At 35.7% G+C, this 115,343-nt stretch carries 109 protein-coding genes, 2 tRNA genes and 1 pseudogene (2 of these 112 running past the window's edge); 61 read left to right on the top strand and 51 right to left on the bottom strand.

The window, feature by feature from the left end; translation table 11 throughout:
* The 3 genes in view from H6W53_RS13240 to H6W53_RS13230 are tightly spaced (at most 13 nt apart) and all read left to right on the top strand, a layout consistent with a single transcriptional unit that may run on beyond the window.
* A protein-coding gene (locus H6W53_RS13240) for a beta-carotene 15,15'-monooxygenase (RefSeq protein ID WP_185207447.1) crosses the window boundary here: on the top strand, positions 1 to 221 show its 3' end. It extends 517 nt beyond the left edge of the window; the window shows 221 of its 738 coding nt (coding positions 518-738); the start codon falls outside the window, past its left edge; it ends in the stop codon at positions 219 to 221.
* Positions 221 to 1,306, top strand: coding sequence for an AI-2E family transporter (locus tag H6W53_RS13235; protein ID WP_087706906.1), 1,086 nt, complete (start codon positions 221 to 223; stop codon positions 1,304 to 1,306). The genes H6W53_RS13240 and H6W53_RS13235 overlap by 1 nt, the downstream gene beginning before the upstream one ends.
* Positions 1,307 to 1,319: 13 nt before the next feature.
* Complete coding sequence (locus H6W53_RS13230) at positions 1,320 to 1,574, top strand: DUF3820 family protein (RefSeq protein WP_185207699.1); 255 nt, start codon at positions 1,320 to 1,322, stop codon at positions 1,572 to 1,574.
* 53 nt (positions 1,575 to 1,627) lie between these two features.
* Here the strand turns inward: H6W53_RS13230 and uvrB are convergent, their stop codons facing one another.
* The 8 genes from uvrB to H6W53_RS13190 form a co-directional block, all read right to left on the bottom strand.
* The gene (uvrB, locus tag H6W53_RS13225; protein ID WP_185207444.1) at positions 1,628 to 3,619 is read right to left on the bottom strand and encodes an excinuclease ABC subunit UvrB; all 1,992 of its coding nucleotides are present in this window, start codon (positions 3,617 to 3,619) and stop codon (positions 1,628 to 1,630) included.
* A gap of 154 nt (positions 3,620 to 3,773) precedes the next feature.
* A complete protein-coding gene (locus H6W53_RS13220) occupies positions 3,774 to 5,147 on the bottom strand; it encodes a M56 family metallopeptidase (protein WP_185207442.1) in 1,374 nt (457 codons plus the stop codon).
* Positions 5,144 to 5,518, bottom strand: coding sequence for a BlaI/MecI/CopY family transcriptional regulator (locus H6W53_RS13215; protein WP_185207440.1), 375 nt, complete (start codon positions 5,516 to 5,518; stop codon positions 5,144 to 5,146). Before H6W53_RS13215 ends, H6W53_RS13220 begins: the two co-directional genes overlap by 4 nt.
* 486 nt (positions 5,519 to 6,004) lie before the next feature.
* Entirely contained in the window at positions 6,005 to 8,440 is a 2,436-nt protein-coding gene (locus tag H6W53_RS13210; protein WP_185207438.1) for a TonB-dependent receptor plug domain-containing protein, read from the bottom strand.
* A 278-nt stretch (positions 8,441 to 8,718) separates the two neighbouring features.
* The gene (locus tag H6W53_RS13205) at positions 8,719 to 9,876 is read right to left on the bottom strand and encodes a pyridoxal phosphate-dependent aminotransferase (protein ID WP_185207436.1); all 1,158 of its coding nucleotides are present in this window, start codon (positions 9,874 to 9,876) and stop codon (positions 8,719 to 8,721) included.
* A gap of 1 nt (position 9,877) precedes the next feature.
* The gene (locus tag H6W53_RS13200; protein ID WP_185207434.1) at positions 9,878 to 10,963 is read right to left on the bottom strand and encodes an FAD-dependent oxidoreductase; all 1,086 of its coding nucleotides are present in this window, start codon (positions 10,961 to 10,963) and stop codon (positions 9,878 to 9,880) included.
* Between the two features lie 202 nt (positions 10,964 to 11,165).
* Positions 11,166 to 11,783 (bottom strand): DUF502 domain-containing protein, encoded by a 618-nt coding sequence (locus H6W53_RS13195; RefSeq protein WP_185207432.1) that lies wholly within the window; start codon positions 11,781 to 11,783, stop codon positions 11,166 to 11,168.
* A gap of 11 nt (positions 11,784 to 11,794) precedes the next feature.
* Positions 11,795 to 12,376, bottom strand: coding sequence for a tRNA-(ms[2]io[6]A)-hydroxylase (locus tag H6W53_RS13190; protein ID WP_087706880.1), 582 nt, complete (start codon positions 12,374 to 12,376; stop codon positions 11,795 to 11,797).
* 152 nt (positions 12,377 to 12,528) lie between these two features.
* Between H6W53_RS13190 and H6W53_RS13185 the strand changes: the two genes are divergently transcribed.
* Positions 12,529 to 12,771 (top strand): hypothetical protein, encoded by a 243-nt coding sequence (locus tag H6W53_RS13185; protein ID WP_116098355.1) that lies wholly within the window; start codon positions 12,529 to 12,531, stop codon positions 12,769 to 12,771.
* On the opposite strand, the gene H6W53_RS13180 is transcribed toward H6W53_RS13185, so the two are convergent.
* Positions 12,768 to 13,859, bottom strand: coding sequence for an acyltransferase family protein (locus tag H6W53_RS13180; protein ID WP_185207430.1), 1,092 nt, complete (start codon positions 13,857 to 13,859; stop codon positions 12,768 to 12,770). The two genes, H6W53_RS13185 and H6W53_RS13180, sit on opposite strands and share 4 nt — an antisense overlap.
* Positions 13,860 to 13,969: 110 nt before the next feature.
* Entirely contained in the window at positions 13,970 to 14,857 is an 888-nt protein-coding gene (locus H6W53_RS13175) for a metalloprotease (protein WP_185207428.1), read from the bottom strand.
* Positions 14,858 to 15,039: 182 nt separating this feature from the next.
* Between H6W53_RS13175 and rplU the strand changes: the two genes are divergently transcribed.
* From rplU to H6W53_RS13160, 3 genes are all read left to right on the top strand, one after another.
* Positions 15,040 to 15,429 carry a 50S ribosomal protein L21 gene (gene rplU, locus H6W53_RS13170; RefSeq protein WP_185207426.1) on the top strand — a complete coding sequence of 130 codons (390 nt, stop codon included), beginning with the start codon at positions 15,040 to 15,042 and terminating at the stop codon, positions 15,427 to 15,429.
* A gap of 29 nt (positions 15,430 to 15,458) precedes the next feature.
* Positions 15,459 to 15,716 carry a 50S ribosomal protein L27 gene (gene rpmA / locus H6W53_RS13165; RefSeq protein WP_047399085.1) on the top strand — a complete coding sequence of 86 codons (258 nt, stop codon included), beginning with the start codon at positions 15,459 to 15,461 and terminating at the stop codon, positions 15,714 to 15,716.
* 423 nt (positions 15,717 to 16,139) lie between these two features.
* Positions 16,140 to 16,325, top strand: coding sequence for a bacteriocin-like protein (locus tag H6W53_RS13160; RefSeq protein ID WP_185207424.1), 186 nt, complete (start codon positions 16,140 to 16,142; stop codon positions 16,323 to 16,325).
* Between the two features lie 41 nt (positions 16,326 to 16,366).
* On the opposite strand, the gene H6W53_RS13155 is transcribed toward H6W53_RS13160, so the two are convergent.
* The 3 genes from H6W53_RS13155 to H6W53_RS13145 all read right to left on the bottom strand — a co-directional run bounded on the left by H6W53_RS13155 (position 16,367) and on the right by H6W53_RS13145 (position 22,251).
* Complete coding sequence (locus tag H6W53_RS13155; RefSeq protein ID WP_185207421.1) at positions 16,367 to 18,892, bottom strand: DUF5686 family protein; 2,526 nt, start codon at positions 18,890 to 18,892, stop codon at positions 16,367 to 16,369.
* A gap of 929 nt (positions 18,893 to 19,821) precedes the next feature.
* A complete protein-coding gene (locus tag H6W53_RS13150) occupies positions 19,822 to 20,400 on the bottom strand; it encodes a hypothetical protein (protein WP_194304472.1) in 579 nt (192 codons plus the stop codon).
* A gap of 9 nt (positions 20,401 to 20,409) precedes the next feature.
* Entirely contained in the window at positions 20,410 to 22,251 is a 1,842-nt protein-coding gene (locus tag H6W53_RS13145; protein WP_102978967.1) for an Ig-like domain-containing protein, read from the bottom strand.
* Positions 22,252 to 22,489: 238 nt separating this feature from the next.
* On the opposite strand from H6W53_RS13145, the pseudogene H6W53_RS13140 reads away from it, so the two are divergent.
* Positions 22,490 to 23,242, top strand: a pseudogene (locus H6W53_RS13140) (DNA polymerase III subunit alpha); the annotation flags it as partial.
* Between the two features lie 102 nt (positions 23,243 to 23,344).
* Here the strand turns inward: H6W53_RS13140 and H6W53_RS13135 are convergent.
* The 5 genes from H6W53_RS13135 to H6W53_RS13115 all read right to left on the bottom strand — a co-directional run bounded on the left by H6W53_RS13135 (position 23,345) and on the right by H6W53_RS13115 (position 29,230).
* Positions 23,345 to 23,599 carry a hypothetical protein gene (locus H6W53_RS13135; protein WP_040999630.1) on the bottom strand — a complete coding sequence of 85 codons (255 nt, stop codon included), beginning with the start codon at positions 23,597 to 23,599 and terminating at the stop codon, positions 23,345 to 23,347.
* Positions 23,600 to 23,615: 16 nt separating this feature from the next.
* The gene (locus H6W53_RS13130) at positions 23,616 to 24,440 is read right to left on the bottom strand and encodes a hypothetical protein (protein ID WP_146028539.1); all 825 of its coding nucleotides are present in this window, start codon (positions 24,438 to 24,440) and stop codon (positions 23,616 to 23,618) included.
* A 23-nt stretch (positions 24,441 to 24,463) separates the two neighbouring features.
* Positions 24,464 to 24,925 carry a hypothetical protein gene (locus H6W53_RS13125; protein WP_040999626.1) on the bottom strand — a complete coding sequence of 154 codons (462 nt, stop codon included), beginning with the start codon at positions 24,923 to 24,925 and terminating at the stop codon, positions 24,464 to 24,466.
* 627 nt (positions 24,926 to 25,552) lie between these two features.
* The gene (locus H6W53_RS13120; RefSeq protein WP_040999624.1) at positions 25,553 to 26,164 is read right to left on the bottom strand and encodes a recombinase family protein; all 612 of its coding nucleotides are present in this window, start codon (positions 26,162 to 26,164) and stop codon (positions 25,553 to 25,555) included.
* Positions 26,165 to 26,821: 657 nt separating this feature from the next.
* On the bottom strand, positions 26,822 to 29,230 hold the full coding sequence (locus H6W53_RS13115; protein WP_040999622.1) for a hypothetical protein: 2,409 nt from the start codon (positions 29,228 to 29,230) through the stop codon (positions 26,822 to 26,824).
* 161 nt (positions 29,231 to 29,391) lie between these two features.
* Between H6W53_RS13115 and H6W53_RS13110 the strand changes: the two genes are divergently transcribed.
* From H6W53_RS13110 to H6W53_RS13095, 4 genes are all read left to right on the top strand, one after another.
* Positions 29,392 to 30,531, top strand: coding sequence for a hypothetical protein (locus tag H6W53_RS13110; protein ID WP_040999620.1), 1,140 nt, complete (start codon positions 29,392 to 29,394; stop codon positions 30,529 to 30,531).
* Positions 30,532 to 30,636: 105 nt separating this feature from the next.
* On the top strand, positions 30,637 to 32,376 hold the full coding sequence (locus H6W53_RS13105) for a DNA methyltransferase (RefSeq protein ID WP_040999618.1): 1,740 nt from the start codon (positions 30,637 to 30,639) through the stop codon (positions 32,374 to 32,376).
* 225 nt (positions 32,377 to 32,601) lie between these two features.
* Positions 32,602 to 32,811, top strand: a complete 210-nt coding sequence (locus H6W53_RS13100) for a helix-turn-helix transcriptional regulator (RefSeq protein ID WP_040999616.1) — start codon at positions 32,602 to 32,604, stop codon at positions 32,809 to 32,811.
* An 18-nt stretch (positions 32,812 to 32,829) separates the two neighbouring features.
* A complete protein-coding gene (locus H6W53_RS13095) occupies positions 32,830 to 34,053 on the top strand; it encodes a tyrosine-type recombinase/integrase (protein ID WP_040999614.1) in 1,224 nt (407 codons plus the stop codon).
* A gap of 111 nt (positions 34,054 to 34,164) precedes the next feature.
* Here H6W53_RS13095 and H6W53_RS13090 read toward each other — a convergent pair.
* The 4 genes from H6W53_RS13090 to H6W53_RS13075 form a co-directional block, all read right to left on the bottom strand.
* Positions 34,165 to 34,241 (bottom strand) — tRNA-Asn (locus H6W53_RS13090).
* Positions 34,242 to 34,448: 207 nt separating this feature from the next.
* Positions 34,449 to 34,522, bottom strand: a tRNA-Asn gene (locus tag H6W53_RS13085).
* A gap of 81 nt (positions 34,523 to 34,603) precedes the next feature.
* Positions 34,604 to 35,953 (bottom strand): RIP metalloprotease RseP, encoded by a 1,350-nt coding sequence (gene rseP, locus H6W53_RS13080; protein WP_108411720.1) that lies wholly within the window; start codon positions 35,951 to 35,953, stop codon positions 34,604 to 34,606.
* A 104-nt stretch (positions 35,954 to 36,057) separates the two neighbouring features.
* Positions 36,058 to 36,498, bottom strand: coding sequence for a DUF6646 family protein (locus H6W53_RS13075; RefSeq protein WP_185207418.1), 441 nt, complete (start codon positions 36,496 to 36,498; stop codon positions 36,058 to 36,060).
* A 293-nt stretch (positions 36,499 to 36,791) separates the two neighbouring features.
* On the opposite strand from H6W53_RS13075, the gene H6W53_RS13070 reads away from it, so the two are divergent.
* A complete protein-coding gene (locus H6W53_RS13070; RefSeq protein WP_185207416.1) occupies positions 36,792 to 37,544 on the top strand; it encodes a nitrilase-related carbon-nitrogen hydrolase in 753 nt (250 codons plus the stop codon).
* A 58-nt stretch (positions 37,545 to 37,602) separates the two neighbouring features.
* Here the strand turns inward: H6W53_RS13070 and H6W53_RS13065 are convergent, their stop codons facing one another.
* From H6W53_RS13065 to H6W53_RS13055, 3 genes are all read right to left on the bottom strand, one after another.
* On the bottom strand, positions 37,603 to 37,902 hold the full coding sequence (locus tag H6W53_RS13065; RefSeq protein ID WP_185207414.1) for a thioredoxin family protein: 300 nt from the start codon (positions 37,900 to 37,902) through the stop codon (positions 37,603 to 37,605).
* Positions 37,903 to 38,083: 181 nt separating this feature from the next.
* The gene (locus H6W53_RS13060) at positions 38,084 to 39,493 is read right to left on the bottom strand and encodes an MBL fold metallo-hydrolase (RefSeq protein ID WP_185207412.1); all 1,410 of its coding nucleotides are present in this window, start codon (positions 39,491 to 39,493) and stop codon (positions 38,084 to 38,086) included.
* A 119-nt stretch (positions 39,494 to 39,612) separates the two neighbouring features.
* Entirely contained in the window at positions 39,613 to 40,665 is a 1,053-nt protein-coding gene (locus H6W53_RS13055; protein WP_185207410.1) for a hypothetical protein, read from the bottom strand.
* 132 nt (positions 40,666 to 40,797) lie between these two features.
* On the opposite strand from H6W53_RS13055, the gene H6W53_RS13050 reads away from it, so the two are divergent.
* From H6W53_RS13050 to H6W53_RS12980, 15 genes are all read left to right on the top strand, one after another.
* On the top strand, positions 40,798 to 42,330 hold the full coding sequence (locus tag H6W53_RS13050; RefSeq protein WP_185207408.1) for a helicase HerA-like domain-containing protein: 1,533 nt from the start codon (positions 40,798 to 40,800) through the stop codon (positions 42,328 to 42,330).
* 116 nt (positions 42,331 to 42,446) lie between these two features.
* Positions 42,447 to 43,670 carry a PolC-type DNA polymerase III gene (locus tag H6W53_RS13045; RefSeq protein WP_185207406.1) on the top strand — a complete coding sequence of 408 codons (1,224 nt, stop codon included), beginning with the start codon at positions 42,447 to 42,449 and terminating at the stop codon, positions 43,668 to 43,670.
* 247 nt (positions 43,671 to 43,917) lie between these two features.
* Positions 43,918 to 45,117, top strand: a complete 1,200-nt coding sequence (gene lysA, locus H6W53_RS13040) for a diaminopimelate decarboxylase (protein WP_185207404.1) — start codon at positions 43,918 to 43,920, stop codon at positions 45,115 to 45,117.
* 46 nt (positions 45,118 to 45,163) lie between these two features.
* Complete coding sequence (locus tag H6W53_RS13035) at positions 45,164 to 45,595, top strand: hypothetical protein (protein WP_185207402.1); 432 nt, start codon at positions 45,164 to 45,166, stop codon at positions 45,593 to 45,595.
* A gap of 153 nt (positions 45,596 to 45,748) precedes the next feature.
* On the top strand, positions 45,749 to 47,482 hold the full coding sequence (locus H6W53_RS13030; RefSeq protein ID WP_185207400.1) for a thiamine pyrophosphate-dependent enzyme: 1,734 nt from the start codon (positions 45,749 to 45,751) through the stop codon (positions 47,480 to 47,482).
* Positions 47,483 to 47,565: 83 nt separating this feature from the next.
* Positions 47,566 to 48,054 (top strand): hypothetical protein, encoded by a 489-nt coding sequence (locus tag H6W53_RS13025; RefSeq protein ID WP_087708785.1) that lies wholly within the window; start codon positions 47,566 to 47,568, stop codon positions 48,052 to 48,054.
* 17 nt (positions 48,055 to 48,071) lie between these two features.
* Entirely contained in the window at positions 48,072 to 48,488 is a 417-nt protein-coding gene (locus H6W53_RS13020) for an energy transducer TonB (protein ID WP_185207398.1), read from the top strand.
* Positions 48,481 to 49,260 carry a hypothetical protein gene (locus H6W53_RS13015; protein WP_185207396.1) on the top strand — a complete coding sequence of 260 codons (780 nt, stop codon included), beginning with the start codon at positions 48,481 to 48,483 and terminating at the stop codon, positions 49,258 to 49,260. The genes H6W53_RS13020 and H6W53_RS13015 overlap by 8 nt, the downstream gene beginning before the upstream one ends.
* Positions 49,261 to 49,389: 129 nt before the next feature.
* Positions 49,390 to 50,829, top strand: a complete 1,440-nt coding sequence (miaB, locus tag H6W53_RS13010; RefSeq protein WP_087708500.1) for a tRNA (N6-isopentenyl adenosine(37)-C2)-methylthiotransferase MiaB — start codon at positions 49,390 to 49,392, stop codon at positions 50,827 to 50,829.
* Positions 50,830 to 50,832: 3 nt separating this feature from the next.
* Positions 50,833 to 51,942, top strand: coding sequence for a YhcG family protein (locus H6W53_RS13005; protein WP_185207393.1), 1,110 nt, complete (start codon positions 50,833 to 50,835; stop codon positions 51,940 to 51,942).
* The gene (locus H6W53_RS13000) at positions 51,926 to 52,357 is read left to right on the top strand and encodes a hypothetical protein (RefSeq protein ID WP_116098308.1); all 432 of its coding nucleotides are present in this window, start codon (positions 51,926 to 51,928) and stop codon (positions 52,355 to 52,357) included. The genes H6W53_RS13005 and H6W53_RS13000 overlap by 17 nt, the downstream gene beginning before the upstream one ends.
* An 88-nt stretch (positions 52,358 to 52,445) precedes the next feature.
* Entirely contained in the window at positions 52,446 to 53,738 is a 1,293-nt protein-coding gene (locus H6W53_RS12995) for a sigma-54 interaction domain-containing protein (RefSeq protein WP_185207391.1), read from the top strand.
* 18 nt (positions 53,739 to 53,756) lie between these two features.
* On the top strand, positions 53,757 to 54,446 hold the full coding sequence (locus tag H6W53_RS12990; protein ID WP_185207389.1) for a hypothetical protein: 690 nt from the start codon (positions 53,757 to 53,759) through the stop codon (positions 54,444 to 54,446).
* Complete coding sequence (locus H6W53_RS12985) at positions 54,436 to 54,984, top strand: LptE family protein (protein WP_185207387.1); 549 nt, start codon at positions 54,436 to 54,438, stop codon at positions 54,982 to 54,984. Before H6W53_RS12990 ends, H6W53_RS12985 begins: the two co-directional genes overlap by 11 nt.
* Position 54,985: 1 nt before the next feature.
* Positions 54,986 to 57,328: a hypothetical protein gene (locus H6W53_RS12980; RefSeq protein ID WP_185207385.1), complete on the top strand. Its 2,343-nt coding sequence runs from the start codon at positions 54,986 to 54,988 to the stop codon at positions 57,326 to 57,328.
* Positions 57,329 to 57,560: 232 nt separating this feature from the next.
* Here the strand turns inward: H6W53_RS12980 and H6W53_RS12975 are convergent, their stop codons facing one another.
* From H6W53_RS12975 to H6W53_RS12960, 4 genes are all read right to left on the bottom strand, one after another.
* A complete protein-coding gene (locus H6W53_RS12975; protein ID WP_185207383.1) occupies positions 57,561 to 58,169 on the bottom strand; it encodes a DUF4126 domain-containing protein in 609 nt (202 codons plus the stop codon).
* Between the two features lie 128 nt (positions 58,170 to 58,297).
* A complete protein-coding gene (gene rnpA / locus H6W53_RS12970) occupies positions 58,298 to 58,672 on the bottom strand; it encodes a ribonuclease P protein component (RefSeq protein ID WP_076391353.1) in 375 nt (124 codons plus the stop codon).
* 101 nt (positions 58,673 to 58,773) lie between these two features.
* Entirely contained in the window at positions 58,774 to 59,499 is a 726-nt protein-coding gene (locus H6W53_RS12965; protein WP_185207380.1) for a ThiF family adenylyltransferase, read from the bottom strand.
* Entirely contained in the window at positions 59,492 to 60,118 is a 627-nt protein-coding gene (locus H6W53_RS12960; RefSeq protein WP_185207378.1) for a TatD family hydrolase, read from the bottom strand. The genes H6W53_RS12965 and H6W53_RS12960 overlap by 8 nt, the downstream gene beginning before the upstream one ends.
* Positions 60,119 to 60,216: 98 nt before the next feature.
* On the opposite strand from H6W53_RS12960, the gene H6W53_RS12955 reads away from it, so the two are divergent.
* From H6W53_RS12955 to H6W53_RS12930, 6 genes are all read left to right on the top strand, one after another.
* Entirely contained in the window at positions 60,217 to 60,846 is a 630-nt protein-coding gene (locus tag H6W53_RS12955) for a TetR/AcrR family transcriptional regulator (protein WP_087708520.1), read from the top strand.
* Positions 60,847 to 60,949: 103 nt separating this feature from the next.
* A complete protein-coding gene (locus H6W53_RS12950; RefSeq protein WP_087708522.1) occupies positions 60,950 to 61,945 on the top strand; it encodes an outer membrane protein assembly factor BamD in 996 nt (331 codons plus the stop codon).
* 41 nt (positions 61,946 to 61,986) lie between these two features.
* Positions 61,987 to 62,310, top strand: coding sequence for a DNA-directed RNA polymerase subunit omega (locus tag H6W53_RS12945; RefSeq protein WP_034681463.1), 324 nt, complete (start codon positions 61,987 to 61,989; stop codon positions 62,308 to 62,310).
* Between the two features lie 122 nt (positions 62,311 to 62,432).
* The gene (gene coaBC / locus H6W53_RS12940) at positions 62,433 to 63,635 is read left to right on the top strand and encodes a bifunctional phosphopantothenoylcysteine decarboxylase/phosphopantothenate--cysteine ligase CoaBC (protein WP_185207376.1); all 1,203 of its coding nucleotides are present in this window, start codon (positions 62,433 to 62,435) and stop codon (positions 63,633 to 63,635) included.
* 36 nt (positions 63,636 to 63,671) lie between these two features.
* The gene (locus H6W53_RS12935; RefSeq protein WP_108409108.1) at positions 63,672 to 64,580 is read left to right on the top strand and encodes a DUF4835 family protein; all 909 of its coding nucleotides are present in this window, start codon (positions 63,672 to 63,674) and stop codon (positions 64,578 to 64,580) included.
* Positions 64,581 to 64,642: 62 nt separating this feature from the next.
* Positions 64,643 to 66,292: a DNA repair protein RecN gene (locus H6W53_RS12930; RefSeq protein WP_185207374.1), complete on the top strand. Its 1,650-nt coding sequence runs from the start codon at positions 64,643 to 64,645 to the stop codon at positions 66,290 to 66,292.
* A 521-nt stretch (positions 66,293 to 66,813) separates the two neighbouring features.
* Here the strand turns inward: H6W53_RS12930 and H6W53_RS12925 are convergent.
* Positions 66,814 to 67,617, bottom strand: coding sequence for an IS4 family transposase (locus H6W53_RS12925; protein ID WP_317169750.1), 804 nt, complete (start codon positions 67,615 to 67,617; stop codon positions 66,814 to 66,816).
* Between the two features lie 441 nt (positions 67,618 to 68,058).
* Here H6W53_RS12925 and H6W53_RS12920 point away from each other — a divergent pair, with 441 nt between their 5' ends.
* Positions 68,059 to 68,457 (top strand): transposase, encoded by a 399-nt coding sequence (locus tag H6W53_RS12920; protein WP_185207372.1) that lies wholly within the window; start codon positions 68,059 to 68,061, stop codon positions 68,455 to 68,457.
* A 29-nt stretch (positions 68,458 to 68,486) separates the two neighbouring features.
* Here the strand turns inward: H6W53_RS12920 and H6W53_RS12915 are convergent, their stop codons facing one another.
* Entirely contained in the window at positions 68,487 to 69,788 is a 1,302-nt protein-coding gene (locus H6W53_RS12915) for a M48 family metalloprotease (protein ID WP_185207370.1), read from the bottom strand.
* A gap of 82 nt (positions 69,789 to 69,870) precedes the next feature.
* On the opposite strand from H6W53_RS12915, the gene H6W53_RS12910 reads away from it, so the two are divergent.
* Positions 69,871 to 71,004: a serine hydrolase domain-containing protein gene (locus tag H6W53_RS12910; protein ID WP_185207368.1), complete on the top strand. Its 1,134-nt coding sequence runs from the start codon at positions 69,871 to 69,873 to the stop codon at positions 71,002 to 71,004.
* A 4-nt stretch (positions 71,005 to 71,008) separates the two neighbouring features.
* Positions 71,009 to 71,620: a YdeI/OmpD-associated family protein gene (locus H6W53_RS12905; RefSeq protein ID WP_185207366.1), complete on the top strand. Its 612-nt coding sequence runs from the start codon at positions 71,009 to 71,011 to the stop codon at positions 71,618 to 71,620.
* Positions 71,621 to 71,628: 8 nt separating this feature from the next.
* Here the strand turns inward: H6W53_RS12905 and H6W53_RS12900 are convergent, their stop codons facing one another.
* Positions 71,629 to 72,906, bottom strand: a complete 1,278-nt coding sequence (locus H6W53_RS12900; RefSeq protein ID WP_185207364.1) for a Y-family DNA polymerase — start codon at positions 72,904 to 72,906, stop codon at positions 71,629 to 71,631.
* Between the two features lie 76 nt (positions 72,907 to 72,982).
* Between H6W53_RS12900 and H6W53_RS12895 the strand changes: the two genes are divergently transcribed.
* Positions 72,983 to 73,750 carry an XRE family transcriptional regulator gene (locus H6W53_RS12895; protein WP_185207362.1) on the top strand — a complete coding sequence of 256 codons (768 nt, stop codon included), beginning with the start codon at positions 72,983 to 72,985 and terminating at the stop codon, positions 73,748 to 73,750.
* A gap of 80 nt (positions 73,751 to 73,830) precedes the next feature.
* On the opposite strand, the gene H6W53_RS12890 is transcribed toward H6W53_RS12895, so the two are convergent.
* Both H6W53_RS12890 and H6W53_RS12885 read right to left on the bottom strand, forming a co-directional pair.
* Positions 73,831 to 75,429 (bottom strand): hypothetical protein, encoded by a 1,599-nt coding sequence (locus tag H6W53_RS12890; protein ID WP_185207360.1) that lies wholly within the window; start codon positions 75,427 to 75,429, stop codon positions 73,831 to 73,833.
* Between the two features lie 28 nt (positions 75,430 to 75,457).
* Positions 75,458 to 75,760, bottom strand: coding sequence for a hypothetical protein (locus tag H6W53_RS12885; protein WP_185207358.1), 303 nt, complete (start codon positions 75,758 to 75,760; stop codon positions 75,458 to 75,460).
* A gap of 341 nt (positions 75,761 to 76,101) precedes the next feature.
* On the opposite strand from H6W53_RS12885, the gene H6W53_RS12880 reads away from it, so the two are divergent.
* From H6W53_RS12880 to H6W53_RS12835, 10 genes are all read left to right on the top strand, one after another.
* Positions 76,102 to 76,602 carry a M15 family metallopeptidase gene (locus tag H6W53_RS12880; protein WP_087708568.1) on the top strand — a complete coding sequence of 167 codons (501 nt, stop codon included), beginning with the start codon at positions 76,102 to 76,104 and terminating at the stop codon, positions 76,600 to 76,602.
* 188 nt (positions 76,603 to 76,790) lie between these two features.
* On the top strand, positions 76,791 to 77,828 hold the full coding sequence (locus H6W53_RS12875; RefSeq protein WP_185207356.1) for a patatin-like phospholipase family protein: 1,038 nt from the start codon (positions 76,791 to 76,793) through the stop codon (positions 77,826 to 77,828).
* Between the two features lie 70 nt (positions 77,829 to 77,898).
* Entirely contained in the window at positions 77,899 to 78,117 is a 219-nt protein-coding gene (locus H6W53_RS12870; RefSeq protein WP_116098236.1) for a hypothetical protein, read from the top strand.
* A 162-nt stretch (positions 78,118 to 78,279) separates the two neighbouring features.
* A complete protein-coding gene (locus H6W53_RS12865) occupies positions 78,280 to 78,453 on the top strand; it encodes a hypothetical protein (protein WP_185207353.1) in 174 nt (57 codons plus the stop codon).
* Positions 78,454 to 78,616: 163 nt separating this feature from the next.
* A complete protein-coding gene (locus H6W53_RS12860) occupies positions 78,617 to 79,267 on the top strand; it encodes a leucine-rich repeat domain-containing protein (protein ID WP_185207351.1) in 651 nt (216 codons plus the stop codon).
* Positions 79,268 to 79,282: 15 nt separating this feature from the next.
* Positions 79,283 to 79,510: a hypothetical protein gene (locus H6W53_RS12855; RefSeq protein ID WP_116098240.1), complete on the top strand. Its 228-nt coding sequence runs from the start codon at positions 79,283 to 79,285 to the stop codon at positions 79,508 to 79,510.
* A 6-nt stretch (positions 79,511 to 79,516) separates the two neighbouring features.
* Entirely contained in the window at positions 79,517 to 80,989 is a 1,473-nt protein-coding gene (locus tag H6W53_RS12850) for a hypothetical protein (RefSeq protein WP_185207349.1), read from the top strand.
* A 69-nt stretch (positions 80,990 to 81,058) separates the two neighbouring features.
* Complete coding sequence (locus H6W53_RS12845; protein WP_116098244.1) at positions 81,059 to 81,979, top strand: helix-turn-helix transcriptional regulator; 921 nt, start codon at positions 81,059 to 81,061, stop codon at positions 81,977 to 81,979.
* 54 nt (positions 81,980 to 82,033) lie between these two features.
* Positions 82,034 to 82,663, top strand: coding sequence for a hypothetical protein (locus H6W53_RS12840; protein ID WP_317169749.1), 630 nt, complete (start codon positions 82,034 to 82,036; stop codon positions 82,661 to 82,663).
* Complete coding sequence (locus H6W53_RS12835) at positions 82,664 to 83,095, top strand: nucleoside deaminase (RefSeq protein WP_185207347.1); 432 nt, start codon at positions 82,664 to 82,666, stop codon at positions 83,093 to 83,095.
* Between the two features lie 71 nt (positions 83,096 to 83,166).
* Here the strand turns inward: H6W53_RS12835 and H6W53_RS12830 are convergent, their stop codons facing one another.
* Positions 83,167 to 83,925, bottom strand: coding sequence for a type III pantothenate kinase (locus H6W53_RS12830; protein ID WP_185207345.1), 759 nt, complete (start codon positions 83,923 to 83,925; stop codon positions 83,167 to 83,169).
* 146 nt (positions 83,926 to 84,071) lie between these two features.
* On the opposite strand from H6W53_RS12830, the gene H6W53_RS12825 reads away from it, so the two are divergent.
* Positions 84,072 to 84,674, top strand: a complete 603-nt coding sequence (locus H6W53_RS12825; RefSeq protein ID WP_185207342.1) for a hypothetical protein — start codon at positions 84,072 to 84,074, stop codon at positions 84,672 to 84,674.
* Positions 84,675 to 84,765: 91 nt separating this feature from the next.
* Here the strand turns inward: H6W53_RS12825 and H6W53_RS12820 are convergent, their stop codons facing one another.
* From H6W53_RS12820 to H6W53_RS12805, 4 genes are all read right to left on the bottom strand, one after another.
* Positions 84,766 to 86,607 (bottom strand): M1 family metallopeptidase, encoded by a 1,842-nt coding sequence (locus H6W53_RS12820; RefSeq protein ID WP_185207340.1) that lies wholly within the window; start codon positions 86,605 to 86,607, stop codon positions 84,766 to 84,768.
* A gap of 111 nt (positions 86,608 to 86,718) precedes the next feature.
* Entirely contained in the window at positions 86,719 to 87,357 is a 639-nt protein-coding gene (locus H6W53_RS12815) for a hypothetical protein (RefSeq protein WP_185207338.1), read from the bottom strand.
* A gap of 14 nt (positions 87,358 to 87,371) precedes the next feature.
* Positions 87,372 to 87,839: a DUF1572 domain-containing protein gene (locus H6W53_RS12810; RefSeq protein WP_185207335.1), complete on the bottom strand. Its 468-nt coding sequence runs from the start codon at positions 87,837 to 87,839 to the stop codon at positions 87,372 to 87,374.
* Between the two features lie 200 nt (positions 87,840 to 88,039).
* Positions 88,040 to 89,731: a DUF6909 family protein gene (locus H6W53_RS12805; RefSeq protein ID WP_185207333.1), complete on the bottom strand. Its 1,692-nt coding sequence runs from the start codon at positions 89,729 to 89,731 to the stop codon at positions 88,040 to 88,042.
* Between the two features lie 383 nt (positions 89,732 to 90,114).
* Here H6W53_RS12805 and H6W53_RS12800 point away from each other — a divergent pair, with 383 nt between their 5' ends.
* On the top strand, positions 90,115 to 92,310 hold the full coding sequence (locus H6W53_RS12800) for a glutamine synthetase III (protein ID WP_076391403.1): 2,196 nt from the start codon (positions 90,115 to 90,117) through the stop codon (positions 92,308 to 92,310).
* 442 nt (positions 92,311 to 92,752) lie between these two features.
* Positions 92,753 to 93,466, top strand: a complete 714-nt coding sequence (locus tag H6W53_RS12795; protein WP_185207331.1) for a C40 family peptidase — start codon at positions 92,753 to 92,755, stop codon at positions 93,464 to 93,466.
* 352 nt (positions 93,467 to 93,818) lie between these two features.
* On the opposite strand, the gene H6W53_RS12790 is transcribed toward H6W53_RS12795, so the two are convergent.
* From H6W53_RS12790 to H6W53_RS12765, 6 genes are all read right to left on the bottom strand, one after another.
* Positions 93,819 to 94,397, bottom strand: a complete 579-nt coding sequence (locus tag H6W53_RS12790; protein WP_185207329.1) for a pentapeptide repeat-containing protein — start codon at positions 94,395 to 94,397, stop codon at positions 93,819 to 93,821.
* 109 nt (positions 94,398 to 94,506) lie between these two features.
* Positions 94,507 to 95,736, bottom strand: a complete 1,230-nt coding sequence (gene rodA, locus H6W53_RS12785; RefSeq protein ID WP_185207327.1) for a rod shape-determining protein RodA — start codon at positions 95,734 to 95,736, stop codon at positions 94,507 to 94,509.
* Positions 95,733 to 97,766 carry a peptidoglycan D,D-transpeptidase FtsI family protein gene (locus H6W53_RS12780; RefSeq protein ID WP_185207325.1) on the bottom strand — a complete coding sequence of 678 codons (2,034 nt, stop codon included), beginning with the start codon at positions 97,764 to 97,766 and terminating at the stop codon, positions 95,733 to 95,735. The genes rodA and H6W53_RS12780 overlap by 4 nt, the downstream gene beginning before the upstream one ends.
* A complete protein-coding gene (locus H6W53_RS12775; protein ID WP_076391393.1) occupies positions 97,763 to 98,269 on the bottom strand; it encodes a rod shape-determining protein MreD in 507 nt (168 codons plus the stop codon). Before H6W53_RS12775 ends, H6W53_RS12780 begins: the two co-directional genes overlap by 4 nt.
* Positions 98,262 to 99,116, bottom strand: coding sequence for a rod shape-determining protein MreC (gene mreC, locus H6W53_RS12770; protein ID WP_076391391.1), 855 nt, complete (start codon positions 99,114 to 99,116; stop codon positions 98,262 to 98,264). The genes H6W53_RS12775 and mreC overlap by 8 nt, the downstream gene beginning before the upstream one ends.
* 27 nt (positions 99,117 to 99,143) lie before the next feature.
* Entirely contained in the window at positions 99,144 to 100,169 is a 1,026-nt protein-coding gene (locus H6W53_RS12765; protein WP_027381028.1) for a rod shape-determining protein, read from the bottom strand.
* Positions 100,170 to 100,563: 394 nt separating this feature from the next.
* Here H6W53_RS12765 and hemA point away from each other — a divergent pair, with 394 nt between their 5' ends.
* The 8 genes from hemA (at position 100,564) to H6W53_RS12725 (ending at position 106,439) form a co-directional block, all read left to right on the top strand.
* Entirely contained in the window at positions 100,564 to 101,838 is a 1,275-nt protein-coding gene (gene hemA, locus H6W53_RS12760; protein ID WP_087708547.1) for a glutamyl-tRNA reductase, read from the top strand.
* Positions 101,825 to 102,736: a hydroxymethylbilane synthase gene (hemC, locus tag H6W53_RS12755; protein WP_185207323.1), complete on the top strand. Its 912-nt coding sequence runs from the start codon at positions 101,825 to 101,827 to the stop codon at positions 102,734 to 102,736. The genes hemA and hemC overlap by 14 nt, the downstream gene beginning before the upstream one ends.
* Positions 102,737 to 102,778: 42 nt before the next feature.
* Complete coding sequence (locus H6W53_RS12750; RefSeq protein ID WP_185207320.1) at positions 102,779 to 103,360, top strand: DUF1287 domain-containing protein; 582 nt, start codon at positions 102,779 to 102,781, stop codon at positions 103,358 to 103,360.
* Positions 103,360 to 104,019: a peptidoglycan recognition family protein gene (locus H6W53_RS12745; protein WP_185207318.1), complete on the top strand. Its 660-nt coding sequence runs from the start codon at positions 103,360 to 103,362 to the stop codon at positions 104,017 to 104,019. The genes H6W53_RS12750 and H6W53_RS12745 overlap by 1 nt, the downstream gene beginning before the upstream one ends.
* Complete coding sequence (locus H6W53_RS12740) at positions 104,019 to 104,702, top strand: uroporphyrinogen-III synthase (protein ID WP_185207316.1); 684 nt, start codon at positions 104,019 to 104,021, stop codon at positions 104,700 to 104,702. The genes H6W53_RS12745 and H6W53_RS12740 overlap by 1 nt, the downstream gene beginning before the upstream one ends.
* 40 nt (positions 104,703 to 104,742) lie before the next feature.
* Positions 104,743 to 105,780, top strand: coding sequence for a uroporphyrinogen decarboxylase (hemE, locus tag H6W53_RS12735; protein WP_108408911.1), 1,038 nt, complete (start codon positions 104,743 to 104,745; stop codon positions 105,778 to 105,780).
* Positions 105,781 to 105,885: 105 nt separating this feature from the next.
* Positions 105,886 to 106,122 carry a hypothetical protein gene (locus H6W53_RS12730; protein WP_185207314.1) on the top strand — a complete coding sequence of 79 codons (237 nt, stop codon included), beginning with the start codon at positions 105,886 to 105,888 and terminating at the stop codon, positions 106,120 to 106,122.
* A gap of 110 nt (positions 106,123 to 106,232) precedes the next feature.
* On the top strand, positions 106,233 to 106,439 hold the full coding sequence (locus H6W53_RS12725; protein ID WP_317169753.1) for a type II toxin-antitoxin system RelE/ParE family toxin: 207 nt from the start codon (positions 106,233 to 106,235) through the stop codon (positions 106,437 to 106,439).
* A gap of 56 nt (positions 106,440 to 106,495) precedes the next feature.
* Here H6W53_RS12725 and H6W53_RS12720 read toward each other — a convergent pair whose 3' ends face one another.
* The 6 genes from H6W53_RS12720 to H6W53_RS12695 form a co-directional block, all read right to left on the bottom strand.
* Positions 106,496 to 107,128 carry a nitroreductase family protein gene (locus tag H6W53_RS12720; RefSeq protein ID WP_185207312.1) on the bottom strand — a complete coding sequence of 211 codons (633 nt, stop codon included), beginning with the start codon at positions 107,126 to 107,128 and terminating at the stop codon, positions 106,496 to 106,498.
* An 84-nt stretch (positions 107,129 to 107,212) separates the two neighbouring features.
* Positions 107,213 to 107,944: an ABC transporter ATP-binding protein gene (locus tag H6W53_RS12715; RefSeq protein ID WP_185207310.1), complete on the bottom strand. Its 732-nt coding sequence runs from the start codon at positions 107,942 to 107,944 to the stop codon at positions 107,213 to 107,215.
* Between the two features lies 1 nt (position 107,945).
* Positions 107,946 to 109,412, bottom strand: a complete 1,467-nt coding sequence (locus H6W53_RS12710; RefSeq protein ID WP_185207308.1) for a DUF5687 family protein — start codon at positions 109,410 to 109,412, stop codon at positions 107,946 to 107,948.
* Between the two features lie 203 nt (positions 109,413 to 109,615).
* Positions 109,616 to 111,133, bottom strand: coding sequence for a hypothetical protein (locus H6W53_RS12705; protein ID WP_185207306.1), 1,518 nt, complete (start codon positions 111,131 to 111,133; stop codon positions 109,616 to 109,618).
* A gap of 84 nt (positions 111,134 to 111,217) precedes the next feature.
* Positions 111,218 to 112,759, bottom strand: coding sequence for a glycine--tRNA ligase (locus H6W53_RS12700; protein WP_185207304.1), 1,542 nt, complete (start codon positions 112,757 to 112,759; stop codon positions 111,218 to 111,220).
* Between the two features lie 265 nt (positions 112,760 to 113,024).
* The gene (locus tag H6W53_RS12695; RefSeq protein WP_076391512.1) at positions 113,025 to 113,537 is read right to left on the bottom strand and encodes a hypothetical protein; all 513 of its coding nucleotides are present in this window, start codon (positions 113,535 to 113,537) and stop codon (positions 113,025 to 113,027) included.
* 103 nt (positions 113,538 to 113,640) lie between these two features.
* Here H6W53_RS12695 and H6W53_RS12690 point away from each other — a divergent pair, with 103 nt between their 5' ends.
* Both H6W53_RS12690 and H6W53_RS12685 read left to right on the top strand, forming a co-directional pair.
* Positions 113,641 to 114,657 (top strand): alpha/beta hydrolase, encoded by a 1,017-nt coding sequence (locus tag H6W53_RS12690; RefSeq protein ID WP_317169752.1) that lies wholly within the window; start codon positions 113,641 to 113,643, stop codon positions 114,655 to 114,657.
* A gap of 24 nt (positions 114,658 to 114,681) precedes the next feature.
* Positions 114,682 to 115,343: the 5' portion of a pseudouridine synthase gene (locus tag H6W53_RS12685; protein ID WP_185207300.1), read on the top strand. Its footprint extends 34 nt past the window's final position; the window shows 662 of its 696 coding nt (coding positions 1-662); it begins with the start codon at positions 114,682 to 114,684; its stop codon lies off the right edge, out of view.

The raw sequence follows: 115,343 nt of genomic DNA, 5'->3' as shown, positions 1-115,343 counted from the left end.
AGAATGCAAATGCAATAGATGCAATCAGCAAGACTTTTAACATCGCAAAAGAAAATTACGGTACGTTTTTAGGTGCAGGTCTTTTGGGCGGATTAATTAGTATAAGCGGAATTGTTCTTTGCTGTATAGGCATCATAGCTACTTTTCCTTTTATCATGATCGTCATGTATTCTACTTACTGTGCCCATTTAGGAAAACCAAGACAAATAATAAACAACTAATGAATAAAAATGAACAAATAAGCAGTGTAAAAATAAAGCAGGTATTTCTGTTGGCAATTATTTTGATATTGGCGGCATTAATCTGTTATAATCTTGCGCTTTTTATCCCTTCCGTATTGGGAGCAATCACCATTTATGTCGTTTGCAGAAAGTATAACTTTTACCTTCAGGAAGAAAAAAAATGGAAACCCTGGCTTGCTTCATTAACCTTGATGTTTGCCAGTCTTATAATTCTCATTCTCCCGATTTATTTTATAGGAGATCTTTTAATTGAAAAACTGGGAAATGCGCAGGCTTACATGGATAAGTTTAATGTATTTCTGGAAAAAATTCATACTTATATTTTCGATAAAGTAGGGTTTGATATTTTAAGTAAAGAAAATATGGATAAGCTGAAAAGCAGTGTAGGACAGTTTTCTACCAAAGCACTCAGCGGAACCGTAAATACACTCACCGTAGTAATGTCGGTGTATTTTATTCTTTATTTTATGTTGGCAAAACCTCGTTTATTCGAGAGAATTCTATCCTCTTCAGCGCCTTTGAAAAGATCGAATGTATCTATGATCGGAGAAAAAATGAGAAAGCTGATTATGGCAAATGCGATCGGAATTCCCGTTGTTGCTCTCGGACAGGGGGTTGTTGCTTTAGTAGGATACTTTATTTTTGGTGCGCCAAGTGCAGTTTTGCTTTTTGCATTAACGGCGGCAGCTTCTATGATTCCCGTTGTGGGAGCAGCAATTGTTTATGTTCCTGTCTGCGTTTATATGATTGCGGAAGGAAATACGGGAGCGGGACTCGGGCTGGCTGCCTATTGCCTTATTGTTGTCGGATTAACAGATAATGTACTGCGTTTTACCCTTCTCAAAAAGTTGGAAGATATTCATCCTTTAAATACGGTTTTCGGGATTATTATGGGAATGAATTTATTCGGATTTATGGGATTGGTTTTCGGTCCTATTTTAATTTCATTAACTTTGCTTTTAATTCAGGTATACAGAAACGAATTTTCGGATGATGATACTCCTGAACTTAAGCTTCCGGGAAATGACAATGCTCTGGAGGATAAAATCGATTTAATGGTATAAAATGGAAGACGGAATAAACCCTGAAATTTTAAAAGAGATCTGTGTCGTAAAAATGCCTTTCGGGAAATACCAAGGAACGGTTCTCGCGGATCTGCCGATAAGCTATCTGGAATGGTTTGCCAGAACAGGAATGCCCAAAGGAAAGTTGGGAATGCAGTTAGCAACGATTTACGAAATAAAATTAAACGGTCTAATGGATTTGCTGACTCCAATTCGGGGAGGAAGTATGAATTTTGAAAAGCCTAAAACGAAAACATATAAATTTTAGCATAAAGTTTCGGCGGCATCGAAGATGCCGCCGAAACTTTTTATTATCCTTTATTACTCCTTCAAAGCAGCAATTTCATCCCTTAATTTCGCGGCTTTAATGAAATCAAGATTTTTCGCAGCAGCTTCCATTTCCTTCTGCTTTTGCGCGATTACTTTTTCCATGTCTTCAGAAGTGTAGCTTGCTTTGGCTTCAGCAACTTTCTGTAAAATTTCTTTTTGAGTATATTTTTCATCCGGAAAATCTTTGCTTCTTCCGACAAGGCTTTCAGAAATCTTCTTATTTAAAGCCACCGGAACTTTGCCGTGTTCTTCGTTGTACTGCATTTGTTTTGCACGGCGGTATTCAGTCTCATCAAGCGTTGCCTGCATCGATTTGGTGATCTTATCAGCGTACATAATCGCTCTTCCGTTAAGATTTCTCGCGGCACGACCAACGGTTTGGATCATCGATCTTCGGCTTCTCAACATCCCTTCTTTATCCGCATCCAGAATCGCTACTAAAGACACTTCCGGCAAATCCAGACCTTCTCGCAATAAATTTACCCCGATTAAAACATCAAAAAGTCCCACACGCAGATCCTGCATGATCTGGATACGTTCCAAAGTTTCTACATCGGAATGGATGTACCGTGTTCTGATCCCGAATTTGGTAAAATATTTTGTTAATTCCTCCGCCATTTTCTTGGTTAACGTCGTTACCAGAACCCTTTCGTCAAGATCCGCTCTCTTCTGGATTTCCTCCATTAAATCATCAATCTGATTCTGGGTAGGACGGATTTCTATAATCGGATCTAAAAGTCCGGTCGGACGAATAATCTGCTCAATATAGGCACCGCCTGTTTTTTCCAGTTCATAATCTGCCGGAGTTGCGGAAACATAAATAACCTGATTCTGAATCGCTTCAAATTCTTCAAATTTCAAAGGACGGTTATCCATTGCGGCAGGAAGCCTGAATCCGTATTCCACCAAAGCTTCTTTGCGGCTACGGTCGCCTCCGTACATCGCATGAACCTGCGGAACCGTAACGTGGCTCTCGTCAATCACCATCAAATAATCTTTAGGGAAATAATCCAATAAACAGAAAGGTCTTGTTCCCGGCAATCTTCCGTCGAGATACCTCGAATAATTTTCAATTCCGGAACAGTAACCCAGCTCTTTAATCATCTCCAAATCGAGTTCGGTTCTTTCCTGTAATCTTTTGGCTTCCAGTGGTTTTTCAATAGAATTGAAAAAATCAACCTGCTTTACCAGATCATCCTGAATATCGCGAATTGCGCCGTTCAAAGTTTCTTTTGATGTTACAAAAAGATTGGCAGGATAAATCTGAATCTGTTCAAAAGCTCCTGTCACATTTCCCGAAACCGGATCAAAACTCTGGATTTTTTCAATTTCATCCCCGAAAAACTGAATTCTCATTGCGTTATCCGCATAAGCAGGGAAAACATCAATCACATCTCCTTTCACACGGAATGTTCCTCTTTGGAACTCGTTTAAGGTTCTGGAGTATAGTGCATTAACTAAAGAGTGAAGAAGTGCAGTTCTTGTCACTTTTTCTCCAATTGCAATGGAAATTAAAGATTTGTGAAATTCTGTCGGGTTTCCGATACCATAAATGCATGATACGGAAGCAACAATCAGAACGTCCCGTCTTCCGGAAAGTAAACTCGCGGTTGCGGAAAGTCTTAGTTTTTCAACTTCTTCGTTGATACTCAGGTCTTTTTCGATGTAAGTTCCGGTTGTGGCGATGTAAGCTTCGGGTTGATAATAATCGTAGTAACTTACAAAATATTCAACGGCATTTTCAGGGAAGAATTCTTTAAACTCCATGAAAAGCTGTGCCGCCAAAGTTTTGTTATGAGCTAAAACCAAAGTCGGCTTTTGGACATTCTGCACCACATTGGCAACGGTAAATGTTTTTCCGGATCCGGTAACTCCTAAAAGCGTTTGGTATTTTTCCCCGATTTCGATTCCTTCGGTGAGCTTTTCTATCGCTTGTGGCTGATCTCCGGTAGGTTTATATTCTGATTGAAGTTTAAAATTCATAAAAATTGTGATGTTATCCTAACAAAAATACGAAAGATATATTTGACATCGGGAACTATTTCATACCATAGATTCATTAAAATAGACGAATGACTATATGTAAAACAAAAACAGCACCCAATCTGAATGCTGTTTTTATTTTAAAAAATCAATCCTAATTTTGAAAAGACATCATTAGCGGAATTCTCATGCTGTAACGAACAGGTTTTCCATCTTTTTCTGCGGGCTTCCAGACGATGTTTTCATTGGCTTTTTTGAAAGAAATTACTGCTTCTGCATTAAATGCTTCATTGTTTCCTGATGCTTTCACATCCGCAATATTTCCGTCTTCCAGAACAGTATAGTTAATCTCAGTTCTATACGTTTCTTTGCCTAGATTCATTTTAGACGCGTCAAATGCTTTCGCCATTTTATTCCTCATTTCATTAATTCCTCCCGGATATTGAGGAAGCAGTGTTGCCTCATCTTTTGTTGCCATGTTTTTACCCTCTTTCGGTCGGATGGTATCCTGAAAAACTCCTCCATTAATCATGTTTTCACTTAACTGCTCAGTAATTCCACTTTCAGGGTTTAAAGATTTGTTTTTAACAACATCAGTAATTGGTTCATTACTTTCAGCAATCTGTTTTTTCACAGGTTCTGATATTGTTTCCTGCGTTTTTTCGATCATCTTCTCCATCGGAGTGGCGTAGGTTTTCTGCACGAATAGTCCGAAAGCAATCAGCAAAACCGGAATGCTGATTACTTTTTTTAAGTCTGTCAGCTTAGATTTTTTGGTGTTCATCATAATAAATCGTTTTTTGGTGTTTTTGAAATTGAATGTATGCGTAAGGTTATAGTTTTGGCTTGAAATAATTTTTTCCAGAATTAAATTCTGATAGTCTTTTATGGCAAAATTGTTTTTTAAAACAGATTCATCTGCCAGAAATTCATGATTGGTAATTATTGCTTTTTTGTAGAAATGCACAGACGGATTGAACCACGTAAAAGCCTTTATGATTTCAACAATAATAATATCAATGCTGTGTTTCTGTTCCAGATGACTCTTTTCGTGAAGAAATATTCTGGAATCTATTTCATGGTTTTTCAGATAGTTTTTTCCTAAATAAATCGTATTCCAGAAACTGAAAGGAGAAATGTTTACATTGGTGATGATGATATTTTGATTCTGATAGATCATTTTTTCACCCTTCAGATTTTTAATTTTTACATATGAAATAATAGTTCTTGTCAGGAAAATAAATGTTACTATTCCGTACAAGATCCAAATCAGATTCATCCAGTTAAAACTTTCCTGTTTCGGCGTAATGTCCATAACCTGCTGTGTTGCTTCAATCGTTTTCTGCAAACGATTAACAGGTTTTTGAGCTTCCGATTGAATGGAAATGAATGGAACGGTGTAAGAAAATAGAAGGGAAAACAAAAGGTAAAACCTGTTGAAACCATACATTTTCTCCTTCTGCAAAAACACGTAATATACGGTCAAAAGCAAGGAAGAACACAGAATTATTTTTAAAACGATCATCATTTTTCGTCGATTTGCTGGTCGATAATTTCACGGAGTTCTTTCAGCTGTTTTTTGGAAAGCTTTGCATTGGACGTAAAAAACGATGCAAACTGCGTTACGGAACTGTTGAAAAAACGGTCAATCATGGAAGACATTTCTTCTTTGAAATAGTCTCCTTTCGCGATCTTTGGATAATATTCGCGGGAATTTCCATACAATTTGTAGCCAACAAAATCCTTATTTTGCATTCTTTTCAGAAGGGTGGCAATAGTTGTAGTGGCAGGTTTTGGTTCAGGGTAGGATTCTAAAATGTCCTTCATGAAAACTTTTTCTTTTTCCCAAAGAATTTCCATGAGATCTTTCTCAGAATCGGTCAGTTTTATTTCTTTCATATTCTACGATTTGTTATTTGTTTCTACAAATGTAGAATAAAAATTTAAACAAACAAATTTTGTAATATAATTTTTTGATTTAAAGTTCTTTAATTATTTTAAATTATTGAATATAAGATTATTAAGGCTTTTGTTTAACCGCAAAAGTCACAAAAGATGAACTAAACTTCTATTCAAAGTCAACAGTTATAAATCAAAAAGATCACAATAGTTTTTAAAAATCTTTAATTTTTATTCCTTTTGAGCGCATTGGTTATTATAGAAATTCACCTTAACATTCTTTGGTGGTTAATTCTGAAATAGTTTAAATAAGTTTTATCAATTGTTTTAATACTAGAGTGCATTGGTATAGCGAAAATTACCAAATTAATAGTTAAAATTTTAAGAGTCAAAAGATTGGTTTTCTGTAAAAAATAAAGGCTCCTGAATTCAGAAGCCTTTTGTCAACAGTGGTTAAATAAAAGTTTAATGCGTTTATTGTGCAGATTAAAATTTGAAATTGAATCTTGCAAAAGCCTGTCTTCCTGCAAATCCCATCTGTACAGGATCAAAAATACCTCCTGATTCTGTATTTCCGGCTGAAGCTGCCTCTCTTTGCAACGTAGGATATCGGTTGAAGAGATTTTTACTTCCGATCGTCAGACTAATATTTTTTGAAAATTCGTAGCCGAAAGAAAGATCCGTGGTTACTTTTGGATTGTATATTTGGTAATCGTCCGGTCCGTTATAGCCTACCAAAGTCACTTTATCAAATCTTACCAACTGTAAATTAGCATTGAATTTACTGATCTTATAATTCAGGTTTAGATTGATCTTCGTTTTCGGTGCAGAAGCTAAGATAAAAGCTCTTTCTCTCGGGCTGAGATAAATGTCTTCTTTTCCTTTCAGCCTGTCGGAAGTATTCACTTTTGTGATCTCCATTTCATTGTAGTTTCCGGCTAGTGTTGCTGTCAGTTTTCCTTTTCCGATATTTTCGTTAAAACTTAAAATAACATCAACCCCTTTAGTTCTTGTATCTATTGCGTTGGTGAAAAACTGAGCCTGATCGATACGGTTTTCAATTAAAATATTTCCGATCGCATCATCATCCTGCGAGAAATTTCCTGTTAAAACAATTCTGTCTTTTACCTTGATGTAGTAGCCGTCAACTGTTGCTGTAAATTTTCCGGTGTTAAAAGTGAATCCTGCGCTTCCATTCACAGAAGTCTCCTGTTTGAGCTGCGGAATTCCGACTGCTTTTGCCAGATTACTGTCATTAGAAGCCAATTGAATGGTAACCAGACTTCCTCCCTGAAAATTGGTAAACTGTAAACTGTAATATTTCTGAGCCAGAGACGGTGCTCTGAAGCCTGTAGAAAAAGATCCTCGGAATGCAAACTGTGGTGTTATTTTGTATCGTGTTGCCAGTTTTCCGTTCAAAGTGCTTCCAAAATCATTATAATTTTCGAATCTTCCGGCAATGCTTACCATCCAGTTTTTGGTAATATCGAGTTCGGTATCTACATACGCTGCAAAATTATTTCTGGACTTGTTAATTTCCTGAGAATATCCGGGAAAACCCTGAGAACCGCCCGGTCTTACATCTCCGCTTAAAGGATTGATTACCAATAATGTTGAAGGAGTACTTGCCGTCACGACATTTCCATTCACATCATACATAGCGTAAGAAGCTTCTTCACCTTTGATAATATTGAATTTTTCATATCTGAATTCTGAACCGAATGCCACATTCAGCCCTTCCAGAATCGAAAACTGTCGGGTTGCATTGAAACCTGTTGTATTCTGCAGCAGAGAATGTCCTCCCGCATCAAAACTCGTAGGTGATCTTACGCCTAATGTTGCATTGATAGTATGATCGATCTGATAGGTAAATCTGTTGCTTCCAAACGCATTGTACGCATCCACTTCCCAGTTAGCCACTTTGAATTTTAAACCATTATCAAACGTGAAATCTGAAATGCTTGTATCCTGAACGGGATTAAAACCATTAGGATAAACCTGTGGAATATTTCCGTCTGCGTCCGCGCTTCTTGTCCATGCATAAGCGTCTGTATTTCTGTGCGAAAAGCCCTGTCTGGAATAAAATTTTAAATTATCGGATATTGGAATTTCAATATTTCCGAAAAAATAAAAATTCTGTGATTTTGCATCCCCGAATCTTTGTCTCGGAGCATCATATTTTTCAGGATTGGCATTACGGATCGCATATTCTTTATTGACAAATTCTGCCGTAAAATTTCCGAACCCGCCTTTAGAACCTATTTTTGTTCCGTAGTTTCCGTAGAAATCAAAAGTATTTCCGTCTATTTTTCGGTCAGAAACCACATCTTTATCTCCCGGACTTTTAAAAAGATTCACTCCATAAAAAGCATTGCCTTCAAAACCATGATTACGGTCATTTAAAATAACGTTGATTACTCCTGCAATCGCATCCGAACCATATTGCGCCGATGCTCCGTCACGAAGAACTTCAATTCTCTTTATCGCACCTACAGGAATCGTATTCATATCCGATCCTGTATTTCCACGGCCTTTTGTACCAAAAAGATTGATTAATGAAGACTGATGGTATCTTTTTCCGTTGAGCAAAAGCAAAGTCTGATCGGGACCAAGTCCTCTTAATGTTGCAGGATCTACTGCATCCGCTCCGTCTGATCCGGATTGTTTATTGGAATTGAATGAAGGCGCTGAAAACTGTAAAAGCTGGTTGACTTCAATCTGCCCTGTTGACTGGCTTACCTGTTTAATGTCGATGATGTCAATCGGAACCGGAGTGTCTACAACTGTTCTTTTTTTATTCCGGCTTCCCGTAATGGCAACCTCATCAATTTTTCCCTCTTTTGATATGGTGTCATTAATCTGCTGAGAATACAGAACGGAAGATGCTCCAAGAAAAAAGGCACTTATGTATTTAATTTTCATATTGTATTAGATTTAAATTAGCAATTATATCAAAAATATTAATTTTTGTTTTTAAATCATTAATGAAATATGGTTTTATTTGATAAATGTATTTAAATTAAATAAAAATTATGATATCATGGAAAAAATGAATGGTATTTTAAATAAAGAAAAAAAGTTTTCGGGAAAAAGTTTTAGCCTTTTTAATTAAATCGCAAAAGCAGTTAAGTTTGAAATTAGGGTAAGACATATTTGAAAAAAAACGGATTCAAGTTTTATTGAATCCGCTTCTGTATTTTTTAAAAACTATTGATTATTCTGTTCAGTCCTTCGGTGAGGATTTCCTGTGAGGTTGAAAAACAGATTCTTACGTGTCCTTCAGCGCCTTTTCCGAACCATCGTTCCGAGCCGGGAACAATCGCTACTTTTCCTTCTTTTAAAACTTGCTGTGCAAATTCGTCACTCGACATACCGTTGTTGATTTTAGGAAAAATAACAAAAGTGGCTTCGGGAAGATTAGGAATTAGAACGCCCGAATTGCTCAGCATACTATGGGCTAAATCTCTGTTGTGCTGTAAATGCGTAAGAAAATCATTAAACCACGGTTTTGCTTTATCAATGGCAACGCTTGCTGCAATCTGCGATAATGTAGAAACGCCTTCGATGGTAGAATTGAACATGGATTTTTCTGTGAAATCATCCATTAATTCCTGATCGTTGCATAAAACCGCACCAATTCTCAATCCTGCAATTCCGAATGATTTTGAAAATCCGAAAACGGTAAAACTTTTCTTTTTAGCATTCTCGGAAACAGAAGAGTAGGTGTTGAATTCTTTTTTATCATACACAATATCGCTCCAGATTTCATCGCTCATCACCCAAAGATCATGAGCTGCCGCAATGTCTGCAATCTTCTGTAAAATCTCTCTGGAATATATTCTTCCGACTGGATTGTGAGGATTACAGATGCTGATCAGTTTTGTTTTCGGAGAAATTAAGGAGACCAACATTTCAAAGTCGATATCTCCTGTTTTGGAATCTACCGCGCACAATTTAATGTTTCCGCCAACCGAATCCACTGTTTTTTTGAAAAGGAAATCCACCGGATCGAAAATAATAGCTTCATCTCCGGGATTCAGTACATATTTGGCAACCATATACATTCCCATCGCGGCACTGTTAACAGCCAACACATTTTCTGGCGTAAAGCTGCCTTTTTTACCCGTATTAAAATGCTCTGCAACACTTTTTTTGAACTCAGGAAGTCCGGAGAATGGGCCATAACTCAAATAGCCGTCCTTAATATATTCTATAATTCCGTTTTCTATTTCTTTAGACATTCTGAAGTCCGGATCTGCCGCTGTTAAAGGGATAATTCCTTCTTCCAGAGTTGCCCATCTTCCGTTGTAGGCTTTTCTTTTCAGTGCTTCAAAATTGATATCGTTGTTTGTAAACATTTTATTTGTATGAAATTGGTAAAGTGTTTTTAGGCTGTTCGTTCAGAGGTAAAAGAAATTGTTCCAGCAGGGCTCTTCCGTTTTTAATATGGATTTCGATTTCAGATTTCCGGTCTTCTTCGTATTTGCTGAAGGTTTCCTGAAGATCATTTCCTTCGGCTAAAAGTTGGGTTAAAGTGAAAGAGTCTTTCAACGCTGAGGTAACGCCCTGACTTGTAAAAGGAATTAATGGATGTGCTGCATCGCCCATGAAAACGACATTCTGATGATAAAAAGGATTTAATTTTTCAAGCTCATAAACTCTCCAGATGTGTGCATTTTCATAGCCTGAACCTTCGATGATGGATGAAATCAGAGGATTCCAGTTGCCAAAATTATCCAACATAAACTGCTTGATGCAATCCGGAGTGTAATCTTCGTTGATGAAATGTTTGGTGATATCAAACTGGCAGTACCAAAGGATTTTTGAGAATGAAAGTTTTAAAACGCCAAAAGTAAGTCCGCCGTTTTCATGATGGAATTTCAGAAAATTGCTTTCGATTTTGCCCGCCAGTTCTTCGTTTTCAATGATGTTTACCACTTCATTTTCCAGAACGGCTTTCATGATTTCATCCTGAAAAATAGTTCTTCTGATGCGGCTTCTTGATCCGTCTGAAGCAACAACCACATCTGCTTCCAGAATAGTATTTTCGTCCAGTGTAATTTCTGCTTTTCCCTCCGAAAATCCGTTCAGCGCAACCGTTGAATTGTAAGAAATTTTATCTGAAGGAATTCCTTTGGCAAGAATCTCGATCAGGGCGCTTCTGGAAACCACAAAAACATCATCCAGATCTTTTTCGGAAAGAATTTCTCCGCTTTGGTTATAATGGATGTATTTTTTCAGAAAACTTCCTTTTGCGTAAAGGTCATTAATATCAATAATGGCTGAAAGATGTTCAATTCCTTCTTTGGGAAGGATAAATCCGTGTCCTTTCAGATCATTTGGGGTTCTTCTTTCGTAGAGATGATAGTCGATATTATTTTTTTCCAAATAATTTGCCATACTCAGACCGGATACACCGGCTCCTATGATTGCAACTTTGCCCATCTTTTTTATTGTTGTTAGTTTTGTTTTAATTTGTAAAATTTTCATTAAAAATGAATAATCTGCGAAAAAATTTTATTCTAAAAATCAGATGTATTCTTTTAATGAACAGGATAAAAGTTTTCTTTAGTGCTGTATTCAGCTAAATAAAGAAAATGATAGCAGAGAAGATCTTCTGCAATAGTATTTAAGTAAAAAAGAAAGACTATTCCGGTGCCTTGAAAATATTATCATCGGAATGGAACCCTGCAACACCGCCGCTTACCGCAAATTTCATTGCCGAAGCCGCTGTCATCCCTACAACGGGTTTAATGTTTTTTTCTTCGGTAATGATTACCCAGCCCGAAATAGCATAAGAATGAGGGAGGTATACCGCTACATAATTGTGTTTTTCAACGTCTGCCATTTCTTTTTGCGTTAAAAAGCCAATTCTCCATATTTCAGGATTTTCGTTGGTTTTTACCCAGACAGGATCATTGAATTTTTTTTTGTCTCCTACAAACGAGGACATTACATCTTTTGTTGGAGTATAAATGTGCTTTACACCGGGTGTTTTTTCAAGAAGACGATCCATTGCATCGAAAAAGAATCTTCCGACCACGAATTTATTTCCCAAAAAGCCTAAAATTGCGGTAAATAGAATGGTTGAGATGAAAACGAGCCCTGGAATTTCCTTTGCAACAGAAGGAATAATATTATCAATAGACGTTACAACATACCAGATCACAAAGATTGTCAGTCCGATCGGACCAATAATCACGAGTCCCTGAAAGAAATTTTTCAGGAAAAAATTGGCAATATTTTCAAACGTCAGCTTTTTCAATCTTATAGTATTTATCCGTGGATGCTTTCGCCTTTTCCGTACGACTGAATGACTTTGGCTTCATATTCCAGCCATTCTTCCCAGCGTTTGTTTACTTTTTCTTCGTCTCCGAGCTGTCTTGCAAACCCGATGAAGGTGGTGTAATGGTTGGCTTCCGAAATCATCAGTTCTCTGTAGAAGGTTTTAAGCTCTTCATCTTTAATATTTTCTGTCAGAACTTTAAATCTTTCACAGCTTCTTGCTTCAATCATGGCGGCGAACAGCATTTTATCTACAATAAGGTCGTCTCTGTTACCACCTTTCTGGATGAAATTTACCAGTTCATTCACATAATCGTCTTTTCGGGTGCGTCCGAAAGTATATCCTCTTTTTTTTATAATTTCATGAACCTGACGAAAATGCTCCAGCTCTTCCTGTGCGATGGCAAGAAGTTCCGTTACAATTTCCGGATATTCGGGAAGCATGGTAATTAATCCTATCGCGTTGGTAGCGGCTTTTTGCTCGCACCATGCATGATCCGTTAAAATTTCTTCAATGTTTCCTTCAGCAATATTTGCCCACCTTGGATCGGTAGGAAGTTTCAACTTAAACATGTTTTAAAATTTTCTGTAAAATTAAAATAATTTGCGATACGATTAAAGTTTATTTAAATATTCAGAATGTTTAAAAAATATTTTTCTTAATAATTTAAAAATCTTGGTATTTAATTTGTTTTAACTAAGAAACCAAATTAAAAATATAAACAATGGAAACTATTACCACTTTAAAATCTAAAGCAGGAGCTTTACTTTCGGCAATGCTTATTCTATTCATGTCGGCTTTCAGCTTTGCTCAGGAAACAGCAACGGGCGGCGGAACGGTAACCACTGAACAAACAACCACCACGACAACAGAATGGTACACCAATCCAACGTACATCATTATCGGAGCTGTTGTTTTAATCGTTATTGTTGCCCTTATTGCAAGAGGCGGAAGAAACAGAGATTAATGAGAAGCCGTTTTGCTTCTTAAAAACTCTAATATTTTCCAACCCCATTCATCAACTTTTTTCAAGCCGGCTGAAATGATGAATGCCAGAATAATATTGATCCCGTAAATTAAAATCATTAAAATCCACCAAGGCATATTCCCCTTCATTGGAACAACTAAAAAGTAAACCAGTGAAGAACTTATCCCTTGTGCGAAATAGAAAAATATCGCGTTTTTACCAATGTAGGTCACCACATTTTCTTTTGTGATCTTTAATCGGTTATAAAAAACAAAAAGCGTTACCAAAGAGAAGAAAGTCCAGATAATGTACGGGATTTGTGGCGGAAATTTATTTTTATTGATTTTGTAAAATATTTCCTGTCCGTAAAACCCGAACAGTCCGGTTATTGCCACCGCAACAATTCCATACAGTAAAGGAATCATCCTGTCCGGAATTTTCTTGCCTTTCATTCTGTTACCAATTAGGAATACAGTCATGTAAAAAGCAACATATCCTACCTGTCCTGAAGGATAAATTTCCGGAAAAATATTAAATAATAAGGTTAATCCGGCACAAAGTCCGATGAACCAGTTAACATGTTTCGGAAAGAATTTTAATATTAAAACTCCGAAAACCGTTAAAATATAATAGACTTTTAAATACCAGAAGCTTCCCATAACTACCGGAAAAGTGTCTGCATTGATGTATTGGTGAAGATACCAGTTGCCCAAATTTTCCCATTGCGGAGCGGTAGAAATACTTGTGGTAGCATACTTCGATCCGAAGGTTGAATAAAAATTCTGCAGCCATTCCAGAGAAAAAAATGTTAATCCGAAAACTTTAAAGAAATAATCCAGAAAGAAGAGGAATGTTACAAAAATCATATACGTGATCTGCAGTTTCAGCAGTCTGTATAATGTTTTTTCGATATTGGAACCGGATGTAATTCCGCTTAAGGCATAAAACAGGGCAACATCGAAAACTAAAGAGAAAACCCTTACTTCCGGCTGAATATAAAACTGTCCCGACCAGAAAGCGGTATGGATAAAGATAATGGAAATGGTAGCCAGTCCTTTTGCGAAATCAATATAGAGGTCTCTGTTCATTTGTTACGTATGATGCTTCAAAAGTAAGAAACTTTACGAATATCCGGATAAAGAAAAAGAGACAGGAATAATGTCCTGCCTCCAGAGAAAGATATTTCAAAAATGATGATTTACTTTAAGTTTTTAAATTCTTCAGCAGAAATTTCGCCGGTCTGAATTTGTTTCAGCTCATCAAGATACTGCTTCATGTAAGCATCAAGTTCCGGATACTTGCTGTTTTTTGCCATTTTGTAGGTTCCGTTTAAAACTCCCTGATAATAATAGAAGAAGTTGTAATCGAAATCTGCTGCACTAAGGCTGTACTGTCCTAATAAAAATCCTAAACGGACTGCGGATCTTCTCTGCGGAGGTGTTCCGTGGTGTCCCGGACTTGTGGTCTGATAATCTCCGATGCTCTGTGCAAATTCATAAGCGGCTGCAATCTGTGCAAAACTCGTCTGGTTGTAGCCGTTAGGTCTTCTAAGGTAATATCCTGCAAAGCCGTCTGCTTCCAGTTCGTTGGGTCTTGCTGTGGATTCTGTTACCGTAGGAAGTCCGAAAATATATTGCAATTGATGACCGTACTCATGAGCAAGAATCATCGCATTTACAATATCTCCGCCCTTTGCTTTCGCATCATAATAAATGGCATAGCCGTAATAGATTTTTCCTGTAGAATACGAAATAGCATTGTAGGTAGAGTTAAAATTTGAAGGATCATTCACAAACCTTAAAGTCGGGTTGCTTCTTCCCCACATACTGGCAATTTTTGTCATTTGGGAATTCATAAAGTTGGTGTCTGCAGAATTCTGTAGTGAAGTAAGCAATACAGATGAAGAACTCCAGTACTGATCTACGTAATAACAAACTTTTTCAAGAGCATTCGGCTGTTCCGGTTTCAGGTTTTCTGCCTGTTGTTCTGGTTGTACAGGCGTTTCCATGGTGTCGTCGTTACATGCTGACAAAGAAAGTACAGCAATGGCTCCCAAAAGAATCGGGAATTGGATTTTTCTTTTCATATATATAAATATTTTGGTGAAAACGAAGATATAAATTTAAACGGAAATTCATATCACTTTATTGTGAAAAATTATTCAAAACATAGTTAAAATTTTATTTTAAAAAAGATTGAATTGAATTTGAACAGATTAGAAAATATTTCTTATATTTGCACCTCGAAATAACTAAAAATCTATAAACAATGTTTGCAATTGTAGAAATAGCAGGGCTTCAATACAAAGTTGAGCAAGACCAGAAGTTGTTTGTAAACCGTTTAAAAGGAGATAAAGGAGGAAAAGTATCTTTTGATAAAGTACTTCTTACTGTAAACGGAGCAATCACGGTAGGCGCCCCAGCTGTAAGCGGAATCACTGTAGAAGCAGAGATCCTGGATCATGTAAAAGCTGATAAAGTAATCGTTTTCAAAAAGAAAAGAAGAAAAGGTTACAAAGTGAAAAATGGTCACAGACAATCTTTAACTCAAATTCAGATTACTGGTATTACAGGATTTGAAGGAGCTAAAAAAGCAGAAAAACCTGCTAAAAAGACAACTAAAAAAGCTGACGCTGAAGCAACTGAAGGCGCAGAATAATTTTTTAAACCAAAAAACCTTAAAATAAAATGGCACACAAGAAAGGAGTTGGTAGTTCCAAAAACGGTAGAGAATCTCACTCTAAAAGATTAGGTGTAAAGATTTTCGGTGGTCAAGATGCTATTGCGGGTAACATCATCGTTAGACAAAGAGGTACTCAACACCACCCAGGTGCAAACGTGGGTATCGGTAAAGATCACACTTTGTTCGCATTAGTTGACGGAAAAGTAGTTTTCAGAAAGAAAGCAAATAACAGATCTTTTGTATCTGTAGAAGCAAACGCATAATTTCAGCGTTTTATAAAAATTAAAAGCCTTGGCAATTTTGCTGAGGCTTTTTTTTGTGCAATGAAGTAAGGAAAAGTTAAAGTTTTTATATTTATTCAATTTAACGGGAAATATTTATATATTTGGTAACTATCAAATAACTAATATATTGCGTAAGCCAAAAAGCAAACAGAGTAGGCGACAAATTAAACCAAGCTAATATGAAAAATCTAAAAAAAACTAACGAAAAGACAGCTTAAAGCCATTGCTGGAGGAGAAAGATGTCCGATTCCCGCAGATTGGTGTTACGAATGGTGTACGTGGACAGCATGGCAGAAACAACACTGTATTAATTCGGTTATTGATGTAATGCCTTGTGACTATTAAATCTGAAACTCAAGCCTCATATCGGGACTTTTTGTCAACTTTATAAAATCTATTACTATGAAAAATTTAAAAAAAATCAAAAGACAGGATCTTAAAAATGTAATGGGAGGAGCATCTCCGGATCAGGGATGTTTACCATGCGATGTCTATTGCAGCATTCCGGAAGGGCAGAGACCGCCGTGTAAAATTGTGTACATTGTAGCGCATTGCAATAGCTGCAAAGGTTATGGTGAAGAATCTTAAGAAATAAAAAAAACTCCTTCGCGCTGAAGGAGTTTTGTATTTTAAAAGCCGACCTGAAAACCTGCTTTAATTCCGAAAGTTGAAATATCCGGTCTGTTGAGGTAATTTCCGCGCCAGTTGAAATCCACTCTGAAAATTCTAAGGTTTCCGAAGCCGATATTTTCGATTCCGAAACCGTATTCATAATAAACGTGTTCGCTTGGAGCAGAATATTTGAATCCTTCCACATTAATTGCTTTTGAAGCATCGCTTAATGTTCCGTAAGCTCCTCTGATGAAGGCAATTTCTCTTAGTTTTAATTTCTTGATCAAAGGAATATAAGAAAGGATTTTTCCGTTAAAATGATGCTCTAAATGCAGCGTTGTATAAGTGTCTGCAACAAATTCATAATAATTAAGCTGTGCAAAAGTATTTTGCGCCAGACTGTACGATTGGTTTCCCGGAATTACATTCTGCAAAGCCAACGGAACTGTATCGAAGTTCTTTCCGGCTTCAAAGTTAATTAATGTTTTTCCCCAGCTTCCAATTAAGACGGGTTTATAGAACATGAACTGCAGTTTGTTATAATTAAAATCTGACCCGAATAATCCCTCAATTCCTCTTGTGTATTTTAACACAATAGTCGGAGCCAAAGTTCCATGTTCATAGCGATCGATTCCGGTTTGGGAGAATTTTGCCCCCGGTCTTGCAATTAAACTTAAAGTAAAATGCGAATCGTTGGTTGTTTTTCTCAGATCTCCGTTTTTGTAATACATCAGATTAAATCCGTCCGGATTTGCCGATTTAATGCTTTGCATGGTTCCGTCTAACCTGATCTGAAAGTTTTTCCATGGCTCAATAGACGTAAACAGGTTGGTTTGATTAACGGAGCTTAAAGAAGCATTTTCTCCCCTTGCGAAAAGCGTTGAAGAAGCAAACGTTCTTGCCATAATTCCATCGTCATTTGTAAGCTGAACTCCCAATTGCAGAATGTCTCTTCTTGTTCCTGCACCTACTGTAAAACGGTTTACTCTGTTAAACATAAATCTTGCTTCAGCACCATATTTTACCTGTTGGTCTTTGAAACCGTAAGCCGTGTAAAACTGAACTCTCCAAGGATCATTTCTTGTGAAATAAGTTCTTGCTCCGATTCTGATTCGGTCTCCTTCCACATCATTTTTTCCGTAAACGGAGAAAATCGAACCTAAATCTATTCCTTTGGTAATGTTGTAATACCCTGAACCCAACGTTTCATAAAGCTTTACAATACGGTTGAACTTCGGAGTCTGCTGAAGCTTATCAAGCATATCATAAATTCCCTGTTCGCTTTTTGAGAGAGAATCCGGTCTGGCTTTTACCCAATATGCATCGTCTTTTTCTACGAATTTATCATCATATTCTTCCTCGGTTCTTTTGAAAATCTTGTCTTCAAGAGGTTTGTTGAACTGATATTCCGAATAATCGACTGATCTTTTAGCAATGATGCTTTTAGATGTTTTTTTCTTGGAAAAAGGCGTCATTTCAATTTCCGTCACAAATTTTCTTGGCAGAAAAGTATTTTCGTCTGGATTATCATATTCCAGTTCTGTAGAAATTCCGTTGATGAAGTTTACGTTGATTTTTTGAGTCGATTTCAAAGTTGCCCCTAAAACTGCATAACTATCGGTGTCAATATATAAGTATCCCTGAAATGCCAAAACTTCCGTTCTTTTCGGCTGATAACGGATTTTGAAAGCGTTTTCTCCGCGCATGGAAATGGTATCAACCAAATTATAATCATACGTACTGAACCCAGTTTCTCCAACGGGACTTGGGAATCCGATGTCGAAATAATTTAACGTGTTATCGTAAATGTTGATGTCACGGTAAAGGTTTTTTGCCGTTAAAGTAATGATCTGATTGTCCTGAAAGCCTGATGTTTTCTGAGCAGTCAAAAGCCTTTTTGATCTTTTTGAAGGTCTGTTTTCACCGTAATTTTCGTAGATCGCTTCATTCAGGAAAACGGGAAGTCCAATTTTTCCGCTTGCGGTGGAATCTTTATAATCGAAAATAAATTCAAGTTTATTAAAGATTTTTCTCTTCATAAATGCACTGTCCAGATTGTTGGCATCAAACTGAATTTTCTCGTATTCTTTATAAGTATAGGTATCGAATTTATCTAAACCGTTATTTCTTTTTCGTTCCCAGACTTTCTGCATAATGGCATAAGCGGGATTTTCTTTTTTGTTTTTATATTTCGGCTTTTCGTTGTGGATAACTACTTCCTGTATGCTGCCTACTTTTTCCTGAGCCAGTTTTACAAAAATATTGGTGGCATTTTGAGGAGTTACGTCTATACTTTCTAAGGAATAGTTTTTTCTTAAAAACCGAAGTTTATAAATTATGCTGTCCGACTGTACGGAAAAGTTTCCCGAAGTTGTGGTAAGAGCAGCTTTTTCATTTTCATTGATGAAAATATCCACTCCGGAAACTTCTTTATTGGTTTTTGCATCTACAATTCTGCCGTTTGCCGAATTTTGTGAGTATACGAGATCCGCAAAAAATAGAAATAGAAAGAGGGAGTAATATTTGGAATTATTAATTAACATTTGTTGTTTCTTCAAGCTATTTGCATAAACAAAAATTATGCACTTTTATTATAAAAAAATAAATATTATTTAAACTTTTAATGGTTTAAATACAAAACTGCAAATGTAATGAAATAACACCATCGTTTTGATGGTGTTATAGTTATTGTTTTGTTAAAATATAATTATATTTAAAATAATTATTTTTCAGTTGATAGGACTAAAAAAGGATAAATAAAAAAGACTTACATTTCTGTAAGTCTTTTTGCTCCTCCTGCTGGGCTCGAACCAGCGACCCTCTGATTAACAGTCATAGTGTTTTTGATTTTAAGGTTCTGAATATGAGATGATTGAAAAAATATAGTACTTTCATTTCTTTGATGATTTAATATGTTCTATGACCATTTACTAAAAAAGTCTTGCAATAAATCTTGCAACTTTTTTAAAATTTATATCCCGCCAAAACCGGCAAGACTCCATTCTTAGAAGGTTTGTAAGTACACATCATCATCAATAATTTCCGTACATTTTTTTATGTAAAGAAAATTCAAGAAGGATGTAATGATCTCGTCGAGCGCGGTAAGAAAATATGTTTTAAAAAATAATTAAATTTTGTGACCACCATTTCAATCACCACAAAGGCAATCAATGAAACGGAATGAATTTGAGCAATTTATAAAATATTTTTAGATTTTAAATGGTGTTATACCCTTTTATTTTGGTGGAGTTGAAGGATATTGAATCACTTCTTATATTCAGAATATTATGTTTAAATTTAAGCTTTGCTGCCACTGTTGCTATTTTCCTAAAAGTGAATAGGTTCGGGGTATTTCGAATAGTCTTCGACGTTCCGCAGGAAACCTCCATCTTTGTGAATCCTTTCTGTGCTCCGTTAAAATCTTCTATCAGTTATTAAAGCAAAAACAGAGGCGTAGAGTTGGTAAAGATTTTTATTTCCAATAGTTCCAGTTACTGCCATCATATACCGCAATCGAATTGCTTACTGTATCATAGCACATCATACCAGCATAGGGACTTTTTACTGTTGTATGAGGATTTTTAATGTGAGGTAATATAATTGCCTTATTGGGAGACTCTAAAACAAGTACTCCCGTAGCCGAACTTATATTGGAACCTATTATCACACCATTCCCACTCTCTGCACTTGTATTGGATGTAAGATTGGTTAAACTTCCCGTATCTGACATATCTACCCAACTACCATTAGTAAACATTCTCACTTTTACTGAAGTTTTATCAAATATGAATGTTCCGTTTTGTGGATTATTAGTAGTTGGAGTGGTAGCAGAAAATGTAGGAGTTGCTGTTAATGCAGGGAGAATGATGCCTTTGAAATTAGTGGTTTCAACATCTGTCGGAGAATTAGTAGCTGTTGCTCCCCCGAAATCCAGCAGTGTACTGTTTCCATTTACTGATGTTTTACCAATGGCTACCTGGGCGGATAAGGTTAAAGAATAAAATATAAGACTGCCTATATAGAATGTTTTTGTATTTTTTATATTTTTCATATTTTATATTTAATCGTTACACGCTCTTTTTATACATTTCCAAGTAGTTCCGTTATAAAGTTTTATACATTGATCTGTAATATCATATGCTATCATACCTTTTTGGGGATTAATAATATTTGCTGTACTTGTAGTTTTGGTAATAACCAGTCCTTTTGTATTAGATTCTAACGCAATAAAACCATTGGGAACACCTCCTTCATTGATTGTTGGGCCTTCGGGCCAGTTTTTGTTACGGGTTTTTAATGTAGTAATTCCTACTTTTGAATATCCATCAGGAATTCCTGACGCTCCTGGTTTTATGCAGTAATCTACAGCGATGAAAATTGAGGCATTATTGCTTGTAAGCCCGGCTAAATCTTTAATATTATAATTAACGGTAGTAGCGTTTCCGAAGAATCCGATAGCGGGGGTAAATGTTAGATTTCCAAGATTATCTACCAGCCAAGTTCCTTGTCCGGCAATTATAAATCCTTTCGTATATCCTCCGGAAGTTATAATATTGGTTGCACCAGAGGGAGCGATGAGATTAATTGTAGAGTATATTAAAGACCCTGAATTCAAGTCATAATCATTCGTTACGATACTGAATGTTTTAGACATATTTTTACCAACAGAAGCATTATCATCTACCGCTACAGGAGGTTGATTGATTCCAAAATTATTCTCTGAAGAAATGCTGTTAGAGATTGTTGCTGTGAAACTGTTGGCAGTAGTTCCCACTTTATTACCTACAACATTAAAACCTGTTGGCTCTGTTAACTGAATTGTGTAAGGACCGGGATAAGTATTGATGTTTATATTGTCAAAATAATAATATCCGTTTACATCAGTTGTTTTTGATCCTATTTCTACTCCATTATTAAAGAGCTTAACAGTTGCTCCCTGATATCCGTTACCATCAGGAGTTCCTGCATTGTTATCATTAAAGACAGTTCCGCTAAAAGTAGACGCAAAAGTAATTGATGCAGCGTTATAAGCACCAATAAAAGCAGGGTCTGATGTTCCTGAATATGTTTGAATTAATGTTGTTGCACTCTGATAATTTGCGGTCGTTATTCCCATTTCAGACCAATCTAAAGCGATAACTCTAATGTTTCTCGTACATCCACTTGAAGTTCCTGCATCATAAAGAGGAGGCGATACATTTGCTCTGTAAAATTTCCAGCAGGCGTTACCAATAGACGGAACTACCGGTATACCATTTACTTCTGCACCAAAAGCTACCGAATAAGGAGTTCCTACCATCGGATCTGATGGGGTGGGACCATTTTGAAAGTGAAATACATCTGATGTACTGCTGGGTTGTCCCATCTGAGTAAAAATAAGATCCGGTACACCATCTCCGATTGATGTGGGAACAATTCCCATCGTATTGAAGGCAATGTTAGAGCCTTGTGGTATATTAAAAATAGCAGTTCCTAAACCTAAACCGTTAATACCATCAGTAAGATATTGTACTAAATTATTATTAACCGGCACCGGCGTTACATTACCATTTCCTCCAAATGCTTGTCCTACCCCAATAAAAGTTCCGCTACCTGGAGAGGGGATTGTGTAAATGGGTAATGAAATAAATGTGGCAGATGTGAAAGGAATATTATTGCTGGATAAAGCCGAATTATTAACTCCGGTAGAATAAGTTATGGGTGTGTTAATATTATTAATTCCATTTGCATTCCAAGTAAAGGCAAGTAAATTATGATTGTTATTGGGTATTACTGCATTGTTGGAGCTTCTCCAATAACCATTGAAATCTGAAAATATTTCGGAAGCGGGGCGTACTGTGTTCTGTGATTTTACAGTAACTATTGTGAATAATCCTAAAACTAAGGCAATCTTATTTTTCATCTTGATTTTAATAGAAGTGCAAATTTAAACTTATTTTTTAATATATTGATTATGAGTTTGTTTTATTTTTGGCATAGATGAGTGCGTCGTAAATTTATCCCAAGGATTAAAAAAGAAATTGAAATGTATGCTTTCATTTCCATGATATATCGAGGTGATAAAGATTTGGAAATTTTGAATCAAGTATCTCATGATATTGCTATGGAAATTGAAAATTTGTGGAGATTATAAAGCATAAGAAGATTTTATCAGACGGATTAATATTATGATGGAACCGATGAAGGTTCTAATTTTTATTGGAGCATTCTGGTTTACTTGTAAACCAAAGAATGAATTGCTTGTTGAAATAAGATTACTATTAATAAATTTTAAACCTAAGAATAGGGGTTTGATGTTAATTGAAGAACCTGTTCAGGAATTTAAACTTCCACAACTGAAAAGAGAAAGTTTCGAGGATGCATTTGATGAAATTGAGTTAATTGGACTTCCAGTTTCATGTAGTCCTTTTGATTTATTAAAAACCAAATACAGAGGATCAGTATTTGTAAAAGACTTGTTGAAATTTCATAAAAGACAGGTAAAAATGTTAGCATATCTTATTTCCAGAAAACACGTTCCCACTAAAAAAGGGACGATGTATTTTGGAACTTGGATCGATGTCAACGGTGATTATTTTGACACCGCACATTTTCCCAATAGTTTAAAGGAATATGATTTTCAGGAAGGCGGTTGTTATTTATTACTCGGAAGGGTTGAAGTTGATTTTCACTTTCCTACCATTACTATTCATAAAATGGCAAAGATGCCAATGATCACCGATCCCCGGTATTCTTACGATAAAGAAAAACAATATGATATTCACCGTCAAATTAAAGAAGATGTAAGTATGACTTTTAGAAAGCCTTATCCTCAGGAACATGAAATTGGACTGCCAAGAAACAATTCGGAAAAAAATAAAGAGGCTGTCCCAAAAGGTAAACTAATGCTCTGAGAATCTCCTAAATGATAAAAGTTGTCAAACAGGAGTCCGAGAGAGAGGGTACTTTTGAGACAGCCTCTTTTGACTTGTATTAATATTTTTGGAATACATATCTTAAGTTCTGGAACGGTAAACTTTAGTACATACAAAAAGATTGAATGCAAAAAGACCCATTAAAACAAAACAAATAGTTCTACCGGTATCTAAAACGGAAGTTATCGAGAAAATTTCGTGTTTAATTTCTTTGTGGTTTAAATTTAAATAGTCAATAAGTTTGTTCCCGTATGCGACAAAATTATCAATAATTCCTAAACACAATACAATTCCTAAAATACTGATCAAAATTCCAATAAGTGATAATGTTTTCATAAGTTTATTTTAAATTTTAGTATCCTCTGTTATTTTTGAATTCTTTCTCACATTTTAAGGAACAAAATTCTTTTTCATCGGTTACAATAAATTGATATTTATGTTGATTTGTATCTTGGAGTTCATAACTTTCAATGCAGGCTTGGGGACTAACTGTTAAAACCGTCATTACAGAAGCAATCATTTCAAAAGGGTCTTCAGACTTAGGTTTTACAATTACCCCTAACAAATCCTTTGAAGTATAAATAATCGCTTTGATATCAATCTTTTTTTCACACCATTTACATTCAGTGCTTCCAACCTCGATCTTGTTTTCAGCCTTAGATAGTGGATCGGGATTCGGGTCACTCATTATCTTTTTTAGTTTGATAATATCCTCAGATGATAATCCCACATATTTCTCGGTTAGGTTTGCATTATCTATTAGTCTTTCAGCTTCGGGTGTAATTACTATATCATCCCAAGAAAATGTTTTACTTTCAAAAGAATTTAGATCTTCAATATTAATGTTTTGATCATTTTCTAATTTAGTATCTTCTTTCACTACGAATTCTTTAGAATTTTCCTCAAATACATTTTGAGAATACCGGAAATCTAATATCCCTTTCCTATCATTATAATCATATACTGTTACAATAAAGAAAGAGAAAATGAAGTACAAAAGTATATTCGAAAATACGGTAACTTGATAAGGATCATCGTCATAATCATCCGGGACGAAAGAAAAAATTATTGCGGAAAGAATTTTAACAACCACCATTATAGCGAAGAAAGGCAATAGAAATGAAGTTGTAATCATTGATTCGAAATCAAGATTCTCAAGGTAGTTTAAATAATTCATGATGAATTTCGGTTTTCGGTGGTTTATTTTTTATAGTAATCTAATCTTTTCTCCTTTGTTCCGTCACCATTTTGATCATAATATTCATAATCCTGAAGAATTAATTCCTTGGAATCACTATGTTTAATGTAATAACGTTCTCCATCAATATCTAAAATATTTGTTGTAGCATTATAAGAATAAGGATATGTTTCTATACTCCCTATTTGTTGACATTGTTGAGTGGAAGAATTTAAAACATAATTTGTCAATAAGTATTTACTGTTTGTTGTAAACTCATGTATTGCTTCTATTTCGCATTTAGCATGATCGTAAGAACTTAGGGGAGTGTCGGTTTTACCGTTGAGAATTACCGTTTTGTAACGGTGCCATTTACCGATAAATTGTTGTGATTGATTTTTATTTTCTTCTGTAGTTTCAGAATCATTGTTTGAACATGAACCTAAAAAGATTACTGTTAATAGAGATAAATAAACTTTTTTCATAGTTAAAGTTTTATTTCCTTTCAGTCCCGAAAAAGAGTTGTTAATTAATAAAGAAAGCGTGAGGACTACTAAACTTATTCTATCAGGTAGGTTCTGGTAAACCGTTAGGGTCAAATAAGTAGCAGACCCCCACGCCATATAGATATGACATGAGAGTTGCTAACATATTCCCCCTAATTAAATGTACCAGATTTACCTGAGGAATGTCGTTAGACAAGCGTTCTATGTGTTCGAAATGTATTTGATAGGATTATTTAATCTTATCAATAGCAAATATAATTAGTCTATCATTAAAGTGAAAATTTATTTTCGTACATGTTGTAGCAAAATATACAAAACTCAAAATTAATCAGTTGAAAGTGTACTTTATGTTAAGTTATTAAGACTTTATATGTACTTTTCGGTACCTTTAAGGTACATTTTTGCCGTAAATCATAAAAGATTGAAATTTAAACCGGAAAATAAAAATCTTTATCTGGGAACATATAACAGTGTTCATTCAATTATAATATAAAAAACAATATTATTTTGCACCGAAAAAAACCGTACCTATTAACAAGCAAGTGCTAGTTTTTTTTGAAAAATTCAAAATTTAAGGTTAAATGGATGGATTAACCTTACTTACATTTACATCATATCAAGTTTTACAGCAACTTTTTTTACTTTCTGTACTGTTTTAGTTGACATTTCAAGTAGTTTTCCAATCTCTCTTAATGTTCTTCCTTTTTTCAGATATTCCAACGCCTTTTTATTTTTTGGTTTATTAATGAAGGTTGCATCACTTTCATTAGACCCGGTGGGACGGCCAAATCGCACATTTCGCTGAAGGGCGATTAATTTTCCGGCGGCGATCCTTTCCCTTAGGTTACTAAGTTCCTGCTCATACAAACTTGAGATTATCGTAATTATGACTTTCCATATAGGGTTTTTCTCTCCATTAGGTCGGGATTGTAGTCCCATGTTTCTTACCACCACATTAATCCCATGCTCCTCAAAGATCTCGAGTGTTTCGAGTACGTTTCTTGTATTACGACCCAAACGGGAAATTTCTTCGACCACTATTTCAGTTATCTGACTCTTTCCCGCAAGATCAATTAAGATCCGTCCGTTCTCTCGGTCTCTAAAATTTACTGTGCCTGAAACTTTGTCTAATAATACCAAATCATATTTATCCGTATCTGCTTCAAAACGATTTCCTGTCTGACCTAAAGTAGAAACTCTATTATATTTAACCCTCATTTTTGTTGTAATTTTAATTTCAGATTAAATTTACGGCGAAATGGACGTTCTGCCTATGCTTTTAGCACTATTTAGCGTTTAAAAACAGATGTAGTTTTTGTTTTAAATTTTAAGACCGCAGAATTGTAAAGAATAATAATTAAATATTGTTGATCAGGAATTGAGTCTGGTTTTTTTCAATTGGAGAGCAGAATAAAATTAAGCACTCAAGGTCCCCGGTAACTGCAGTAAACTGAAGAGCAAAATATTTTTTAGTGCAGGTCCTGTAGAAATCTATAGTTACAATTGTACATGAATTGAATGATCTCCGGATAGAAAATTTATTTTGCTTGTGTGGAGCAAAACAATTCTATCTTCCGGATGTATCAAAATTACTATATATAAAAGAAAGGTGTGAATTAACACCTTTCAAATTGTAGATTATATAACCCCCTGCCCCCCTTGCCTTAAATCCTTCCTCCGTTCCCTCCTCCTAATTACTATGGTTCGATAGGGGGGATAATATCTCAAAATTATTTTTTTCCAGTTTTTCACTAAAATTTCAGAAAAGTGTTATTTAATATTAAACTGGAGAAAAACCTTTAGAATATTTTGATACCCAAAATAAAAATAAAAATTTTTCAATTTTTTTGCCTAAAAATTGAGTTTTTTTGATGACTATGCAGATTTCTTTTTGATGATAAACTCGTCTGCTATTGATAAAGGTAATCCTGAATAAACCAGTGCTGTACATTTATTTCTTAGTGTTCTTGCTCTTCCAACTGCCTGTATTAAATCTGATTCTATTAACTGGAGTTGAATATTTCGGAGATCTTCATTATCAAATGTATTGAACATAAATTTAAATCCATTGTATTCAATTTTTTGATAACGGAACGGTGAGTTGAAGTAATCGAATTCTACTCCCATAAGTTTGGCGAGGAGGAAATATTCGATATTATTACGGTGCGGAGTTCCTACAACCACCAAATCTTTACCACTGAGATAATCATATCCTGAACAGTTCCCGAAATGGATATCTTGGGTTGGATTTTTAAATAATCCTTTAAGTCTTTGAAAAGTAATTACTGTTTGTTCCCCAACTTCTTTACTTACAGTTTCCCCATATCTTTCCAGACCACTTCTTGAACATGAACGTCCGGTATATTGGATGACCTTTCCAACCTGTTCCACATTTCTTATATCAACAGATTCAAATTCAATATTTGGATACAGTTTTTTATAAAAGTCAATTGGAATAGTTGCTGATAGGATAATATTCTTTTTATTTTCCGGTAATTCCTTTTTCATAATGTAATGAATAGAACCCTCATGTTTGATGAAGAATTTACTGTTAAGAAAATCAAACACATTGGTTTCCAATATTCTTTTATCGTCAATAAATTTAAATAAATCATCCTGATCGATATTAAAGAATGGTGTTTCATAGATTCCTTCCTTAATATCTGAAAGATGATTTGCTACTGACTTTAAAGGGGTGTAGAAATACTGCACTCCAGCTATATCTTTGATTGAAGTTGTTTTTATCTCAACCAAAGTATTTAAAGGATCTTCATCGAAAATTACGGTTTTGTGCAAAAGACAATCAGAATTAATTATTCTTTTATGGGTGGATAAAACGGTTATGTCTGGATTATCACACAGATCAAGTTGAGAACAATAATCTATTGCCAACTGTACATCTTCCTTGTTGGAAAGATATTTTCCTTCGGCAATATTCCGTATGATTTTCATTGATTTTTTTGGTAATCCGATCTTATAAAAATATTCAATTTTTTTATTGAGAAAAGAGTCTTTAAACTCAATCGAATCCGGTGAGTAAGTATAATTAACCTTCATTCTTTCCTTTATTTCATTTTTCAAATGGTTGGTAGGTAAGGCAATGATACACTTTTCTACATTTTCAAGTAACCGGGTTTTACCAATGGCGGTTGGTAACGAAAAAATATAAGTTTTACCGGTTTCTTCACTTGAAATAACCTCATTGAATTTTGAAATCATTTTATTTTCTGCTTCTTTGAGACTTATATTCTCTACCGGTGTTATGACCTCGATATGTCCCCGGATATTGCGAACTTCTGTTATAATATCATGAATCTCCTGATCTTCCAGATGGGATGAAAACCTATGAACTGGAATCGGATTATATCCTTTAAGTTTCACATAAGGTAATATGGCAAAATTATTTTTGGTATAATCTGTTTTACCAGTCTTATTAAATTTATTCATGATTGATTTCATCTTCTTTAATCCTCCTCTCACGTACATTAAATTGGTTGCCAACCCAAATAATTCTTGATGATATAACCATTTTCCACTATTGAAATCATTTAATATTTTTATTTTTTCGCACGCCTTATCCCAATTAATTACTTTTTCCCCTGCTATAGAAGTACAATTTAATTTATTATGTGATGCTAAAAAATGTACATTCTTATTATTAGAATATAAGGGTTTACAAAAATTAGCATCAATTGAACTGGTATCTGTAATTCCTCTAGTAAGATTATTATCTCTGGCAATTGTATTTATATCAATAAATTGTATGAAATATTCTAAAGAAAGGGGAATTTTATTAGTTATATGAACATTCGTACCACCATAGAAAATCCTAGAAGGGTTTTTACAGTTAGGATCCGTGTAGAATAACTTTTCCAAAGTAATCAAAATCTTTGTATAAATTCTCTTACATGTAATGGGGGTGTCAAAAAAGAGAACCACCCTGAATTTATGCAGATGTTCCGAACTACTGAACGTATCGTAATGAAGATTTGGGATAATATCAAATTCTTTGAATTTATAATACACTTCATCTAGTGTTATTTCTCCTTTATCGAAGTCCATTCCAATTATCGAAGAGTCAATCCAGTTATTATCATTTATTAATCCTGAAAATGTACCACCACACCAACTGTGTGCCTCTGGCTTTAAAATTAGTTTCGAAAATTCTTCTATTGTTGATTTTATCGGAATCATTGAATTATAAATAGTTTTAAACAAACCATCCTCTATTTTTTCGTTGAATATTCTGTTACTTACAGAATATTTAAATGTTTTTTCTTCCATTTTTTATTTATTTGGAAAGTTTATGAAGTGGAAAACCACTCTTAATAAAAATATAACCGCAAAAAATTGAAAAACCAAAAAAGACAATAAACTTTAGCAGTTTTTAGCGTTTCTTGTTTATTTTCCAAACAGTCGCTACATTTAGGGTTTAAATTTTCAGCATGAATATTATTGTCACTGCCCTTCCTCAATGTCCAAAGGAAGAACTGAATGAAGTTGTAAAATTACTTAACACTGTTCCCGGAACGGTAAAATTTATAAAGGGAGAAACAATACCCACCGAAATACTTCAACTACAGATTAAGGATTATTCTTTGCAAAAACGTTTATCCTTCGGACAGTATTGGGAAATCCTCAATATGTACAGGATTATTAATAAAATCCCAACCGATAATTATGCTGTATTAATATCACCAAATAAACATGATGAGAATTGGTTCAGTGGTTTTAACGGTCATAATATATTTGTGGATTCTAACGATTGGGAATATTTTTCTGATAAAGATTCAAAGTATGGGATAGCCTTTCAAATTGTCGAGAATATTATTCAGTCTTTAATGAAATTAAATATCGATAATATTTATACTGAACCTAATATCCATAAGGAATCCATAGGTTGTATTAATGATTTTTGTGGTAACAAGAAAGACATCATGTTTAAACTTCGTCAGGGGTATATCTGTGACTCGTGTGTACAGAGAATTTTGAGTGAAAATATTGATATTGTTGTTATAAGCCATTTGAAATCAATTATAGATTCTATACGGAATTCGATGGTGGATAATTTTAGTTTAATTCTAAACCAGATTCCAAAAGAACCGATATGTGTGGATGAAAAAGGAATACTTACGATAGGAAAACATAAGATCAGTCTGGGTCCCCAACCTAAATCTTTATATTACCTTTTTCTGAATCATTTAAATGGTATTCTAACAAATAAATTAGACGAATATAAAGAAGATCTGACTGAAATTTATGTTCAGATAAAATATCCACCAACAAAGTCTTTAAAGAATAGAGATAAGGAGGAGATTAAAGATCATATTTTAGTTTTAAAACAGAAAGAGGTTGATGAAATCGTAAAGAAATTATTTGAAAACGATTATGGGTATAAAAGATTTTTAAAAGAAAAAAATTCTATCAATAAGGAAATTAATCAGACTGTCGGTGAGAAATTAGCGGAGTTCTACATGATCAATACTTTCGATGATTCTGTTGATAAATACTATAAAATCAATATTCAAAAGGAGATTATATCAATGGATCAGAAATACATTTTAAAGAAAGGCAAAACAAAATAATCGTCATTTTTGTAACGTTACAAAACGAGGTTTGTAATGTAATTTGTCTTCACATTTTTTGGTGACCCCTGTTACTTTGCATCATAATATTTAAACAATAATATCATGCACAAAGAAACATTTACAGCAGGGGTAGTTTTGCCGTTATTTAACAGAGTAACCAAATTATCATTAAATCAAATTGAAATTCCGGAAGAATGGGATGAGTTATTTGACAGGAAAGAAAAGAAACAGTTCATTAAAAAATTACAGGAACAGTTTGAGAAGACAGGATGTTATATTCCTCTGGTTGTCTTCAGGTATAACGATAAATATGTCATTGTAGATGGTGTTTTAAGATTTTTAGCGTTACAGGATTTAAATTTAAACCAAATCGACTGTATAATTATTGAAAAGACACCCAACTCGAAAGACCAAGTCAAAGATTGGATTATTGAATTTAATCTGAAATCGGTTCCAACTGTTGAGGAACGCAGAAGATTACTCTCTCACTATTTGAGAGTGGTAGATGGTAATGAAGAGGATGAAATTTCATGTAATGAAAAGTATGGATTCGTTTCTGAACAATATGGCAGAGGATGGGGACGAAATAATGTTATTACGGCAAAAAGATCATTGGTCTTCGATAACGAAAATCCGGAGAATGCCCTTAATCTTTCTACAAGACTTTTAGAAAATGAAATATCATTCGACAGAGCAAAAAAATGTCTTGATATTTTAGCAGATCCAAAAAATAATTATGACCTCCAAAAGGAAAATGAGGCTAAAATTCTTGAAGGATATATCAGTAAAAACTATGACTTAAAAAAAGCAGAGTCAATGATGCGTCAATACAATACTAAAGTTGATAGGGGAACATCTGAAATCACTGTTTTAAATGATATTTCTTCAGACAGATATTTAATACTTCCCGGTAACAGTCTGGATACTCAGTTTCCGGAAGGAACATTGATCAACGGTATTTTTACCTCAATTCCTTATTTCAACCTAATAGAATATGGAAAAGATAATATTTCGAAGGGAAGTAGAGATATAGGATCTGAGTTGGAAATTGGAAGAGAGAAAAAACGTGAAGATTTCGTAGAAAATATTGTTGATGTTATGAAAATAGGGGCAGATCATATGACTGAGGATGGTGTTATCATTATCAATCTCCATGATACCTATAAAGGTTCAATTTGTGTTGGTGTCGTTGCGTTATTGATTTTAGAGATGCAGAAGGCTGGTTTCTTTTTTATTGATCAGATTATCTGGCAAAAATCAAATCCTAAGCCCCAAAGTAACGAAACTTCACGTTTTACAAATTCATACGAATCTATTCTTATATTTTCCAAATCACCGGATTATTACTACGATCAACTGAGAATATTTGATCCAGAAAAATCAGCAACCGTTAAAAGTGGTTGTTCAGAACAGGGAAACAAAGGTTTGGGCAAAAAGAAATCATATCATATTTCTAATCCCTATAAAACGATGAGAAATTTCCTATGTGATAACGACATTGAACAAATTTTAAAGTTAAATATCTCAAAGGAGAGATCACAGAAGGATGGTCTTCAGAATGGGTTTTTCGGGTCGTTTCCAACCTTGCTACCCATTCCATTTATCTTATCATTTTTTCCTGAAAACGGGACTGTATGGGATCCCTTCGGCGGAACTGGAACAACAGGAAGAGCGGCATTGATGCTGAACCGTAAAGTGATTATCAGTGAACTGTATGAAAAAAACGTTGCCAAAATCTCAGAAATTCTTGAAAAGGGTGTTTCTGAATATGATGAAAATGAATATTCTTCTTTGAGAAAAGATTTTCTTTCCTCAGATGATCAAATTGATCTTGCTGCCTAAAGGTTTTCAATAACCATCAGGAAATTTTTATTTACCGTTTCCTATAATTTAATCTAAACTTTTATCAAATTTTTTAATTCACAGATTTTGTGAACAGAATAAGTCATGTCTTGAATTTGGGTATGGTTACATTGAAAAAACGTAAATTTTTAACTGCCGCTTTGGCAAAATCAAAACAAAGGCTTAGCATTGCGATGCCTTTGTTTTCAAAATAATATCAAAACTATGCAAGAAAACAGATATATGGATCTTAATTCATTAATAAAATATATCCCTTTCACAAAGGCAACGATTTACTCAAAAGTAAACAGAAATCAAATACCATTTAAAAAAATTGGAAAAAAACTAATATTCAGTAAAGAGGAGATTGACCGTTGGATTGATGAAGGCGGAAAAATGAAAAAAGAAGTGAAAATTCCGGTTTTAGTGGTTTAAATTTAAATATTTTCAAAAATGGCAACATGTAGTCTCGTACTCGACAAAAGAGTTAAACTGAAAAATAATAATTATAATCTAAGCATCCGTATTATTGAAGGTAAAAATCAATTGTATCTCAATATCGCAAAACTAACAGAGGTACAGTATTCTCATATTTTTGATAAAAAGAATATGGAGGAAAAATCAGTAGAATTCCGCCATGAATGCATTAAACGGGTTTCTCAAGCTGAAAAAATAATATCTGAACTTGATTTTTTTGACCGGAATAAGATTAAAACTAAGTTTTTCAATAAAGATACTGATTTAAAAAATGAACAGATTTTTACCTCTTTAAAACTATCAGACTTATTTACACGGTACATTTCAGAAAATGAGCATCTGAGTTTTAGAACTATTAAACATATGGAGCATTCCCGGAATGTTTTTTTGAGAGGAAATTCCGGGATTAGTATTACCGAGATTGACAAAGAGTTTTTAGTAACTAATGAAAAAAAGAGACTTAGGAAAGGAACGTCTATATCATCCATTAATTCCAATTTACGGGATCTCAGAACGGTTATCAATTACTTTTGCAATAAAAAGAAAATAATACCAAAAGATTATGTTTATCCTTTTTCAGCAGAAGGATATAAGATTACAGAATATATTCCCAAAAAATATGTGTTGTCAAATAAAGAAATTGAAAAGATCGTAAATTTTAAAAATTTTGCAAATCCTGAAGAAGAATTTGCAAGAAATATTTGGGAACTTCTTTACCGTTGTAATGGGATCAACTTTGCCGATTTATTGAGATTGAGGTGGGAACAGCAAAATGGAAAATGTTTTGTGTTTTTCAGGAAAAAAACTGAAAAAACAAGAAAAAATTTAAAAAAGGATGTTGTTGTTCCTATTGACAGGAAGCTGGAACTATTGCTACAAAAAGTAGGTGATAGAAACAGTAAATTTGTATTGGGTTTTCTAAAAGAAGGATATTCAGAGCAGAACTTTGATTATTATAATCGTAAACTTAGAAAACAGATTAATTATTCACTATCGGAATTATCAGAAAAATTAGAACTTTCCGTTCCTTTGAAACTCAAGACCGCAAGAGATTCCTATGCGTCAGTTTTAAAAAGAAGTGGGGTTTCTATTGATAAAATATCAGAAATGTTATCCCATTCCAACACTAAAACTACTCAGCATTATTTAGACTCAATGGATTTGGATACGGTTTTTGAAATCAACAGTCATTTGATTTAATTAAAAATAATATTACGAGTTTAAAATGACTTATGATTTTGAAAAGTTCTTGCAATATTCTTGCAACAGGAATAAAAAAACACTTACGATCCTCGTAAGTGTTTCATTTTGTGGCTCCTCCTGCTGGGCTCGAACCAGCGACCCTCTGATTAACAGTCAGATGCTCTAACCAACTGAGCTAAGGAGGAATTTCCTATTGTTTTAGTGGTGCAAATATAACAGGAATATTAATATCAAACAAATTTTTATTTTAAAAATATTTAAATTTTTCCTTTGATAATGGGTGTTTTAAAGCTATTTGACTATTTATCAGATAATTAAATTTAATGATAATTGCAAAAAAATATTTGATGAGACCACATAAAAAAAGACTTACATTTCTGTAAGTCTTTCTGCTCCTCCTGCTGGGCTCGAACCAGCGACCCTCTGATTAACAGTCAGATGCTCTAACCAACTGAGCTAAGGAGGAATGTCCTTTGTTTTAAGTGGTGCAAATATAGGACGAATATTTATACCCTGCAAATATTTTTTTTGAAATTTTGTAAAAATATTATAGTTTTCCGGCGAAGATCTTGAAGATGTCGCTTCCGAAGATCAGTAACATCAAGCCTAACAGGAAGATAACACCGATCATCTGTGCGTTTTCCAAAACTTTCTGAGGAACAGGTTTACCAACGATCATCTCATAAAGCGTGAAAAGAACGTGTCCTCCATCCAATCCCGGAATAGGGATCAGGTTTAGAAATGCCAGCCAAACCGAGAACATCGCGGTAAAGCCCCAAAATGCAGCCCAGTTGATCGAAATTTCGCCATTGGCATTTCTGTCTACCGGCATGTTTTTTACAATAGCAATTGGTCCTCCTACGTTTTTGTATCCCTGAATCTTAGAATTAAACATAATTTTAAACTGCTTCACCTGCATGGTTAAAGACTCAATGGATCTTTCAAAACCTCTGGGAATAGATTCTCCGAAAGAATATTTTTTATCCGTAATAACGTTCGCTAATGCTTTCTGATCTACACCAACACCTAATTTCCCGTTTTTATCAACAGACGCAGTAATTGTTTCAGGTTTTCCGTTTCTTACAACTTCTATGTTCACTGTTTTTCCTTTATTTTCAGATAAAGAAGAACTTACTTCATCAAAATAAGGCGTCTGTTTTCCATTGATGGCAACAATTTGATCCCCTTTTTTCAGCCCTGAAGCCTGAGAAGCAGGAGTTGCCAGAGAATCGATAATCATTGGAAATCTCGGCGTAATATAAAGTTTGGCTTCTTTTTGTTTTAAAACTTCTGCAACCCCATCCTTATTAACAGGGAAGGTTACTTCTTTCCCGTTTCTCAGTACCGTTACATTATCTCCTAAAAGAATATTAATAGAAGCATTTTCTAATCTTTCAGCAGGTTTTCCGTCGATATTAATGATCTTATCACCATTCTGGAAACCCATCTTTTTTCCGGCTTCCGTAACCCCGATTCCGTTGTTGAATTTGGTAAGATCTGTGTATGTTTCACCATTAAAAAGCGAAAGGCACGAGTAAATTAACCAGGCTAAGAAAAAGTTAACTGTAACACCGCCTAACATGATAATCAGTCTTTGCCAAGCCGGTTTTGCACGGAATTCCCATGGTTGTGCAGGCTGTTTCAACTGTTCGGTATCCATGCTTTCATCCACCATTCCGGCAATTTTTACATATCCTCCGAAAGGAAGCCATCCGATTCCGTATTCCGTTTCGCCAATTTTTTTCTTGGCTAAAGAAAACCACGGATCGAAGAACAAATAGAATTTTTCAACTTTGGTTTTAAAGTATTTGGCGGGTAAGAAATGCCCAAGTTCGTGTAGGATAACCAGGATAGAAATGCTCAATATAAATTGAAACAGTTTGATTGCTATTTCCATTAATGCTTTTTATGTTTAATTTGCAAAGGTAACAATTATCAAAACTATGCCAAATAAAAAAGCTCCCCGAAACGAGAAGCTTTGTCATATAATGTAATGATTTATTATAAATTAATCGAAACTCCGAGACTGCCATTGTTGCCGACTTCTGCAAAAACGCCGATTCTTTCAGTAAAAAAGTACCTCGCTCCGATGTGAGCTCCCAACCCGAAATTGCTGCCCACAACTCCCACATCTGCACCCGGATAAATATCAAGTTTTTCAGGAAGCTGTAAAGCGTCTTTCAGATGAAAATTGATTCTTCCGAACACAAAAGCACGGTTTTTATCATCATTGTCTTTGTAATTATCAAAATAAATATTCAATCCGGCTCCTACAGAAATTAATTTATTCAATCCATAATCATAGGTTCCTGTAATTCCTGTTCCGTAACCCCATGCGCTCAGTCCGGCATTGATTTTCTGATCTCCTTTTCCTGTCCACGCCTGAGCATTGGCAAATGTTCCCGCAAGCATGAGAACAAACATAAAAAACAACTTCTTCATAATTTTACTTTTTACTAATTATTAAAATGATTTTGCCTTTTCTTTAATTGTTGGTTAATCGCAGAGACGCAAAGTTTTTGACTATCATGACGTTTTAAGACGCAAGAAAATCATAGATTTTCACCAAGTTTACAGTGTCAAATTTTATCGAAGATAAAATCCTTGCGCCTTAAACCATGAATTGAATAAAAATTTGCGTCTCTGCGATTAACCAACAGAAAAATATCCGCAACAAAAATAAAACCGAAATCATTGAAAAATCGTATTTTTAGGGAAGTTTTTTAACAAAGTTTATGAAGATTATAGGACTTAATTTAGATATCATCTGGAAAAACAAAGCAGAAAACTTTAACCTCATTGAAAAGGAATTGCAGAATCAGGAAGCGGATCTCTTTCTTTTGCCTGAAATGTTTTCCACGGGGTTTTGTATGGATGCTTCCGAAGTTTCCGACAGAAATCTGGAATCGCTGGAGTTTTTAAAAAAAATGGCGAAGGAAAAAAATGCAGCGTTTTGCGGAAGTACTCCGGTTGAAGAAAACGGAAAGTTCTACAACAGAATGTATTTTGTACAGCCCGATTCTCAGGTAGAATTTTATGATAAAAGACATTTGTTTTCTTTTTCGGGGGAAGATAAAGTGTACACTCCCGGAAAAGAAAGGGTGATTGTAAATTATTTAGGTTTCAGAATCCTTTTGCAGGTTTGTTATGATCTTCGTTTTCCGGTTTTTGCAAGAAATAATGATGATTACGATGCAATTTTGTATGTGGCAAACTGGCCCGAAAAAAGAGTAGGAGCATGGGAACATCTGTTAAAAGCGAGAGCTATTGAAAATCTGTCTTTCGTTTTTGGATTAAACAGAATCGGAACCGATGGAAATGACCTGTTTTATCAGGAAAGTTCTCATTGTTTTTTTGCAGACGGAAAAGAAATTTCACAAAAGAGCGGAAATCTTGTAACAGCAGAATTAAATTTAGAAGAACTGAAAGATTTCAGAAGTCATTTTCAGTTTTTAAATGACCGCGATTCATTTTCAATTGAATTTTAAAGGAAATATATCAAAATTAAGGCTAAAATTTTCTCAATCTTAGCCTTAATCTTTATTTTTATGCATACTGCTTTAGAAGCTGAGTCAATGTATTTACATCATGCACACCACTCTCTTTCCACAGCATTTCTCCCTGTTTAAATATGGCTAGTGTAGGAACTCCGCGAACGCCGTACTGATTGGCAAGAGCAGGATACTGATCCACATCTACCTTAATAATTCTTGCTGCACTTCCTATATTTTCTTTTACGGTATTTAAAACAGACGACTGTACTTTGCAGGGTTGACACCACGTTGCAAAAAAGTCGATAAGAACAGGTCTTTCGGAATCGATAATTTCCTGAAATGCTTGAGACATAGTTGTTGGTTTTATTTTAAAAGAAACACTTTAGTTTAAAGATCCCGAAAAGCTTACCATTTAAAATCACTTAAAAAAAACGGCGGTTACCGAAAACTTTGTGCTGTTAAATGCTTTTCAGTCAATAAACTAAAGTGCTGTGACATTTATATTTAATGCAATAATTCTAAAAATCTTAATATTACATTGTTTTCGACTGACATACGAAATCCGAAGTCGGGAATTTTTCCGTTTTCTTAATTGCGCCGAAACCTCCTTCTATTTCAGTAAAGTTTCTGATTCCGTTAGAGTTAAGGATGCTTGCCGCAATCATGCTTCTGTAGCCTCCTGCACAATGAAGGAAAAAATGCTCAGAATCATCAATCGTGTGAACCCAGTCGCTGATTACGTCCAAAGGTTTATTGTAAGCATTATCAATATGTTCCGCAGAATATTCCGAAATCTTACGAACGTCAATTACTTTTGAGTTTTCATTGTAAAGCTCTGCAAACTCAGCCGGAGAAATTCTTTTAACTTCATCCGTTTCTTTTCCGCCGTTTTTCCATGCTTCAAAACCTCCTTTAAGATAGCCAAGAACATTGTCGAATCCAACACGGCTCAGTCTCGTGATGGCTTCTTCTTCCATGCCTTCATCTACAATAAGCAGTAAAGGATGCTTTACATCCACAATCAGAGTTCCTACCCAAGGTGCGAAGTCTCCTTTTAATCCGATATTTATGGAATTCGGAACAAATCCTTTATAAAACTCTCCCGGACTTCTGGTATCTAAAATTAACGCGCCTGTTTCTTCTGCAAAAGCTTCAAAGTCTTCAACGGAAACTGCCGTTAAACCTTTATCCATTACCGCATCAAGACTTTCATAACCGCCTTTGTTCATGGCAACATTCATCCCGAAATATTTCGGTGGAGCCGTTAAACCGTCTAAAACTTCGCGGATAAAAGACTCTTTATCTGGCTGATTTAAAGCATAATTTGTTCTTTTTTGATTTCCCAGAATATCAACTGTTTCCTTCTGCATATTTTTTCCACACGCAGAACCCGCTCCATGAGCCGGATAAACCGTAATGCTGTCATCCAAAGGCATAATTTTCGTGTGAAGGCTGTCATATAAAATTCCTGCAAGATCTTCCTGAGTAATACTTCCTGCTTTCTGGGCAAGATCGGGTCTTCCCACGTCTCCTAAAAATAAAGTATCTCCCGTGAAAATGGCTGTTTCAACTCCTTTTTCGTCGATCAGAAGGTAAGTGGTGCTTTCCATCGTGTGACCGGGAGTGTGAAGAGCTTTTATTTTTACTTTTCCGATTTCAAAAATCTGACTGTCTTCTGCAATAATGGCTTCAAACTCAGGCTGAGCGGTAGGTCCGTAAACAATAGGCGCTCCTGTCTTTTTGCTTAAATCCAAATGTCCCGAGACAAAGTCTGCATGGAAATGCGTTTCAAAAATATATTTTAAAGTTACACCGTCTTTTTCCAACCGGTTAAGATAAGGTTTTACCTCTCTTAGCGGATCGATAATTGCTGCTTCATCTTCAGATACGATGTAATACGCACCCTGAGCCAGACATCCCGTGTATATTTGTTCGACTTTCATTATGTGATTGTAACCGTTTTAATGTTTTATATTTGAAATACAAAAATCGGATTTATTTTTTTAAATACCACCAAAATAAAAAATGGATACTGATAGAATAAATCTATATAGTCTCCACATCACTGCAATCTGTAAAAAATTTTGTAGAAAATTTCATTGGTATCTTCAGAGATGTTTTTATCAATTTTAAACTGAATATAATCTGCTTTTCTGGATTCTCCTTCCGGATAATCGATCAAGCCGTGATATTTTTCGTAGATATGGTCTTTCAGTCTGCCATTTTCAGCAATTCTTGTCATTTCTTCAAAATACTTTTTTGTATCCGGATTCATCTTCCAGTCGTTCTCATGAGTTTTGTAAAATTCAAGCATTTTTTCGATAGAATAGATTTCTGAGTCTATTTTCATGTCATGAAATCCTGTTAAGATTTCTTTTTTCTCGAGATTTCTAGATAACCATACAATTTTAGCCTGTGCCGCTTCAGTTATTGCTTTCGTCATCATAGAATCTCTTTTTACTGAAGACGATAAGATAATATCGGGAACTTTATGAATGGGAAGAGTTTTTATAGAAGCCAAATTAAGAATCCCGAAATAATTTTCAACTTTGTCTTTAAGGTCTTTCAATTGATCTTTCGTCATATCATCACTGGAAACCCTTGTTTTGAAAGTCCAGCCGCCGCATTCATAAATAGAAAGAAGAGAATTTTTATTAACGTATTTTACACCGTTGAAAAAATCCTGCTGTCCCATTGCATTGTTAAATAAAGCATACACAAATCCCACTTTTAAATTTTCATTGGAAAGAGTTCCGAATAAAGGGTTTATTTCTACATGATCATTGGAGTTCTGGTTTAAAGCATAATCGTAGGTGTAAAATTCATCTCTCAGAAGCTGGTTGTCAATATATTTCTTGGGATAAATATAAATTGTGAGAACAGTTTTATTTTTTTTTGAAGTTTTCTGAATATAACTCACTCCGACATTAGTTTCGGCTGCATCATAAGAAGTAACACCTTCGCGCTGAAATCCGGACCACAGTTCTGGAAACAGAGTCTGGGTTGCTTCGTGTTTGTAATCTCCTTTTACTTTCAGCTCCAAAGGCTGTTGTCTTTTCTGTGAGAAAACAATGGTGGCAATAAAAAATAAAAGCAGTTGTATGTATTTTATCATGGCTTGTTTTTTAAGAATTAAACACAAACAAAAGTATTTATAAATTATTGATAAAAGATCATGATGATATTATTAATCATACTGAAGAATATTTTACAAAAAACTTTATATTTATAGGTTAAAAAAGAGCAAATGGCAGACAAAACACAATTCATTGAAGAATTAAACGCGAGATACACTCCCAAAGGAGATCATATTATATTAGGAAAAGGAATGCTGGATGGCGAAGTCGTTCCTGAAGTTAATGTTACCATTCCGTTAAAAACCATCAACCGCCACGGATTAATTGCCGGAGCAACGGGAACCGGAAAAACAAAAACATTACAGGTTTTCGCAGAACAGCTTTCGCATCAGGGAATTCCTTCTCTGGTTTTGGATATTAAAGGAGACTTTTCGGGGATCGCAGAAGCGGGAACTGAAAATCCTGCCATTCAGGAAAGATATGCCAAAACGCAGCTTCCGTATAATCCGCAGGCTTTTCCTGTAGAATTAATGACCATTTCTGGCGAAAGAGGCGTGAAGCTGAGAGCCACCGTTACAGAATTCGGTCCGGTTTTATTAAGCAAAATCTTACAGTTGAATGATACCCAGCAAAGCATCATGTCGATTGTATTTAAATATTGTGATGATAAAGGTCTTCCTTTAATTGATCTGAATGACCTGAAAAAAGTCCTTCAGTACGTCACAGAAAATCCACAGGGAAAAGCAGAGCTTTCTTCCAATTACGGCTCGATAGCTTCTGCTTCTCTGGGTGCAATTTTAAGATCCATTGTTGCATTGGAACAGCAGGGAGCTTCCGGTTTCTTTGGAGAACTGAGTTTTGACGTTCACGATTTACTGGAAACAAGAGACGGAAAAGGAGTGGTAAACATTCTGAGAGTTGCAGACATTCAAAGCAAGCCGCAGTTGTTTTCAACATTTATGCTTTCCCTCTTTGCGGAAATTTACATGACCTTTCCTGAGGAAGGCGACAGCGGAAAACCGAAGCTGGTTTTGTTTATTGATGAAGCGCATTTAATTTTTGATGAATCTTCAAAAGCTTTGGTCTCGCAAATTGAAACCATGGTAAAACTGATCCGTTCAAAAGGAGTCGGAATTTATTTTATCACGCAAATTCCGGGTGATGTTCCGGAATCGGTGCTTTCTCAGCTTGGTCTGAAAATTCAGCACGCATTGCGGGGCTTTACCGCTAAAGATAAAAAAGAAATCTCCAAAGCAGTAGAAAATTATCCGACCACAGAATTTTATGATGCTCCAACGATGATCCAGAATCTGGGAATCGGGGAAGCTTTCGTTACCGCTCTGGATGAAAAAGGAATTCCTACACCGCTGGTTCATACCTATTTAATTTCACCGGAATCAAGAATGGATGTTCTCAATGATGCGGAAATTTCAGATTTAACAAAAAGATCAGCTTTAGTTGCCAAATATGATAAAGTAGTGGATAACGAATCTGCATATGAAATTTTAGTGGGCAGAATGGAACAGGCTGCACAGGAAGCATCGCAGAGTTCTAACCAGAAGACAAAGCCTGTAAAAGAAGAACCCGGAATTTTCGAGCAGGTTTTACAGAGCAGGGCGGGAAGAACCTTTACCAGCACACTGATGCGTGAAGGAGCAAAAGCAATCCTGGGAATGCTTGGTCTGGGAGGAAGACGAAGATAAATATTTTTATTATTTTAGCAAAATTGCCTTATTCCTATTGATGTATTGGCATAAGTTATGTTTCCAGAAGTAAAGGAAATGAATCGTTAATCCAAAAGAAGTTGTAAAAAATTTAAATGTATTCAATAATAGACATAGAAAGTAATGGTGCAGGTTACAGGAAAGAATGCATTATCGATATTGCGGTTTACAGATATGACGGTCAGAAAATTGTGGACCAGTTTATTTCATTGGTAAACCCCGAAAGTGATATTACCCCTTTTGTGCAAAAATTAACCAATATTACCCCGAAAATGGTTAAAACTGCACCGAAATTCCATGAAATAGCCCGAAGAATTGTTGAAATTACGGCAAATACAACTTTAGTAGGTCATAACATAGATTTTGATTACAGAATGCTTCGTCAATCGTTTCAGAGGTTGGGTTATGAGTTTAAAATCAATACTTTAGATACAATTCCTTTAGCTAAAAAACTGATTCCGGATGAGGTAAGTTATTCTCTCGGAAAATTGGTGAAATCTTTAGGAATTCCTCTAACCAATCATCACAGAGCAGAAGGCGATGCAAGAGCAACGCTGGAATTATTCAAACTTCTGATTTCAAAAGACACAGAAAACGAAATCATTCAGAAGCAGCATGATGAAACCAATGCGAAAACCTACATCAACAAAATCAAGGAATTAACGCAGGATCTTCCCAATGAAAAAGGCTTTGTGTATTTTCAGAATGAAGCGGGAAAGATTATTTTTTCCGATCATGTTCAGGACATTAATAAATTTTCAAAAAAAGTTTTTAATTCCAAATCTAAAAAATGGGAAGGCATTCAGAAAGACGTTGAACAGATCAATTACGAACTTACCGGAACGGATATTATTGCCAAGCTGATTCTGAATTCAAAAGGAATCAAAAAAAGAGAAATCCTTCCTTTTGGTCTGTATTGCAGAAACGGAAAATACGTCGTGGAAAAAAACAAGCTGAATAAACTGGAAAAACCGATTTTGAAATTCAGGTCTTTTACGCAAGGATCGAAAGCAGTACAGTTCATCGCAAAGTTTGAAGAATATAATGATATAGAGGTTTTTAAAAAGAAAATCGAATTCAGAAAACGAAATGAACTTTGGCTGGGACAAGGCAGAAAGTTAGGCGAAAAACTGTTTTTGATTGTCGAAAACGGGAAAGTGGTTTCTTACGGTTTTTATGAGCTTTTCACACAGATTCAGACTTTAGGCAAGCTAAATAAATTAAAGATTGATCTTCTTTCACAATCTGCAGATCTTGTAAATGAGCTGCAGTTGGCTTTGCTGAGAGGAGATTTTGAAACGCTGCCTTTACCGAAATAATACAACCCTGCTAAATCTGAAAGGAATCATTTTAAAATCAGTTTTTTAAAAGTAAAAAAGAATTAGTATTTTTGTAAAAAATTAAAGAAAGCAATGCTAAATTTTAAACAACATAAAACCGGTAAAAAGGGAACTGTAAAGTTCTCTAAGGTTTGGAATGTATAAAAGAGTTGTATTGCATAAAAAATAATGTTAATGGCAGACTCTTTTTTCGAAGAATCTGCCTTTTTTATGCTAAAAAGAAATTATGAATTCAAAAGAATTATTAAAGATTGCCAATGAGTTTGGCACCCCGGTGTATGTTTATGATGCCGAATCCATTAAAACACAATACGAGAAACTTACCTCTTCTTTCCTAAAACACACAAAGTTTTACTACGCAGCGAAAGCGCTTACCAATATCAACATCCTGAAGTATGTGAAAAATCTGGGAGCTTCATTAGATTGTGTATCCATCAATGAAGTAAAACTAGGTTTAAAAGCAGGTTTTCCAAAAGAAAAAATACTTTTTACACCCAATTGTGTGGATCTCGCCGAGATCGAAGAAGCGATGACTTTCGGGGTGCACATCAATATCGATAATATTTCTATTCTGGAGCAGTTCGGGAACAAATACGGAAACTCTTACCCGATTTTAGTAAGAATCAACCCGCATATTTTTGCCGGCGGAAACTATAAAATTTCTACAGGACATATCGACAGTAAATTCGGGATTTCCATCCATCAGGTTCGTCATATCGAAAGAGTGATGAAATCTACCAACCTTAATGTGGAAGGTCTTCATATGCACACCGGAAGCGAGATCAAAGATCCGGATGTTTTTCTTCAGGCTTTGGAGATCATGCTGGAATTATCCGAACATTTCCCGAATCTGAAATATCTGGATATGGGAAGTGGTTTCAAAATTCCTTATCAGGACACCGAAGAAGAAACCGACGTAAAAACATTAGGAAAAAAAGTGGAAAAAGTAATCTCCGAATTTTCAAAATCAACCGGAAAAAAATTCGAATTATGGTTTGAACCAGGTAAATTCCTTGTCGGAAAAAGCGGATATTTACTGGTGAAAGCCAATGTGATTAAACAAACAACGGCAACTGTTTTTGTCGGGGTGAATTCAGGATTCAACCATCTGATTCGTCCGATGTTCTACGATTCTTACCATGTGATCGAAAACTTATCGAACCCGAAAGGAGCGGAAAGAATTTATACCGTGGTAGGAAACATCTGCGAAACGGATACTTTTGCATGGGACAGAAAGCTTAATGAAGTAAGAGAAGGCGATATTCTGGCGTTCCACAATGCAGGAGCTTACGGTTTTGAGATGAGTTCCAATTTTAATTCAAGATTAAAACCTGCCGAAGTTCTGTTTTTAGACGGAAAAGCCCACCTTATCAGAAAAAGAGATGAATTCGAAGATCTTTTGAAAAATCAGATCGAAGTATTGTAGATTCTTAAAAAAGGCTTAACTTTATAAAACAAAATAGTAATAATTTATGAAAAAAATATTTTCAGTTTTGGCAGTAACGGTTTTTGCCTTTTCATTTTCCCAGACGTATGTAAATGTTTCTTCGGTTAAAAATCAGGTAGAAAATGTTTACAAAGGCGGACAGGAAAAATTTGAATATGATCTCACTAATAATTTGAGATATACAGCAAATTCATTTCAGGCAAATGGTGATTTTACATTGAATTTTAAAGTAAATGAAAACGGAGATATTACCGACGTTAAACTTTTGCCTGAGCTTTATGATAAAGGATTTGAAAGAGAAGTGAAGAGAGATTTGGGCAGAATGAAAAAACATTTTGCAGTAAATCAACCAAAAAATGTTTCCGTAGCATTAAGTTTCGGAAGAGATTTGAAACCTTCAGACGGCAGACTGGCGTTTCAGGGAAGAGATTCTTTTGCGAATCAGAATACAAAATAATCCCGCTCGAAGATATATGGAAGCTCCGCAAAATGCGGAGCTTTTTTATTGTTTTTTAATATTTATTTTACACTCTTGGCATAATCTTTACATCTCTACATTATCAATCCATTCCAAAATAGTTCTGAAACATCAACACTAAAATATCAAAATATGGCTAAAAATATTGCAGAGCAAATTGTAGAAATGCTTGAAAACGCTAATGTAAAAAGAATTTATGCCGTTACAGGCGACAGTTTAAACCATTTAAATATAGCCGTTAAAAAAAGCAGCATCGAATGGATTCACGTAAGGCATGAAGAAGCGGGAGCTTATGCAGCCGCTGCGGAAGCGGAACTGGATGGTTTTGCAGTTTGTGCGGGAAGTTGCGGACCGGGACACGTTCATTTAATCAATGGGGTTTATGAAGCGCACCGTTCTCATGTTCCCATGCTGGTTATTGCTTCCACGATTCCAAGTGAAGAAATGGGCATGGATTATTTTCAGGAGACCAATACCATTAAGTTATTCGATGATTGCAGTCATTACAACCAAATGATTACAAGACCGGAACAGGTTCAGCGAACGGTACAGACGGCTATTCAGCATGCAATTTCCAAAAAAGGCGTTGCCGTAATCGGTCTTCCGGGAGACGTTTCGGAACTGGATGCAGAAGAAGCGGGGACTTCCAATAAAATTTTCAGAACAAATCCTGTTATTCGTCCTTCAGATGAAGAATTAAAAGAACTCGCAGATTTAATCAACGACAGTAAAAAAGTAACGATCTATTGCGGAATCGGCGCAGAAAATGCCAATCCGGAAGTTGTGGAACTTTCAAAATATTTAAAAGCTCCGGTGGGATATTCTTTCCGCGGAAAAATGTCTATTCAGCCGAATAATCCCAATGAAGTCGGATTAACCGGACTTCTGGGACTTCCTTCTGCTTATCATGCCATGCACGAAGCCGATCTTCTGATTCTTCTAGGGACAGATTTTCCTTACGAGAAATTTATGCCCGTCAAAAACAAAATTTTACAAATTGATGAAGCTCCTGAACGATTGGGAAGAAGAGCTAAACTGGAACTGGGATTAACGGGCGATGTAAAAGAAACCATCAAAGCACTTTTACCATTATTGAAAGAAAAGACTGATGCCAATTTCCTTAAACAGCAGCTTGAGTTTTATGAAAAGGTTAAAGAAAATCAGCTAACCTATGTGAAAGATCCGGGAACCGAAAATGCCATTCAGCCGGAATTTGTTACCCATACTTTGGATAAAATGACAAAGAAAGATGCAATTTTTACCGTAGATACAGGAATGTGTTGTGTTTGGGGCGCAAGATACATCACGGGAACCGGAGAACGGAAAATGCTCGGTTCTTTCAATCACGGTTCGATGGCGAATGCGATGCCGATGGCAATTGGAGCATCTTTAGCATATCCTGAAAGACAGGTTATTGCTATGTGCGGCGACGGAGGCTTATCCATGCTTCTGGGAGATATGGCAACGATTTTTCAGTATAAATTGCCGGTGAAAATTATTGTGTTCAATAACCGGTCTTTAGGAATGGTAAAACTGGAAATGGAAGTCGGAGGAATGCCGGACAATGAAACAGATATGGTAAATCCGGATTTTGCAATGATTGCCCATGCAATGGGATATCCCGGAAAAAATGTGAACAAACCTGAAGATGTGGAATCTGCCATTAAAGAATGTCTAAATTATAATGGTCCTTATCTTTTAAATATTTTTACCAATCCGAATGCACTGGCTTTACCGCCGAAAATTGAAGCCGCTCAGGTTTTTGGAATGACAAAATCCATGGCTCAGCTTATGTTGGGAGGAAAAATGGAAGAAGCGCTCGACACTGTGAAAAGCAATTACAAACACATTAAAGATCTGTTGTAATATCCATCATAAGATAATGCTTTTCTCTCATTGGTTTAAGTATTATCTTTGTTTAAGTAAATTTAATTTTAATGAAAAATCCTATGAGAACGATACTAATACTTCTTACGTTTTTTGCATCAAATTTTGCTTTTGCCCAATTTAATGATGTAGAAGAAAGAGACGATAATTTTATGACGGAGAACAATAAAAATATTCTCAAAATAGATATAAAAGAGCCTCTGTTGCAGGTAGCCGTAAAAAACTGTAACGATTTTAAGGCGGCAAGTTTCGAAGGCGGAATTCCCGCTTACAAAGAAATGCTGAGAAAATATATGTACGATTACCTGAATACAGATTTCTATGTTCTGAATGGTGATTTCACATTTACCCTTACCGTAGACCAAAACGGAAAAGTCACCAATATCGAAGGAAGCCCGAAAGTTTCAAACAGTCAGGTGTTTTTTGATGATATGAAATATGTCGTAAGAAGAATCAAGAAAAACTGGATTCCTGCAAGCTGTAACGGACAGCCTGTAACATCTCAGATCAAAATAAAAATGAATCTGTCTTCCATTGCAACAGATGTATAAGACAACTTTTAATAACCATGAAAAAATATCTTTTAATTTTACCTTTATTGCTTGTTGGCGGTAAAGGCTTTTCTCAGGAAAATACAACTAAGGTTCAGCAGACAGCGGAAAGTTACCAGAAAGCAGAATTTCCGGAAGGCGATCAGGTATTTCAGAAAGAATTCATGAATATGGTTCATGCCTATATTGATATGGCTCTGTATGCTATTCAGGGAAAAGTTACCTTTGTGTTTAATATTGATTCCAGAGGAAAAATCAGCCAGATCGATGTTCTTCCGAAATTCAAAAACAATGAAATGTTTATCGACTATATGAAATATGCGGCGAAAAAAGTAAAAGGAAAATGGACTCCCGCAAAGAAGAACGGCGTTCCGGTCGATTCAAAATTTGTTATGAAGGTGAATTTCAGTACGAATACTTATGATCATGATTAGAAAATTGTCATTAATTATTTTTTGTACGTTTATCAATTTAGTTTCTGCCCAAAAAGAAGTTTTAGATCGCTATCCTCCCGGACAGGATTTTTACGCAGGAGGTGGAAATCAACTATTTAAAGAAATGGTAAAGATTGTTAAAGAACAAAATTTACCACCATGTGAAAACAGAACCGAAAAATACAATCTGCAGATTCTTATTTATGAAAACTCAACAATAAGCTACGTAAAGGATTTTGACAGTATAGAAATTCAAAAAAATAAATGCGCCTTTGATTTTAGTCGCAAAATTATGCCTCATCTAAAAAAATGGATGCCAGCAAAAGAAGAAGGGAAATTTGTGGCAGCAATTGCTACCGTTAATATCAATCCTTTTTATTTGTACTATTCCAAAGATGAACCGATAAAAAATGTGGAAAAAAGACCAACTTTTAAAAAAGGAATGGAGTCTTTCGGATTTGAAATTAAATCAATTTTTGAACGAAAAATTAAGAAAAATGAAGATAAAATAGTTTCTTTAAAATTTGCTGTTAATGAAAATGGAGATATGGAGGACTTCGAAATACAAGGCAGCTATACGGAAAACGAAAAAAAGGAAATTATCAATCAACTTTCAAAAATTAAAGGGAAATGGAATCCTGCAACTTTTAACGGAGTACCTTTTAAATTTTGGCTACAACAACCTATCAGACAAAATTTTGATATACAAACAGAATTAGAGGGCAGAACCAAAGATATGTATCAAAATATACATAATAATAGATATAGGTAATATCCTGACATTCTGTCACAATATTTTGTATCTTTGCAAATTCAATAAGTTCAGAATTTAATGTTTTGAGTTCAAACCTGTATGTGTAGAACCTTAGACGTTAAATTTTAAACCTAAAATTCGATTATCGTGCAGGAAAAATATATAGACGAAACAAAACAGGGAGAAGCTTTTGCTATTGCGGAAAAAGCAGAAAACTCAAAGAAATTATTTTTGGAGAGCTACGGTTGTCAGATGAATTTCTCTGACTCTGAGATTGTTGCATCCATACTTAATGAGCAGGGGTATAATACCACTTTAAAAGCGGAAGAAGCAGATTTAATTCTTTTAAACACCTGTTCCATCCGTGAAAAAGCCGAGCAGACCGTAAGAATGCGTCTTTCACAGTTCAAAAACCTGAAGAAAGAAAAACCGAACATGACGGTTGGTGTTTTGGGCTGTATGGCAGAAAGATTAAAAACCAAATTCTTAGAAGAAGAACAGTTGGTGGATCTTGTGGTTGGTCCCGATGCATACAGAGACTTGCCTAACCTTTTAAAAGAAACTGAAGACGGAAGAGATGCAATCAATGTAATTCTTTCAAAAGAAGAAACGTATGCAGATATCAATCCGGTTCGTTTAGGCGGAAATGGGGTTACAGCTTTTGTAACCATTACAAGAGGCTGCGATAATATGTGTACGTTCTGCGTTGTTCCTTTCACGAGAGGAAGAGAAAGAAGCCGTGATCCACATTCTATTCTTGATGAGTGCAAAAGCCTTTGGGAAAGCGGGTATAAAGAAATTACCTTATTAGGACAAAACGTAGATTCTTACCTTTGGTATGGAGGCGGTCCTAAAAAAGATTTCGCCAAAGCATCTGAAATGCAGAAAGCTACAGCCGTAAATTTTGCCCAGTTGCTTGATTTGGTTGCAAAAGCCGTTCCTGAAATGAGAATCCGTTTCTCTACTTCCAATCCGCAGGATATGAGTCTGGATGTATTCAGAATGATGGCAAAACACGATAACATCTGTAAATACGTTCACCTTCCGGTTCAGAGCGGAAGCAACAATATGCTGGAAGCCATGAACAGACAGCACACCCGCGAAGAATATTTAGATTTAATTAAAAAAGCAAAAGAAATCGTTCCCGAAGTTGCTTTTTCTCAGGATATGATCGTCGGTTTCTGCAGCGAAACAGAAGAAGATCACCAAGATACATTAAGCTTAATGAGAGAAGTGGAATACGACTACGGTTATATGTTTGCTTACTCAGAAAGACCGGGAACTCCTGCTCACAAAAAGATGGAGGACAATATTCCGGCAGACGTTAAACAGAGACGTTTGGCAGAAGTCATTGCTTTACAGGGAGAACTCTCCAGAAAAAGAATGAAATCTTATGTAGGAAGAGTTCACCAGATTTTAATTGAAGGAACTTCCAAAAAGAACGAAAACCAGTGGAAAGGAAGAAATTCCCAGAATGCAGTTTGCGTCTTCGATAAACTGGAAGGTCAGAAAATTGGTGACATTGTGGACGTTTTTGTTTTTGACAATACACAGGGCACACTTTTAGGGGAAACGGTTTCAAAATAAACTATGTCTGACGATTTAACGACAAAGCAACTTTTAAATGATATTTCTGCGTTATTGGAAAATGCCAGAAATAAAGTTGTTGTTGCCGTTAATCAAACCATTGTTCTTACTTATTATGAAATAGGAAGAATGATTGTGGAAGATGAACAAAATGGGGAAGACAGAGCGGAATATGGAAAAGCTGTTCTTAAAGATTTGTCATTACATCTTACAGAGAAATTTGGTAAGGGGTTTTCTGTTTCAAATCTTAAACAAATTAGGCAATTTTATATTGTCTATTCAAAAGGACAAACACCGTCTGTCTTTTTGCAAGATTCGGATAAGCATAATGAAAAAGGACAAACACTGTCTGACGAATCAGGAGTAATAACAAATCAAAAACCAGCCCGGCAAGATTCTATAAAATTCAACCTTTCATGGTCTCATTATTTGAAGTTAATGAGAATCACTGATATTAATGAAAGAAAGTTCTACGAAATTGAAAGTTATAAAAATAACTGGAGCCTAAGAGAATTACAGAGGCAGTACGATTCTGCTTTATATGCAAGACTATCTTTAAGCAAAAATAAAGAAGAGATTCTTCAGCTTGCTGAAAAAGGACAAATTATAGAAAAGCCCAAAGACCTCATCAAAGATCCTTATGTTTTGGAATTTCTGGGACTGTCTGAAAAACCTCATTATTCTGAAAACGAATTAGAGTCCGAATTAATTGATAAACTTGAACATTTTCTTCTGGAATTAGGAAACGGATTTACCTTTGTTGCAAGACAGGACAGAATAACCTTTGATGAAAAGCAATTCCGTATAGATTTGGTGTTTTACAACAGAGTTTTGAGATGTTTTGTCTTAATTGATTTAAAAATCGGCGAACTCAAACATCAGGATATCGGGCAAATGCAGATGTACGTCAACTATTACGATAGAGAAAAACGCCTTGAAGGTGAAAATAAAACCATAGGCATTATTCTTTGTCAGGATAAAAGTGAAGCTTTGGTAAGATATACTTTACCGGAAGATAACGAACAGATTTTTGCAAGTAAGTATTTTACCATATTGCCAAGTAAACAAGATTTTATTAACATTTTAAACTCAGACAATGGAAAAATTTCATAAATATTGCCTAAGTGTATTGTTGGTAATAATCTGCAGCAATATTTCGGCTCAAATTTCCAACGGAACAGCCGAAAGTGAAGACTGTAAACATCTTTATGAGCTTTATAACCGGATTTTAAATCAGGGTTATGAAGATTTGCCGGAAACCTGTACAAAAGAAAAACCTGTACAGAATATAACGATCAGCCAAAAGCATAACGCGATTGATCTTATCGGTAAAATTTTCCCATATAAGCAAAAGAACAATTTTCAACAAAATAAAACGGGAGGAGATTTTTCTGAAAAAGAAAAACATGATCAGCTCCTGAAAAATTTTGAAAAGAACCGCAGAGAAAATCTCTTTGCTGAAATTTTATATTTTAAAACCAGAGTTTCAAAAGTCAGAAATAAAGATTATTTGGACGTTGTAAGTTAAATTTAAACTCAATTATTTTTAAACTAAACAGCAGATTTACAGAGATTAATGTAAATCCTATTCAAATCAATAATCTAAAAATTTACTTATGAGCAACGAGCTTCAAAATATAAAAAACCGCTTCGGAATTATCGGAAACTTTCCGGCTTTAAACCGTGCTTTGGAAAAAGCCATACAGGTCGCACCAACCGACATTTCAGTCCTTGTGATGGGGGAAAGTGGAGTGGGGAAAGAATTTATTCCGAAAATTATCCATTCAGAATCCAAAAGGAAACATCAACCTTATATTGTCGTGAACTGTGGTGCAATTCCCGAAGGAACGATTGATTCCGAACTGTTCGGACACGAAAAAGGAGCATTTACAGGAGCTACAGCAACCAGAAAAGGATATTTTGAGGTTGCCGATGGCGGAACGATCTTTTTAGATGAGGTGGGAGAGCTTCCTTTACAGACGCAGGTTCGTTTACTTCGTGTTTTGGAAAGCGGCGAATTTATGAAAGTAGGTTCTTCACAGGTTCAGAAAACCAATGTAAGAATTGTCGCTGCAACAAATGTGAACATGATGAAGGCAATTCAGGACGGAAGATTTCGTGAAGACCTTTATTACCGTCTGAATACAGTGCAGATCGATATGCCGCCTTTACGCGAAAGAAAAGGAGATATTCATTTGCTTTTCAGAAAATTTGCCATCGATTTTGCTGAAAAATACAGAATGCCAGAACTTGAACTTGAGCCAAGTGCGGTACATTATATCGAAAATTATACGTTCCCCGGAAATATTCGTCAGCTAAGAAATTTGGTAGAACAAATGACGGTCGTAGAAAGAAACAGACACGTAGAAGTTGAAAAACTGGCGGAATATATTCCCATGGAATCACACCTTCCGATGGTTGTCAATACTCCGAATATGCCAAAGCAGAACGATTTCGGAAGTGAAAGAGAAATCATGTACAAAATTCTATTTGACATGAGAAACGATATTAATGATTTAAAATCCTTAACTTCGGAATTGATAAAAAACAGAGGAACATCTGATCTGAGCAGTCACGAGAAAAATTTAATCAACAGAATTTATACTCCTGAAACACAGCAGAATGTGGCTCCCGGTTCTTTACTGTATTTTGAAAACAACAGTAATCATAATCCGGTAGTTCAGAATCCGACAATTATTTCAGAGCCGGACAACAGCTACGAAGATATTGAAGATATTGAAATTGAAGAAAACAGACCGGAATCTTTATCGCTTCAGAATAACGAAAAAGACCTGATAATCAAAGCATTGGAAAAGCATAAAGGAAGAAGAAATAAAGCGGCAGACGAACTGGGGATTTCCCAAAGAACTTTATACAGAAAAATAAAACAGTATAACTTAGAAGAATAATAAACTAAAAATTAAATCATGGTGAAAATTAATGCAAAACCGGTCAATTTCAAATTAGGAAATTACATCAGCGACGGATACGAATTCTATAAGGCAAATTTTGGAAATTTATTAGGAGCTTTCTTCCTTGCAATGGTGATGTCAATCATTCCTTTTTGCGGACTTTTGGCAGTGGGAAATTTCTATAAATATTGCCGTGATTTAAGAGCCGGAAGACAGGTAAGCGCAGGAGATATCTTCAATTTTGATAATTTCACGCCTTACTTTATGATTCAGCTTATTTTATTCGCCGGAATAATGGTTATTTATATTCCCATGTTTATCATGATGGTCGCAATGGGAGAACAGGATCCTTCCGCCGGACCGCCCGCATTTTTTTTCATTTATATGTTTTTTGTGTATGTTGGGATTTTATTTGTAGCCCTGAAAGGTTTTTATATGCCCGCTTTAATTTCTCTTGCAGGAGTTACAGAGATTAAACAGGCATGGAAAATCTCTTCGGTGATGAGTAAAGGAAACCTTTGGTCCATCTTTTTATATTCACTGGCGGTAGGATTTTTATCTCAGTTAGGAGTTATAGCATGTTTTATTGGCTTGATTTTTACAATACCATTTGCCTATGCTTCTCATTATTTTGCATACGAAGATGCTTTAAAGCAGGTTACTTATGACGAAATTCAGGAAATTGGAATTAAAAATGAATTTTAAAATTAAAAATATTAAAATCGGACAGCCAAAATTTTGGCTTTTGGCACTGTGCTTATCAGTGCTGAACTCGTGTTATAGTTTTACGGGATCATCTCTTAAAGATGAAAAAACAATTCAGATCAATGAATTTCCCAATAATGCCCCTTTGGTAAATCCTACATTGTCTCAGCAGTTTTCTACGGATATCCAAAACAGATTTCTTCAGAGAACCACTTTAAAAGGAACGAAGGAAAATCCGGACATTTTGGTAGAAGGTGAAATTACAGATTATTCTATTACACCTACAACCATCAGTTCCAATACGGTTTCTACCAATTCAGGAGGTGTAATACAGGAATCCCAGAATAAACTTACCATTACTGTAAAAGTTCATTACGAGAACAAACTTCATCCGGAGCTTAGTTTCGACAGAACATACAGTGATGAAGCGGTGTTCAACAGCAATCTTTCCCAGTCTGAGATAGAATCTTCTCAGGTGAAAATTGCAACAGACAGAATTATAAACAAGATATTTAACGATATTGTAGCGAACTGGTAAGATGAATCATAGAGTTTTAGAATTATTAAAGACCCCGAAAAACATTCAGTCAGAAGATCTCCATCTTCTGAAAGAAGAGATTAATTCTTTTCCCTATATTCAGAATATCAGAGCGTTGTATTTGTATGGGGTGCATCTGTATGATAAAGACAATTATCAGACAGTACTTTCTACAACAGCCGCTTATACAACCGATAAAAAAATCCTTTATCAGCTGATTAACGGTAAAATTCAGCAGAAGCCAAAACCTGAAATAAAACTGGAAACGGTAAAGGAAAAAAATATTCCTTCGGAAAATCCGCTTAAAATTCTATATCAGAAAAAAGCGGGAAGTTTTCCACTTAAAAGAGAGAAAAATCCTGCAATCGAACCTCAACCTCAAATCGTTGAGGAATCTCTACCAGCCGTTGCAGAAACTAAAGAAACAGATCGCATTCTTCCGCCTCCGAGAGAAGAAATTAAACATTTGTATGTAAACGGAGAACGAAACAGAATTCTGTTCGAAGGAGAAGAAAATTTCCTGGAAGATAATACTTTTGAAACAATTGATCTTGAATCTACACTGGAATCCGGTTCTATCGTAACCCAGAAAGCTGAGAAAAAAGAAGAGACCGCTTCAGAAGAAAAATTTAACGAAAATCCTCTTCCGATTGCAGCAGAATACGAAGAATCCACTCCTGAAACTATAGTTGAAGAAGAAAACGAAAATTCTGAAGCTGAACAAGAGGAAATTTCAGATAATTCAGAGTCGGAATCTTCTAAAGAGGAAGCTGTATCCGAGATTCAGGAAGAAGAAAATAAATCAACAGAAGAGCAGTCTGATCATATTTCAGATGAAGCTGAAAACGAAGAGCTAAAACCGACGGAAGAAATTTCAGAATTCACCACTGAAATCATTGTTGAAGAGGAAAATCTAAATGCTGAAACTGAAAAAGAAGAAATTTCAGATAAATCAGAATTAAGCTTCCATGAAACAGAAGCTTTTCTTCCGGAAGTACAGGTCTCTGTAAATGAATCTGTTGAAGAACCAAAAAATGAAAGCAGCCAGTCTGAAAATTCAGAAATAAACGCATCAGAAGAGTCCGCAGAATTTACGCCTGAAACGATTATTGATGAAGATGAAATTTCATCCGAGAAAGAAGAAAAGGTTGTTCAGAATGATGCTGAGCTAAGTTTCCACGGAACAGAATCTTTCCTTCCGGAAGTGAAAATTCAGGCAAATACAGAAGAAAAAATTACGGAAGCTCCTCAGCTTAACCTCAATAAACATGAAGACGAAATGCGCCGTCTGATTGAGGAAGTGGAGAAGAAAATGAAGGAAAAAGCGGCTGCGGAAGAACATAAAAAAGAAGAAGAACCTGAAAATATCGGTCACGACATCAGTTTTGCCGAAACCCAAAGTTTTGAAGTAAAACCTGTTGAAACGGAAACTCAGGAAGAAATTAAAACGGAAAATCCAGTAGCAGAAAACAGTTCTGAACAGACAGAGGAACCAAAAGCCGAAGTCAGTGAAGAAAAAGAAGAAATTCCGGCAAAAGAACAAGAAGCGGAAATTCAGTCTGCGTGGAAACCAATGTCTTTTGATTCCAATCTCCCGGATTCTCTGATCAGTAAATCTCCTGAAGTTCCTCAGCCTAAAACTGAAGAGCTTAAAACAGATGAAGCAGTGGAAATTCAGCAACAGGAGATTGCAGAGCAGGAGCAAGTTGCAGAAGCCGAAACTGAGCCGGATTCCGACGAAGAAAGCATAGTGTCTGAAATTTCAGAAGAAACAACTGAACAAAATACCGATGAAGATGTTTCTGAGAATTCGGAAGAAAATAAAGAGGAAGTTCCGGTAATGAACGTTTCGTTTTTCGGATCGGGATGGACGATTCCTCAACCAGAAAAAGAAAAAATGACAGAAGAACCCAAACAGGAAAGCAAAGAAGAAAATACAGTTGAAATTCCTGTGGAAAAACCTGCAAAAACAGCCAAACCGAATACCTTCGATAGCAATGTTCCGGGATTCATCAATACATGGCAGAGCTGGCTGAAAATCGACAGAACGGAGGAAAAGCCAGAAGAGGAAAAAACCGATCTGAAAACCAAGGTGATTGAAACTTTTATCGAAAACAATCCGAGAATCAGTCAGTTAAAAGAAGAAAGTACATTTGTCGTAAAAGAAAAAGGAGACGATATCTCGCATTTGATGACAGAAACTCTGGCAAATCTTTATTTTGAGCAGAAATTATACACGAAAGCTATAAAAGCATTTGAAATTCTGATCAAGAAAACCCCTGAAAAGAAAAAATATTACGAAGGTAAAATTCAGGAAATTAAAGATTTCAGAACCAAAGGATAACCTAAAAAAAATACAATGAGCTTATCGCTTTTCAGATCCTTTTTGGTGCGGTTGCGGTCATCATCTTGTACATTGCAGCAATTGCTGTTCTGTTGAGAACAAAATCAGGAATCCTGCCTTATTTGTCATTAATTCTTTTTCCCGTCATAGGTCATTTGGGAATTCTTCTTGGAAATTATAACAGGAAAGTAAAATAAACAAAAGAGCGGAAAATTTTTCCGCTCTTTATTTTTTATGTCTGTTGAGGAAGTTCTTTATTTTTCCTGAATTTCTGCCACAATCTTCGTCCGAACACGATAACACCTATAACGATTATAATAGCACAGATTCCTGCAATAATTGGAGCGACCATCGCTAAAAAAGCCATGATTCCTGCTCCGGCTGTTTCTGCGGTTCCGACGACGGAATTTCCCAAACCTCCCGTAGTTGCAGTCGACGCAGCCCGAAGCCCCGCAAATCCAGAACTGATGGTGGCTGCGGTTCCGCCTCCCGCAATTAAAGCTAAAGCCCATTGTGGAAAAGTTCCCAGATCTGCAAATTGACTGGCAAACAGAACAGAACCAGCAATCGTTGCCATCGGAACAGAAATTGTGTCCAGCAAATGGTCTACAAAAGGAATGTAATACGCTAAAACCTCAACAACGGTTGCAATTCCGGTGGTGATTAAAGTGGGAAGTCCGGAAAGCCATTCAAAATTTTCGCTCATGGGAATCCAGTGCATATACGAAGCAAGACTTACGGCAAACATCGGAAGAAATACCCGGAATCCGCTTGCTGCAGCCAGTCCGATACCGATAAACGCACTCAGGAGATAAGGTAAATAGGGAACGTTGTCTAACATGTTAATTTTCAGATTGATTGTTTTCCCTAAGGTACAAAAAAATAAATTCTGAGAAATTTTCTGATAAAAATATTCCCTTAGATAAATTCAGCCTAAGAAATTCAACAAAAATAGGGGATAGAAAAAAATTAAGACTTTTTCTGAGCCTGACAAAGCTTGATAAACTGTGCCTCTACATCCTGAAATTTTTCAGGCATTTCCGGAGAAGCCCAAAACATCATTGCCATTGTTTTATCGCCAAAAGCTTCTTTAAAAAGATCTTTATTCAGACGATAACATTCTCTTAAAAGTCTTTTGATGCGGTTTCTGTGAACCGCTTTTTTAAAATATTTTTTGGAAACCGAAACCGCAAATTTCGTGCTTTCAACAGGAGTTGTCGGTTTGTTTTTAAGAATAATGATTCTCAGATTCCCATTAGTTCTCCATTTACCTTTTTCGAAAAGTAAAGAGATCTCGGTATTTTTCTTGAGTTTTTCGGCTCTGGGATATCTGAAATTTGTCATGTACGGACTGTAAAGATAGGATTTGTAAGATGGTTTTCCCACAGATTTTAAAAATTCAGGCAAAAAGATTTTTGATTGTCCTTAAAATCTGCGGGAAAAAATTAATTTTTCTTGGTTAAATAATTGATGACTTCCGCTGCGGCATACAACCCGAAAATTGCCGGAATAAAGCTGATGGTTCCGTAAAAAGATCTTTTATAATTCGTTCCGTCCGTCATTTTTAAACTGTCGTCTTTTTGCAGCTCATCAGAAAAAACGCATTTAAATCCTTTGTTTATTTTTTCTTTTCGAAGTCTTTTTCTTACCTGTTTTGCGAGATAGCAGTTCTGGGTTTTGCTGATGTCTTTCACCATCACTTTGCTCGGATCTGTTTTTCCTCCGGCTCCCATGGAACTTACAAGTTTTATTTTTCTCTTTTTTGCTGCTTTTATCAGGCAAAGTTTAGGCGTTACACTGTCGATACAGTCCAGAACATAATCAAACTTTCCGTTGTCAAGAATTTCGTCCATTCTTTCAGGATTCAGGAATTCGTTGATTTTGATGAGGTTAAGTTTTGGATTAATGTCTAACAATCTTTCAGCAACCACTTCAACTTTGTGTTTTCCTACCGTGGAATGTAGAGCAGGCAACTGTCTGTTAATGTTGGTGATATCTACCGTATCGCCGTCTACAATCGTCATGTTTCCGACTCCGGCTCTTGCAAGGAATTCTGCTGCAAAAGAACCGACACCACCCAAACCGACAACAAGAACTGTTGCTTTATTCAACTTTTCCAAACCTTCTTCTTTTAAGAGAAGCTCCGTTCTTTCCAACCAGTATTTATCCATGTTTTATTGTCTCTAAATTTTCCGAAATCTGTTTGTTTAAATTTTCCAGCGAAATTCCCTTTATTTCAGATACTTTCTCATACAATTCTTCGATGCTGAAATCGTCATTGTCGGTTTCCAGAAAGATTTTATCTAAAGGAGTAATTTTCAAAGTATTTTGCAAAGATAAATTATACAAAACCGCTTTTCCAAAACTCAGGTAAAAATTATTTTTCAGCAGATCTTCCGCAATCCTTTCTTTTTTATTAAAACCATGAATAATCATGGGCTGTTCTGCATATTTTTTAAAAGAAATCACTTCATAAAACTTCCGTACACAATGAATGATTATTGGCTTTTTAACCTCATTTGCGAACCTTATCTGTCTTAAAAAAACTTCTTCCTGAATTTTCTCTTCAGCTTCAGCAAAAGAATCCAGACCGCATTCCCCAATTGCAAAACAGTTTTCAGAAATCATGTTTCTCATCCATTTAAACTGATTATCAAGATTATTTACATCAATATCTTTCGGATGAATGCCTATTGAATACGGAACATCCGGCGGAATCTGCTCAATATTCAGATTATAAATTCCGTTTGGTATATTTTTTTTATGATGATGAAAATCAAAAAAATCCATACCTCAAAAATAGTATTAATTTAGATTTAACGTAAATTTCTTAAACGAACGTTTATAAATCTGTTAAAAATTTCATAACTTTACTTAAACTACACTTCATGAAGAAAAAATTTACAGAAAAACAAATTCACATTTTAGATATCGCGGAAGAACTTATTGCAAAAAAAGGATATGAGGGAACCTCCGTGAGAGATATTTGTTCTAAGGCAAATATTAATGTGGCTATGATCTCCTATTATTTTGGCTCGAAGGAAAAGATGATGTCGTATCTTTATCAGTACAGGGTTTTAAAAACAAGAGAAACTTTTTCAGAGTTTGCAGATACCATTAAAGACGGCAAACCGGAAATGCAGCTTAAAGAAATTATTAAATATATTGTTTCCCAGTTATTTAAATATAATTATTTCCATGGGTTTGTTACACAGGAACTTCGTCATACAGAAAATTTAAAAGATGAATTGCTGGATTTTTATCAGCTCTTCGTTAAAAAATTAGACGAAGTCATTAAAAAAGGAGTGGCTTCAGGTGTTTTTACCTTCACTCCCAAACCTGAAGATATTTTAACAACCATTATCGGTTCCACTTTATTCGTAATTCGCAACCGGAATTTTTATGAATTGTATGTTCCGAACAAAAGCGAGGAAACCTACACAAAGGAAGCTGAGAAAAAAGTGAGAATGAATCTTTTAATGACCGTTTTTGCCATTTTGGGATATGCTGCAGACTAAATTTACGTTAAATAATCATAAAAAAAAATCTATTGGCAAAAAAGTTATATTTTTGCAAATTAGTAAATCGGCTGAATAATCCGAAAACTGTTGAACTTTTTATATGAAAAAATATATTTTAGGTATTTTTACTGTAGCAGTAGTAGCTTCGTGCGTAAGTAAGCAGGAAAGAGCAATGAAAAGTGCGGATAAAAATCTTATCTTAAAAACTGCCAATGAAAACTTTGCTAAAAAGAAGTGGAAAAACGCTTTAGCACTTTACGACAGGCTTCCAAACCTTGTTGCAGGTACAGATGATGCTCCCAATGTGGTTTTTAATTCGGCGTATGCGAATTATTATGACAAAAATTACAGATTAGCGGGAAATCAGTTTAAAAATTTTGCAATCAGCTTTCCTCAGGATAAAAGAAGGGAAGAGGCGGCATATATGTCTGCTCTGTGTTACTACGAAGGTTCAATGGATTATAATCTGGATCAGTCTACCACACAAACAGCAATTAACGAACTTCAGGATTTCTTAAATAATTATCCGAACTCCGAAAGATCTAAAAATATCAATACGCTTATTGACGAACTGTCTTATAAGCTTGAGTTCAAAGCGTACGAAAATGCAAGACAATACTACAAAATGGCAGAATACAAAGCTGCCAATGTAGCATTTGAAAACGTTCTGGAAGATTTCCCGAGTACAAAACTTCGTCCGCAGATTTATGATTATATCGTAAAGTCCCGTTACGAACTGGCTACAAAATCAGTATATGATCTTAAAGATGAACGTATAGAAAGCGCATTGGCCTTCACAAGACAGATCGAAAAGGAAATGCCGAACACTGAAGTTTCAAAAACTGCTTTGGAGATCAGAAGCAAGCTTGAAAAAGAAAAGAAAGAATTTGCTGTAGTTAAGAAAAATACAGAAGCAAGAATTGCCGTTCTAACGGAAAGACAGAAAAAGCTGGAAGCGAAGAATGCGGAACAGGCAAAAACCGTTCAGCAGGAGAAAGATCAGGTAGAAGCAGAAAAGAAAGCAATGCAGATCCAGAGGGACAGTGCAGCAATTAGCACACCTCCGCCGGCGGCGACTTTCAAAATTAAAAGATAATTCGTAAATTTGCGAACTTAAATAAAATTAATATTCTCAAAATGAGTGTAAAAGATACAAAAGCAGAAGTAAATACCATTACTTACGATAAGGATAAGATTGAAGACAAAGTAGGCTCAATCTACGAAGCGATTGTTATCATGGGAAAAAGAGCAGAGCAGATCAACGCTGAAATTCGTACAGAGCTTCACAATAAGCTAGACGAGTTTGCTGTTCATAATTCTACATTGGAAGAAGTTTTCGAAAACAGAGAACAGATCGAGATCTCTAAACATTACGAAAAACTTCCAAAGCCGACTTCTATTGCAATTGAAGAATGGCTGAACGAAGATGTGTACTTCAGAAAAACTGAAGAGAGAAAATAAAAATCAGTGTATTTTTTATATATGAAGGTCATAAGGAAATCTTTTTCTTTATGACCTTCGTTGTTTGGACGGCTTTTGTGAGAAAAAATAAGTAATTTAGTATTCTTAAAAATTAAAATTGAATGAGTCTTTCCGGTAAAAAAATTCTCATCGCGATTTCCGGAGGAATTGCAGCCTATAAAATTCATTTTCTGATCAGAGATTTTGTGAAAAAAGGAGCCGAAGTTCAGGTAATTATGACGCCTGATGCAGAACATTTCGTTACGAAGCTCAGTATTTCCACTTTATCCAAAAATCCGGTGTACTCAGACTTTTACAGTGATAACGGAACATGGAACAGCCATGTTGAAATGGCTTTGTGGGCAGACGTAATGATTGTTGCTCCATGCACGGCAAGTACATTGTCTAAAATGGTTCATGGGTTATGCGATAATCTTGTAATTGCAACGTATATGTCTGCAAAATGTCCTGTTTTTATTGCACCTGCAATGGATCTGGATATGTATGCACATCCGTCTACAACCAGAAATCTGGAATTGGCAGAAAGTTTCGGACACCATATTATTCCGGCGGAAAGCGGAGAACTGGCAAGCGGATTAATCGGGCAGGGAAGAATGGCAGAACCGGAAACGATTGCAAAATCAATTGAAGATTTTTTTGATTCTGAAACTAAAAAAACATTAGTTGGAAAAACCGTTTTAATTACAGCCGGACCAACGTATGAAGCGATTGATCCTGTGAGATTCATCGGAAATCATTCCTCTGGAAAGATGGGGTTTTCTCTGGCGGAAGAAGCCGCAAAAAGAGGTGCAAAAGTAATTTTAATTTCGGGACCGAGCTCTCAGAAAATCAATAATAAAAATATTGAATTATATAAGGTGACCTCAGCAAAAGAAATGTTATCGAAAGTTCTGGAGTATTACGATACAACAGACATCGGAATTGCAAGTGCTGCCGTGGCAGATTACGCTCCGAAAGAAGTGGCAAAGGAAAAGATCAAAAAGAATGACGAAAATTTAACGATCGAACTGGTTAAAAATCCGGACATTCTTAAAACCATGGGTGAAAAGAAAACCCATCAGTTTTTAGTCGGTTTTGCATTGGAAACTCAGAACGAAGAGGAAAATGCCAAAGGAAAGCTGGAAAAGAAAAATCTGGATATGATCGTTTTAAATTCGCTTCGTGATGAAGGAGCCGGTTTTAAAAATGATACCAATAAAATAAAAATATTTACCAAAACGGAAAAAACAGAATTTGATCTGAAATCTAAAGAAGAGGTAGCGAAAGACATTTTGGATTTTGTTGAGTCTCAACTTTTAAAATAATTTTAATAAATTTCCGTTCTCAATTTTTAGTAGATAATGAAAAAATTTTTAAGCATATTTTTACTTCTGTTTTTATTCAGTCAGAGTTTTTCTCAGGAGTTACTGGCAACGGTACAAGTGAATTCCCAGCAATTGGGTGGAAGTAACCAGTCTGCCTACAAAGCTCTGGAGAAAAGTCTGAGAGATTTCATCAACAATACAAGCTGGACAGGAAAAAGACTTCAGAATTTTGAAAAAATAAAATCCAACTTCGCAATCGTGATCAGCGAAAGAGACGGAAACCGTTTCAGGGGAAGTATTGTGGTACAGGCAGTTCGTCCGGTTTTCAACACCACGTATGAATCTCCTTTGCTTAACCTTCAGGATACAAGATTTTCTTTTGATTATGTGGAAAATGAAAACCTTATCTTCAACGAAAGACAGTTTTCCGGAAAAAATTTAATTGATGTTATCAGTTTTTATGTTTATGTTATTTTGGGAATGGATGCAGACAGTTTTCAGTCGATGGCAGGAACACAATGGTATCAGAAAGCACAGCAGATTGCACAAAACGGAGAATCTCAGAATACCTACGACGGTTGGAAGCAGATCAATGAGCCGAGAAGCCGTTCTATTCTGATTAAAGAAATTATGAGCCCGAACTGGAGCCAGCTTCGCGCTACGATTTATTCTTATCACAGAGCCGGACTGGATAACCTGTTCAATCAGGATCAGAGCCAGGGCAAAAAAGTGATTTTTGATGCTTTAATGCAGCTTAAACAATACGAGAATTCTTTTCAGCAGGCTTATTTCTTCAATCTTTTCATGGATTCCAAGGCAGATGAGATTTTCAACATCTTCAATTCCGGAAATAACGGAGGAATTGTTCTTGGCGATCTTAAGAATGAAATGATCATCCTTTCGCCAAAAAATACCGAAGCAAGATGGAATAAATGGAAACAGTAATTCACTTGAATTCTGAAATCTAAAGTTCTATATTTGCAATAGCCAAATAATCGCTATTATCAATGCTTTCGAGAATTTACATTAAAAACTTTGCCCTTATTGATACCCTTGAAGTATCATTACACAACGGTTTACAGGTGATTACCGGAGAAACCGGTGCGGGAAAATCTATCATTTTAGGTGCGCTCCGATTGATTCTGGGTGAAAGAGCAGATGTAAAATCGATCTCAAAAGCAGAAGAAAAAAGCATCGTAGAAACAGAATTTTCCCTGAACAATCAGTTCAAAAAATTCTTTATCGAAAATGATCTGGATTACGAACATCAGACCATTATCCGAAGAGAAATTTTACCTTCCGGAAAATCAAGAGCGTTCATCAATGATGTTCCTGTAACACTGGATATTTTGAAAGAACTGTCTTCTCAGTTGATCGACATTCACTCCCAGTTTGAAACGTCGAATCTTTTTACGGCAGAATATCAGTTTAAAATCATCGACGGACTTTCTGAAAACAAGCAGATCATTCATGAGTATCAGAATGAATTTTCAGATTTTCAAAGCCTTAAAACACAGCTCAAAAAACTACAGACGCAGCTTTCGGATTCCAATAAAGAAAGTGACTATAAAGCGTTTCTTCTGAACGAGCTTGAGGAACTTCATCTGGATAATGTGGATTATGAAGAACTTCAGAATCAGCTTTCCATTCAGGAAAATGCGGAAATGATCTCCGATAATCTGGCGCAGGTTTTATCAAGATTTCATCAGGAAGAAGTAGGAATTTTGTCATTTTTTAATGAAGCGAAAAATAAACTTGCCAAAATTGCGGAAGTTTCCCAGAGTTTTGCAGAGCTTGATGAAAGGCTTGAAATGTCTTTTGTGGAATTAAAAGACATTATCTCCGAGCTGGAAGATGAAGCGGAAAGCATAGAAGTGAATCCTGAAAATTTAGCGTTACTGGTTGAATTAAACAACAGAATCAATAATCTTTTTGTAAAACATAACGTTTCCGATCTTACAGAACTCAAAGAAATCAGAGATCAGTTAGCCGGAGAACAGCAGGGCGCGTCCGAATTGGTGGCTCAGATTGAGGAGGTAGAAGAAAATATTTCCAAAAAAGAAAAAACACTTCAGTCTTTGGCTGAAAAACTTTCGAAAAACAGAAAAAAGAGCATCCCTGTTTTCATCAAAAAAGCAGAATCTTTACTGAAAAAACTAGGTCTTGAAAAAGCCAGAGTTGATATTGAACTGCACGATTCTTCGGATTTCAACCCATTTGGAAAAGAAAATATCCAGCTTTTGTTTCAGGCAAACTCAGGATTTCCGTTAAAGCCGATTCAGACGGCAATTTCCGGTGGTGAAAGATCAAGGGTAATGTTGGCGGTAAAAAAGATCATTGCAGAAAGTGATGAACTTCCAACTTTAATTTTAGACGAAATCGATACAGGAGTTTCTGGAAAAGTAGCCGAAGAGATCGGAAATCTGATGCGTGAAATGTCTGCCGATATGCAGCTGATCGTCATTTCTCACTTAGCACAGGTTGCCGCAAAAGGGAACAACAATTACAAAGTGCTGAAACAGGACATCGCCGGAAAAACCCAGTCTACCATTGTTCCTTTAAGTGACGAGGAAAAGCTGAACGAGATTGCCCAGTTGCTTTCCGGAAGTAAGATTACGGAAGCGGCTTTGGCGCAGGCGAAAGAGTTGATAGGGTAGGTTTTAACGAAATAAATGATATAGGACTTCTGGATTTTCAGAGGTCTTTTTTATTTGGGGATCTATTTAACATAAAAACAAAGCTGTTTTTCATTTCAAAAAAATGATTACTTTTGATTTATAATTTTAACGAAACAAGCGTAAGCTATCAATTTTGGTCAAAGAAAACCGCTAATCTTCTTTTAAGGACAAAATTTTGATAGACTTACGCCCGTGTGTCTATAACTGGCACGGGCGAAGTCTTTCTTGTCCTTTAGGTTCTTAGCGGTACCTCTTTGCCAGATCGATTTTTGCTCCGTGCCTTTTGCATGATTCTATCTCTCGATCAATTTTTGTCTATGGCTTTTTATTAAAATTAATACGACAGCTTTTGTCGTACCGCAAATTTATTTTTGCACATGAAAATGTTTAATTAAAAAATCTAAAAGCGATGAAAATACTGAATAGGTCGGGATAAAACAAACCGTAAGACAAAAAATGTAAAACATAGGATTCTCCCTATATTGAAATATCAAAAAAAACTAAGTACATGACAAAAATTGTAATAAATTGATATTTATTTTATTTAACCTATTCATAAGTATGTTGTTGAGATGATTTAGCCCATATTTAAAAACACTTAAGGCTTTTCTTTGGTGTTTTTTTATTTTTATGGCTTTAATATTCTGATCTACAAAATCACCAATCTTGTAACACCAAACTAAGGCTATCATTACGATCATAAATAATTTTTCTAATCTCTTCTGGTCAGTCACATGTGTGCTTTCAATATTAAATCCGCTGCTTTTAAAAGCTTTAAAAAGAGTTTCTATCTGCCATCTTTTTTTATAATACTCCCAAGATTCTTCTGGTTTATTAAAGGAAACCAGAATTAAAGTATCTAATTTGCCCTCTTTGTCAAAACCCTTCACCCCAGATACATAGCATAGAGCATCGTTGATTTTCACTATTTTCGGATGATGATAAAACTCGCCTTTCTTTAATTTGTTAAACAGCCAAAACACAGGTTTTTCCTGATTTCTATCAAAGCAAAATACCTTGAAGTTTTTCCTTAGCCGAATATAATACCTTATGTTGTTTTTGTTTAAAAACTCCAGCCAGTGATGCCCTACAAATTCTCTGTCCGCCAGTAAGCAATTAATACAATCCCTGCCAAACCAGGTGATGAACTGTCTTATTAATTCTATTCTTTCTGTGATATCAGAATTACCTCTTTTATCTAATGTTCTGAACATGATTGGAATAGCAATATTTTTATAGCAGATTCCAAGCATCAGGATATTGATATTGGAACTTCCAAACTTCCAGTTAGTACGATCCAACACCAAACCAGATTTTCCTTTTCAGGCAAAATATTAAATATAAAACCGGAAATCAACTTCATGGGCAAATCAAAATCTGCCATAAACCTTTGTATTCTCCGGAAGGAACTTCCCGCTGTGGCATTACTGTCAAAAGCATTAGCCAAAGACAGATAATTAACTGTTTTTACTTTACATAAAGCTAAAATCAAAAGTGAAATAAATTTCAATCGGGCTTTATTGATTTTTGTTTCAAAATTATGCTCTAAAACTGAATCTAATTCTATAATTTTATAATCTTGACTGGTATTGGTATACTTAGTTGAATGCCTGAGAAACATCTTCTAATTTACTAAATATCAGTCATTTAAACAAATAACAATACTTTATCTTGTTGATTTTCAATATTTTGAAACTTTTGTCATGTACTAAAATCTTACCGACAAAAACGGAATTTCCCTGGCTATGAGCGAACCTGAAGCAGGAAAGCACCATGATACCTATGAAATCCATACTCATTTTAACGAAGTGATTTCTATACTTAAGGATTCAAAGATCAGTGTGGATGGTTTATTTATGAATGCAGATTCTGGTTTTGATTGCCTTAGGCTCAGAGCACTATGCTTTCAGTATGGAATGATCCCGAACTTTGCCAGAAATAAAAGAAGCAAAACAATAGAAGATGATATCTACTTCGATCCGGAACTTTACAAAGAAAGATACTCTATTGAAAGAACAAACGCTTGGCTGGACAGCTTCAGATCACTCCTGAACAGATATGACACAACTGTGATCAGTTGGAAAGCTTTAAATTATATCGCGTTTATTGTGATTGGACTGAAGAAAAGTAAAAAGTTTAAATGAGCTCACTCAATAAGAATCCTGACCGAAGGTCAGGATTCTGTCGTTTGATAATAATCTGCAATATTTTTAATTTCATCGAGACTCAGGTTCCACATAAAGTTCAGGAACTGCTGATAACTTTCACTTTGATTTTTGGGATCTACCCGATCTAAATATCGATTTAAATTGTAGTTTTTTCTCGCTTCATAAATCTTGGCGAAACATTTTCCGAGCCAGTTTTTGTAATACTTTTCCTCTTCATTATCCTGCAAAAACTGAAGACTTGCATAAATTCCGACTCCATAATCTTCAGAGTGATAAAAATTAGGCAAGGTTTCCATTCTTGCGATTTTTTCTACCGTAGAATAAGAATCGGAAGGTTTTTCATCCGGAACATCATTTTTAAGTTCAGGAAACACTTTTTTGAGGTTATTGATTCTTAAAACCATTTCAGGATGCGATCTCAGAGAATCTTTATTCAGCTTTTCCTTGAAATGATTGTAATTATACAGAGAAAAATCTTCTTTTTTCAGCCATTTGTCTTTAAATTCCTGCTTCGGAAGATTGAAATATTTTTTGTAAGTTTCCACTTTCAGCTCTCTTGGCGAAATGGTATCAAAATCTTCCAGTCTTTTCAGAGCATTAACGTATTCAGTTTTCTTAAAATCGCTGTTTTTAAAAACCACATACCCTAAAGAATCAGCCTGCATTTCCTGCTTTCTGTTTTCAGCCCCTTTTCTGTAGATTCTGTTTTTCATCACATCAAAAGCCCTCTGATTACGGTTTTCCTTCGTCGATTTAATATCCTGAACCACCATTTTGTCCATTTTATCCTGTTCGATCATACTCAGAAAAGTTTTCAGCGTATGCTCGGAAATTTTATGTCCTAATTCATGGGAAATTACGGCAGCAAGCTGATCGTCATTATTCAGCCAGTTGAAAAGCCCCATATTGATGACAAAAGTGCCGTCTGCAAAACAGTATGCATTCGGAGTATTGTCTTTGGCGATAAGGATTTTTAAATTTTGCGGAATCTGGGAATTGTTTTTTCTTAACCGTTCGATAAGATTTTTAACCTTTGCATCGAACACAGAATTGAAAGCAAAATCTTTTTCTTTCACTTTTTTTTCAAATTCTTTATCGAATTCTTTATAAATTTTAGAAAGCTCATTGCCCGTCTTTCCGGGATAATCGGATCTGCTTTTTTTGCTTAAACTTTCGGTATTCGCCGTGAAATTTCTCAGAAATTCTTTTCTCTGGGCATAATCTGCCGTATCGAGAGGTTTATACATCTGTCCGAAAGCGGTGATAACGAAATGGATAAGCAATAAGGAAATTAGTTTTTTCATCATCTTTTACATCAATAATCACAAAAATAAATCATTTCGTTTCATGTTTTCAAATTTATTTTAAATTTGTTTAAGATCAATTGCTATGACAATTCTTATTTATTTTGTGACATTTATTGTCATTGCTGTACTTCTCTTTTATGTTTTGGGATATGGTTATATTTTCAACGGAATATCCAAAACCTATTTAAGGGGAAAACTCAGCGCCAATATTGATGACGGAACATTGTTTTCCGGCAACCTCATCGCTACAGAATCTCCTGAACTTTGGGAGGAATCTCCCGAATACAACAAAAAACAATTACCGAAAAATATCGTTGAAGATTTAACACAATCCAATACCGCATCTTTTATTGTGGTAAAAAACGGAAAACTGCTTCACGAACAGTATTGGAACGGCTACAATCAGCTATCGAAAACAAATTCTTTCTCTATGGCAAAAGCCGTTACGGTAATGCTTTTGGGCAAAGCGCTGGAAGAGGGAAAAATTAAAAGTCTTGATGATAAGTTTTCGGATTATTTTGAGGAATTTAAAAATAAAGATTTTGCTAAAAATTTAACGTTAAAAAATCTGGCTCAGATGGAATCGGGACTGGACTGGGATGAAAATTACAAGAATCCTTTCCTTCCCAATGCGAAAGCTTATTACGGAAAAAATTTAATGAACGCCACTTTTTCAAGGAAATTTAAAGAAAATCCGGGAGAAAGATTTGAATATCAGAGCGGTTCTACGCAGCTTTTAGGGTTTGCCATTAAAAAAGCTGTCGGACAGTCTTTGGCAAGTTATTTATCCGAAAAATTCTGGATTCCGATGGGGATGGAACAAAATGCAACATGGAGCACGGACGAAAACGGAATGGAAAAAACATATTGCTGCATCCATTCTAATTCAAGGGATTTTGCAAAATTGGGACAGTTATTTCTTAACGACGGAAAAGTTGAGGATAAACAGATTTTAAATCCGGACTTCATCAATACAATGCGGACTCCGACTGAAAAATCAAAAGAAATTTACGGAATGGGATTTTGGATCAATCATGACAATCCTATAAAGCATTATTATTTTTTAGGGCTTCAGGGGCAATACATCATTATGATTCCTGAACATGATATGGTGATTGTAAGGACAGGAAGCTATAATAATCTTCCGAAAAACGACAGAGGAAGACCGGATCAGGTGAAATTTCTGGTGAATGAAACGGTAAAATTATTTCAATAAAAATATGGAAAGATACAGCCCGAAAGTTGATGAATACATTGAAAAATCGCAGGATTTTGCAAAACCTATTCTGAATTATATCCGAGAAACCGTTCACGAATTCTGTCCTGATGCAGAAGAAGCAATCAAGTGGAAGTTTCCCACATTCCTGTATAAAGGGAAGATTCTTTGTTCAATGGTTGCTTTTAAACAATACTGCAGCATGGGATTCTGGCTTCATGATGAGATGTCATCGCTGAAAGAGTTTGAAACGGAGGCTGAAAAAACGAATATGTTCAGCCTGGGTAAAATTACAGAAACACAAAAACTTCCTTCAAAACCTCAGCTTAAAAAGATGATTACTGAAGCGATGGAACTGACAGATATGGGCGTTACTTTGAAAAAAGCAGCTCCATCGAAAACAGAAACAGAGGTTCCTGATTATTTTCAAAATGCTTTGAATGAAAATGAAAAAGCTTTGGAAATTTTTAAAAAAGCTTCACCCTATTTCCGTAAAGAATATATCAACTGGATCACAGAAGCTAAAACGGAATCAACCAGAAACAAAAGAATGGATCAGGCTTTAGAGTGGATCTCTGAAGGAAAAGGCAGAAACTGGAAGTATGAAAAAAGGTAGTTTTACATCTAATGAAATCGGAAATTAGCCTCTTTGAGTGTATTGTTTTTTAAAAAAGCTTCATATTCGGGAGACATCTGTTTTCGTCCGAAAGTATTTTCGCCGCTCATGCTTCCGAGACGTACTTTATCTTTGCCGTATTTTCTGTTCATGGCATCCATTGCTTTCATCACCGGCAAATGCAGATTCTGGGTATCTTCTTCAAAAAGATTAATCAATCTTTGATCTTCCGGCACAAAATCGTTCACAATAACGCCTGCTTTTTTATAATGAAATCCTTCTTTAAAGATATCTTCAAACAGTTCATTTACGACTCTGCCAATTAAAATTGATGAGTTGGTAGGATTGGGAAGAATTCTGGTTGCGGCATTCCGATATTCGGGAAGATCCTTCCTGAATCGGTTGGTCTGTACAAAAACCGTTACCATTTTGCAGCAGGTATTCTGTTTTCTCAGGCGTTCGGAACAGTACATTCCGAAGGTTTCCACACGTTCGCGAACATCTTCTTTTTTGGTAAGCATTTCCATGAAACTTCTGGTGACGGCAATGGATTTTTTGGGAGACGGAGCATCCAGTTCTAGCTGACGGATTCCTTTCAGTTCGTTCACCATTCTTACTCCATGAATTCCCATGATCTTCCGAACCCACATTTCAGGCTTTTGAAGAAGATCCCATGCTTTATGCACTCCATTGTCATGCATTTTTACGGCAAGACGTCTTCCGATTCCCCAAACGTCATCAATTTTCAACCATTTTAAAGCTTTTTCTATTTTTTCAGGGGTATCTAAAATATAAATTCCGTTAAACTTTTCGGGAAATTGTTTGACAATGCGGTTTGCTACCTTACAAAGTGTTTTGGTAGGGGCAACTCCTATACTTACCGGAATCTTTTCCTGCTCATCAATTTCATTTTTGATTTTGAGACAGTAGTCGTAAATATCGATATATTTGAAGCTTTTCAGATCAAGAAAAAGTTCATCAATCGAATAGACCTCATAATCAGACTTATCCACATACGCTGTGGATATCTCTATAACGCGCTGACTTTTAAAATTATACAATTCGAATTTTGCGGAAAAGCATTGCACATCATACTCTTTAAATAATTCCTTATACTTAAAAGCCGGAGCCGCCATCGGAATTCCCAGATCTTTAGCTTCTTTACTTCTAGACACTACACAGCCATCGTTGTTGGAAAGTACCACAACGGGTTTATTTTCTAGTTTCGGATCAAGCGTTCTTTCGCAGGAAACAAAGAAATTATTGCAATCTACCAAAGCATACATAATAGTTGATTCTGCAACACAAAATTAGATACTATTTGTATCACTTTTAGTATATTTGCTGATACAATTTGTATCAATGTCAATTTTTTCAGATAACATCAGGTTTTTAAGGACCCAGAAAAATTTATCGCAACAGGAACTTGCGGACAAAACATCAATGAGCCGTGTCCGGTATTCCAAATACGAGGATGGACGTTCTGAACCGCCTTATGAACTGCTCATCAGAATTTCGAAGTATTTCAATATAAGTATTGATCTGCTTCTTACGGTAGATATCCGCAAATATCCGCTGGAAGATGTATTAAAACTTCCGGATAACAGAATTGTTCTTCCGGTTGTAGTGGATCAATCGGGAAGCAACAGCATTGAAATTGTTCCTCAAAAAGCATCAATGGGTTATTTATCCGGTTACAGCGATCCTGAATACATTGAGAGTCTGCAAAGGATTTCATTACCTTTTTTAATTAACGGAAAGTACAGGGCATTTCCCGCAAAAGGAGATTCAATGCCTCCTTTTAAAGACGGTTCTTATATCATCGGAAAATATGTGGAAAACATAGAAGATCTAAGACCGAATAAAAGTTATGTTTTCGTGACTTTGAATGACGGTATTTCTTACAAAAGATTTAAATCGAAAAAGAAAAAAGCAATAACAGTAGGCTCAGACAATTCATTTTATCAACCTTACGATATTCCTTTGGGAGAAATTGTTGAAATCTGGCAATATGCTTCAGGAATTTTTCCGGAAGATTTTGAACCTGATCATTTTGAGCATTATCATCTTAAAGATATGTTTCTGGAGCTGAAAAAAGATATTAAAGAACTGAATGACAGACTCATTTAATAACATTCCAATACACCAGTTTTTGATGTATTAGAAATGTTATTTATCTATGAGAACAAACTCATGACGAAATTTTTCAATTATATTTTTCTTATGCTTGATATTTTAACACCTAAAGTGGCATTTGGAGTATACTGAAAAGATGTAGCAAAAACCTTAAATCTTACAGGTGTAGCCAGATTATTATCAATCATATTTGTCGCAACCCCGAAGCTACCATCGTCTTTGTAAATAGATGTTGTTACAAAATTTCCTTTTTTAGAAATAATAAATTTCATATTATCATTGATTCCCACATTTACTCCGCCGTATCCCCCTGTCGTAAAATAAGCATAATGAGGAGAGTTATTACCTACAGTAACCGCACCAGAATTTTTTTCAGATGTAAGAGTATCGTTAAGAGATGTTGTAATTCCGAATCCTATTGCACCACCAAAAGGATTGTAGTTTGTTCCTACTTTTGTGATCGTTCCTTCAATTACAAAATCGTCGGCTGCAGAAAGAAAGGACTGCGTGTAATATGCTAAGAGAACAATATTATCATTTTGTCCTGCAGCATTAAATAAATCGGCATCATATCCTATATTCAGTTCATTTGGGGTTTTTACCAATTCGTTATCAAACGGAAGATTTCCTATTGTAACTTTGGTCCATTCATTTTTGCTGATATCGACTTCATTTGCTGAATTTTTATCAAATACGGTAAATTTTGCAGGTGTATTATATTCTGCAACTCCATTCCACAATCTTATTGTGTAATCTCCCAAAGAATAAGTCTGAGTATTAAACGAAAAACTAATCATATTTGCATTGAGCAGAGTAACTTTAGAATTATCAATAGTTTCTACTACACTTCCTGATGAATTTATAATTTTAATACTGAAATTGCTCGGATTTAAATTAAGATTAGAGCCAATTAAAGTGATAAATGTCAAATTATTAGAATTGGTTGCTTTTGGAACAACTGAAGGATAAACCAGTCCCACATTCATCGCATTGGTCGTCCATCCTCCATTCATAGATGTCTTCCATGCCGTTTTCTCAGCTTCAGACATTATTGTCGGAATATTCAGAAAAGGTTTTACTCCATTTGACCGACCGATTATTCCTGCTGCGTTTTGAGATAAAAATGTAGTGAATGTCGCATCATTGGTAACATCATTTAATCCTGTAATCGAATATTTTAGTCCTGAAGTATTTACTGTCCAGTCTGCTCCTAACGTTAAACCGGCTCCGGCTACGGAAGTTAAAGAAGAGTTCGCAATATTTTTCCCCAAATCTCCAGCTGCTTTAGGTGTTCCGTCTGCAAGAAGTACGTAATTAGAATTATAATATCCTGCATCCACTTTCTTGTAATATTGAGCATCACTTTGCTCCTTTGTGTAAGAAGTTCCTGAAATGGACTCTCCATCCTGCTGTCTAATATCATTAGTAGCAATATTTTGAGGAATGTCATTTACTCCTAAAGTTCTCTTCCAAGATTCAATGTTGTCAGCAGAAAAGTTTGAAGCATCTTTATTTGCTTTAACAGATAAAGCATTTTCTAATCCATTAACAGTATGTATAGATAATGTTTCATTTTTGTGATAATAACTGTCTATCCATTCCCAAAACTGTTCTTGACTTGGCTTCAAACCTTCCGAAAACCAGTTTTTTAATTGATTTTTGTCTGTACTCATAATAAATAATTTATTTTTTGTGTGTATTTTAATTAAGATTTTCCTGAATCTGTATCGTTAATTTTGGATGATTTTTCATGTATTCGGCAATCTTCAGCCAGTTGCTCTGTTTGGGTTCGTAGTATTCCAAAACATTATTTTGAACATATCTCATTTTGGGAGGATACCATTCATTCTTTTTTACAAACTTCAGCAATTCTGTTGCTTTTTTAGTTACTGAATTTTCTCCTTGTTTATAAGAATGTAAAGACACTCTGTCGTACCAGCTTAAGACATGATAAATACTATCTAAAGCAAGTGCTGAATTTTCATAGCTGATTATATTTTCCATATTTTTTGATTTTGCATATGATGTTTGAAAGTTTTTAAAAAAAGTAAATCAGAATTTTTAAGTTTTCTAATGATTAAATTTCACTCCTAAAAACTGTACTTTTCATATCACAAAAATGGATATGCAAAACGCCAAAACTCGACGTATTAAAATTTAATTTTCCAATACAAAGAGCAGAAGTTTAAATTTTAAAGCTAAAAATCAATAACCTTCTGGCTAACAATAATATTCTGATTCATCTAAAAACAATATTTATTTATCATTAAAATTCATAAAAACACGTCACCTTTTGGCGTTTCCTATGTATAGCTTTGTATTTCAAAATCATAAAATTTTAAATAATGGATAAAGTAAGTTTACAGAGAATTGAAAAGCTTCATCCCTATGTAAGGGAAGAGGTAAAACAGATTGTGAAGGAATGCGACGAAGCATTAACCGGAAAAGCAAAAATAAGAATTACACAGGGCTTAAGAAGTTTTGAAGAACAGGAAAAACTTTACGCCATCGGAAGAATTACTTCAGGGAAAAAAGTAACCAATGCAAAAGCGGGACAAAGCATCCATAATTACGGATTGGCTGTTGATATCTGCTTAATGATTGATGGAAAAACCGCAAGCTGGGACACCGCAAAAGATTGGGATAACGATCAGGTTGCCGATTGGTACGAATGTGTAAAGATTTTCGCAAAATACGGCTGGGACTGGGGTGGAAACTGGAAGACCTTTAAAGACCTTCCCCATTTTGAGAAAAAGAATATTCCTACAAAAAAAGGGTTGGCAAAAACAAGCTGGAGAACGCTCTATAAAATGCCCAGAGACAAAGACAATTATCCTGTATTTTAATTCTCTTTTATTTGAAAATTATTTTTTAATACGTCGAGTTTTGTCGCTGCCCCCATCTATCTTTGCTTCAGTAAGAGAACATCAAAGCAATTATTATATCAAGCTAAAACCAATAGTCATTTCCCGGAAATCTATTGGTTTTACTTGTCTAAAGTTGTTAAATGTTTCTTTAAAAAAGTGAAAATCATATGAAAAAGACAACCATTCTTTCTTTGGACGGAGGCGGAATAAGGGGAATTATCACCTGCATTATTCTGCGCTACATTGAAGAGCAGCTTCAGTTTTATGATAAACCAAGCGCCAGACTTGGTGATTATTTCGACTTTGTTGCGGGAAGCAGCACCGGCGGACTGATTGCTTCTATTATTCTTTGTCCCGACGAACACCGAAAAGCAAAATATTCTATCCAGAAAGGATTAGAATTGTATGCTGAAAAAGGTGGCGACATATTTCAGGTTTCTTTTTGGGAACGTTTGGTAAATCCTTTCGGACTTCTGAACGAAAAAATCTCTCAGGAAGCGCTGGAAAAAAATCTGAATGATTTTTTTGGAAATTTAGAATTAAAAGAATTGATAAAACCCTGTTTAATAACCAGTTACGATATAGAAAACAGAAGAGCAAAGCTTTTCAATTCCTGGAAAGCCAATCTGAGTACAGATAATTTTTATGTAAAAGATGTGTGCAGAGCCACTTCGGCAGCACCTACATATTTTAGTCCGGTTCAGATAAAATCCATGTACGGACAGATTTTCAGCCTGATCGACGGTGGGATGTTTGCCAATAATCCGGCTTTGTGCGCGTACGCAGAAGCAAGGAAAATTCCTTTTGCAGAAGTTTTGAAAAATCATCAGAAAGCCAATCATCCGAGCGTAAATGATATGATTGTTGTTTCCATCGGAACAGGCATCGAGGCAAGATCTTATTCTTTCAAAAAACTGGAAAAATCCGGAAAAATTGGCTGGGTGAACCCAATAATCGATATTTTGATGTCTGCCAATGCCGAAACAGTAGATTATCAGCTTTCTCAGATGTTTCAGACTTTAGGATTGAGAAATCAGAAAAATTATTACCGGCTTAATCCTTCATTAAAAAATGCTTCTCCTGCAATGGATAATGTAAAAAGATCGAATATTGAAAATCTTATACAGGCAGGATTATGTTATATCGACGAAAACAGAGAAACTTTAAACCAGATAGTACAAAAACTTATTAAAAACAAAATATAAGCTATAAGACTTATAATAAATCAATATAAGCTTTTTTAATTATATTTAAAAACATCATACCTTATTAACCATGAAAACACTATTTGCATTTATTATTATCAATATAGTATTCTTTACTGTCGGCTGCTTTATTTCCTATTTTGTATTTGATTATTTCAATCCGCCAGTTACGGAAGACGGTCATCCGGTGATGCCGATAGGAAATGCAATATATTCAGTCGTTACTTCTTTTGTACTAACCATCTTGCTTTTCATCCTGATCAGAAAGTACATTGCAGAAAAATTTTAATTTTTTTGAAAATAATAAATAATACGTCAAGTTTTGACGTTTGCTGCTCCTACATTTGAAATATAAAATAAAACAGAGCAGAAGAACAATTAAAATAAATTTTGAATTCAACATTTACGATAAATACATATTCAATTTTTAACACCAAATAAAAAAAACAAAATGAAAACACAACATCATCATTCTGACATTATCTTCGACAGAACCCGTTACACCATTGAATGGAGCGACATTGAAAATGCTGAAACAGATTACGACAATTATCTTAATGACATCGAAACCTCTTGCGACGGATTTTTAAAAATGATGACCTTTAAGAAAATATATATCAATTAATTTTTAAACACATCAAGTTCTGCCGCTGTTCAGCAGTCTGGTATACTACTATCCTTGTTTCGTTTTTCTAAATTCTTCATTTTTCAAATGTTGAACAGCCGGAACTGTGTTTAAAAATCATCATCAAAACATTTAATATCAATCAACAAAATTACAATATATTATGAAAACAAAAGAAGCATTAAAACTTTACTTTGAAAAAGGGGATCAACCTACACAGGAACAGTTCTGGGAGTGGATGGATTCTTACTGGCACAAAGAAGAGAAAATTCCGCAGGACGCTGTTGAGACATTTGAAAAAGTAATTCCTTTTTTTGATGGAGATAAGTTGATGGGATCCAGTATCGCTCTTACAATTCCTAAAAACATCAAACAAATATATAATTCCGCATATATTTACGGAGGATTCAACTATCAAATAACAAAAGTTATTTTTAATGAGGGACTAGAAATAATAGGAAGCGCAAGTTTTCATTCACAAAATATTAAAAGTATAGATACTCCTTCTACCTTGAAGATAATTAAAAATTCAGCTTTTGCAAATCAAAGTAACAATATCAATGGTAATGACTCTCTAGAAGAAATTATTTTAAATGAAGGGTTGGAAATTATAGAGGACTATGCTTTTACAGTTGAAATGTCTAAATCGCCAACAATTAAGAATCTGTATATTCCCAACACAGTACAATCAGTAGGACAAAACGCTTTTTTCATTCCTTCATTACAAACCGTCTCTGCACCTGCCGGTTTAGATCTTAGCGCCGCCGGAATTCCTGCAACAGCAGTGATTACATACAGAGACTTACCAGAATAACTTTAAAATTAAAAAATGACAACAAAAGAAGAATTAAAACTTTATTTTGAGAAGGGAGACCAGCCTAAACAAGAGCATTTCTGGGAATGGATGGATTCTTATTGGCATAAAGAAGAGAAAATAGCTTTGGATTCTCTGCCAGATATAATTGATACCTCTGAATTTGCAACCTTAACTTACGTGAACGAAAAAATTGGAGCAGATGACGGCGGAGTCTGGATCTTTCCGGATAATTCAAAATAATCAATTATGAAATTTAGAGAAATTATAGTAAAAAGTATAAATATTGCAGAAGGCAATTATACTAATAATCAGGACGAAATTAAATCTTTTGAGCCCCTTGAAATATATCTGGTTCCGAGAAAAGAAGGATCACACGAACGTTTTGTTACCGATAATAATGGAATTATTTCCAAACAATCTGCTGACAGCAACGATACATTTGATAACATAACCAATAGAGGGAACTCTACAACAAAGAATGAAATCGTTTTGGCTTCTGCAAAAGGAAGATCTGCCGCACTTGGATTTAATGAAAAAACTTCCGGATATTATTTTGGTGATATGAATCCTGAGCATACCGGAAGTAATAATTTAGGTTTCGGGATTAATACTTTAAAAAAGTTAAGCTCAGGATCCTATAATACCTCTGTCGGTTGTTACAGTCTTTCTGAAGTCTCAGAAGGAAGCAATAACACAACTCTTGGATACGCTACTGCATATCAGCTAAATAGATCATCTACAAATGTATTCATTGGGCATTATACGGGGTTTAATTTGAGATCAGAAATATTAGAATCAGATTTAGCAAATATTTCTCCCGCAGCAGCAGCTTATATGAAAGAACAAGTTGCGTTATCAGGATACAACGGTACATCATTTAATTCTTCTTTAAACACTTATGTGGGTGGGGCTATCAATAGTAACGGAAGTACTCCTGTAAGAGCAGCCATGTCAACTATTATCGGAGCGTCAACTTTAAATAATACGTTATACAGAAATTTTAATAATATTGTAATTGGTGCAGGAAATTATATGAGGACAGCAAACTCTGCGATGAATAACTCAATCATCATTGGTAACTGCATTAATTTACCTAATCAGGTAGATGCTTTGGTAATTGGCTCAAATAAATCGCGCAGGATTAATTCATCGGAAGCAATCATATACGGAGAGCTGCCCAATAACAGACTATCTATTAACGCTCCTTTAACAATCCCCTCTCAATACATGCCAAATGCTCAGGGAAGTTCCGAGTTTTCCAAAAACATCGTAGCAAAACCAGACGGTACTTTTGGATGGGAAAACAAAACATCTGATGATTTAGGAAGCCTTTCCTACATGAGCGAATTAACCTATACTCATGATAATGAAAATTATTATATCAAAGGTACGGCATATCTGTGCATGAAAGATGGAGCTGGAGGAAATGCCGGTATTGGCAATTATTTAAAAGTATTTGTAGATAATGCAGAAATAGAAGGCACATCTGCAGACAGGGACAACTGGTATCTTAACAATTTTTCTTATACTACCGGAGAAGGAACTTTTAAAGTTTCACAGTTAATTCTGCCTTTTACCATTACCATACCAAAATCTACCCATCCAGAACCATTTTGGACATCTGGATATTTTTACGCAACAGTTGTTTCAACCCACAATCCTTTTGATTATGATAAACCCACAATCCTTCAAAAGTCAGTAAAATTAACTCTTAAATAAAAAAATAAAATAAAACACGACAAGTTTTGTCGCCTTAACCGCATATATTTGTGGTAGAAACTTTTAGCAATGAAAAAAGATTTTTATCTTACAAGATACGCTTTAATTATAAAAAGATTGGAAAGTTCTCCGGCTACCTATTCGCAGCTGGAAGAGTATCTGCTTAACTCCTTTGAATTTCAGGATGCAGGGATTAAAGGCTACTCTATCCGTACTTTGCAAAGAGATATCCGGGAAATTTCAGATCTTTTCAATCTCTCCATTCATAATAAAAAGAAGGGAGACAACCGTTATTATATTGAGAGCCGCCCGATTATGGAAGTGGATGAATACAACCAGAAATTACTGGAGTCTTTTCAGGTAAGCAACGCTCTGAATCTTCATCCTGATTTTTCTAACCTTATCTTTTTCGAAAGCAGAAAGCCGACAGGTGTTGAGCATTTTTATGATCTTTTCTTTGCTATCCGTAACAAAAGAATTGTTTCCTTTGAGCATTACAACTATAAAAATAAGCTGATGACTTCCAGGAAAGTTCATCCGTTGGCTTTGAAGGAATCTAAAGACAGATGGTATCTTATTGCTATTGATACGAAAGACAAAATGCTGAAGTCTTTCGGACTAGACAGAATTAATTATCTGGATGTTTCTAAAAATAATTTTAGGGAGAAATACAAATACAATTTCCGCGAACATTTCAAAAATGCTTTTGGGGTAATGAATCTTGCGGAGCAAAATCCACAGAAAATTGTTCTGAAATGCAGCAGACATCAGGGAGAATACATCAGAAGTTTTCCTCTCCATCAGTCTCAGAAAGAAACCAAAGAAACACCGGAAGAAATATTTTTTGAGTTTTTCCTGCATCCTACTTACGATTTTATGCAGGAAATCCTTTCCTTTGGAAAAGAAGTTCAGGTACTCGAACCTAAAGTTTTAGTTGATGATATCCGCAAAAATCTTCAGGAGTCTTTAAACAGGTATCTTGAAAGCTGAAAAACTTATCATTTCGATACGTTTTTTTGATTACTTTTACATAAATATACCAAAGTGAAATCTTTTTTTGTGCTTCTTTTTTGCGGTGTTTTTTCTTTCTGCTTTTCGCAGCAGACAGAGGAATTTAAACTCATTAAGAATTATTATAATCAGCATCGTTCGATGCTTGGCAAAGAGTTTAAGAAAAAATTTGATGCGGAGACCGATAATTATCATAAAGCATCCATAAAGCTAGATTATATGCTTTTCATGCAGAAAATGGACAGTGTAGAAAATGTCGCGCTTACAGGAGCTTTGTTAAAAACCAAAAACCTTGAAGATCTTAGCAAATTAAAATTACTGAAAACTTTGTCTCCTGAGCTTTCTGCGGCTCCTTCGCTAGTTACAGATAAAATGGCAGATTATCCGGGGGGAATAAATCAGCTTCGAAAAGAAGTGGCTGATCTTTTTTATCTCGGTGGTGTATATTCCGAAGTAAAAACCGTAAAAACTAATGTGGCTTTTATTGTAGAAAAAGATGGCAGCATCAGCAATGTTCAGGCAGAAGGAGATAATTTCACATTCAACAGACAGGCAGAAATCGCTCTTTATTCTATTTCCCAAAAGTTTTCGCCTGCGATCATCAATGGTGATCCGGTACGATATCGTTTCCGGCTTCCTTTAACCATGAATATTGAACCATAAATGTTTACCGACGAATATTTCATGAAAATGGCTCTTCATGAAGCTGAAACCGCGTTAGAAAAAGATGAAGTTCCTATCGGATGCGTAATAGTCTCCAATAACAGAGTGATTGCAAGAGCCCATAACCTTACCGAAACCTTAAATGATGTAACGGCTCACGCAGAAATGCAGGCAATAACTTCTGCTGCCAATTTTCTGGGCGGAAAATATTTAAGAGACTGTACTCTCTATGTCACAATGGAACCTTGTGTAATGTGCTCCGGCGCATTGTCCTGGTCACAAATCTCAAAAGTTGTCATCGGAGCAAGAGATGAACACCGGGGGTTCATCAATAAGAACCTTTCTCTTCACCCAAAAACAGAAATAATTACTGGAATTTTAGAAAATGAATGTTCTTTAATTGTGAAAGAATTCTTTAAATCTAAAAGATGATATAAAAGTTGAGGTTAAGGTTTAGGATAATATTTATCAATCATTTTTTTAATCTGAACCTCAACCTTTTACTATAAATTTTTCCCCAAAAAATACAACCCTTTCAAAGTATGCAATCTGTCCATCACGTGAATCTTATCCGTTAGAGGTTTGTAGACATGAGAGACTCCGCCGGTTGCCACCACAAAACAATCATCGTTTACCTCATCGTTTATTCTGTCTATAAATCCTTCTACCATTCCCAGAAATCCGTAGACCATTCCGCTTTGCATACAGGTTACCGTATCTAAACCCAGAACAGTTTTGGGCTTTACCAGCTCAATTTCCGGAAGCTGAGCAGTCTGACTGATCAGAGAATTAAGTGCAGTAACAATTCCCGGGGCGATAATTACCCCCAAAGTTTCCCCACTTTCTGCAACACAGCTCGCCGTGAGTGCAGTTCCGAAATCCAGTACAATTTTTTTTCTGTCGGGATACATATTATGAGCCGCAACAAGATTTGCATAAATGTCAGTTCCCATCTGTTTAGATTTTGCCTGAACTTCGGAAGGCGTATTTCTGTCAACAATCACAGGAAGAATATCATGAATTTTTTTTATCGCCGCGTTCATCACTTTTGTGAGCTGAGGTACAACAGACCCAATAATAACTTTGCTGATCTCTTCAGGTTCAACTTTATAAGTCTGATACAGCATCAGCATCTGTACGTAAAGTTCATCTGCTGTTCGATAAGGTTTTGTATTAATTACCCAGGAAACATCACAGTTGTCTTCGTTAAAAAGTCCGAATCTGATATTGCTGTTTCCTATGTTTATTACAATTGACTTCATTTATTTATTTTCAAAAAGATGGAAATCTCCGATTAATTTTAAGGCACTAAATTTACTGATTTTAGTAAAACGACGGTTTAGATTTTCTTGTATTTAAGAAACTATTATTTATATTTAAACCTAAAATCACTTCAACTCAAATTTTCATGAAAAAACTGATTCTGCTATTTTTATTTCTTTCGGGAATTAACGCTTTCTCACAAACTGCCGCCGCTGCAAAAGAAGTATTTGAAAAAATAAAAAAAGAAGCAAAGATCGACGGAAGCGATAAGACGGTTTACCATATTCTGGACGAGTTCTACAACAAGAGCTTACAGGCTGAAAATGATGAAATGACCACGGAAACCATTGAAAAAATCCAGAGTCTGCTTTCCGATCCTTCTACAAAAAACATTCATCTGCTGATGTTGTTTTTGATGTATCAACAGCATATAAGCCAGACAGCAATGGTCGGCAAAAAGTCTAATTCTGAGTTTCAGGTAGAAACAATGAAAATATTGAATAGTGAATTTCAAAAAATATATGGGAAAATTCCTGCCATCATTTATATTTATACTTATGAATCTTTGGACAGTGCAAACAAGAAGGACGAAGCTAAAGCATTTGCTGCGCAGGGTTTAAAAGAATATCCCGATTCTGTTCCTTTAAAAGTTTATCATTATCTCAATACCAATGATGAAGTCCTAAAAAACGATTTGGTTAAAAATCATTCTAACCACTGGATGGTAAAGCAATTTGGAATTCAATAAAAATTCACTTTCAATTATCACGTAATATCGTATAAAAAAAATCCCTGAAAAAAACTCTTCAGGGATTTATTATGCTTCATTAAATTTAATTCTATTTCACCTCAACGAAATTATCCGCCATATTCACATCAGCAAGTCTTTGACTGAAATCTATTCCTAAAACCGACAACTGTGATTTTGTATAAGGAACAGTGATGGAGTATTCTTTTTGCGTCCAAGGCCAGTAAGGCATTGTTTTGAATTCTCCGTAAGCATCTTTTTCCTTCCACGTACGAGTCATGTTCATAGGAATCTGATAATTGATTATTTTTTTGTCCGTAGTTATAACACTGAAATCAATCGGCATTGGAACCTGTCCGTTATTCACCAAAGTAATGGTGGTGGATTTTGCATCATATTTTACGTCTTTGATTCCGTAATCTATTGTTTTTGTGGTATTGATCCAATAATTCTGAAACCATTTCAGATCCATTCCGGATACTTTCTGGGCAATGTGTAAAAAGTCTCTGTCTGAAGGATGTTTCAGCGCCCATTGATCGTAATACTGCTTCAATGTTTCCGCAAGATTCTGTTCGCCCATAATGTAGCCTAACTCAACCAGATACAATTCTCCTTTTACATAAGAAGCGTATGTATAGGAAGTTCCGTTATCATGATGATCTCCTAACCAGATTGCCGGTTCTTCGATACCTTTTTTTACAAAATTTCTGTAAGCATTCAAAGAATTAGCAAAAGGATTCGGAAGTTGTTTTGCAGGAGGAAACAACTGATTCATTACATATCCTTCCGCATAACTTGTAAATCCTTCATCCATCCACGGACGCATCGGTTCATTGGTCGCAAGAATTTGCTGATACCACGAATGCGCTCCTTCGTGAGCCATTAATCCCATCAATCCTTCAATATCATTTGCTTCACCTAAAATCATGGTACACATTCCGTATTCCATGCCTCCATCTCCTCCCTGAATGAAAGAATATGTCGGATACACATATTTCCCGAAATGGGAATTCATCAACTGATAATATTTTGTGATGTAAGGCTGTGCTTCTTCCCAGACTTTTGTTTTATCGTTATTCTGATATACTAAAAAAACTTTCGGACCTTGCGGAACGTCAAAACTTTTTACGATATAGTCTTTATCTGCAGCCCAGGCAAAATCGAGGATATTTTTAGCGCTCCATTTCCATGTTGCTTTATTTTTATCTGCTTTAATTTTCGCATTGGCATCATACCCTTTTACCTCAGAAGGATTTTCCAGAATTCCTCCTGCTCCGATGACATACTCTTTATTGATTTTAATGGTTACATCAAAATCCGAGAACGGTGCGTGAAATTCTCTTCCGATATAATCAAATGTTGCCCAACCATCGTAATCGTATTCTGCGATTTTCGGATACCATTGCGTCATCGTCATATCCACTCCTTCCCTGTTATTTCTTCCGCTTCTTCTGATTTGCTGCGGAATTACCGCATCCCATTCTAAAGTAAATGTAGTGGATGAATTAGGCTTAATCGGTTCTGCAAGGTAAACTTTCATTACCGTCTCCTGAATTTCGAACTTCAGTGTTTTCCCGTTCTGTTTGATCCAATGGATATTCTGCGCTCCTTCCTGATCTTTCGGGATCGAAGCCAATCTTGAAACCCCGTCTTTCTGTAGTCTGGAATCTCCGTTTTTCCCTTGTCCTGCAACTCTCTGATCCATCATCGAATTGGGCTTAAAAGCATTCCAGTACAAATGGAAATAGACAACATTCAGTTCGTCCGGAGAGTTATTTTTGTAATCTAAAGTTTGTTTTCCTTCGTAGGTAAACTTTTCAGCATTCACATCAATATCCATTTTGTACTTCGCACTCTGCTGATAATAAGCTCCCTGCTGAGCATGAAACTGAGAAATGATAAATGCAAACAGGATTGCAACCGATTTTTTCATTTAAAATTTTATTTTTTCTAAAGATAAGTATTTAAAATAAAAGCCTCAAATATGTGATATTTTGAGACTCCTATGGAATTGGATAAATTTTTACAGAGATTGTTAAAAATTTTATTCTCTTTCATATTCTTTTCCTATCAGACTTAATTTTTCAAATAACTTAAAAGTAAAATCTTTAATAAAAATGCTTTTAGACTGCTTCTTATTTCCTTTGAAATTTTCAAATTCTGTTTTGTTTTTTTCCCAGTTATAATAATCATTCGTTACAATATAATCTCCCGTTAATAAATTATAGGTTTTGTTGCAATGTCCGGTTGTGGTTCTGTAACTGTAATCATAGCCAATAAGCTGTATTTCTTTTACTTTTTGGTTAAACCTCAATTTTAAACCATGACCAAAAACGCCAGTACCTTCCTGATATACCAGAAAATCCAGTACATCATTTTTGTAATTTAACGGAATAACATAAACCCCATTAAATAAATCAAAATCAATAAAAAACGTTTTCTTTTTTGAAGAAAGATAAATGATTAAATACTTTTTTATCGCAGAATCTTCTTTATATTTTGATTGAAAAATCACTGTCATTACATCATCTTTATTATCCTTATCAAAATCTGCAACTATTCTTTTCATTTCTTTTCCATTGGCAGTACTTTCTGTAAATTCTGAAAATCCTTTGGGAATTGTAAATTGAGGAAAACAATAAAATGGAAATAGTAGTATAAAAACAAGACCAGTATTCTTCATATACTTGAAATAACTTAATCCAATAAAAGTTTTTTAATCAAAGTAATCTGCCCCAGATGATAATAGCAATGCTCAATCATGCCATCTATATTTCTGAGATAGGTTCCGTATTTTTCGTCTACAAAAGCCTCGTTCATTTTTGACTCGGGCATTTTCTCTAATAAATCCGCGAACTTTTCGGCATCGCTTAAAAATTTACTTTTCAGGTTCTCCCACTGTTCCGGGGATTCAATCGGAGGCAGGTCGAAGCTAAATTGATCTTTGATTTCCAAGTCGCCCCCTTCAAAAACATTGATTAAACCAGCAATATAATAGTCAATATGAAAAGTTAGCATTGCAATTGTATTTAAGGAGCCTATTTTCGCTGTTGCCTGTTCCCAAAAAACATTGGAAAGCTGATCTTTAAAGTTGGTATTGGCAATCCATAAACCATCTAATGTAACCTCCCGGAATCTTTTGGCTAATTGTGCTGCTGAACTCATTTGTTTTAATTTTTCTTAAAGATAAATGTTCTTAAACACAAATTCCACAAATAAAAAACACAATTTTAGGCACAAATAAACTTAGTGAAATTCGTGTGGGAAATTTGCGTCATTCGTGTTTGAATAAGCTGAATTCATGTTCCAACAAAAAACCTCAAATGAAAACATCCGAGGTTTATATTTACTTGAAATTAATCAAGTTATTTTTTCGCTGAAGATTCTTTCTTTCCGCTCTGTAAGATCTTTTCTAAGATTCTTAAGGTGATAAGATACGTCGGTTTTACTCCTGTTAATCCTAAACCTCCCGAAGAAAGTGTACTTCCGGTTTCCAAAGGATTATCCGATGCGTAATAAGCATACATCACAAACAGATCTGGAGAAATATGGTGTCTTATTTTCGACGCCACCTGAATGGCTTTCTGGTAATGTGCACCTTCCATCTCAAGACCGATGGCTTTCCAGGAAGTGTTCATAAAATACGAAAGAATGTCCCTGTTCTGAAGTGAAGTTCCCAAAACAGTAATCATCGGACCTTCGAATGCTTTTAATTCATCGTCTTTAAAATCGTCCAGTTTCAGGGCATTTTCAAACGGATAATTGTCTGCTGTTCCTTCAAAAATATGTGAAGTCGGGATCATGATGTCTCCTTTTCCTCCGGCAAGAATTCCCGCTTTCCCCATGATGGAAACAGATTTTACCTTCATCATATACACTTCCCCTTTATGTTCGTAAGGTCTCAGCAATTCGTCCATTATTTCGTAGGCCTGTTCTCCGAATGCATAATCAAAAACCATTACAACATCATCACCTGCAAATTTAATATCCTGAAAAGGTGTATTTCTGAGATCTGTTTTGCTGAGGTCGATGATCTGCACATCGATATTACTTCCGCTTTTGTCATTAATGTAGATCATTCCCTGTTCCAAAGCGTATTTTGAAACTTTATCGCGAAGCTCTTTTTTGTCGGAAATTTCTCCGTACATTTTGTAATCTACTTCTTTATGATCTTTTTTCTTCAATGCTTCGTTGGCATACAGCATATTTTTCACAGAGTGCATATTGGCAGAAATGATGTGAAGCGGTCTCATGTGAAGATTATTTTCAAACAAAACTTCTTTTACTTTATTCGCCCACTTTTCACCAAAATAGTGATGTCCTACTCTTTCCTTTAAGATAGCACTGAAATGAATTTCTCTTTCTCTGGTCTGTTTTGCATCTTCCAGACTTACTTTCGCAAGGTTGTAGATGATTTTGAATAAACGGTCAGGATTTTCATCATCCCCGAAAGTATTATAAGCCTTTAAAGTTTCATCAAACGTTCTTCCTATTAAAGAAGATAAATGAATAAGGGCAACTTCTTTTTCTCTTCTGCTGAATTTTTTCTCGCCTTTCACCACTTCTTCGATAATTTTGAAGGCTCTTGTCGGTTTCCAGTTTTCATCCTGAATGAAAGCCAGATTGCGGACTTTATCTGCCTCAATGAATAAAAAGGTAAGGTGGGTAAGAATATCATAAATTTCCGAACGTCCCAAAAGAACTTCAATGTTCATCTGGTGTTCATCGATTCTGTAACAGTTTCTTCTTCTTTTTTTAGGAACGATCGGTTCGAAACTTCCTTTATCAAAACCTTCGTCTGATGTAAGATGAATGAAAGCGCATTCTTCGATTCCTTCTGGAAGTCTGTCTAAAACATACATCAAACCATCGAGTTCCACTTTGCTGGGTATACTCATGGTACCGTAAATTTCCGGATTGATCGTCTTCAACAAACTTCTAATGCTTTCTCCTGAAACTCCGCTCGGCTTGAAAAAACCTCTATAAAACAGGTGTCTCATAGATATGTATAGTCTTTCAATTGCCTCGGTGGTTTCTCTTGCTCTAGAATTTGTCATATATTTAAAATTTTTATAAAAAGTCTGCTAAGTTACGAAAAATATTTTAAATGATATTATTAATTTGCTAACCAGCATTTTAACACAATTGGCGTAACAAACAAAAATTATTTTTCTGTCTTAAAATTAAGATTTTTGAGGTGTTCTTTTTTAAAGTATCAGCAATAAATTTTCTTAATATTAAAAGTTACAGTTTAAAAGTTCGATTCATTTTCTCATATATTAATAGGTATAAAAATTTCAATTTGGGAATTCAAGCCCCTTTAAAAACTCATTATATTTTAAAATTATATTAAATTTCAAAAGCACCCCTTAAATTTTTAGGGTAAAATATTTTTCAATTCAATTTTTTTGTAAATTTGCCCCGTAAAAATTAACCTAATATGTCAACTTTAAGATTCAAAGCGTTAGAAACTTTACCATTCAAGGACTTCAGAAGAGATAATTCTGTAGAAGTTCCTGTAAAATTATCAGAATTATTCTGTCAGAATGTTTTCTCTGAGGAAACAATGAGAGAATATTTAACGAAAGAAGCATTCCAGTCTATTATGGATGCGGTAAAAAAAGGAAGCAAAATCCAGAGACACATTGCAGATCAGGTTGCGGTGGCTATGAAGGATTGGGCAATGAGCAAAGGTGTAACACACTACACACACTGGTTTCAGCCTTTAACAGGTTCTACGGCAGAAAAGCACGATTCATTCTTCACACCAATTGAAGGTGGAAGAGCGATCGAAAGATTCAGCGGAAATTTACTGATCCAGCAGGAGCCGGATGCATCTTCTTTCCCGAATGGAGGTATCAGAAACACTTTTGAAGCTAGAGGTTATACCGCATGGGATCCTACATCTCCTGCGTTCATCATGGGAACTACTTTATGTATTCCTTCGATCTTCATTTCTTACACAGGAGAAACTTTAGATTATAAAGCACCTCTTTTAAGAGCATTGAACGCGGTAGACGAAGCAGCAACCAATGTAATGCAGTATTTTGACAAAAATGTAACGAAAGTAACCCCTACTTTAGGTTGGGAGCAGGAATATTTCTTGGTAGATTCTGCTTTATATCAGTCTCGTCCGGATTTGGTTTTAACAGGTAAAACTTTATTAGGGCATTCTCCTGCAAAAGGGCAGCAGTTGGATGACCATTATTTCGGTTCAATTCCTACAAGAGTCATGAACTTCATGAAAGAGCTGGAAATCGAATGTATGAAATTAGGAATCCCTGTAACAACGAGACACAATGAGGTAGCTCCAAATCAATTCGAGTTGGCTCCGATGTTTGAAGAAGTAAACGTTGCTGTTGACCACAACTCTTTGTTGATGGACGTTATGGCAAGAATTGCTCACAGACATCATTTCCATATTTTGTTCCACGAAAAGCCTTTCGCTGGCGTAAACGGAAGCGGAAAGCACAATAACTGGTCTTTAGCAACAGATACAGGTGAAAACCTTCTAAGCCCGGGAAAAAACCCTAAGAAAAACTTACAGTTCTTAACGTTCTTCGTCAACACAATTAAAGCAGTTCACGAATATGCAGATCTTTTAAGAGCAAGTATTGCTTCTGCAAGCAACGACCACAGATTGGGTGCGAACGAGGCTCCGCCGGCAATTATTTCCGTATTCATCGGAAGCCAGTTGTTCAGAGTTTTGGAAGAGCTTGAAAAAGTAACGGAAGGAAAACTTTCTCCGGACGAAAAAACAGATTTAAAACTAAATGTAGTTGGAAAAATTCCTGAAATCCTGTTGGATAACACAGACAGAAACAGAACTTCTCCATTTGCATTTACAGGAAATAAATTCGAGATCAGAGCGGTAGGTTCTTCTGCAAACTGCGCAGAATCTATGACGGTAATGAACACGATTGCTGCAAAACAGTTAAACGACTTCAAGAAAGAAGTAGATGCTTTAATTGAAACAGGTCTTAAGAAAGATGAAGCAATCTTCAATGTACTAAGAGAATACATCAAACAGTGTAAAAACATCATGTTTGAAGGAGACGGATATTCTGATGACTGGGCTAAAGAAGCGGAAAAGAGAGGTTTAAACAACTTAAAAACAACTCCGGAAGCTCTTAAGCAGGAAATGGATGAGAAATTCTTAGCGCTTTACGAAGAGATGGGAATTTTCACGCACAGAGAAGTTGAAGCAAGAAACGAAATCAAATTAGAAAAATATTCTACGGTTATTGATATCGAAGCAAGAGTGTTAAGTGACATCGCAAGAAACCACATTATCCCTTCCGCGTTAAATTATCAGAACAGACTGATCGAGAACGTAAAAGGGTTAAAAGAAATCTTCGGAGACAAAGAATTCAAGTCTTTGGCAAAAGAACAGATGAGCTTAATTACAAGCATTTCCGAGAATGTTTCTAAAATTAAAGTAGGTGTTGAAGATCTTATTAAAGCAAGAGAAGCGGCAAAAGCAGTCACCGAGAGCCAAAAACAGGCTGAAGAATACTGTAATAAGGTAAAACCTTTATTCGACACTATCCGAGACGCATCAGATGATCTTGAAATGATGGTAGACGACGAGCTTTGGCCAATGACGAAATACAGAGAAATGTTATTTACAAAGTAACATTTGTAAAGTTCCATATTAGTGAAACTCTCCGATTGATCGGGGAGTTTTTTTATGAGGTATGAATGCTTTGTTAAAACGAAAACAACAGCCGTTATAAAAGCATTAAAAAGTAGAGTTAAAAACCTGAAACTGCCGAAAAACCAATCATTTATTAACAAAATTTATAATGGGGTATTTTGAATTAATTTGATTGCCTATCCTTTATTTTACAATAATCAGCAATAATTTTGTTAAAGAATCTTAATAAAAAAAACCGCACACCTACCCAAAACAGGCGGTTGCGGTTTATTTTTTTTTAACATACTTAAAAATTATGTTAAAATGTGTTAAATAAAGAACCTGACAATTGTCATATCGGGGCTCTTTTACTTGGATTCTATATTTTTGTATTGCTTTTGAAAATATACTATCCTTTTTTTAACACGGTAATCAAATATATATGAAGAAAAGAGTTTTGTTTTATCTAGTTGCTTTCGTCTCTACTGTATCGTTACAATCATGTGTTACAAACTACGTAGTTTCAAAACCAGCAACTTACGCTAAAGAATACAAAACAGATGCCAAACTTGCCTCTCTTGAAACAAACAAAATGGAGCAGGATAAGCAGAAATTAATCAACTCATTTCTTGCAGAAAAGGCAGCTACTTTAGCCAACGCAAAAAATTCTATCAAAAATTCTGAGATTGCAAAAGCAATCAAACATAACACAACAATCGATAACATCTTAAACGAAGCACAGACCTATCTTGGAACGCCTTACCGTTACGGAGGAATGACAAGAAACGGGATTGACTGTTCAGCTTTTGTACTTTCAGTTTTCGGTGCTGCAGCAGGTCTTAGCTTACCAAGAGTAGCTGCTTCACAATCTGAAGAAGGTGAGAGAATCGAAAAAGAAAACCTTCAGAAAGGAGATTTGATCTTCTTTTCTCACGGAAGAAGAATTTCTCACGTAGGAATCGTAGAAAGCGTAACAGAAGACGGAGAAGTGAAGTTCATTCACGCCGCAACTTCAAAAGGAGTCATGATTTCTTCATTAAATGATTCTTATTGGGGTCCAAAATACAGATTCGGAAAGAGAATCATCAACGAAAACGGAGAAGCTTACAATAATCTTGCAACAACAACTCCGGCAGCAAACGCAGCAAGTTTTTAATTTTAAATAATTGATTTAAATAATGAAACCATCAAAAATTTTGATGGTTTTTTTATTGTTCCGTTTTTAACTACCCCGTCTTTTGCTTCGCAAAATCCACCCCTTCAGAGAATGGGAATTGCTTTTTTCTAATACTAAGAGGATAAAAGCTTCAGAGCCTGTAAAAGCTTTAAGATTGAGCTTAGATCAATTCTCAAATTTACTGTGAAATTGAACTCCTGCGGAGTTCTGATTCTGCATTCTTCATTTATGCTGCACAGATACAATTCCTACGGAATATTTATGTACAGAAAATCCAAAGATAAAATGGTATTAGGCAGCAAACGATCAACGATTAACCATCAACTGTAATCTATCCATTTTTATCAATTTCAATATCGAACTGATGAAGGAGTCCATGAATTTCAGAAAGCGAAAATTTAGCCTTTTTAAGCCTGTTTGAAGCCGGATTGATGGAATAGCTGAACGATGTACGGAAATCCGCTTTTTCAAGGTTGCTGTGGTCGAAAACAGCTCCGGAGAGATCGCAACCGGAAAATACTGCGTTCGATAAATCGCATTCAGAAAAATCAACCTCAATTAATTTTGAATTTCTGAATAGTGTTTTTTTGATTGATGTTTTATAAAATATGGAATTGTTGAGAAGACAGCTTTCAAATATAAACGATAATCCGAATTCGTTGCAGTCGTTAAAATGCAGTCCAAACATTTTACACTCTTTAAAAACCACCTCGCGAAAAGCTGTTGAAACCAGATTCACCATGCTGAGGTTGCAGCCAATAAATTCGCAGTCGTTAAAATTGAATCCTGAAAGATTGGCGTATTCTAAATTACAGTTTCGGAAAGTACAGTTTTCGTATTCGCCTTTGTCTAAAGGCTGCGTGAAATTTTTGTTCTCGAAATGCTGATCTGAAAAATAGGATTCTTTCATAAACTTTGTTGAGAGTTATTTTATCTCACGAATTTGGCAGATTACACAGATCACAATTATGAAAATTAAAACATACCATTTTAAACTTCCAACTTCTATCCTCCAGCTTTTAAACCAGACTATTCTTATCCGAATAATTTAATTTAAAGAAAATAAAAGTCATCATTGAGAACGCCAGTAAAGAACTTCCTCCATAACTGAAATACGGCAACGGAATACCAACGGTTGGAAAAAGTCCCATTACCATTCCTAAATTGATGGTAAAGTGCATTAAAAGAATCGAGGCAAAGCAATATCCGAAAACGCGGTTAAAGCCCGATTTCTGCTGCTCAGCGAGATAATAAATTCGTCCGATGTAGATCATATAACAGAGAATAAGAACAGCACTTCCTACAAAGCCCCATTCTTCACCTACCGTACAGAAAATATAGTCGGTTTCCTGCTCCGGAACAAATTTCCCCTGCGTAACGGAACCTTCACGGTATCCTTTTCCCCAAAGACCTCCGGAACCGATAGCGGTTTTAGAATACAATAAATTATAACCGGAAGTATCTCTGAAAGCTTTTTCACCTTTAAAAAGAACCTCAATTCTTTCTCTCTGGTGTTTCGGAAGTTTTTCTAAAATATAAGGCGCACCGAAAGCCAGACCACATAAAAGCAGCACCGAACCTGCAATACTTGAAATGGAAATAATATTCCACGACATTTTGTAATAATTCATTGCAATGTACCCTCCGATAATCAGGATGATGGTAATCGCAACCCAGATCGGATCTATCGCCAAAGAGACGAGGAAAACCCCTGCAAAAAGAAATCCTACTCCAAACAGAACTCCGCTCAATCCTTCACGATACAAGGCAATAAAGAAGGCGATAAAAACCAACATGGAACCAACATCGGGAATGGCGAGAACTACAACAGCCGGAATTCCGACAATAGCCAAAGTGGTTAGTAATGACTTTCTGTTTTTCAGATTAAATTCCGGTCCGGAAACATAATTTGCAAGCATTAAAGCGGTTCCAATCTTTGCAAACTCAACGGGCTGCATGGTAAAACTTCCGAATTTATACCAGTTTTTCTGCCCGAGAATTTCTTTTCCAAAAGGAAAAAGCCCAATCAGCAGTAAAACACCTCCAATGTAAATAATTCCTGACATATTTTCGAAGAACTTGCTTCGTCCCACGAAAATCACCAATCCGACGAACAGGGAAATGCAGAAGAAAATAAGCTGTTTTTCTCCTAACTTTTGGTCTACACTATAAATATTTGCGATGGCAAAAGCACAAAGCAGGAAATATAAGCCAAGACCTAATTTATCTATTCCTTCTGCCCATTTCATTGTTTAGCAGGTTTTGTTTTATTATTTTTCGTTTCGATGTCTATCTGTTTCTGCAGTTTTGCTTTCTGCTCTTTTACAAATTTCAGGCTGTCCTGTATTCTTTTCTGCTTGAGAGAATCTACCGGTTCTTTGTATAAACCTTTGCGCTTCAGATCGGCAATCCACTGTCTTTTGTATTCAGGCATAAAGCTTGAGGAAGTCATTTTTTTGTAGAGATTTTCACGCTTCAGATCGCCTGTAATAAATTTTTCGGCGATTACCGTTGAGGCTGGACCTGCCCAAGTCGCTCCAAATCCGGCGTGTTCCATTACCGCTGCAACCACAATCTTAGGTTTATCAGCCGGAGCAATCAAAACAAAAATGGAATTATCTTTTCCTTGCGGAACCTGAGCAGTTCCTGTTTTTGCTAACTGCGTGAAGTCATTTGATTTTAAGCCATGTGCTGTACCTCTTAAAACTACGGCTTCCATTCCTTTCAGCACCGGTTCAAAATGTTTTTTATCAACTAAAGTCTGATGTTTCTTTTTGAATCTCGGATCCGGATTTGGCTTTCCGTCGATCGATTTTACGATATGCGGAGTGTAATACCATCCTTTATTGGCAATTGCAGCCACATAATTGGCAAGCTGAAGCGGAGTTACCAATACATCCCCCTGTCCCATTCCGTTGAAAACAGCCCCGGTTGCCAAAGGATCCCAGTTTTTAGGATCTTTTTTAGAACCACTTGCTTTATAAATAGAAGCCATTCTTTTTTCGTAAAATTCTCCGGTTGGAATTCTTCCTTTTGCACCTACTGCAAAATCATTGTTCAAAAATTCCCCTACTCCGAAGCTACTCATGATCTTTTTCCATTCGTCAACTCCCTTCGAAGGATTTCCCGGATATTTATTAATGATCGCCAAATACGCGTAGGAAAAGTAACAGTTACTGGAAACCTGAATAGCAGGAATCAGCGGATCTGCGCCCCCGTGACCTTTAATTCTCAACCCTCTGTAATTAAATCCGCCTCCACAAGGAAACACTGTATTTTCGTCCATCACGCCCATCTGCATAGCAGACAAAGCGGTTAACAATTTAAATGTGGAACCGGGAGGATAAGCTGCCTGTAAAGACCGGTCGAAAGTCGGTTTGTTCTCGTAGATCGTATCTTTGGATAAAGCGTAGAGGTTTTTAGATTTATTCGGTCCGGTAAAAAGATTCGGATCGATATCCGGTCCCGTTGCTGCGACCAGAACTTCTCCGTTATTGGGATCAATTGCTACAATGGCACCGTGCTTATTGACAAGCATTTCTTCAGCAATTCTCTGCAGATCGTAGTCTATGGTAAGTGTAATGTCTTTTCCTGTGATAACGTCTTTGTCTAAAGATCCGTTTTTGTAAGGTCCTACATTTCTCAGTTTGATGTCCTTCTGAATGTATTTCATTCCCTTCACTCCGCGAAGGTCTTTTTCGTAGGCTTTTTCAACTCCTGTTTTTCCGATGAAATCGCCCGGTAAGTAATACGCAGAGTCCTTTTTAATTTCCCTTTCGTTAACTTCACTGGTATATCCCAAAAGATTTCCCGACGTAGAAACTTCATATTGTCGCTGAGGTCTCGAAACGATGCTGAAAGCAGGATATTTGAATATAATTTCCTGAACTCTCGCAATATCTTCACGACTTAGATTTTTCATGAAGGTCATGGGAGTCAGCTTAGAATAATATTTTTCTTTTTTAATATTTTCAATGGTTCTTACGAAATCATTTTTCGAAATCTTCATCAGGTTACAGAATCCTACGGTATCAAAATCAGGACGCATCAAAGCCTGAGTGAAGGAAATTTCGTAAGCAGGCTGGTTTCCCACCAGAATTTTACCGTTTCGGTCAAAAATAACTCCTCTTTGCGGAATAACGTATTCAATTTTAATGGAAGTATTCGCTGCATTTAAAGCATAACGATCCGTAAACAACTGTAAATAAGCAATTCTCGCTACAAAAATCAGAGCGATAACGATAAGAACGGAAAAGATTTTTAAATAACGTGTGTTCAAACTTTTTGTTTGATTTTAAAGATTAATGCGTAAATAACTATAAATATAAACGAAATTAAACTAGTTACCAATACATTAAGCAATATTTCAAAAAATCTGCTCAACTTGAAGAATTCAATGTACTGTACTAAAAGCTGATGCAAAAAGATACTTGAAAATAAAAACAGTAAAAACTGCGCCCACTGCAGGGACTGAAAAGAGAAAAAATCTGTAGAAGTATCTGTAGAAGTTCGGAAAATCAAAGTCCTGAAATAAGCAATCAAAGTGGTTGCAAAGGCATTCATTCCCCAGGTTCCGAGAAATGCATCTACGGAAAGCCCGATAAGAAAACTTAGTGCTAAAAACTGAAATTTATTTCTGAAAAAAGGATAAAACATCACGAATACCGGATAGAGCACCGGAGTGTACTTTCCGAAAATGGTGATCCTGTTCAGTACAAAAACCTGTAATGCAACAAGAAAAATCATAATCAATATATCCGTAAATAATGTTCTGCTAATCATTTTCCTTTTTTATTACAGCCTGCATGGTATCCTGAATCTTCTGAACTTCAGCTTTCTTGAGGTTTTTCACCACATAAACTTTGCTTAAAGCTCCCATTTTTTCACTTAGTTCCACCGAAATATCCCAGAATCCGGTTTTATTATCCACAGAATATCCTGCAATGGTTCCGATCTGTACCCCTTTAGGGAAAATCGCTGATTTTCCGTCGGTAACCACAGTATCGCCAATTTTCAGGGCAACATATTTTGGAATATCCGCCAAATGCATTACTCTGGAGTTGTCTCCGTTCCATGTTAAAGTTCCGAAATATCCTGAGTTTTTTAAAGCAGCATTGATTCTGATTTTATTAACACTTAAAACCGACTGAACCAAAGCATAGCTGTCTGTAGAATTAATAACGATTCCGGCAATCCCTTTCGGAGCCATCACGCCCATTTGCGGAAAAACACCGTCTCTGCGACCTCTGTTGATGGTAAAGTAGTTATTTCTTCTGTTGATACTGTTGAAAACAATCTCTCCGTCTACAAAAGTATAGATCTGTCCGCCTCCGATGGTATCATGAACTTTTCTGAACATTGGATTTTTTGCCCCCTGTTTTCCGTAAAGTTCCACCATCAAGGCTTTATTCTGTGCTACAAGATCTTCGTTGATCTGTTTCAGCTTAAGATACGAAACCCCTTCATCGATATATCCCGAAACCCACGAATTGAAAGCAGCAGACTGCCCTGCAATCCATGATTGCTGCATGGCGTTTTTAGAGAATATCAGAACAAGAGCAATGATTTGCAGAAATATAAAGAAGACAAATAGCGCATTCTTTGAAAATAATCTCAGCAAAAATCCCATTCAGATGTGTTTCGTAAAAAGTTAGAATTATTTAATTAAGAAATTGAATTTATCCATATTCTTAAGTGCAATACCTGTTCCGCGAACAACCGCTCTCAACGGATCTTCTGCTACAAATACAGGAAGACCTGTCTTTTTGTGCAATCTGTCTGCAAGACCTCTTAATAATGCACCGCCACCGGCAAGATAAATTCCTGTCTTATAAATATCTGCCGCCAATTCCGGAGGAGTAAGAGAAAGAGTTTCCATTACCGCATCTTCAATTCTGATGATCGATTTGTCCAATGCTCTGGCAATCTCTTTGTAACCCACCATAATTTCTTTAGGCTTTCCTGTAATAAGGTCTCTTCCCTGTACCGGAATATCTTCGATATCTACGTCTAAATCTTCAACGGCAGAACCAACTTCGATTTTAATTCTCTCCGCTGTTCTTTCTCCGATATATAAGTTGTGATGCGTTCTTAAGTAATACGCGATGTCATTCGTAAATACATCTCCCGCAATTTTTACAGATTTATCGCAAACGATGCCTCCTAAAGCTACAACAGCAATTTCTGTAGTACCGCCACCTATATCGATGATCATGTTTCCTTCAGGTTTCTGTACGTCGATTCCAACCCCTATTGCTGCAGCCATCGGTTCGTAAATCAAACGAACTTCTTTAGCGTTTACCTTCTGGGCAGAATCTCTTACCGCTCTTTTTTCAACCTCCGTAATTCCGGAAGGAATACAGATTACGATTCTTAATGCGGGCTGAATAAATTTCCCTTTAATTCCAGGAATTTTTTTGATAAATTCCTTAATCATGTGTTCAGAAGCGTGGAAATCGGCAATTACCCCGTCTTTCAACGGACGGATTGTTTTGATGTCCTCATGAGTTTTCCCCTGCATGTGTTTCGCCTGTTCACCCACGGCAATCGGTCTGCCTGTCGAACGCTCGATCGCGACAATAGACGGCTGGTCTATAACAATTTTATTATTATGGATGATAAGGGTGTTGGCAGTACCAAGGTCTATCGCAATTTCTTGCGTAAACATATCGAATAAACTCATACTTTTACTTCTGATTTTTTAAAGAGTTACAAAGATATAAATTTAAGACTACCAAAGAAATTCCGCGGGCATATAATTTGGTTAAATTTTTATTAAAATTTGTAATTGGCTATTAACTTTTGCTCTAAGCATTTACAGAATTTATTTTAAGCTGGATTTAAGATAAACACAGGCTTAATGCAGGTAAAACGGCAGTCCTTAACTTCTTCTTTTTTGTGAAATATCTTTACGGAGTATCCAAATGATGAAAATTTATCTTTTTTGAAAAATAATTTTAACGTTTATTAACAACAAGGCATCCCATTTTACCATCTCCGAAATAGTTTTTTACGATAATTATCATATACATTTTCAGAAAGTGGTTTGCTAAAAAAAACGTAAATTTGCCACGCTTATGTTACAATATTCAAACATACATCAGACGTCTAATTTTGCTGTGCTTTCCGTTAGTTTCGAAAAAGCTGACGCAGAAACAAGAGGTAAATTTGCATTTTTTGATGAAAACATTAAGAATTTCGTTACCCGGATCCATAATGAAGATTTAGGGGATTCATTTGTCGTTTCGACTTGTAACAGAACCGAAATTTATACCACTTCTCCCAACTATCTTCTTGTTGCTGAAGAATACTGCAAAACAATCGGGGTTAATCTGATGGATTTTCTTCAGTTTGCCAATATTTTAACGAAGGAAGAAGCTTTAACTCACCTTTTCAGAGTTGCAGCCGGACTTGAAAGCCAGATTATCGGGGATTTTGAGATCATCGGACAGATTAAAAAAGCCTACAACCGTTTCAAAAAAGAAAGACAGAACTCCAATCCTTATCTGGAAAGAGCCATCAATTCCGCCATTCAGATTTCGAAAAGAATAAAAAACGAAACCGGAATTTCCAACGGAGCAGCTTCTGTTTCTTATGCGGCGGTTCATTATATTTTAAACAGCCAGAAAAGAATTACCGAAAAAAATATTCTTCTGCTTGGTGTAGGAGAAATCGGGCAGAATACGGTTGAAAATCTCGTAAAACACGTTTACCAGCCCAAAATAAAAATCGCCAACAGAACTCAGGAAACGGCAGCTAAGATTTCCGAGAAGTACAATATTCCGCATATTGATTACGCCGATTTTGATAAAGAATTGGGCAATACAGATATTCTTATCGTTGCTACCGGAGCGAGACATCCCATCGTGAACAGGTCTCATTTCCCGAATGGAAAAGAAACTTTGGTAATTGATTTATCCATCCCGAATAACGTGGATAAAAATGTAAAGGAGAATGAAAATGTAACGCTGATCGACGTGGATGAACTTTCCAAACAGATTCAGGAGACCATTCAGCAGAGAGAAAAAGAGATCCCGAAAGCCGAAAAAATCATCAAGGAAATGACGAAAGACTTCCTTGAGTGGGAAAAAAAGAGAAAACTGGCGCCCAATATTCATCATTTCAAAGCGGTTCTTAAGAATATGGAACGCAATGAAATGCATAATTTTTACAAAAAAAATAAATACATAAACATCACGGATATGGAACTTTCTGATAAAATGATCCAGAAAATTACCAACCGTTTTGCAAAATATATCATCGATAATCCTTTAAAAGCCGAAGAAATTAGTAAATTAATGCACGAAATATTAGTTGAACAACCAAACAACGAATTCAATGAAAAGCATTAGAATCGGAACCAGAAATTCTGCACTGGCACTTTGGCAGGCTAGAGAAGTTGCGAGGCATCTTCAGAACAACAATTATTTAACGGAAATCATTCCTATTGTCTCTTCAGGCGATAAAAACCTTACACAACCCCTGTATTCATTAGGAATTACAGGCGTTTTCACCAGAGATCTTGATGTTGCCTTATTAAATGACGAAATTGATATTGCCGTACATTCTTTAAAGGATGTTCCTACAAAACTTCCCGAAAACCTTGAGATCGTTTCCTATCTGGAAAGAGATTTTCCGCAGGATGTTTTGATCCGAAAGGAATCTGCAAAAAACAAAGAACTTCACGAGCTTAAACTGGCAACCAGCAGTTTAAGAAGAAGAGCATTCTGGCTGAAAAACTTCCCCAATGCTGAATTTTCGGACATTCGTGGAAATATTCAGACAAGGCTTCAGAAGCTGGAAGAAGGAGATTTTGATGCGACCATTCTGTCTCTGGCAGGAATTAAGAGAATGAAAATGGACATTGATTATGAAATGATTCCGTTTTTAATTCCGGCTCCGTCGCAGGGAGTGATTGCTGTCGCAGGACATTCAGACAAAACTGAGATCAATGAAATCATCAGACAGTTTACCAATCATAAAAATACGCAGATCTGTGTGGAAATGGAAAGAAATTTCCTGAGCACCCTGGAAGGGGGCTGTACCGCACCTATCGGAGCATTTGCAGAACTTTTTGAAGATCAGATCCGCTTCAAGGCAGCGCTTTGTTCTCTGGATGGTAAAAACAGCATCGCAACCGATGAAAGCTTCATATATAATAATGAAGAAAATTTCGGGGAAAAATTTGCAAAAACTGTTCTTGAAAACGGCGGAAAAGAATTGATGGCGGAAATTAAAAGCCAGATCTAAAATTCACTTTTTACATTTTAACTTTTAAGGTTCCGGATTTCTATGAAGAAATATTTCTCAATATTTATTGTAGTTCTTTGCGTGTTTTTTGGAAAAGCACAGAATCAGTTTGCCCAAAAACTTTCTAATGCGGCTTTAAGCCTTACAAAAGACCGTGTAAGTTATGATCCCGCCTATTTCAACATCAAGTATCCGAACGGAGACGTTCCTTCGGACAAAGGCGTTTGTACCGATGTTGTGATCAGAGCTTACCGAAAACTGGGGATTGATCTTCAGAAAGAAGTGCATGAAGATATGGCGAAAAATTTTTCAAAATATCCTAAAAAATGGGGACTGAAAAAGCCCGACACGAATATCGACCACCGCAGAGTTCCCAACCTGAGAGTGTTCTTTGCCAAATTTGGAAAATCAAAATCCATTGAAACCAAACCTGAATTATATGTTCCCGGAGATATTGTAACCTGGGATCTTCCTGGAAATTTAACGCACATCGGAATTGTAGTGAACAGAAAATCGGCGGACGGGAAAAGATATTTAATTGTACACAATATCGGAGGCGGACAGGTTTTGGAAGACTGTCTGTTTAAGTTTACCATTACAGGACATTATCAATATCAGAAATAATGGTGAGAAATGTAATCTGCTTATTGGTTTTTATGTTGATGGGTTTTGCATCAGCTCAAAAAAATGAACTGAAAATCATCAATAAGCCTATCAATTATTCTGAAGAGAGAGTTCGTTTAAGTTTGGAATATCTGAAAGAGCATCACGGTCTGGTTCTGAAAACACCGACGATTGTTCCGAAAATGATTGTTCTTCACTACACGGCAGGCGGAAATGTGGAAAGCAATTTTAAATATTTCAACAAAACGCATCTTGAAAACGCAAGAAATACCCTGAAAAAGCAAAGCACGCTGAATGTTTCTTCACAATTCATCATTGACAGAGACGGAACGGTTTATCAGTTGATGGAACCGAATCAGTTTGCAAGACATACGATTGGTTTGAATTACTGCGCCATCGGAATTGAAAATATCGGAAGTAAAAAAGAACCGCTTACGGACAAACAGGTTTCCGCGAACGCACAACTGATACGGTATTTAACCCAAAAATATAAAATAGAATACCTCATCGGACATTCGGAATACGGAATCTTCAGAAATTCAAAACTGTGGAAAGAATCTGACCCGAATTATTTCACAGGAAAAGAAGATCCGGGAAAGGATTTTATGAACAAAGTAAGGCTTCAGACCGCCGATTTACATCTAAAAGATAAACCGTAATGAATATTTTATTTACCAAAAACCTAGATCCTGCGATTGTAACCAAAGAATTGGGAGACGATGTTTCGTTTGACTGTGTTGAGGTAATTAAAACAAGTTCTCTAACAATTGAGTCTTTTGATCTCAAAGATTATTCATTAATTTTTACCAGCGCAAAAGGAGTAAGTTCATTTTTTAAAAACGGATTTAAACCCAACGAAGATTTTACGGCGAAAAACTACAATAAAATCTACTGCGTCGGTGAAAAGACGAAAAAAGAGCTGAGAAAAAACGGTTTCGGAACGTTTAAAGTCCTGAAAAATGCCGAAGAACTTTCACGGTTTATCATTATGCACTGTCAGCAGGAAAAATTCCTTCATTTCTGTGGAAACATCGCATTAGACGTGCTTGACAAAAATCTTCCTCTTCAAAACATCAGCTACAGAAAAATCACGGTGTACAATACGGAGGAAATCAATCCGTTGATAAATGAAAAATATCATGCCGCAGTGTTTTTTAGTCCGAGCGGAGTTCGTAGTTTTGCAAATCGAAATTCTTTTGGTGATATGATTCTGGTTTCCATTGGAGAAACGACTGCCAATGAACTCAGAAAGCATACTTCAAAGCCTGTTTTGGTTTCGGAAGGAAGCACATTACTTTCTGTTCTGAAGCTGATCCGAAAAGAGATTTTAAACAAAAATTGATATTTTAATTGTCATTCTTGGCAATAAAGTCTAGTATATTATGATTAAAAACGACCTATACTTAAAAGCACTTCGCGGAGAAACCGTAGAAAGACCGCCGGTTTGGATGATGAGACAGGCTGGAAGATATTTGCCGGAATTTATTGCATTACGCGACAAATACGACTTCTTCACAAGATGTCAGACACCGGAACTTGCTTCCGAAATTACCGTACAGCCGATCAGAAGATTTCCTTTGGATGCAGCGATTTTATTCTCTGATATTCTCGTTGTTCCGCAGGCAATGGGAATTGATTTCAAAATGAAGGAATCTGTAGGTCCATGGCTGGATAATCCCATCAGAACGATGGAAGATGTGCAGAATGTGGTGGTTCCGGATGTGAATGATACGTTAGGTTATGTTTTTGATGCCATTGAACTGACTTTACAGAAATTAGATAATGAAATTCCGCTGATCGGTTTTGCAGGTTCTCCATGGACGATACTCTGCTATTGTGTGGAAGGAAAAGGAAGCAAGGCTTTTGATATTGCTAAGTCTTTCTGCTTTACACAACCGGAAGCGGCGCATTTATTACTTCAAAAGATTACGGATACAACGATCGCTTATCTGAAAAGAAAGGTTGAAAAAGGGGTTTCTGCGGTTCAGGTTTTCGATTCATGGGGCGGAATGCTTTCTCCGGCAGATTATCAGGAATTTTCATGGAAATACATCAACCAGATCGTTGAAGCTTTAAGCCCTTTAACGCACGTTGTGGTTTTCGGAAAAGGATGCTGGTTTGCTCTGGAAGATATGGCACAGTCTCCGGTTTCTGCTTTGGGTGTTGACTGGACGATTAAGCCTGAGTTTGCAAGAACTTTAACCAATCATACAATGACGCTTCAGGGAAATTTTGATCCTGCAAGACTGCATTCAACTCCTGAAACAATTAAAAAAATGGTTACGGAAATGATCAACCGTTTCGGAAAAGACCGTTACATTGCCAATTTAGGACACGGCATTTTACCGAATATTCCTGTGGAAAATGCAGAAGCTTTCATCAGAGCAGTGGTGGATTGGAAACCGAATGCTGAGTTTTAGTATTTAAATACATATAGAATAAAAAATCCCTTTCAAAAAACCAATTGAAAGGGATTTTAATTTTAAAATAATTTTTATACATTTGATTATCAAATATTTATAAAAATGGATATCCGAAGCAGAAAATTAGCTTTTATACAGGCTTTTCTCAACCTTCAGAGTGAGGAAATGATTGTTCAGTTTGAAAAACTCATGAAGAAAGCTAAAAATATGGATGAAGAAAATCAATTTAAACCTTTCTCCACAGAAGAAATGAATGAAAGAATTTCAAGATCCGAAGCTGACTTCAACAATAAAAAATTCAAAACCACTTCTGAACTTCTGTCAAAATACGGAAGGTGAAATATAAAATCATTTGGTTGGAATTTTCAGAAAAGCAGATTGATGATATTTTTAATTACTATGAATTAACATCAGGAAGCTACAAAGTTGCTTTAAAAATTGTTACTTGAATTCTAACAGCTCTGGATAAATTAATTGACAATCCTAAAATGGGTCAGAGAGAATTTTTACTTGAAGACAGAATCATCCCGTATCACTACATTGTAGAGTCTAACTATAAAATTATTTACTCTGTAGACGAGGAAAATCAGTTGATTAAAATTGCAGATGTTTTTGATACAAGACAAAATCCTAAAAAGATAGATCGCGAAAAATAAATAAAACACCCTTTCAGCAATTGAAAGGGTGTTTCTATGAGTAAAACAATCAATAATTACTTGATTTCTGTAATGAATTCTTCTTTGGGTTTTCTTATTTTCGTAAGATTTACCAACCAGTCGTTGGAAGCATCTCTGTACCCGATTGGTAATAAAAGAACGCTTTTTAAACCTTTTTCCTGCAGGTTTAAAATCTTATCAACTTCTTGCGGAACAAAGCCTTCCATTGGGGTAGAATCTACTTCTTCGAAAGCGGCTGCAATAATCGCTGCTCCAAAACCGATATAAGCCTGTTTTGCTGCATGAGTGAAGTTTTCTTCTGCAGATCTTTGCGGGTAAGTATTTAAAAGACTTTGTCTGTAATTTTCCCATCCTTCATTTTTAAATCCTCTTACTTCATTGGTAAGATCAAACATTCTGTTGATTCTTTCTTCTGTGTAATTATCCCACGCTGCAAAAACCAATAGATGAGAACAATCTGTGATCTGCGGCTGATTCCACGCATGAGGTTTGATCTGTTCTTTAACTTCCTGATTGGTAATCACTATAATTTCAAAAGGCTGAAGACCGCTTGATGTAGGAGCCAATCTTGCTGCTTCTACTATTTTATCCACTTTTTCCTGTGGTACTTTCTGACCGTTCATAGCTTTGGTAGCGTATCTCCAGTTCAGTTTTTCAATTAATTCCATAGATTAAATTTTAACTTTCACAAAATTAAATGATGTACCACAATTTTTGATCTATGATTTTCAAATTTCATTTATTGGTATTATCTATAATACAGAATCTTCTTCCACCGGACTTGAAATCTGATCTGCAAAATACTGCTCCAGATCTTTCAGGGTTTCAGGATTGGTCTGAATATCTTTTACCAATTGTCCTTTGTTTACCACTACAATTCTGTTGCATACTTCTGTTGTATGGGAAAGATCGTGGCTGGAAATAAGGAAAGTCACCCCATCCTGTTTAGACAGTTCTTTAATTAAGTTTTTAAGCTTGATCTGTGTGGAAGGATCCAGATTGGCGAAAGGTTCATCCAGAATAATGATTTCGGGATTTCCGATGATGGCGCCCACAATTCCTACTTTTTTCTGGTTTCCTTTAGAAAGATCGCGGACGTATTTTCCGGAGTTTAAAATTTCTCCGCTGAAAAGATCATGAAACTGTTTTAAAAAGGCATCAACAGAAGCTTTGTTCTGCCCTCTCAGTTCCCCGATGAAATAGAAATATTCTTCCGGTGTAAGATAACCGATGAGGAAAGAATCGTCTACAAAAGCGGAAACTTTGTTTTTCCATGCTTCAGATTCATTTACTTTTATCCCGTCTATGCTTACAAATCCTGTAGAAGCCTGAATAAGATCAAGCATTAAGCTGAAAAGGGTGGTTTTTCCGGCTCCGTTATTTCCTACCAGACCGAACGTTTCCCCTTTCGGAATTTCCAGATGTTCTATATTTAAAACGGTTGCTTTTCCGTATGTTTTTGTTAAATTATTAATGGTGATCATATTAATCTTTGTTTTTGAATGCTTCTAATGTGCTGTATTTTTCTACTTTGTAGTGTTTTACGATAATATCGAAGATCTTTTCTCTGATAAAAAATCCGATTACTCCTAAAACTCCGATACTGATAACTCCCGCTGTAATACTGAAAAACTTCTGCATCAATGCGAAAACAAGCATCGGAAGAAACATCTTCGGAATAAGCAGCAAGAGCGCTTTTACGTTAAAGCTGTTTTTCTGTCCGAATCTTTTTTCTTTGGCATTAAGATCTATCTGCGTTTTGTTAAAAGCGCCCGACCAAAGTGTAAACTGAGAATTTACCCCGATATTGTAAATGCCGGCAGCGAAGAAGGTAAGATACATTTCCCAGCCGAAATAGGCGTAGCAAACCGCCAGAATCATGGAAAAAGCGGTGACAATATTCATCAGCCACCATTTTGCTTTCAGGTATTCTTTGTAAGGAACATTCAGCGTCATCATCAAAGGATAATAAGAGCTGTCGAAAGCAGGAACCCGCTGTCCGAACATAAACTGAAATCCTCCGGTTACAAATAATCCCATGAACATCATCATTGCAGGTGTTTTGTAAATCGGTGACGAAAACATCAACAATCCGTAGAACAGAAACATAATGCTTCCCCACAAAATCCCTTTCGTTACCTTATTGCGTTTCAGCATTTTAATATCATTGTTGATGAACGTTCCGATCGCTCCGTATTTGTTGAGAAAGGTAATATTCTCGGTTCTTCCGATTTCTTTTTTAGCTTCCAGACCTTCATCCAGATAAAATATTTTCCGGATATGATTATAGCAGATTTTCCACAACCCGAAAAACAACCCAATTGAAATTACTACAAAATAAGGTCTTTCAAAAAAATTATAAAAAAACCGCTCAGAATAATCCAGAACCGGAACAATATTGTAATACGCCAATCCTGCAACTGCCGCAAAAACACATCCGACAACGATGGCAATGGTTTCTTTATCGTTAAAAAGAATGTTGATAAAATTATTGAGGTAAAATAACAGCGAAATCCCAATCAGCCATTCAACAACGCCCAAAACATCATATCCGTTGAATAATGCAATGATGGAAAAAGTAATCAGGAACAGGGAATTGAACCAACTGAAAGCTGACAGAAATGTTTTTCCCAGCATATAATTCACCAATGTCTTTTTGGGAATATTGAGCGTAAGAAACGGCTTTATATTCTGCGTCGGCAATTCCTGCCAAATATATTTGGCAATGAGATCAACCGCCCAAGCCGCAATCATGAATTTTGAAACCACTTTTATGGGATTCTGATGCATTTCTTCCTGAATATAAAAAAATGCTCCGAAAGCTCCTCCTACAAGACAAGCCATAAAATAAAGAATCCCGATAAATCGAAGAATCTTCATTGCCAGATTGATTCCTAAAGAGCTGCCCCGAAAAAAGCTTTTGATTTCTAATCTGAGGAATTTTAAAAACATAGCCATCTTTTATTACATTAGTTTATATAAAGATAGAATTGTTACAGAAATTGAATTTATATGGATAGAAAAACAAAATCGCAGAAAATTTCTGCGGTTTGACTTTTCATTTTAGCTTTTTGTAAATTTTATACTGAAGTCATTTAAACTTTTTTCTTTGGAAAAAAGTTTAAATGACTTCAGTATAAAATTTAAATCAACGCTTAATAATTCAGTCTTTCCAGACGGATTTTATTGAATTTTTCTTTTTCGTTGAACTCGCGAAGCAGAATGTAGCCTTCTTTCGCAACATACGGCGTTACCACATAATTATCTTTTTCTGAAATAGGAACGACTTCCTGTTTGAATTTTCCGTCAATAATCGTATTGATAAAAAGATTCCACTTCTTTTCTTTGGTTACCTGATCTTTCTGATAATCGCGGAAGAAAAAGACAACGTCTTTACCGTCATTCAGGTATTGAGAAAAAAGATAATCGCTGTTTACCCACTTGGATTTTTCTTTTTCAAAAACCTGTACATCTTTTACCTTAAAATCTTTATCGGTGTTAATGTAAACCAGATCGGTCGTTTTCGGAGCATTGTACTGTCCTGCAGGTTTGAATTTTTCTGAAAGAATTCCCACACTGCCGTCACTCATAAAATACGCATCCTTTGTCTGAAGATAATAGCCGTTTTCTACGCCTCCGTCTGCGCTCAGTTTTGGAATGTGGTTGGAAAGATCCGGTTTGTAGCTGATGGTTTTCAGATCTACATTATAATTGTTTTTATCAAGGATAAATCTTGCAAAGCCTCTGTTCTCTTTGGAAATATAATTTCTTCCCAGCAAAACTACTTTATCATCAAAAGTTTTATCATTATCAATTCCGCTTAAAGCATCAATATTATAAATGGTTTCTGGAGAAAGTCCCGTTATCGGTTTGTTGGAAAGTTCTTTTCCGGTTTTCATATCAATCACCAGAAGAGAAAAAGTTTTGTCGTCATCGTTCACCTTTCTCAGGATTCCGTAGGTGCGGTTTTCGTCCTTTTCCAAAATAGTAAGATCCGAAAATACTTTTTTATCTCCATTTGTATTGTAGCTGTATCGCCAGATCTCTTTCTTGTTATCGTCGAATTTAATCAGGCTGTTTTTATTGATGTATTTTCCGTAGTCGTTGTATTCTAAAGCCAGATAACCGCCTTCTTTAATTTCTCCTACCGCAGAAACATAATTGTAGCCTTTCTCTTTCTTCTCGGCGCGGTTTTCTTTTCTTTCTTCTTTAAAAGTTTTGGGCTGTGAGATTTCTTTAAACGTTCCGTCTTCCTGATAATCGTAATAAACTTTAGGCTTTACTGTATTGGTCTTAGGATCTATGACCATAGAAACCGGAGCCGCTGCATCTTTGGAAAAAGCCTGAAGATAATTGATGTCCGAAGGCTGAAGAATAATCTGCCCTTTAAAATCCACATATCCGAAATAATTGGAAACCAGAAGTCCCGCTTCAAATTCCTTATTCGCAACCGGATTCAGGTTTTTATCTAAAATAACGTATTCGAATTTCTGTTTTTTATTGTCTGTTTTCCCGTAGGAATAGATAGAAACATAGCCGTAAAGATTGTCTTTGGTATCAAACAGCGCATTCATTCCTACATTTTTTCCCGATGCTAAAGAAGCCAGATCCTGAGTCTGAGAATAAGCAATTGTCTGAATAAGACCAAAAACCAAAAATGTTAATTTTTTCATGGTTAAAATTTGAATTTCAAAAATAGCAAATTCGGGGATATGTTCTTAAAAAAATAAAAGCCCTGATTTCTCAAGGCTTTTTATCTATATTTTAGAAAGTAAATTTCTGAAACTTGTCTTTTCGTCAATAATTCTTCTCAATTCTGAAACAGGAACTCTTTCCTGAACCATCGTATCTCTGTCTCTTATCGTCACCGTATGATCTGTTAAAGAATCGTGGTCGATCGTGATACAGTAAGGTGTACCAATAGCGTCTTGTCTTCTGTAACGTTTTCCGATCGCATCTTTTTCTTCGTAGAATAAATTGAAATCGTATTTTAAATCATTGAAAACTTTTTCTGCATATTCTGCTAATCCGTCTTTCTTCATTAACGGAAGAATCGCTGCTTTAATGGGCGCTAAAGCCGGAGGTAAAGATAAAACCGTTCTTTCGGAACCATCTTCCAAAACTTCATCTCTTAAGCAGTGAGAGAAAATAGAAAGGAATAATCTGTCTAAACCAACCGAAGTTTCCACTACGTAAGGAACATAATTTTCGTTTCTTTCAGGATCGAAGAACTGAAGTTTTCTTCCTGAAAATTCTTCATGCGCTTTTAAATCGAAATCCGTTCTTGAGTGAATACCTTCCAGTTCTTTGAAACCGAAAGGGAAATTAAATTCAATATCTGCTGCAGCATTTGCGTAGTGAGCCAGTTTTTCATGATCGTGGAATCTGTAATTTTCGTCACCCAAACCTAAAGCTTTGTGCCAGTTCAGACGCTTTTGCTTCCACTGCTCATAGAATTCAAGTTCTGTTCCCGGAGCTACGAAGAACTGCATTTCCATCTGTTCAAATTCACGCATTCTGAAAATAAACTGTCTTGCAACGATCTCATTTCTAAATGCTTTTCCGATTTGTGCAATACCGAAAGGAAGTTTATGACGAGAGGTTTTCTGTACATTCAGGAAATTAACGAAAATTCCCTGCGCAGTTTCCGGTCTTAAATAAAGATCCATTGCAGAATCTGCGGATGCCCCTAACTTAGTCCCGAACATCAGGTTGAACTGTCTTACTTCCGTCCAGTTTTTAGAACCGGTATCAGGATCAGCAATTTCCAGCTCTTCAATTAACGCTTTTACATCAGCAAGATCTTCATTTTCTAAAGATTTTGCCAGTCTGGAAAGGATTGCTTCCCTTTTGGCTCTGTATTCCAAAACTTTTGGATTTGTTGCCACAAACTGATCTTTATCAAAAGCCTCACCGAATCTTTTCGCTGCTTTTTCAATCTCCTTGTTCTCCTTATCTTCAATTTTAGCACAGTAATCTTCCACCAAAACATCTGCTCTGAAACGTTTCTTAGAATCCTTATTATCAATCAATGGATCGTTGAAAGCGTCTACGTGCCCCGAAGCCTTCCATGTAGTCGGGTGCATAAGGATCGCCGAATCAATACCCACAATATTTTCGTTAAGCTGTACCATCGCTTTCCACCAGTATTGCTTGATATTATTTTTTAACTCGGCTCCGTTTTGTCCATAATCATAAACAGCGGATAAACCATCGTAGATCTCACTCGAAGGGAAAATAAAACCATATTCTTTAGCGTGAGAAATCACTTTCTTGAAAACATCTTCTTGCTTTGCCATAATTTTTTAACGTCTGAAAGTGCAAAAATATGAATTTGAATCCCAATTCCATGAAATTCAATAAAAAAAGCCGTCAATAGACAGCAAATATTTACATTTTTAAATTTCAGGAGTCGGGAACCTGCTTTCACTACTCGCTTTTTTCTGTTTTCAGCGCGGCGGAGCCGCCGCGCTGAAAACAGAAAAAGAGCTCAGACATGCCGTTCAATCAGGACTACTAAGAACAGCATAAAAAAAGCAGTCGTAAAAACTGCTCTTGTATATCTTAGAAATTGTAGGATAATCCGATGCTGTTTCCTGTGATGTCTAACCTGTAAGAAGCGGTTTTTGCTTCTCCGCCTTCCGGATTCTGGTTTTGCGTATCCACAGCTTTCTTCAGATTTTTTCCGGAACTGATCGCAAAAGGAATCCCGATTCCCACAAATCCGGCTCCGATTCCTACCAATCCCCAACCGCTTTTATCTTTTACTTTGTAGGCTACGCCATTGTGATAAGCTGTTTTGGTACGTAATATCTGTTTTGCTAATCCGAAACCGATAAAACCACCGCCAATTGCTCCGAAAATCTGAGAAACCGTACTGTTCGTGTTTGCTTTCTTCATATAGTTCAGTGCTTCAGGATTGGTGAACACTTTTTTATACTCGGAAAATTTAAATTTCTGATCTCCTTTGATGAAAAATTCCCTGTTGGATTTTCCCAACTTCAGTGAATCTGAATTCTGGGCGAAAGAAATTAATGGAAAAATACTCAGCAATAAAGTAAATAATAGCTTTTTCATAGTTAAAAATTTGCGCGAAAATAAAGATTCTCTCTTTTATCAAAAGAATTTAAAATGTTAATTTTTTTCAATATCAGAGGTATGAAATCATTTTTTCCTTTTGGTGAACCATTTGTTATCTGCACAGAAAATTTCTGAGGGAAAGATCGTTACAACTTATATTACCGCCAAAACATTACAGAATAGCGCAGGAGAAAATCCTAAGCGAAGAGTAACCGTTTATCTTCCGCCGGATTATGAAAAATCCTCCAAAAGATATCCCGTTATTTATTTTTTACACGGTTTTTTCTGGAGCGACAGTTTGCTGGTGAGCAACGATAAGATCAATCATATTTTTGATCGGGCGATTTATTCAAAAAAGATAAAACCTGTTATCGTTGTTATGCCCGATGAAAGTACCATTTTCAAAGGAAGTTTTTACGCCAATTCAAAATCTTCAGGAAACTGGTCAGATTTCACTTCTGTTGAGCTGGTCGGTTTTATTGATAAAAATTACAGAACAATAGCAAATAAAGACAGCCGCGGAATTTCAGGGCATTCCATGGGCGGAAACGGAGCGTTAAGAAATGCAATCCTTCATCCTGAAGTTTTTTCTTCTGTGTATGCACTGTCACCCGGAATTTTAGACGCCCGTTTCTTTGCACTTTCAGAAATGGGACTCTATAAAAATGCTGATCAAATTAAAAACATTCAGGATGTATCCAAACCGGAAAATGCAAGGTTAAATATTGTCTTTGCCATCGCAAGAGCTTACAACGGAAATAAAAATAAAGCTCCCTTTTTTGCAGATCTTCCATTTTCTTTTGAAGGTGAAAAGTTAAGGATTAATTCAGCTATTTTAGACGAAATGAACAGGAATTCCACTTCAGAACTGCCTTTTTCACAGTATGAAAATCTGAAAAAATTAAAAGCCATAAAATTCGACTGGGGTAGAAACGACGAGCTGAAACACATTCCGCCAAGCTGCCTGAATTTCAGCAAAACACTGGAGATGCTAGGTATAAAACATGAAGCTGAAGAATACATAGGAACGCACGGAAGCGAAGTAAGCAAAGAAAACGGAAGAATTGAAAATCAGATGCTGCCGTTTTTTAATACACATCTTAAGTTTGAAGAATAAGCATAAAACATCTACTTTTGCCGGATGTTAGAAATTCTTTATCGCGACGAACATCTTATTGCCATCAATAAACCGAGCGGATTGTTGGTTCATAAATCTTTTTATTCGGGAGAAGCCGATACGTATGCGATTCAGGAACTGAGAAAGCAGATCGGGCAAAAAGTGTATCCTGTCCATCGTTTAGACCGGAAAACTTCGGGCGTTTTGCTGTTCACTTTAGATAAAGATACTCTGAGAATCATGAGTACTCAGTTTGAGGAAAAAAGGGTTGAAAAAAAATATATTGCTATTCTGCGAGGCTGGACAAAAGAAGAGGAAACAATCGATTATGATCTGGTTAACGAAAACGAAATTACGCAAAATGCAATAACATACTATCGCCGTCTGCAGACTTCAGAGATCGATTTACCCTTTTTAAAACATCAGACTTCCAGATATTGTCTGGTAGAAGCTATCCCCGAAACGGGACGATTTCATCAGTTGAGAAAGCATTTTAAACATATTTTACATCCCATTTTAGGCTGTCGAAAGCATGGTTGCAACAAACAGAATAAATTGTGGCTTCAAACCTTTGACATCAATAAAATGACGCTTCACGCCCATCAGTTAATTTTTAATCATCCGATTTCCAACGAAAGAATTACGGTAAATGCTACAATAGATGAGGATTTCAAAAAAGTAGGGGA

The organism is Chryseobacterium sp. C3 (genome assembly GCF_014218905.1).
Taxonomy (GTDB): domain Bacteria; phylum Bacteroidota; class Bacteroidia; order Flavobacteriales; family Weeksellaceae; genus Chryseobacterium; species Chryseobacterium mucoviscidosis.
This window is presented reverse-complemented; position numbering and strand designations above follow the sequence as displayed.

What these genes read in the sequence shown, in the direction of transcription:
- H6W53_RS12985 (WP_185207387.1), top strand. Translation starts at nt 54,436, where the DNA reads ATGAATTTTAAAATTAAAAATATTAAAATCGGACAGCCAAAATTTTGG.
- H6W53_RS12705 (WP_185207306.1), bottom strand. Translation starts at nt 111,133, where the DNA reads ATGAAAAAATTAACATTTTTGGTTTTTGGTCTTATTCAGACAATTGCT.
- H6W53_RS12815 (WP_185207338.1), bottom strand. Translation starts at nt 87,357, where the DNA reads ATGAAGAATACTGGTCTTGTTTTTATACTACTATTTCCATTTTATTGT.
- H6W53_RS13070 (WP_185207416.1), top strand. Translation starts at nt 36,792, where the DNA reads ATGAAGATTATAGGACTTAATTTAGATATCATCTGGAAAAACAAAGCA.
- H6W53_RS12975 (WP_185207383.1), bottom strand. Translation starts at nt 58,169, where the DNA reads ATGTTAGACAACGTTCCCTATTTACCTTATCTCCTGAGTGCGTTTATC.
- hemA (WP_087708547.1), top strand. Translation starts at nt 100,564, where the DNA reads ATGTTACAATATTCAAACATACATCAGACGTCTAATTTTGCTGTGCTT.
- H6W53_RS12880 (WP_087708568.1), top strand. Translation starts at nt 76,102, where the DNA reads ATGGATAAAGTAAGTTTACAGAGAATTGAAAAGCTTCATCCCTATGTA.
- H6W53_RS12745 (WP_185207318.1), top strand. Translation starts at nt 103,360, where the DNA reads ATGGTGAGAAATGTAATCTGCTTATTGGTTTTTATGTTGATGGGTTTT.
- H6W53_RS13135 (WP_040999630.1), bottom strand. Translation starts at nt 23,599, where the DNA reads ATGAAAACATTATCACTTATTGGAATTTTGATCAGTATTTTAGGAATT.
- H6W53_RS13030 (WP_185207400.1), top strand. Translation starts at nt 45,749, where the DNA reads ATGGCTAAAAATATTGCAGAGCAAATTGTAGAAATGCTTGAAAACGCT.
- H6W53_RS13150 (WP_194304472.1), bottom strand. Translation starts at nt 20,400, where the DNA reads ATGAAAAATATAAAAAATACAAAAACATTCTATATAGGCAGTCTTATA.
- H6W53_RS13055 (WP_185207410.1), bottom strand. Translation starts at nt 40,665, where the DNA reads ATGATAAAATACATACAACTGCTTTTATTTTTTATTGCCACCATTGTT.
- H6W53_RS12920 (WP_185207372.1), top strand. Translation starts at nt 68,059, where the DNA reads ATGAGCGAACCTGAAGCAGGAAAGCACCATGATACCTATGAAATCCAT.
- hemC (WP_185207323.1), top strand. Translation starts at nt 101,825, where the DNA reads ATGAAAAGCATTAGAATCGGAACCAGAAATTCTGCACTGGCACTTTGG.
- H6W53_RS13235 (WP_087706906.1), top strand. Translation starts at nt 221, where the DNA reads ATGAATAAAAATGAACAAATAAGCAGTGTAAAAATAAAGCAGGTATTT.
- H6W53_RS13095 (WP_040999614.1), top strand. Translation starts at nt 32,830, where the DNA reads ATGGCAACATGTAGTCTCGTACTCGACAAAAGAGTTAAACTGAAAAAT.
- H6W53_RS12995 (WP_185207391.1), top strand. Translation starts at nt 52,446, where the DNA reads ATGAGCAACGAGCTTCAAAATATAAAAAACCGCTTCGGAATTATCGGA.
- mreC (WP_076391391.1), bottom strand. Translation starts at nt 99,116, where the DNA reads ATGGGATTTTTGCTGAGATTATTTTCAAAGAATGCGCTATTTGTCTTC.
- H6W53_RS12810 (WP_185207335.1), bottom strand. Translation starts at nt 87,839, where the DNA reads ATGAGTTCAGCAGCACAATTAGCCAAAAGATTCCGGGAGGTTACATTA.
- H6W53_RS12915 (WP_185207370.1), bottom strand. Translation starts at nt 69,788, where the DNA reads ATGATGAAAAAACTAATTTCCTTATTGCTTATCCATTTCGTTATCACC.
- rpmA (WP_047399085.1), top strand. Translation starts at nt 15,459, where the DNA reads ATGGCACACAAGAAAGGAGTTGGTAGTTCCAAAAACGGTAGAGAATCT.
- H6W53_RS12695 (WP_076391512.1), bottom strand. Translation starts at nt 113,537, where the DNA reads ATGAAAAAGCTATTATTTACTTTATTGCTGAGTATTTTTCCATTAATT.
- lysA (WP_185207404.1), top strand. Translation starts at nt 43,918, where the DNA reads ATGAATTCAAAAGAATTATTAAAGATTGCCAATGAGTTTGGCACCCCG.
- H6W53_RS12850 (WP_185207349.1), top strand. Translation starts at nt 79,517, where the DNA reads ATGAAATTTAGAGAAATTATAGTAAAAAGTATAAATATTGCAGAAGGC.
- H6W53_RS12905 (WP_185207366.1), top strand. Translation starts at nt 71,009, where the DNA reads ATGGAAAGATACAGCCCGAAAGTTGATGAATACATTGAAAAATCGCAG.
- H6W53_RS12945 (WP_034681463.1), top strand. Translation starts at nt 61,987, where the DNA reads ATGAGTGTAAAAGATACAAAAGCAGAAGTAAATACCATTACTTACGAT.
- H6W53_RS13185 (WP_116098355.1), top strand. Translation starts at nt 12,529, where the DNA reads ATGGAAACTATTACCACTTTAAAATCTAAAGCAGGAGCTTTACTTTCG.
- H6W53_RS13015 (WP_185207396.1), top strand. Translation starts at nt 48,481, where the DNA reads ATGATTAGAAAATTGTCATTAATTATTTTTTGTACGTTTATCAATTTA.
- H6W53_RS13155 (WP_185207421.1), bottom strand. Translation starts at nt 18,892, where the DNA reads ATGTTAATTAATAATTCCAAATATTACTCCCTCTTTCTATTTCTATTT.
- uvrB (WP_185207444.1), bottom strand. Translation starts at nt 3,619, where the DNA reads ATGAATTTTAAACTTCAATCAGAATATAAACCTACCGGAGATCAGCCA.
- H6W53_RS13115 (WP_040999622.1), bottom strand. Translation starts at nt 29,230, where the DNA reads ATGGAAGAAAAAACATTTAAATATTCTGTAAGTAACAGAATATTCAAC.
- H6W53_RS13215 (WP_185207440.1), bottom strand. Translation starts at nt 5,518, where the DNA reads ATGAAAGAAATAAAACTGACCGATTCTGAGAAAGATCTCATGGAAATT.
- H6W53_RS12930 (WP_185207374.1), top strand. Translation starts at nt 64,643, where the DNA reads ATGCTTTCGAGAATTTACATTAAAAACTTTGCCCTTATTGATACCCTT.
- H6W53_RS13005 (WP_185207393.1), top strand. Translation starts at nt 50,833, where the DNA reads ATGTCTGACGATTTAACGACAAAGCAACTTTTAAATGATATTTCTGCG.
- H6W53_RS12990 (WP_185207389.1), top strand. Translation starts at nt 53,757, where the DNA reads ATGGTGAAAATTAATGCAAAACCGGTCAATTTCAAATTAGGAAATTAC.
- H6W53_RS12805 (WP_185207333.1), bottom strand. Translation starts at nt 89,731, where the DNA reads ATGACAAATTCTAGAGCAAGAGAAACCACCGAGGCAATTGAAAGACTA.
- H6W53_RS13045 (WP_185207406.1), top strand. Translation starts at nt 42,447, where the DNA reads ATGTATTCAATAATAGACATAGAAAGTAATGGTGCAGGTTACAGGAAA.
- H6W53_RS12965 (WP_185207380.1), bottom strand. Translation starts at nt 59,499, where the DNA reads ATGGATAAATACTGGTTGGAAAGAACGGAGCTTCTCTTAAAAGAAGAA.
- H6W53_RS12790 (WP_185207329.1), bottom strand. Translation starts at nt 94,397, where the DNA reads ATGAAAGAATCCTATTTTTCAGATCAGCATTTCGAGAACAAAAATTTC.
- H6W53_RS13020 (WP_185207398.1), top strand. Translation starts at nt 48,072, where the DNA reads ATGAAAAAATATCTTTTAATTTTACCTTTATTGCTTGTTGGCGGTAAA.
- H6W53_RS12980 (WP_185207385.1), top strand. Translation starts at nt 54,986, where the DNA reads ATGAATCATAGAGTTTTAGAATTATTAAAGACCCCGAAAAACATTCAG.
- H6W53_RS12935 (WP_108409108.1), top strand. Translation starts at nt 63,672, where the DNA reads ATGAAAAAATTTTTAAGCATATTTTTACTTCTGTTTTTATTCAGTCAG.
- H6W53_RS12900 (WP_185207364.1), bottom strand. Translation starts at nt 72,906, where the DNA reads ATGTATGCTTTGGTAGATTGCAATAATTTCTTTGTTTCCTGCGAAAGA.
- H6W53_RS12870 (WP_116098236.1), top strand. Translation starts at nt 77,899, where the DNA reads ATGAAAACACTATTTGCATTTATTATTATCAATATAGTATTCTTTACT.
- H6W53_RS12765 (WP_027381028.1), bottom strand. Translation starts at nt 100,169, where the DNA reads ATGAGTTTATTCGATATGTTTACGCAAGAAATTGCGATAGACCTTGGT.
- H6W53_RS13120 (WP_040999624.1), bottom strand. Translation starts at nt 26,164, where the DNA reads ATGAGGGTTAAATATAATAGAGTTTCTACTTTAGGTCAGACAGGAAAT.
- H6W53_RS13035 (WP_185207402.1), top strand. Translation starts at nt 45,164, where the DNA reads ATGAAAAAAATATTTTCAGTTTTGGCAGTAACGGTTTTTGCCTTTTCA.
- H6W53_RS13220 (WP_185207442.1), bottom strand. Translation starts at nt 5,147, where the DNA reads ATGATGATCGTTTTAAAAATAATTCTGTGTTCTTCCTTGCTTTTGACC.
- hemE (WP_108408911.1), top strand. Translation starts at nt 104,743, where the DNA reads ATGATTAAAAACGACCTATACTTAAAAGCACTTCGCGGAGAAACCGTA.
- H6W53_RS12835 (WP_185207347.1), top strand. Translation starts at nt 82,664, where the DNA reads ATGTTTACCGACGAATATTTCATGAAAATGGCTCTTCATGAAGCTGAA.
- H6W53_RS12885 (WP_185207358.1), bottom strand. Translation starts at nt 75,760, where the DNA reads ATGGAAAATATAATCAGCTATGAAAATTCAGCACTTGCTTTAGATAGT.
- H6W53_RS12860 (WP_185207351.1), top strand. Translation starts at nt 78,617, where the DNA reads ATGAAAACAAAAGAAGCATTAAAACTTTACTTTGAAAAAGGGGATCAA.
- H6W53_RS12710 (WP_185207308.1), bottom strand. Translation starts at nt 109,412, where the DNA reads ATGTTTTTAAAATTCCTCAGATTAGAAATCAAAAGCTTTTTTCGGGGC.
- H6W53_RS13050 (WP_185207408.1), top strand. Translation starts at nt 40,798, where the DNA reads ATGGCAGACAAAACACAATTCATTGAAGAATTAAACGCGAGATACACT.
- H6W53_RS12950 (WP_087708522.1), top strand. Translation starts at nt 60,950, where the DNA reads ATGAAAAAATATATTTTAGGTATTTTTACTGTAGCAGTAGTAGCTTCG.
- H6W53_RS13025 (WP_087708785.1), top strand. Translation starts at nt 47,566, where the DNA reads ATGAGAACGATACTAATACTTCTTACGTTTTTTGCATCAAATTTTGCT.
- H6W53_RS13110 (WP_040999620.1), top strand. Translation starts at nt 29,392, where the DNA reads ATGAATATTATTGTCACTGCCCTTCCTCAATGTCCAAAGGAAGAACTG.
- H6W53_RS12960 (WP_185207378.1), bottom strand. Translation starts at nt 60,118, where the DNA reads ATGGATTTTTTTGATTTTCATCATCATAAAAAAAATATACCAAACGGA.
- H6W53_RS13200 (WP_185207434.1), bottom strand. Translation starts at nt 10,963, where the DNA reads ATGGGCAAAGTTGCAATCATAGGAGCCGGTGTATCCGGTCTGAGTATG.
- rnpA (WP_076391353.1), bottom strand. Translation starts at nt 58,672, where the DNA reads ATGACAAATTTCAGATATCCCAGAGCCGAAAAACTCAAGAAAAATACC.
- coaBC (WP_185207376.1), top strand. Translation starts at nt 62,433, where the DNA reads ATGAGTCTTTCCGGTAAAAAAATTCTCATCGCGATTTCCGGAGGAATT.
- H6W53_RS13000 (WP_116098308.1), top strand. Translation starts at nt 51,926, where the DNA reads ATGGAAAAATTTCATAAATATTGCCTAAGTGTATTGTTGGTAATAATC.
- H6W53_RS13100 (WP_040999616.1), top strand. Translation starts at nt 32,602, where the DNA reads ATGCAAGAAAACAGATATATGGATCTTAATTCATTAATAAAATATATC.
- H6W53_RS12910 (WP_185207368.1), top strand. Translation starts at nt 69,871, where the DNA reads ATGACAATTCTTATTTATTTTGTGACATTTATTGTCATTGCTGTACTT.
- H6W53_RS12890 (WP_185207360.1), bottom strand. Translation starts at nt 75,429, where the DNA reads ATGAGTACAGACAAAAATCAATTAAAAAACTGGTTTTCGGAAGGTTTG.
- H6W53_RS12775 (WP_076391393.1), bottom strand. Translation starts at nt 98,269, where the DNA reads ATGATTAGCAGAACATTATTTACGGATATATTGATTATGATTTTTCTT.
- rodA (WP_185207327.1), bottom strand. Translation starts at nt 95,736, where the DNA reads ATGAAATGGGCAGAAGGAATAGATAAATTAGGTCTTGGCTTATATTTC.
- H6W53_RS12845 (WP_116098244.1), top strand. Translation starts at nt 81,059, where the DNA reads ATGAAAAAAGATTTTTATCTTACAAGATACGCTTTAATTATAAAAAGA.
- H6W53_RS12855 (WP_116098240.1), top strand. Translation starts at nt 79,283, where the DNA reads ATGACAACAAAAGAAGAATTAAAACTTTATTTTGAGAAGGGAGACCAG.
- H6W53_RS13060 (WP_185207412.1), bottom strand. Translation starts at nt 39,493, where the DNA reads ATGAAAGTCGAACAAATATACACGGGATGTCTGGCTCAGGGTGCGTAT.
- H6W53_RS12830 (WP_185207345.1), bottom strand. Translation starts at nt 83,925, where the DNA reads ATGAAGTCAATTGTAATAAACATAGGAAACAGCAATATCAGATTCGGA.
- H6W53_RS12750 (WP_185207320.1), top strand. Translation starts at nt 102,779, where the DNA reads ATGAAGAAATATTTCTCAATATTTATTGTAGTTCTTTGCGTGTTTTTT.
- H6W53_RS13105 (WP_040999618.1), top strand. Translation starts at nt 30,637, where the DNA reads ATGCACAAAGAAACATTTACAGCAGGGGTAGTTTTGCCGTTATTTAAC.
- H6W53_RS13175 (WP_185207428.1), bottom strand. Translation starts at nt 14,857, where the DNA reads ATGAAAAGAAAAATCCAATTCCCGATTCTTTTGGGAGCCATTGCTGTA.
- H6W53_RS13145 (WP_102978967.1), bottom strand. Translation starts at nt 22,251, where the DNA reads ATGAAAAATAAGATTGCCTTAGTTTTAGGATTATTCACAATAGTTACT.
- H6W53_RS13205 (WP_185207436.1), bottom strand. Translation starts at nt 9,876, where the DNA reads ATGTTTACAAACAACGATATCAATTTTGAAGCACTGAAAAGAAAAGCC.
- H6W53_RS12715 (WP_185207310.1), bottom strand. Translation starts at nt 107,944, where the DNA reads ATGATCACCATTAATAATTTAACAAAAACATACGGAAAAGCAACCGTT.
- H6W53_RS13210 (WP_185207438.1), bottom strand. Translation starts at nt 8,440, where the DNA reads ATGAAAATTAAATACATAAGTGCCTTTTTTCTTGGAGCATCTTCCGTT.
- H6W53_RS13160 (WP_185207424.1), top strand. Translation starts at nt 16,140, where the DNA reads ATGAAAAATTTAAAAAAAATCAAAAGACAGGATCTTAAAAATGTAATG.
- H6W53_RS12800 (WP_076391403.1), top strand. Translation starts at nt 90,115, where the DNA reads ATGTCAACTTTAAGATTCAAAGCGTTAGAAACTTTACCATTCAAGGAC.
- H6W53_RS12730 (WP_185207314.1), top strand. Translation starts at nt 105,886, where the DNA reads ATGGATATCCGAAGCAGAAAATTAGCTTTTATACAGGCTTTTCTCAAC.
- H6W53_RS12820 (WP_185207340.1), bottom strand. Translation starts at nt 86,607, where the DNA reads ATGAAAAAATCGGTTGCAATCCTGTTTGCATTTATCATTTCTCAGTTT.
- H6W53_RS12955 (WP_087708520.1), top strand. Translation starts at nt 60,217, where the DNA reads ATGAAGAAAAAATTTACAGAAAAACAAATTCACATTTTAGATATCGCG.
- H6W53_RS13190 (WP_087706880.1), bottom strand. Translation starts at nt 12,376, where the DNA reads ATGTTTAAGTTGAAACTTCCTACCGATCCAAGGTGGGCAAATATTGCT.
- H6W53_RS12875 (WP_185207356.1), top strand. Translation starts at nt 76,791, where the DNA reads ATGAAAAAGACAACCATTCTTTCTTTGGACGGAGGCGGAATAAGGGGA.
- H6W53_RS13130 (WP_146028539.1), bottom strand. Translation starts at nt 24,440, where the DNA reads ATGAATTATTTAAACTACCTTGAGAATCTTGATTTCGAATCAATGATT.
- rplU (WP_185207426.1), top strand. Translation starts at nt 15,040, where the DNA reads ATGTTTGCAATTGTAGAAATAGCAGGGCTTCAATACAAAGTTGAGCAA.
- H6W53_RS12795 (WP_185207331.1), top strand. Translation starts at nt 92,753, where the DNA reads ATGAAGAAAAGAGTTTTGTTTTATCTAGTTGCTTTCGTCTCTACTGTA.
- H6W53_RS13180 (WP_185207430.1), bottom strand. Translation starts at nt 13,859, where the DNA reads ATGAACAGAGACCTCTATATTGATTTCGCAAAAGGACTGGCTACCATT.
- rseP (WP_108411720.1), bottom strand. Translation starts at nt 35,953, where the DNA reads ATGGAAATAGCAATCAAACTGTTTCAATTTATATTGAGCATTTCTATC.
- H6W53_RS12865 (WP_185207353.1), top strand. Translation starts at nt 78,280, where the DNA reads ATGAAAACACAACATCATCATTCTGACATTATCTTCGACAGAACCCGT.
- H6W53_RS13065 (WP_185207414.1), bottom strand. Translation starts at nt 37,902, where the DNA reads ATGTCTCAAGCATTTCAGGAAATTATCGATTCCGAAAGACCTGTTCTT.
- H6W53_RS13075 (WP_185207418.1), bottom strand. Translation starts at nt 36,498, where the DNA reads ATGAAGAAGTTGTTTTTTATGTTTGTTCTCATGCTTGCGGGAACATTT.
- H6W53_RS12825 (WP_185207342.1), top strand. Translation starts at nt 84,072, where the DNA reads ATGAAAAAACTGATTCTGCTATTTTTATTTCTTTCGGGAATTAACGCT.
- H6W53_RS12720 (WP_185207312.1), bottom strand. Translation starts at nt 107,128, where the DNA reads ATGGAATTAATTGAAAAACTGAACTGGAGATACGCTACCAAAGCTATG.
- H6W53_RS12700 (WP_185207304.1), bottom strand. Translation starts at nt 112,759, where the DNA reads ATGGCAAAGCAAGAAGATGTTTTCAAGAAAGTGATTTCTCACGCTAAA.
- H6W53_RS13125 (WP_040999626.1), bottom strand. Translation starts at nt 24,925, where the DNA reads ATGAAAAAAGTTTATTTATCTCTATTAACAGTAATCTTTTTAGGTTCA.
- H6W53_RS12895 (WP_185207362.1), top strand. Translation starts at nt 72,983, where the DNA reads ATGTCAATTTTTTCAGATAACATCAGGTTTTTAAGGACCCAGAAAAAT.
- H6W53_RS12740 (WP_185207316.1), top strand. Translation starts at nt 104,019, where the DNA reads ATGAATATTTTATTTACCAAAAACCTAGATCCTGCGATTGTAACCAAA.